The 114657-nt window shown below is 61.7% G+C and carries 106 protein-coding genes (1 of these 106 only partly in view); 57 read left to right on the forward strand and 49 right to left on the reverse strand.

Annotated features, from left to right (window positions below):
* The first annotated feature begins 960 nt into the window (after positions 1-960).
* The 10 genes from BM438_RS00005 (at position 961) to astE (ending at position 11736) form a co-directional block, all read left to right on the forward strand.
* Positions 961-1650 carry an ABC transporter permease gene (locus tag BM438_RS00005; RefSeq protein WP_012432581.1) on the forward strand — a complete coding sequence of 230 codons (690 nt, stop codon included), beginning with the start codon at positions 961-963 and terminating at the stop codon, positions 1648-1650.
* Positions 1651-1654: 4 nt separating this feature from the next.
* A complete protein-coding gene (locus tag BM438_RS00010; protein WP_054043065.1) occupies positions 1655-2368 on the forward strand; it encodes an ABC transporter permease in 714 nt (237 codons plus the stop codon).
* 79 nt (positions 2369-2447) lie between these two features.
* Positions 2448-3239, forward strand: coding sequence for an ABC transporter ATP-binding protein (locus BM438_RS00015; RefSeq protein WP_054043063.1), 792 nt, complete (start codon positions 2448-2450; stop codon positions 3237-3239).
* A 37-nt stretch (positions 3240-3276) separates the two neighbouring features.
* Complete coding sequence (locus BM438_RS00020; RefSeq protein ID WP_093632258.1) at positions 3277-4326, forward strand: GlxA family transcriptional regulator; 1050 nt, start codon at positions 3277-3279, stop codon at positions 4324-4326.
* A 162-nt stretch (positions 4327-4488) separates the two neighbouring features.
* Positions 4489-5724, forward strand: a complete 1236-nt coding sequence (locus BM438_RS00025; RefSeq protein ID WP_093632261.1) for an aspartate aminotransferase family protein — start codon at positions 4489-4491, stop codon at positions 5722-5724.
* A gap of 55 nt (positions 5725-5779) precedes the next feature.
* Positions 5780-6838: an arginine/ornithine succinyltransferase subunit alpha gene (aruF, locus tag BM438_RS00030; RefSeq protein ID WP_093632263.1), complete on the forward strand. Its 1059-nt coding sequence runs from the start codon at positions 5780-5782 to the stop codon at positions 6836-6838.
* Positions 6835-7872: an arginine N-succinyltransferase gene (gene astA / locus BM438_RS00035; RefSeq protein ID WP_093632265.1), complete on the forward strand. Its 1038-nt coding sequence runs from the start codon at positions 6835-6837 to the stop codon at positions 7870-7872. The genes aruF and astA overlap by 4 nt, the downstream gene beginning before the upstream one ends.
* A gap of 2 nt (positions 7873-7874) precedes the next feature.
* Positions 7875-9338, forward strand: coding sequence for a succinylglutamate-semialdehyde dehydrogenase (gene astD / locus BM438_RS00040; protein WP_093632267.1), 1464 nt, complete (start codon positions 7875-7877; stop codon positions 9336-9338).
* Between the two features lie 9 nt (positions 9339-9347).
* Complete coding sequence (gene astB / locus BM438_RS00045) at positions 9348-10688, forward strand: N-succinylarginine dihydrolase (protein WP_093632269.1); 1341 nt, start codon at positions 9348-9350, stop codon at positions 10686-10688.
* Positions 10672-11736, forward strand: coding sequence for a succinylglutamate desuccinylase (gene astE, locus BM438_RS00050; RefSeq protein WP_244179202.1), 1065 nt, complete (start codon positions 10672-10674; stop codon positions 11734-11736). The genes astB and astE overlap by 17 nt, the downstream gene beginning before the upstream one ends.
* A gap of 61 nt (positions 11737-11797) precedes the next feature.
* Here the strand turns inward: astE and gstA are convergent, their stop codons facing one another.
* Positions 11798-12427, reverse strand: coding sequence for a glutathione transferase GstA (gene gstA / locus BM438_RS00055; protein ID WP_093632274.1), 630 nt, complete (start codon positions 12425-12427; stop codon positions 11798-11800).
* Positions 12428-12553: 126 nt separating this feature from the next.
* Here gstA and BM438_RS00060 point away from each other — a divergent pair, with 126 nt between their 5' ends.
* On the forward strand, positions 12554-13462 hold the full coding sequence (locus tag BM438_RS00060; protein ID WP_093632276.1) for a LysR family transcriptional regulator: 909 nt from the start codon (positions 12554-12556) through the stop codon (positions 13460-13462).
* Between the two features lie 269 nt (positions 13463-13731).
* The gene (locus BM438_RS00065) at positions 13732-14526 is read left to right on the forward strand and encodes an ABC transporter substrate-binding protein (protein WP_093632279.1); all 795 of its coding nucleotides are present in this window, start codon (positions 13732-13734) and stop codon (positions 14524-14526) included.
* A 91-nt stretch (positions 14527-14617) separates the two neighbouring features.
* Here BM438_RS00065 and BM438_RS00070 read toward each other — a convergent pair whose 3' ends face one another.
* Complete coding sequence (locus BM438_RS00070; RefSeq protein WP_093632280.1) at positions 14618-15376, reverse strand: acetoacetate decarboxylase; 759 nt, start codon at positions 15374-15376, stop codon at positions 14618-14620.
* Positions 15377-15642: 266 nt separating this feature from the next.
* Here BM438_RS00070 and BM438_RS00075 point away from each other — a divergent pair, with 266 nt between their 5' ends.
* On the forward strand, positions 15643-17013 hold the full coding sequence (locus BM438_RS00075) for an EAL and HDOD domain-containing protein (protein WP_093632282.1): 1371 nt from the start codon (positions 15643-15645) through the stop codon (positions 17011-17013).
* A gap of 128 nt (positions 17014-17141) precedes the next feature.
* On the opposite strand, the gene BM438_RS00080 is transcribed toward BM438_RS00075, so the two are convergent.
* Together BM438_RS00080 and BM438_RS00085 are read right to left on the reverse strand one after the other, a co-directional pair.
* Positions 17142-18599 carry an HDOD domain-containing protein gene (locus tag BM438_RS00080; RefSeq protein WP_093632284.1) on the reverse strand — a complete coding sequence of 486 codons (1458 nt, stop codon included), beginning with the start codon at positions 18597-18599 and terminating at the stop codon, positions 17142-17144.
* Between the two features lie 91 nt (positions 18600-18690).
* Entirely contained in the window at positions 18691-20505 is a 1815-nt protein-coding gene (locus tag BM438_RS00085; RefSeq protein ID WP_054043040.1) for a putative bifunctional diguanylate cyclase/phosphodiesterase, read from the reverse strand.
* Between the two features lie 298 nt (positions 20506-20803).
* On the opposite strand from BM438_RS00085, the gene BM438_RS00090 reads away from it, so the two are divergent.
* From BM438_RS00090 to BM438_RS00100, 3 genes are all read left to right on the forward strand, one after another.
* A complete protein-coding gene (locus tag BM438_RS00090) occupies positions 20804-22138 on the forward strand; it encodes an EAL and HDOD domain-containing protein (RefSeq protein ID WP_093632286.1) in 1335 nt (444 codons plus the stop codon).
* A gap of 139 nt (positions 22139-22277) precedes the next feature.
* A complete protein-coding gene (locus BM438_RS00095) occupies positions 22278-22841 on the forward strand; it encodes a peroxiredoxin (RefSeq protein WP_093632288.1) in 564 nt (187 codons plus the stop codon).
* A gap of 103 nt (positions 22842-22944) precedes the next feature.
* Positions 22945-23409, forward strand: coding sequence for a hypothetical protein (locus BM438_RS00100; protein ID WP_093632290.1), 465 nt, complete (start codon positions 22945-22947; stop codon positions 23407-23409).
* A gap of 826 nt (positions 23410-24235) precedes the next feature.
* On the opposite strand, the gene BM438_RS00105 is transcribed toward BM438_RS00100, so the two are convergent.
* From BM438_RS00105 to BM438_RS00145, 10 genes are all read right to left on the reverse strand, one after another.
* On the reverse strand, positions 24236-27550 hold the full coding sequence (locus BM438_RS00105) for an efflux RND transporter permease subunit (RefSeq protein ID WP_093632292.1): 3315 nt from the start codon (positions 27548-27550) through the stop codon (positions 24236-24238).
* 3 nt (positions 27551-27553) lie between these two features.
* Complete coding sequence (locus BM438_RS00110) at positions 27554-30676, reverse strand: MdtB/MuxB family multidrug efflux RND transporter permease subunit (RefSeq protein WP_093632294.1); 3123 nt, start codon at positions 30674-30676, stop codon at positions 27554-27556.
* An 18-nt stretch (positions 30677-30694) separates the two neighbouring features.
* A complete protein-coding gene (locus tag BM438_RS00115; RefSeq protein WP_093632296.1) occupies positions 30695-32119 on the reverse strand; it encodes an MdtA/MuxA family multidrug efflux RND transporter periplasmic adaptor subunit in 1425 nt (474 codons plus the stop codon).
* A gap of 368 nt (positions 32120-32487) precedes the next feature.
* On the reverse strand, positions 32488-33324 hold the full coding sequence (locus tag BM438_RS00120; protein WP_093632298.1) for an IclR family transcriptional regulator: 837 nt from the start codon (positions 33322-33324) through the stop codon (positions 32488-32490).
* A gap of 750 nt (positions 33325-34074) precedes the next feature.
* Positions 34075-34356: a hypothetical protein gene (locus BM438_RS00125; RefSeq protein ID WP_093632300.1), complete on the reverse strand. Its 282-nt coding sequence runs from the start codon at positions 34354-34356 to the stop codon at positions 34075-34077.
* A gap of 105 nt (positions 34357-34461) precedes the next feature.
* A complete protein-coding gene (locus tag BM438_RS00130) occupies positions 34462-34791 on the reverse strand; it encodes a hypothetical protein (RefSeq protein WP_093632302.1) in 330 nt (109 codons plus the stop codon).
* A gap of 408 nt (positions 34792-35199) precedes the next feature.
* Entirely contained in the window at positions 35200-35487 is a 288-nt protein-coding gene (locus BM438_RS00135) for a hypothetical protein (protein WP_093632304.1), read from the reverse strand.
* A 427-nt stretch (positions 35488-35914) separates the two neighbouring features.
* Positions 35915-36082 carry a hypothetical protein gene (locus BM438_RS45280; protein ID WP_167378269.1) on the reverse strand — a complete coding sequence of 56 codons (168 nt, stop codon included), beginning with the start codon at positions 36080-36082 and terminating at the stop codon, positions 35915-35917.
* 92 nt (positions 36083-36174) lie between these two features.
* Positions 36175-36648, reverse strand: a complete 474-nt coding sequence (locus BM438_RS00140; protein WP_093632306.1) for a PRC-barrel domain-containing protein — start codon at positions 36646-36648, stop codon at positions 36175-36177.
* A 75-nt stretch (positions 36649-36723) separates the two neighbouring features.
* A complete protein-coding gene (locus BM438_RS00145) occupies positions 36724-37161 on the reverse strand; it encodes a response regulator (RefSeq protein ID WP_093632308.1) in 438 nt (145 codons plus the stop codon).
* Positions 37162-37842: 681 nt separating this feature from the next.
* On the opposite strand from BM438_RS00145, the gene BM438_RS00155 reads away from it, so the two are divergent.
* Together BM438_RS00155 and BM438_RS00160 are read left to right on the forward strand one after the other, a co-directional pair.
* Positions 37843-38160 (forward strand): ElaB/YgaM/YqjD family protein, encoded by a 318-nt coding sequence (locus BM438_RS00155; protein ID WP_093632312.1) that lies wholly within the window; start codon positions 37843-37845, stop codon positions 38158-38160.
* Positions 38161-38189: 29 nt separating this feature from the next.
* Positions 38190-38465, forward strand: coding sequence for a GlsB/YeaQ/YmgE family stress response membrane protein (locus BM438_RS00160; RefSeq protein WP_054039962.1), 276 nt, complete (start codon positions 38190-38192; stop codon positions 38463-38465).
* A gap of 241 nt (positions 38466-38706) precedes the next feature.
* On the opposite strand, the gene BM438_RS00165 is transcribed toward BM438_RS00160, so the two are convergent.
* Positions 38707-39405 carry an SDR family NAD(P)-dependent oxidoreductase gene (locus BM438_RS00165; protein WP_093632314.1) on the reverse strand — a complete coding sequence of 233 codons (699 nt, stop codon included), beginning with the start codon at positions 39403-39405 and terminating at the stop codon, positions 38707-38709.
* Between the two features lie 101 nt (positions 39406-39506).
* On the reverse strand, positions 39507-40391 hold the full coding sequence (locus tag BM438_RS00170; protein WP_093632316.1) for an SDR family oxidoreductase: 885 nt from the start codon (positions 40389-40391) through the stop codon (positions 39507-39509).
* 233 nt (positions 40392-40624) lie between these two features.
* On the opposite strand from BM438_RS00170, the gene BM438_RS00175 reads away from it, so the two are divergent.
* The 3 genes from BM438_RS00175 (at position 40625) to BM438_RS00185 (ending at position 42399) form a co-directional block, all read left to right on the forward strand.
* Positions 40625-40984 (forward strand): superinfection immunity protein, encoded by a 360-nt coding sequence (locus BM438_RS00175; RefSeq protein WP_093632318.1) that lies wholly within the window; start codon positions 40625-40627, stop codon positions 40982-40984.
* Positions 40985-41127: 143 nt separating this feature from the next.
* Entirely contained in the window at positions 41128-41277 is a 150-nt protein-coding gene (locus BM438_RS00180; RefSeq protein WP_093632320.1) for a DUF2934 domain-containing protein, read from the forward strand.
* A gap of 117 nt (positions 41278-41394) precedes the next feature.
* The gene (locus tag BM438_RS00185) at positions 41395-42399 is read left to right on the forward strand and encodes a helix-turn-helix domain-containing protein (RefSeq protein WP_244179203.1); all 1005 of its coding nucleotides are present in this window, start codon (positions 41395-41397) and stop codon (positions 42397-42399) included.
* Between the two features lie 66 nt (positions 42400-42465).
* On the opposite strand, the gene BM438_RS00190 is transcribed toward BM438_RS00185, so the two are convergent.
* From BM438_RS00190 to BM438_RS00200, 3 genes are all read right to left on the reverse strand, one after another.
* On the reverse strand, positions 42466-42861 hold the full coding sequence (locus tag BM438_RS00190) for a VOC family protein (RefSeq protein ID WP_093632324.1): 396 nt from the start codon (positions 42859-42861) through the stop codon (positions 42466-42468).
* A 35-nt stretch (positions 42862-42896) separates the two neighbouring features.
* Positions 42897-43253 carry a nuclear transport factor 2 family protein gene (locus tag BM438_RS00195; RefSeq protein ID WP_093632745.1) on the reverse strand — a complete coding sequence of 119 codons (357 nt, stop codon included), beginning with the start codon at positions 43251-43253 and terminating at the stop codon, positions 42897-42899.
* A gap of 80 nt (positions 43254-43333) precedes the next feature.
* Complete coding sequence (locus BM438_RS00200; protein WP_093632326.1) at positions 43334-43771, reverse strand: cupin domain-containing protein; 438 nt, start codon at positions 43769-43771, stop codon at positions 43334-43336.
* Between the two features lie 327 nt (positions 43772-44098).
* Here BM438_RS00200 and BM438_RS00205 point away from each other — a divergent pair, with 327 nt between their 5' ends.
* Positions 44099-45421, forward strand: coding sequence for a TIGR00366 family protein (locus tag BM438_RS00205; RefSeq protein WP_093632328.1), 1323 nt, complete (start codon positions 44099-44101; stop codon positions 45419-45421).
* 54 nt (positions 45422-45475) lie between these two features.
* On the opposite strand, the gene BM438_RS00210 is transcribed toward BM438_RS00205, so the two are convergent.
* Entirely contained in the window at positions 45476-45694 is a 219-nt protein-coding gene (locus tag BM438_RS00210) for a hypothetical protein (protein WP_093632330.1), read from the reverse strand.
* A complete protein-coding gene (locus BM438_RS00215) occupies positions 45694-46041 on the reverse strand; it encodes a hypothetical protein (RefSeq protein WP_167378270.1) in 348 nt (115 codons plus the stop codon). The genes BM438_RS00210 and BM438_RS00215 overlap by 1 nt, the downstream gene beginning before the upstream one ends.
* Positions 46042-46346: 305 nt before the next feature.
* Between BM438_RS00215 and BM438_RS00220 the strand changes: the two genes are divergently transcribed.
* The 5 genes from BM438_RS00220 (at position 46347) to BM438_RS00240 (ending at position 49722) form a co-directional block, all read left to right on the forward strand.
* Entirely contained in the window at positions 46347-46718 is a 372-nt protein-coding gene (locus BM438_RS00220) for a lysozyme inhibitor LprI family protein (RefSeq protein WP_093632332.1), read from the forward strand.
* A 188-nt stretch (positions 46719-46906) separates the two neighbouring features.
* The gene (gene trpS / locus BM438_RS00225; protein ID WP_093632334.1) at positions 46907-47929 is read left to right on the forward strand and encodes a tryptophan--tRNA ligase; all 1023 of its coding nucleotides are present in this window, start codon (positions 46907-46909) and stop codon (positions 47927-47929) included.
* Between the two features lie 147 nt (positions 47930-48076).
* Positions 48077-48361, forward strand: coding sequence for a hypothetical protein (locus BM438_RS00230; RefSeq protein WP_093632336.1), 285 nt, complete (start codon positions 48077-48079; stop codon positions 48359-48361).
* Positions 48362-48474: 113 nt separating this feature from the next.
* Positions 48475-48813 (forward strand): hypothetical protein, encoded by a 339-nt coding sequence (locus tag BM438_RS00235; protein ID WP_093632747.1) that lies wholly within the window; start codon positions 48475-48477, stop codon positions 48811-48813.
* A 198-nt stretch (positions 48814-49011) separates the two neighbouring features.
* Positions 49012-49722 carry a lysophospholipid acyltransferase family protein gene (locus tag BM438_RS00240; RefSeq protein ID WP_093632338.1) on the forward strand — a complete coding sequence of 237 codons (711 nt, stop codon included), beginning with the start codon at positions 49012-49014 and terminating at the stop codon, positions 49720-49722.
* A gap of 42 nt (positions 49723-49764) precedes the next feature.
* On the opposite strand, the gene BM438_RS00245 is transcribed toward BM438_RS00240, so the two are convergent.
* The 4 genes from BM438_RS00245 to BM438_RS00260 all read right to left on the reverse strand — a co-directional run bounded on the left by BM438_RS00245 (position 49765) and on the right by BM438_RS00260 (position 54102).
* Positions 49765-50937, reverse strand: a complete 1173-nt coding sequence (locus BM438_RS00245; RefSeq protein ID WP_093632340.1) for a patatin-like phospholipase family protein — start codon at positions 50935-50937, stop codon at positions 49765-49767.
* Positions 50938-51076: 139 nt separating this feature from the next.
* Positions 51077-52453: a sensor domain-containing diguanylate cyclase gene (locus BM438_RS00250; RefSeq protein ID WP_093632342.1), complete on the reverse strand. Its 1377-nt coding sequence runs from the start codon at positions 52451-52453 to the stop codon at positions 51077-51079.
* A 194-nt stretch (positions 52454-52647) separates the two neighbouring features.
* Positions 52648-53109, reverse strand: a complete 462-nt coding sequence (locus BM438_RS00255; protein ID WP_093632344.1) for a LysR family transcriptional regulator — start codon at positions 53107-53109, stop codon at positions 52648-52650.
* Between the two features lie 105 nt (positions 53110-53214).
* The gene (locus BM438_RS00260; protein WP_093632346.1) at positions 53215-54102 is read right to left on the reverse strand and encodes a LysR family transcriptional regulator; all 888 of its coding nucleotides are present in this window, start codon (positions 54100-54102) and stop codon (positions 53215-53217) included.
* Between the two features lie 98 nt (positions 54103-54200).
* Between BM438_RS00260 and BM438_RS00265 the strand changes: the two genes are divergently transcribed.
* From BM438_RS00265 to BM438_RS00325, 13 genes are all read left to right on the forward strand, one after another.
* Complete coding sequence (locus BM438_RS00265) at positions 54201-54977, forward strand: HpcH/HpaI aldolase family protein (RefSeq protein WP_093632348.1); 777 nt, start codon at positions 54201-54203, stop codon at positions 54975-54977.
* Positions 54978-54999: 22 nt separating this feature from the next.
* Entirely contained in the window at positions 55000-55878 is an 879-nt protein-coding gene (locus tag BM438_RS00270; protein ID WP_093632748.1) for an amidohydrolase family protein, read from the forward strand.
* Between the two features lie 17 nt (positions 55879-55895).
* Positions 55896-57047, forward strand: coding sequence for a DUF5624 domain-containing protein (locus BM438_RS00275; protein ID WP_093632350.1), 1152 nt, complete (start codon positions 55896-55898; stop codon positions 57045-57047).
* Positions 57048-57130: 83 nt separating this feature from the next.
* A complete protein-coding gene (locus BM438_RS00280; protein ID WP_167378271.1) occupies positions 57131-58447 on the forward strand; it encodes an MFS transporter in 1317 nt (438 codons plus the stop codon).
* Positions 58434-59540, forward strand: a complete 1107-nt coding sequence (locus tag BM438_RS00285) for a hypothetical protein (protein ID WP_167378272.1) — start codon at positions 58434-58436, stop codon at positions 59538-59540. The genes BM438_RS00280 and BM438_RS00285 overlap by 14 nt, the downstream gene beginning before the upstream one ends.
* A 122-nt stretch (positions 59541-59662) precedes the next feature.
* A complete protein-coding gene (locus BM438_RS00290) occupies positions 59663-60778 on the forward strand; it encodes a porin (RefSeq protein ID WP_093632356.1) in 1116 nt (371 codons plus the stop codon).
* A 120-nt stretch (positions 60779-60898) separates the two neighbouring features.
* Positions 60899-62491, forward strand: coding sequence for a carboxylesterase/lipase family protein (locus BM438_RS00295; protein WP_093632358.1), 1593 nt, complete (start codon positions 60899-60901; stop codon positions 62489-62491).
* Between the two features lie 190 nt (positions 62492-62681).
* Entirely contained in the window at positions 62682-62930 is a 249-nt protein-coding gene (locus BM438_RS00300) for a hypothetical protein (protein WP_093632360.1), read from the forward strand.
* Positions 62931-63150: 220 nt separating this feature from the next.
* Positions 63151-63618 (forward strand): rhodanese-like domain-containing protein, encoded by a 468-nt coding sequence (locus BM438_RS00305; RefSeq protein WP_093632362.1) that lies wholly within the window; start codon positions 63151-63153, stop codon positions 63616-63618.
* 42 nt (positions 63619-63660) lie between these two features.
* The gene (gene epsC, locus BM438_RS00310; protein WP_093632364.1) at positions 63661-64641 is read left to right on the forward strand and encodes a serine O-acetyltransferase EpsC; all 981 of its coding nucleotides are present in this window, start codon (positions 63661-63663) and stop codon (positions 64639-64641) included.
* Positions 64638-64913 carry a helix-turn-helix domain-containing protein gene (locus BM438_RS00315; RefSeq protein WP_093632366.1) on the forward strand — a complete coding sequence of 92 codons (276 nt, stop codon included), beginning with the start codon at positions 64638-64640 and terminating at the stop codon, positions 64911-64913. The genes epsC and BM438_RS00315 overlap by 4 nt, the downstream gene beginning before the upstream one ends.
* A gap of 108 nt (positions 64914-65021) precedes the next feature.
* Positions 65022-65954, forward strand: coding sequence for a family 2A encapsulin nanocompartment shell protein (locus BM438_RS00320; RefSeq protein ID WP_054040017.1), 933 nt, complete (start codon positions 65022-65024; stop codon positions 65952-65954).
* Positions 65929-67974 carry a family 2A encapsulin nanocompartment cargo protein cysteine desulfurase gene (locus tag BM438_RS00325; RefSeq protein ID WP_093632368.1) on the forward strand — a complete coding sequence of 682 codons (2046 nt, stop codon included), beginning with the start codon at positions 65929-65931 and terminating at the stop codon, positions 67972-67974. Before BM438_RS00320 ends, BM438_RS00325 begins: the two co-directional genes overlap by 26 nt.
* A 49-nt stretch (positions 67975-68023) precedes the next feature.
* Here the strand turns inward: BM438_RS00325 and BM438_RS00330 are convergent, their stop codons facing one another.
* Genes BM438_RS00330 through BM438_RS00350 form a run of 5 tightly spaced genes read right to left on the reverse strand, consistent with a single transcriptional unit; the run spans position 68024 to position 72103 of the window.
* The gene (locus tag BM438_RS00330; RefSeq protein WP_093632371.1) at positions 68024-68302 is read right to left on the reverse strand and encodes a DUF971 domain-containing protein; all 279 of its coding nucleotides are present in this window, start codon (positions 68300-68302) and stop codon (positions 68024-68026) included.
* Positions 68302-69309 carry a HEAT repeat domain-containing protein gene (locus tag BM438_RS00335; RefSeq protein WP_093632373.1) on the reverse strand — a complete coding sequence of 336 codons (1008 nt, stop codon included), beginning with the start codon at positions 69307-69309 and terminating at the stop codon, positions 68302-68304. Before BM438_RS00335 ends, BM438_RS00330 begins: the two co-directional genes overlap by 1 nt.
* Before the next feature lie 29 nt (positions 69310-69338).
* The gene (locus BM438_RS00340; RefSeq protein WP_054040025.1) at positions 69339-69584 is read right to left on the reverse strand and encodes a 4Fe-4S dicluster domain-containing protein; all 246 of its coding nucleotides are present in this window, start codon (positions 69582-69584) and stop codon (positions 69339-69341) included.
* 9 nt (positions 69585-69593) lie between these two features.
* Positions 69594-71327, reverse strand: coding sequence for a fumarate reductase/succinate dehydrogenase flavoprotein subunit (locus BM438_RS00345; RefSeq protein ID WP_093632375.1), 1734 nt, complete (start codon positions 71325-71327; stop codon positions 69594-69596).
* Positions 71324-72103, reverse strand: coding sequence for a GntR family transcriptional regulator (locus BM438_RS00350; RefSeq protein ID WP_093632377.1), 780 nt, complete (start codon positions 72101-72103; stop codon positions 71324-71326). Before BM438_RS00350 ends, BM438_RS00345 begins: the two co-directional genes overlap by 4 nt.
* Before the next feature lie 241 nt (positions 72104-72344).
* Here BM438_RS00350 and BM438_RS00355 point away from each other — a divergent pair, with 241 nt between their 5' ends.
* Positions 72345-73673, forward strand: coding sequence for an LLM class flavin-dependent oxidoreductase (locus BM438_RS00355; RefSeq protein ID WP_093632379.1), 1329 nt, complete (start codon positions 72345-72347; stop codon positions 73671-73673).
* A gap of 110 nt (positions 73674-73783) precedes the next feature.
* On the opposite strand, the gene BM438_RS00360 is transcribed toward BM438_RS00355, so the two are convergent.
* Positions 73784-75139: an LLM class flavin-dependent oxidoreductase gene (locus BM438_RS00360; RefSeq protein ID WP_093632749.1), complete on the reverse strand. Its 1356-nt coding sequence runs from the start codon at positions 75137-75139 to the stop codon at positions 73784-73786.
* A gap of 367 nt (positions 75140-75506) precedes the next feature.
* Between BM438_RS00360 and BM438_RS00365 the strand changes: the two genes are divergently transcribed.
* From BM438_RS00365 to BM438_RS00405, 9 genes are all read left to right on the forward strand, one after another.
* The gene (locus BM438_RS00365; protein ID WP_093632750.1) at positions 75507-77021 is read left to right on the forward strand and encodes a sugar ABC transporter ATP-binding protein; all 1515 of its coding nucleotides are present in this window, start codon (positions 75507-75509) and stop codon (positions 77019-77021) included.
* Positions 77018-78073, forward strand: coding sequence for an ABC transporter permease (locus BM438_RS00370; protein ID WP_093632381.1), 1056 nt, complete (start codon positions 77018-77020; stop codon positions 78071-78073). The genes BM438_RS00365 and BM438_RS00370 overlap by 4 nt, the downstream gene beginning before the upstream one ends.
* Before the next feature lie 122 nt (positions 78074-78195).
* Entirely contained in the window at positions 78196-79434 is a 1239-nt protein-coding gene (locus tag BM438_RS00375) for an SfnB family sulfur acquisition oxidoreductase (RefSeq protein WP_093632383.1), read from the forward strand.
* Positions 79435-79465: 31 nt separating this feature from the next.
* Entirely contained in the window at positions 79466-80848 is a 1383-nt protein-coding gene (locus BM438_RS00380) for an LLM class flavin-dependent oxidoreductase (protein ID WP_093632385.1), read from the forward strand.
* Between the two features lie 47 nt (positions 80849-80895).
* Positions 80896-81966: a substrate-binding domain-containing protein gene (locus BM438_RS00385; protein WP_093632387.1), complete on the forward strand. Its 1071-nt coding sequence runs from the start codon at positions 80896-80898 to the stop codon at positions 81964-81966.
* A gap of 41 nt (positions 81967-82007) precedes the next feature.
* Positions 82008-83366: an LLM class flavin-dependent oxidoreductase gene (locus tag BM438_RS00390; RefSeq protein WP_093632389.1), complete on the forward strand. Its 1359-nt coding sequence runs from the start codon at positions 82008-82010 to the stop codon at positions 83364-83366.
* A gap of 135 nt (positions 83367-83501) precedes the next feature.
* Positions 83502-84341 (forward strand): CmcJ/NvfI family oxidoreductase, encoded by an 840-nt coding sequence (locus BM438_RS00395; protein WP_093632751.1) that lies wholly within the window; start codon positions 83502-83504, stop codon positions 84339-84341.
* A gap of 251 nt (positions 84342-84592) precedes the next feature.
* A complete protein-coding gene (locus BM438_RS00400; RefSeq protein ID WP_093632391.1) occupies positions 84593-85966 on the forward strand; it encodes an MmgE/PrpD family protein in 1374 nt (457 codons plus the stop codon).
* Positions 85963-87291 carry an LLM class flavin-dependent oxidoreductase gene (locus tag BM438_RS00405; RefSeq protein WP_093632393.1) on the forward strand — a complete coding sequence of 443 codons (1329 nt, stop codon included), beginning with the start codon at positions 85963-85965 and terminating at the stop codon, positions 87289-87291. Before BM438_RS00400 ends, BM438_RS00405 begins: the two co-directional genes overlap by 4 nt.
* Positions 87292-87411: 120 nt before the next feature.
* Here the strand turns inward: BM438_RS00405 and BM438_RS00410 are convergent, their stop codons facing one another.
* The 6 genes from BM438_RS00410 to BM438_RS00435 form a co-directional block, all read right to left on the reverse strand.
* On the reverse strand, positions 87412-88266 hold the full coding sequence (locus BM438_RS00410) for an amino acid ABC transporter ATP-binding protein (RefSeq protein ID WP_093632395.1): 855 nt from the start codon (positions 88264-88266) through the stop codon (positions 87412-87414).
* A complete protein-coding gene (locus BM438_RS00415) occupies positions 88253-89059 on the reverse strand; it encodes an amino acid ABC transporter permease (protein ID WP_093632397.1) in 807 nt (268 codons plus the stop codon). The genes BM438_RS00410 and BM438_RS00415 overlap by 14 nt, the downstream gene beginning before the upstream one ends.
* Positions 89049-89810, reverse strand: coding sequence for an amino acid ABC transporter permease (locus tag BM438_RS00420; protein ID WP_093632399.1), 762 nt, complete (start codon positions 89808-89810; stop codon positions 89049-89051). Before BM438_RS00420 ends, BM438_RS00415 begins: the two co-directional genes overlap by 11 nt.
* Positions 89807-90652: a transporter substrate-binding domain-containing protein gene (locus BM438_RS00425; RefSeq protein ID WP_093632400.1), complete on the reverse strand. Its 846-nt coding sequence runs from the start codon at positions 90650-90652 to the stop codon at positions 89807-89809. The genes BM438_RS00420 and BM438_RS00425 overlap by 4 nt, the downstream gene beginning before the upstream one ends.
* A gap of 376 nt (positions 90653-91028) precedes the next feature.
* Positions 91029-92669: a chaperonin GroEL gene (gene groL, locus BM438_RS00430; RefSeq protein WP_093632401.1), complete on the reverse strand. Its 1641-nt coding sequence runs from the start codon at positions 92667-92669 to the stop codon at positions 91029-91031.
* Between the two features lie 18 nt (positions 92670-92687).
* Positions 92688-92978, reverse strand: coding sequence for a co-chaperone GroES (locus BM438_RS00435; protein WP_007177123.1), 291 nt, complete (start codon positions 92976-92978; stop codon positions 92688-92690).
* 290 nt (positions 92979-93268) lie between these two features.
* Between BM438_RS00435 and BM438_RS00440 the strand changes: the two genes are divergently transcribed.
* Both BM438_RS00440 and BM438_RS00445 read left to right on the forward strand, forming a co-directional pair.
* The gene (locus BM438_RS00440) at positions 93269-94486 is read left to right on the forward strand and encodes an acyl-CoA dehydrogenase family protein (protein ID WP_054040058.1); all 1218 of its coding nucleotides are present in this window, start codon (positions 93269-93271) and stop codon (positions 94484-94486) included.
* 54 nt (positions 94487-94540) lie between these two features.
* Positions 94541-94885: a DUF3088 domain-containing protein gene (locus BM438_RS00445; RefSeq protein ID WP_093632402.1), complete on the forward strand. Its 345-nt coding sequence runs from the start codon at positions 94541-94543 to the stop codon at positions 94883-94885.
* A gap of 147 nt (positions 94886-95032) precedes the next feature.
* On the opposite strand, the gene BM438_RS00450 is transcribed toward BM438_RS00445, so the two are convergent.
* The 6 genes from BM438_RS00450 to BM438_RS00475 form a co-directional block, all read right to left on the reverse strand.
* Positions 95033-95980, reverse strand: a complete 948-nt coding sequence (locus BM438_RS00450; RefSeq protein WP_093632403.1) for a TauD/TfdA dioxygenase family protein — start codon at positions 95978-95980, stop codon at positions 95033-95035.
* A gap of 32 nt (positions 95981-96012) precedes the next feature.
* Positions 96013-97389: an LLM class flavin-dependent oxidoreductase gene (locus BM438_RS00455; RefSeq protein WP_093632404.1), complete on the reverse strand. Its 1377-nt coding sequence runs from the start codon at positions 97387-97389 to the stop codon at positions 96013-96015.
* Between the two features lie 45 nt (positions 97390-97434).
* Positions 97435-98313, reverse strand: coding sequence for an ABC transporter ATP-binding protein (locus BM438_RS00460; protein WP_093632405.1), 879 nt, complete (start codon positions 98311-98313; stop codon positions 97435-97437).
* An 82-nt stretch (positions 98314-98395) separates the two neighbouring features.
* Positions 98396-99280, reverse strand: a complete 885-nt coding sequence (locus BM438_RS00465) for an ABC transporter permease (protein WP_093632406.1) — start codon at positions 99278-99280, stop codon at positions 98396-98398.
* 48 nt (positions 99281-99328) lie between these two features.
* Positions 99329-100183: an ABC transporter permease gene (locus BM438_RS00470; protein WP_093632407.1), complete on the reverse strand. Its 855-nt coding sequence runs from the start codon at positions 100181-100183 to the stop codon at positions 99329-99331.
* A 16-nt stretch (positions 100184-100199) separates the two neighbouring features.
* On the reverse strand, positions 100200-101267 hold the full coding sequence (locus tag BM438_RS00475; protein ID WP_093632408.1) for an ABC transporter substrate-binding protein: 1068 nt from the start codon (positions 101265-101267) through the stop codon (positions 100200-100202).
* Positions 101268-101544: 277 nt separating this feature from the next.
* Here BM438_RS00475 and BM438_RS00480 point away from each other — a divergent pair, with 277 nt between their 5' ends.
* On the forward strand, positions 101545-103044 hold the full coding sequence (locus BM438_RS00480) for an MFS transporter (protein ID WP_093632409.1): 1500 nt from the start codon (positions 101545-101547) through the stop codon (positions 103042-103044).
* Between the two features lie 11 nt (positions 103045-103055).
* Here the strand turns inward: BM438_RS00480 and BM438_RS00485 are convergent, their stop codons facing one another.
* On the reverse strand, positions 103056-104195 hold the full coding sequence (locus BM438_RS00485) for an alpha-hydroxy acid oxidase (RefSeq protein ID WP_093632410.1): 1140 nt from the start codon (positions 104193-104195) through the stop codon (positions 103056-103058).
* A 113-nt stretch (positions 104196-104308) separates the two neighbouring features.
* Between BM438_RS00485 and BM438_RS00490 the strand changes: the two genes are divergently transcribed.
* Positions 104309-105142, forward strand: coding sequence for an IclR family transcriptional regulator (locus tag BM438_RS00490; protein ID WP_093632411.1), 834 nt, complete (start codon positions 104309-104311; stop codon positions 105140-105142).
* 38 nt (positions 105143-105180) lie between these two features.
* Here BM438_RS00490 and dapA read toward each other — a convergent pair whose 3' ends face one another.
* From dapA to BM438_RS00515, 5 genes are all read right to left on the reverse strand, one after another.
* Positions 105181-106086: a 4-hydroxy-tetrahydrodipicolinate synthase gene (gene dapA, locus BM438_RS00495; protein ID WP_093632412.1), complete on the reverse strand. Its 906-nt coding sequence runs from the start codon at positions 106084-106086 to the stop codon at positions 105181-105183.
* Between the two features lie 26 nt (positions 106087-106112).
* On the reverse strand, positions 106113-107804 hold the full coding sequence (locus BM438_RS00500; protein WP_244179229.1) for an ABC transporter permease subunit: 1692 nt from the start codon (positions 107802-107804) through the stop codon (positions 106113-106115).
* 147 nt (positions 107805-107951) lie between these two features.
* Entirely contained in the window at positions 107952-109055 is a 1104-nt protein-coding gene (locus BM438_RS00505; protein ID WP_093632414.1) for an ABC transporter ATP-binding protein, read from the reverse strand.
* Between the two features lie 42 nt (positions 109056-109097).
* Complete coding sequence (locus BM438_RS00510) at positions 109098-110195, reverse strand: ABC transporter substrate-binding protein (protein WP_093632415.1); 1098 nt, start codon at positions 110193-110195, stop codon at positions 109098-109100.
* 96 nt (positions 110196-110291) lie between these two features.
* Positions 110292-111719, reverse strand: a complete 1428-nt coding sequence (locus BM438_RS00515) for an FAD-binding oxidoreductase (protein WP_093632416.1) — start codon at positions 111717-111719, stop codon at positions 110292-110294.
* 333 nt (positions 111720-112052) lie between these two features.
* Between BM438_RS00515 and BM438_RS00520 the strand changes: the two genes are divergently transcribed.
* The 3 genes in view from BM438_RS00520 to BM438_RS00530 are tightly spaced (at most 60 nt apart) and all read left to right on the forward strand, a layout consistent with a single transcriptional unit that may run on beyond the window.
* Positions 112053-113501, forward strand: a complete 1449-nt coding sequence (locus BM438_RS00520; protein WP_093632417.1) for a SidA/IucD/PvdA family monooxygenase — start codon at positions 112053-112055, stop codon at positions 113499-113501.
* A 60-nt stretch (positions 113502-113561) separates the two neighbouring features.
* A complete protein-coding gene (locus tag BM438_RS00525; protein WP_093632418.1) occupies positions 113562-114620 on the forward strand; it encodes an ABC transporter permease in 1059 nt (352 codons plus the stop codon).
* Positions 114614-114657, forward strand: partial view of an ABC transporter ATP-binding protein gene (locus BM438_RS00530; RefSeq protein WP_093632419.1) — the 5' end (the start) only. Its footprint extends 787 nt past the window's final position; 44 of the gene's 831 nt are visible here — the first part of the coding sequence; the start codon lies at positions 114614-114616; its stop codon lies beyond the right edge, outside the window. The genes BM438_RS00525 and BM438_RS00530 overlap by 7 nt, the downstream gene beginning before the upstream one ends.

The following is a 114657-nucleotide window of genomic DNA, read 5'->3' on the forward strand; positions in this document are numbered from 1 at the left end:
GCGTTCCAGGGCATGGTCGGGACCGGGCGTTTTAGTACCCGGAAGTGTCAACCATGTCCCCGCACACCTGTCAGCTATGTCTCCGGTCTATACACCGCCGCAAAGAAAAGTAGGCAAAAGAAAGCGGCTAGAAGCCCCTGCTAAGCGGGTCCCGCAGATCGGTCAGGGTAGTGGTGCATCTGGAATCTGTGTTCGTGCCCTGCACGTGCTTGTGACAAGGGCGTCATACTTCCGGCGGCGCTGCGCGCGCCGAAGAGCCGTTCATAAAAGCGATCTCTACGGTTTGACGCGACGCCTCGCCGAGGCGAAGCCGACGGCCCCCACAAACCAAAACCGAAGCCCATGGTTTCCCATGCAGACCCGTCCGCGACGCACGCAGTGCGGAGTGGGAGCTGATGAGTCCCTTGTCACTAACGCGGAGTGTGCGAGAACACGGATTCCAGTCGCACCACTACCCGCAGCAGACCACGGTGCCCACTTAGCAGGGGCTTCTAGCCGCTTTCTTTGCTTATCTTTCTTTGCGGCGGCAAAGAAAGTAAGTGCCGCCCCGCACAGGGGCAACGCTAATAGACCACTAACAATGCAAGGAAAGGCACCAAAGCCAGAACAAGGAAAGGCACGAAAGCCAGAACAAGGAAAGGCCAAAGCCCCAAGAACACTGACAAACAAGACGCGCCGCAGGCCCCAATCTATATCGAAAAAGCGACCCAAAACTTGCTAAATCGCGGCAGCGCCGACAGCGAGTCATGCACCTTACAAACCCATATCCCCCGCAGAGATCGGCCCTGCCAGCGCCCAGCCACGGCAAACACCCCATTGCTGCACCGCAGCACACGCCGCCCACCTCTTTGAGAAATTAATTTCCGCTTGCGAGACTCCGCGCCATGCCGGATGAGTCGGGCAGGCCTAACCCGCCCCTCCATCCATGACATCCTCAATAAAACCTGGATGGAGACACGCGTGTTCCTTTACGGCTTTGGTCCGGTGTTGCTGGCCGGCACGATCCAGACGATCGAGCTGTCCGTCCTGTCGCTGGCAGCCGCCGTGCTGCTCGGCCTCGCAGGCGCGGCGGCGAAACTCTCCTTCAACCGCCCGCTCAGGGCAATCGCAACCGGCTATACGACTCTGATCCGCTCCGTGCCCGACCTCGTGCTCATGCTGCTGCTGTTCTACAGCATCCAGATCGCGGTCAACAATCTCACCGATGCGCTCAATCTCCCGCAGTTCGATATCGATCCGTTCGTGGCCGGTGTGCTGACCCTCGGCTTCATCTATGGGGCGTACTTCACCGAAACCTTCCGCGGCGCGTTTCTCGCCGTGCCGCGTGGCCAGCTCGAAGCGGGCAGCGCCTACGGCATGAGCGGCGCACGCGTATTCACGCGCATCCTGTTTCCGCAGATGATGCGCTTCGCGCTGCCGGGCATCGGCAATAACTGGCAAGTACTGGTCAAGGCCACGGCGCTCGTGTCGATCATCGGTCTCGCCGATGTCGTCAAAGCCGCTCAGGATGCGGGCAAGAGCACCTTCAACATGTTTTTCTTCATTCTGGTCGCCGCGCTGATCTATCTGGCGATCACCACCGCGTCGAATCTCGTGCTGATCTGGCTGGAAAAGCGCTATTCCATCGGCGTGCGTCACGCGGAGCTCTAAGACCATGATCGACATTCTCAATCAATTCTGGCGCGCGTTCCTGTACTGGGACGGTCAGCGCATGTCCGGTCTGGCGGTCACGCTGTGGCTGCTGGTGGCGTCGATCGGGATCGGCTTCTTCATGGCGATTCCGCTCGCGGTGGCGCGCGTATCGAAGAAACGCTGGCTGTCGACGCCGGTGCGTCTCTACACCTACGTGTTTCGCGGCACGCCGTTGTACGTGCAACTGCTGCTGATCTACACCGGCATGTACAGCCTCGAATTCGTACGCTCGCATCAGTTGCTCGACGCGTTTTTCCGCAGCGGTTTTCACTGCGCGATTCTCGCTTTCGCCCTGAACACCTGCGCATACACCACCGAGATTTTCGCCGGCGCGATCCGTTCGACTTCGCACGGCGAAGTGGAAGCGGCTCGTGCTTACGGCATGAGCTGGTTCACGATGTACCGCCGCATTGTGATACCGTCCGCGCTGCGCCGGGCGCTGCCGTTGTACAGTAACGAAGTGATCCTGATGCTGCACGCCACTACGGTCGCGTTTACGGCTACGGTGCCGGACATCCTGAAGGTGGCGCGCGATGCGAATTCCGCCACGTATCAGTCGTTCGACGCATTCGGCCTCGCGGCGCTGATTTACCTCGTGGTGTCGTTTGGGCTGGTGGCCTTGTTCCGTCGCGCGGAGCGTCACTGGCTGGGTTACCTGGCGGTGCGCACGCACTGAGCAGGCATGTTTCGATTGAGCGGCGCGACAGGTTCGCGCCGTCACGCAGATTGATCCGTATTTTCAAAGGGAGAGCATCTTGCTCCACACGACTCAAACCGAAGCTTGCAAGCTCGCCGTCCAGGACATCCACAAGCGCTACGGCGACAACGAAGTGCTCAAAGGCGTGTCGCTGAACGCAAACAAGGGTGACGTGATCAGCATCATCGGCGCGAGCGGATCGGGCAAGAGCACCTTCCTGCGCTGCATCAATTTTCTCGAGCGGCCGAACGCGGGGCAGATCGTCGTCGACGGCGAAATGGTCAAAACCAAAGCCGACCGCGCCGGCAATCTGGAAGTGGCCGATCACAAGCAACTGCAACGCATCCGCACGAAACTGGCGATGGTGTTCCAGCACTTCAACTTGTGGGCGCACATGAACGTGATCGAGAACATCGTCGAAGCACCGATTCATGTGCTCGGCATGTCGCGTCGCGAAGCCGAAGAACGGGCGCGCGAATATCTCGAGAAGGTCGGTCTCGCGCCGCGTCTGGAAAAGCAGTATCCGTCGCATCTGTCGGGCGGTCAGCAGCAACGGGTCGCTATTGCGCGTGCGCTGGCGATGAACCCCGACGTCATGCTGTTCGACGAACCCACTTCCGCGCTCGATCCCGAACTGGTCGGCGAAGTGCTGAAGGTGATGCAGAAGCTCGCTGAAGAAGGCCGCACGATGATCGTCGTGACGCACGAAATGGGCTTCGCGCGCAACGTGTCGAACCATGTGATGTTCCTGCACCAGGGCCGCACCGAAGAAGAGGGCTTGCCCGCTGAAGTGCTGACCACGCCGCGTAGCGAACGGCTTAAGCAGTTCCTGTCCGGCAGCCTGAAGTAACGCGCGGCTCGCGCATTCCGCGTTTTACTGACAAGTGATGGCTCGCACGTCTAACCCGGCTCGCACCACGCAGGTTGCCATCGTCGCCTTGCCGCCGGTGTCGATGTCGGGCGTGGGGCCGATTGTCGACGCGCTCAATCTCGCCAACGAAATCGACGGCCGGGCGCTGTACCGCGTGCAGGTGTGTTCATGGGACGGCCGCGCGGTGCCCTTGTCGGGCGGCGCACAATGGCCGGCCGATGCCGCCTTCGGCGATGCGATTTCGTGCGACTGGCTGATCATCGTCAGCGAACGGTTCCAGCAATTCGCCGATTACCGGCTGTTTCTGGCAAGTCTGTCGCGCGTCGGGCAGCGCACGCCGCTCGTCACCGGCATTCATCATGGCGTCTGGTGGCTGGCGATGGCGGGGCAGTTGTCCGGCTATCGCGTGAGCGTCAACTGGGAAACCTATCAGCAGTTCTCCGAGCAGTTCGAGCGCTCGATCGTTACCCAACAGATTTTCGAAATCGACCGTGATCGCGCAACTTGCGCGGGCGGTCAGGCGACCGTCGACTTCATGCTGGCGATGATCGGCCGCGATCACGGGCCCGAATTGGCGGACCGGATTGCCGATACGCTCGGCGTCGGTGTGTTGCGCGCGGGCGAAGAGCGTCAACGCATTCCGTTCGTGACCGCACCAGGCGAGCGTCATCCGCGTCTGAACGATGCGCTCATGCTGATGGAAGCGAATATCGAAGACCCGCTGACGACCGATGAAATCGCCGGTCTCGTCGGTGTCTCGCGACGTCAGCTGGAGCGCCTGTTTCGTCAGTACCTCGGCTCGATGCCGTCCAAATACTATCTGGGGCTGCGGCTTTCGAAAGCGCGCACGCAATTGCAGCGCACCAGCAAATCGGTGGTGCAGATCAGCCTTGCTTGCGGGTTTTCGTCGGCGGCGCACTTTTCGAATGCTTACCGCGAACGCTTTGGTGTCACACCACGCGAGGATCGTCGTAACTGGATCGACAAGCAGACCGGTGCGACCGGCGCCGCGGCCAGCGAGCCGCGCCCGGCCGCGTTGATCGAACGGCCCGACCAGGCGGAATAACCAGGAATAACCAGGAATAAGCGGCCGGAAAGCGCGCAGTCTGCAAGCTGCACGCGACATATCCGCCGGAAGCTCATAGAAAGCGTCGCGTATGCGCAAGACTTAACGCGCGCAGTTTCCTACACTACGTGTACTACCTCTCACCTGTAACGAGGATTCGCCATGAACGACCTGACTGTGACACGCCAGACCTTCGACGAAGTGATGGTGCCGGTGTTTTCGCCCGCCGCCTTCGTGCCGGATCGCGGTCTCGGCTCACGCGTCTGGGATACGCAAGGCCGCGACTATATCGACTTCGCCGGCGGTATCGCCGTCACTGCGCTCGGTCATGCCCATCCTGAACTGCTGAAAGTCTTGCACGACCAGGGCGGCAAGCTGTGGCACATCGGTAACGGCTACACCAATGAACCGGTGCTGCGCCTTGCCAAACGTCTCGAAGAACTGACTTTCGCCGACCGTGCGTTCTTCGCCAACTCGGGCGCGGAAGCGAACGAAGCTGCGCTGAAGCTGGCGCGCCGCGTCGCGTTCGAGCGCCATGGCGCGGATAAGGTCGAAATCATTTCGTTCACGCAGTCGTTCCATGGTCGTACGTTCTTCACGGTGAGCGTCGGTGGCCAGCCGAAGTATTCGGAAGGCTTCGGCCCGGTGCCGGCCGGCATCATCCATCTGCCTTACAACGATATCGAAGCGGCGAAGAAAGCGATCGGCGCGAAGACGTGTGCGGTGATCGTCGAGCCGATTCAGGGCGAGGGCGGCGTAATCCCGGCCGATCCGGCATTCCTGAAGGCACTGCGCGAAGCCTGCGATGAGCACGGCGCACTGCTGATTTTTGACGAGGTACAAACGGGTGTGGGCCGCAGCGGCTATTTCTACGCGTATCAGGACACCGGCGTGACGCCGGACATCCTGACCACCGCGAAGGCGCTCGGCAACGGTTTCCCGATCGGCGCGATGCTGACCACCAACGAACTGGCCGCGCACTTCAAGGTCGGCGTGCATGGCACGACTTACGGCGGCAATCCGCTGGGCGCGGCGATCGCGGAGAAGGTGGTCGAGCTGATCAGCGACCCGAAGGTGCTCGAAGGCGTGCGTACGCGCAGCGAAGCATTGAAGGGCCAACTCGCGAAGCTGAACGAACGCTTTGGCCTGTTCAAGGAAGTGCGCGGCAAGGGTCTGTTGATCGGTGCTGAGTTGACCGATGCATTCAAGGGCCGCGCAAAAGATTTCGTCACGGCTGCGGGTCAGCACGGCGTGATCATGCTGATGGCGGGTCCGGACGTGCTGCGTTTCGTGCCGTCGCTGATCATGCCGCTCGACGATATGTATGAAGGCTTCGCGCGTCTGGCGAAGGCGATCGAAGAGATCGTCGGCGCAAAGACTGAAGCCGCGTCGAAGTGAACCACGGCAGCGAGCTAAAGCACTGAATCATGCGTCACATTCAACAGGAACGATGATGCTCTTCGTACGCCCCGGCCGCCTCGCCGATCTCGATGCGCTCGAACATATGGCGCGCACCGCGCAACCGGTGCTGCATTCGCTGCCGCACGATCGGGGCGCGCTCGAAGCGCGCGTCGCGTTGTCGGAAGACTCGTTTCGCGCGGATGTGGATTTTCCGGGCGAGGAGTTCTATCTGTTCGTGCTCGAGGATGCACAGAGCGGCAAGCTGATGGGCACGGCGAGCATCGTCGCTGCTGCCGGTTACTCCGACCCGTTCTACGCGTTTCGCAATGATGCGCTGATTCACGCGTCGCGTGAGTTGCACGTGAACCGCAAGATTCACGCGCTGACCATGTCGCATGAGTTGACGGGCAAGAGCCGGCTGGCGGGCTTCTATATCGACCCGTCGCTGCGTGGCGATGCGGCCGCGCATCTGATGTCGCGGGCGCGGATGATGTATATCGCCGCCAATCGCAAGCGCTTCACGCCGGAAGTGTTCTCGTTGCTGCTCGGCGTGACCGACGACTCAGGTGTGTCGCCGTTCTGGGAAGCGGTGGGGCGCAAGTTCTTCGGCCGCAATTTCGCCGACATCGAAATCGAATCGGGCGGACGCAGCCGCACCTTTATCGCCGAAGTCATGCCGACCTATCCGATCTATGTGCCCTTGCTGCCGGAAGCGGCGCAGCGGGTGCTCGGCGAGCCGGATTCGAAGGCGCTGCTCGCGTATGACATTCACCTCGAAGAAGGCTTCGAGACGGATCGTTTTATCGATATTTTCGACGCGGGCCCGGTGTTGACCGCACAGGTGGATCGCAGCGCCTGCGTGACGCGCAATGAAACACGTGTGGTGCGCGAAGCCGGCGCGGCAGCCGAGGGCTCGACCTATCTGATCGCGCATAACGGTGCAGGTGGTGAGTTCCGCTGCGTGCTCGATACCTTGTCGGGCGAAAAGGCGGCCGGCGCGTCGTTGTCGCATGCGGCGCGCGCCGCACTCGGCGTGCAGGAGGGCGACGCAGTACGCTGCGTGCCGCTGCATCAGCCGCATCAGGAAGAATTGACGGGAGACGCACGATGATCGTCGTTCGTGTTGTGCAACGAGGCGATGTGGACGCGCTCATGCGGCTCGCGCAGGAGACCGGTCCCGGTCTCACCACTTTCAAGCCGGATCGCGATGCCTTGGCGGCGCGCGTTGAGCGTGCCCGCCGCACGACGGAAGACAAGGCCGAGCCGCACGAAGCCGGTTACTTCTTCGTGATGGAAGACACCGACACCGGCGACGTGGCCGGCGTATGCGGCATCGAAACGTCAGTCGGTCTGCAGCAACCGTTCTACAACTATCGCGTGAGCACGGTGGTGCACGCGAGCCAGGACCTCGGAATCTGGACGCGCATGCGCGCGCTGAACATTTCGCATGACCTGACGGGTTACGCCGAAGTGTGTTCGCTGTTCCTGAGCCCGCGTTATCGCACGAGCGGCGTCGGCGGGTTGCTGTCGCGTTCGCGCTTCATGTTTCTCGCGCAGTTTCGCGAGCGCTTTCCGCAGCGTTTGTGCGCGGAATTGCGCGGCCATTTCGATGCGGAAGGCACCTCGCCGTTCTGGCGTGCGGTCGGCTCGCATTTCTATCAGATCGATTTCAATGCGGCGGACTATCTGAGTTCGCACGGCCGCAAGGCGTTTCTCGCCGAGCTGATGCCGCGTTATCCGGTGTATGTCGAGCTGCTGCCGGAAGAGGCGCAGGAGTGCGTCGGCCTCACGCATAACGATACGATTCCGGCGCGCCGCATGCTCGAATCGGAAGGGCTGCGCTACGAGAATCACGTCGATATCTTCGACGCCGGTCCGGTGCTCGAATGCCATATCGCCGACTTGCGCACGGTGCGCGAAAGCGTGGTGGTGCCGGTCGAGATCGCCGACGTGCCGGCGGGCGCGCCGCAGGATGCACCGCGTTCGATGGTATCGAATACGTCGCTGGGCGATTTTCGCGTGGGCGTGGCCGCGGGCGTGCCGCAAGACGGCGTGTTCCGTATGAGCGCCGCTGAGGCGGCCGCACTCGACGTCAAGGCAGGTGACCCGGTTCGGGTCCTGCCGCTGAAACACAAACAAGGATGATCATGAGCGAGCTTTTCATCGACGGCGAATGGGCCGCCGGCACAGGACCCGCATTCGCGTCACGCAACCCGGGTACGGGCGGGACGGTGTGGGAAGGCAATAGCGCATCGGCGGACGACGTCGATCGTGCAGTGCGCAGCGCGCGCCGTGCGTTCGCGGCGTGGTCGGCCTTGAGCCTCGACGAACGTTGCGGCGTGGTGCGCCGCTTCGCCGCGCTCGTGACGGAACGCAAGGAAGCGCTTGCCGAAGCGATCGGCCGCGAGACCGGCAAACCGCTGTGGGAAGCGCGCACTGAAGCCGCTTCGATGGCGGCGAAGGTCGAGATTTCGATTCAGTCGTATAACGAGCGCACCGGTGAAAAACGTTCGCCGATGGCTGACGGCACTGCCGTGCTTCGGCATCGCCCGCATGGCGTGGTGGCGGTGTTCGGGCCGTATAACTTTCCGGGGCACCTGCCGAACGGGCATATCGTGCCGGCATTGATCGCGGGTAACGCGGTAGTGTTCAAGCCGTCGGAACTCGCGCCGGGCGTGGCGGCACTCACGGTGCAGATCTGGCGCGATGCGGGATTGCCTGCCGGTGTGTTGAACCTTGTGCAAGGCGAGAAAGAGACGGGCATTGCGCTCGCCAACCATCGGCAGATCGATGGTTTATTCTTCACGGGTAGTTCGGATACCGGAACGTTGCTGCACAAGCAATTCGGTGGCCGTCCGGAGATCGTGCTGGCGCTGGAGATGGGCGGCAACAATCCGCTCGTGATCGGACCGGTGGCGGACGTCGACGCGGCCGTGCATCACACGATTCAATCGGCGTTTCTGTCGGCAGGGCAGCGTTGCACATGCGCGCGCCGTATCTTCGTACCGAGCGACGCGTTCGGTGACCGCTTTGTTGAACGCCTGACGGAAGTGACGTCGCGCATCAGCGTCGGCGAATACAACGCCGATCCGCAGCCGTTCATGGGCGCGGTGATTTCCGCGCGGGCGGCATCGCGCCTGGTCGCGGCTCAGGAGCGTCTGCTGGCCGACGGCGCGAAAGCACTGCTGAAGATGGAGCAGCGCGATCCGAAACTCGGCTTCGTCACGCCCGCGATTCTCGACGTGACCGCCGTGAAGGATCTGCCGGACGAAGAGCATTTCGGACCGCTGGCACAGATCATTCGTTACGGCACGTTCGACGAAGCGCTCGAAAAAGCCAACGATACCGAGTTCGGTCTCTCCGCCGGCCTGCTCGCCGACGACGAAGCCCTGTGGACGCATTTCCAGCGCACCATTCGCGCGGGCATCGTCAACTGGAACCGGCCGACTAACGGTGCATCGTCGGGCGCGCCGTTCGGTGGTCCGGGACGTTCGGGCAATCACCGGCCGAGCGCGTTCTATGCTGCCGACTACTGCGCGTATCCGATGGCGTCCGTCGAAAGCGCGCAACTGCAAATGCCCGCGAGCGTTTCGCCGGGCCTTCAATTCTAAGGATCGACGATGCAAGCCACTGAAGCCAATTTCGACGGTCTCGTCGGCCCGACCCACAATTACGCCGGGCTCTCGTTCGGCAACGTTGCGTCGCAGAACAACGAGAAGTCGGTCGCCAATCCGAAGGCCGCTGCCAAGCAGGGCCTGCGCAAGATGAAGCAGTTGGCCGATCTCGGCTTTCATCAAGGCGTGTTGCCGCCGCAGGAGCGTCCTTCGATGCGTCTGTTGCGTGAACTCGGTTTTTCGGGCGACGACGCGACGGTGATCGCGCGCGTGGCCAAGGACGCGCCCGAGTTGCTGGCCGCCGCAAGTTCGGCTTCGGCGATGTGGACCGCGAATGCGGCGACGGTGAGTCCGTCGGCCGACACGCATGACGGCCGCGTGCACTTCACGCCGGCCAATCTGTGCAGCAAGCTGCATCGCGCGATTGAGCATGAATCGACGCGCCGCACCTTGCGCGCGATTTTCAGCGACGCCGATCGTTTCGCGGTGCATGAAGCGCTGCCCGGCACGCCGGCACTCGGCGACGAAGGCGCGGCGAATCACACGCGTTTCTGCTCGGAATACGGCACACGTGGCGTCGAATTCTTCGTGTATGGCCGCAGCGAATATCGCCGCGGACCGGAGCCGAAGCGTTTTCCCGCACGTCAGACCTTCGAGGCGAGCCGCGCGGTCGCGCATCGTCACGGTCTGGCAGAAGCGGCCACGGTGTACGCACAGCAAAACCCCGACGTGATCGACGCGGGCGTGTTCCATAACGACGTGATCGCGGTCGGCAACCGCAATACGCTGTTTTGCCACCAACTCGCGTTCGTCGAACAGAAGGCGGTGTACGACGAACTGCGCACGAAGCTCTCCGGGCTGAAGGCGGAGTTCAACGTGATCGAAGTGCCCGACGCGCAAGTGAGCGTGTCCGACGCGGTCACGTCGTATCTGTTCAACAGCCAGTTGCTGACGCGCCCGGACGGCAAGCAGGTTCTGGTGGTGCCGCAGGAATGCCGCGAGAACGAGCGCGTGGGCGCCTATCTGGACGATCTGACCTCGCATACCGGTCCGATCGATGACGTGCTCGTGTTCGATCTGCGCGAAAGCATGAAGAACGGCGGCGGCCCGGCATGTTTGCGGCTGCGCGTGGTGCTGAACGACGCGGAGCGCGCGGCAGTGACGTCTGGCGTGTGGATCAACGACAAGCTGTTCGGACGCCTCGATACGTGGATCGAAAAGCACTATCGCGATCGTCTCGCACCGTCCGACCTGACCGATCCGCAATTGCTCGCCGAGTCGCGCACCGCGCTCGATGAATTGACGCAGATTCTCGGCCTGGGTTCGCTGTATGACTTCCAGCGCTGAGCACGGCATGCCGTTTTCGATGCTCGACGATTTCCTTGCCTATACGTTAGCGGGAACGCGGCCCGGCGCGCAGGAAACGCAGGGTGCGTGCGGCAACAACGACAACGCCGTGCGCTGGTCATGGCTCGACGACGGTGTGCTGCTCATGGAACCCGCGGTGCGGAATGAAGGCATCCGCAGTGTGCTCGTCTCTGCCGGCGTGCATGGCGATGAAACCGCGCCAATTGAACTGCTGTCGTATCTCGTGCGCGATATCGCACGAGGCGATGCCGCCTTGTCGTGCCGCTTGCTGGTGATTCTCGGCAACGTCGACGCCATGCGCGACGCGTGCCGCTATCGCGACGACGATCTGAACCGCCTCTTCAGCGGACGTCACGAGCAGGTGCCGCACAGCCACGAAGCGCCGCGCGCGGCGGCGTTGGAGCGGGCGGCAACGCAGTTCTTTGCCGCAGCGTCGCAGGCACCAGGCGCGCGATGGCACGTCGACATGCATACGGCGATCCGCCCCTCGGCGTTCGAGCAATTCGCCTTGTTGCCGCACACCGGCAAGCCGTTTTCGCGCGCCATGTTCGAGTGGCTCGGCGAAGCGCGCATCAGCGCCGTCCTGCTTCATACGACTAAGGGCAACACCTATTCGCACTTCACCGCGCATGCATGTGGCGCCGAAGCGTGCACGCTCGAACTCGGCAAGGTGCGCCCCTTCGGGCAGAACGATCTGACGCGTTTCGCCGGTGCGGACGAAGCGGTGCGTCATCTGCTGGCCGGCACAAAGAACGGCAACGCGCCCGCGGCAATGCCGCGCGTGTTCACCGTGATCGACCAGCTCACCAAGCAAAGCGACGCATTCGAATTGCTGGTGGCCGCGGACGTGCCGAATTTCACGCCCTTCGTGAAAGACACCGTGCTCGCACGCGACGGCGATTATCGCTACACCGTGCGTCACGATGAGGAACGTCTCGTGTTTCCGAACGCAACGGTCAAGCCCGGTTTGCGCGCGGGTTTGCTGGTGGTCGAGACGACGCAGGACACGCTGTCCGGTCTCGTTTAGACGTGCCATTGCAGCGCAGAACGTTGCGCGCCTTCGCGCGCAACGTCTCATACCAGACCGCTTACGCGGCCTGCGTCGCGGTCTGACTGACCAATCCTTCCGCCACCATCGCCTCACGTACCTTCGGCCGCGCTGCCACGCGAGCCAGATACGCGTTGAGGTGCGGATACGGGCCTAGATCCACCGACAGCATCCGCGCCCAGCTCAACACCGTGAATGCGTAAGCATCGGCGACAGAGTATTGTCTCGTGAGATAGTCGCGTGACGTGAGTACACCCTCGAGTTCGTTAAAACGTGTAGCGAGTTTCGCGCGGCATTCGAGCTTCGTTGATTCGGCTGTCTCCTGATGCCAGAGCCATGGGCTGAAGGTCTTGTGCAATTCCGTGCTGATATAGGTGAGCCATGCGACCGCTTCGAGCCGCTGCGGCGTTCCGGCGGGCGGTAGCAGGGCGCGCTCCGGCGCAAGATCGGCGATGTATTGCAACAGCGCAGCGCCCTCGGTATGGCGCGAGCCGTCGTCGAATTCGACGAGCGGCACATAGCCGCGCGGCGAGATCGCGTAGTAGTCGTCGCCATTGGCGAGCTTGTGCGTTTGCAAATTGACCTTGATGGTGTCGAAGTCGAGTCCGGCTTCGCGCAAGGCAATGTGAACGGCCAGCGAGCAGGCGCCCGGTGAGTAATAGAGTTTCATGGTGTCACCGCTATAAACGAGAGTGAAGTCCCGGCAGGTGCCGGTGGCAAGGCTCGTCGGCCGACAAGTCGATGTGGTAAAAGTAGCCCGGATCGCATTCAGAATAAACAGGCGGCTTGCCAAACCATGCGTGCAAAAACGCAATACGAACTGACTTCGGCGGATACCCAGACCATTCTGGCGCTGGTGCGCGCCGGCACCCTGGCCGAGGCCGCGCAGCGCCTGGGGATCGATGCCTCGACGATTTTTCGCTCGGTGCAGCGGATCGAACGCGGGCTCGGGCAGCGTCTGTTCGAGCGTTCGCGCAGCGGTTATCGCGCGACGCCGCTCGGTGCGCAACTGGCGCGTCACGCCGAGCGGATCGAAAGCGAGCTGGCGGCCGCGCGCTCGACCGTGCAGGCGAGCAGTGACCGCGTCAGCGGCGCGGTTCACGTGACGACCACCGATACCGTGCTCTACGGTCTCCTGCTGCCCGCGCTGCATGATTTCGCGGCGCTGCATCCGGCGCTGTCGTTCGAATTGACTGCCACCAATAGTCTCGCGAGCCTGACCAAACGCGACGCTGATATTGCCGTGCGCGCTACGCGCCGCGCGCCGGATCATCTGGTCGGCAAGCATGTAGGCCCGCTGCGTATCGCCGTGTTTGCCGCGAAGGCGAGCGGTATCCGGGCGAGCGACGCCGATGCGTTGTCGCGCTGCGATTGGGCGGCGCCGGACAGTTCGCTCGGCGATCATCCTTCGGTTCTGTGGCGCAAGCGCCATTGTCCGACGGTCGAGCCACGCTACAAGACCAATAGCGTGATGGCGGTGTTCGAACTGGTGGTGCGCGGTTTCGGCGTCGGCATCTTTCCCACCTTCCTCGCGCGTGAGCGCGACGATCTCGTGCAACTGACCCCGCCGCTCGACGAAGCGGAATCGCAGGTGTGGGTGCTGGCGCATCCCGAGTCGCGTCATCTGCCGCATGTCGCGGCGGTCTACACGCATCTGTCGCAGCGTCTCGGCAGCGATTTCGCGGCCGGCGACGGCGCGGTCTGACGTGCATCGGAGTGCGTGCCGGCTTGCCTGAGCGCGACACGAAGTTGCACCTTTAAGCGCGCGTTACCTGGTTCGGCAAACGAGCTTGGCAAAGGGGCGCCCACAGGGCCGCCTGCAGGACCGCGATTCGAAGCCTGTACAATCCCGCCCTCGCGGCTGTTGCGCTGCACCACACTGGCCGCACGAGTTTGAATCGCATTTTTGGCGCGGCAATCATGCTCGCCCGGATTCGGCTCCGTCTTATTCAATACCGTAGAGGAACACCCGTAATGAAGATGAATTGGCGAAACATGGCTGCGCTCGCGCTGTTCGCGACGGCAACGGTAGCGACAGGGTCCGCGTCGGCAGCGGATATCAAGGAAGTGCGCTTCGGCGTCGAGGCGTCGTATGCGCCGTTCGAATCGAAGTCGCCGTCGGGCGAGCTGCAAGGTTTCGATATCGACATCGGCAATGCTGTGTGTGCAAAGCTGAAGGCGAAATGCGTGTGGGTCGAGAATTCGTTCGACGGCCTGATTCCGGCGCTGGAAGCGCGCAAGTTCAACGCGATCAACTCGGACATGACGATCACGGAACAGCGCCGCCAGGCCATCGACTTCACCGATCCGATCTACACGATCCCGAATCAGATGATCGCGAAGAAGGGCAGCGGTCTGCTGCCTACGCCGGCCTCGCTCAAGGGTAAGCACGTCGGCGTGCTGCAAGGCACGATTCAGGAAACGTATGCGAAGGCGCGCTGGGCCCCGGCGGGCGTCGACGTCGTGCCGTATCAGACGCAGGACCAGATCTACGCCGACCTCGCATCGGGGCGTCTCGACGCTGCGTTCCAGGACGCGGAAGCGGCTTCGAAGGGCTTTCTGAAGAAGCCGCAAGGCGCAGGCTTCGACTTCGCCGGCCCGGCAGTCAGCGATGAGAAGCTGCTCGGAGCGGGTGTGGGCTTTGGCCTGCGCAAGGGCGACAAGGCGTTGAAGGACGCGGTGAATCAGGCGCTCAAGGAACTGAAGGCCGACGGCACGATCGACCGCTTCGCCGCGAAGTACTTCGACGTGAAGGTCGTGTTGAAGTAAGGCGTTGGGTATTTTGCCTGAATGGTTTTGTTTGAATGGTTTTGCTTGAAGCAACCGGCCGCTTGATGCGGCCGGTTGTCTTTTGAGGCTGTCAGCGAACGTTCGCTTCAGGCTGCTCGAGATAGTCGAACACCACTTCACCGAGTCCTAGCGTCAGATCGGAAATCAGATGCCGCGCCTCGACGATTTCGAGCACCGGTAATTCCGCGACCGGCGCCAGAGCATGGTGCGCCAGTTCGAGCGAGGCGGGACCCGTCCATGCACCTTTAAGGGTGATGTCTTGCAGGTAGTAGCGCACCAGTTCGCAAATGCGCGGCGTGCCGTCCACGTGCGGAATGACTTTCAGCAGGAAGTTCGGCGTCTCCAGACGCTTCTGCTGCTGCGCGAGATCCAGTTGCCGATGCTTGTAGCCCATCGTGCCGGTGGCGATGCGCACGGGGCCGTAATCGAGTGTGCCGAGGAGTGTGTCGGTATGGACTTCCAGCACCGGCGAGGCGAGCTTCTTCGGAAAGCCCCACAATTCGCGGCCGCCGGCGATCGGCGGATGATCGTCCAGATACATCGCCAGCGTGTAACCACCTGCCACGCCGTTGTACGACACCGGGATCACTTGACCGCTTTCCGTGTAGTCGCCGAAGCCGGTCGAATCCGGCATGCGAATGAATTCGTAATGGACGAGCGGCTCGCCGATCTGCAGCGGCTCGGGCACCACGGCGCGCAGTTTGTCCGGATCGGTGCGGTAAGTGATGATCAGAAATTCCCGGTCGACGAAACGATACGGACCCATCGGAAACGCCGGGCTCGTGATCGGCATCGCGAAGGCATTTGACAGCACGCTTTTGACGTCCATGATTTTCCTTGGTGGTTAAAGGCTGTGGTGGAACGCTTTTGCACTGCACAAGAGTATCGTCGATTCTTTCCTTCTCTTCAGCCAGACTGGTTGCCAATTATTTCGAGATATTGCGGCGCTGACATGTCCGGGCGCATCGGCCTGCGCTAAAATCGGCAGGCACACCGCACGCGCAAAGGGTCTCGGGGCCTGGATGGGCGCGATTGGTGCAGCAAAAACCAAAATACAGCAGGAAGCGCCCGGGCGGCGCTTAGCGGGGGACCAGAATGACCACCATCGCAATCGAGAATCCCAGCCATACGGGGGCTGCGGACGATGCGCAACTGAATGCCAGCTTCGCGCGCCAGCCGATTCTGAATCGGGACGGCATGCTATGCGGCTATGAGATCAAGGTGCGCGTGCCGGAGTTGCCGTTGGGCGCCGACTCCGACGCGGGCTCAGCATCGCCTGCCGATCCGGCTGCCGACGTCTTGCCGGGCCGCGCGCCCGATCCCGCCCAGCTCGTGGCGCGAGCCGTGATTCGCGGATTGATGCAGGGCAATGTGCGCGGTGCGCTCACCGGGCACCCCGCTTATGTCGACGTAAGCCGCGAGATGCTGTTCGACGATTCGATCCAGCACCTGCCCACTGACCGCTTCATGTTCGAATTGTCGCCGTCGATCCTGGTGGACGATGCGCTGATTGAGCGCATCGTTCAATTGCACGGCCGGCGCTATCGCTTCGTACTCGACGAAGTGACGCAGCCCGATGAAACGTTTGCGAAGCTGCTGCCCTACGCGGAAGTCGTCAAGATCGATTTCACACGGGCGTCGAAAGCGCTGTTGCCCAAATTGACGAGCGTGCTCAAGTCCGCGGGCAAGCTGCTGATCGCGCTGGGTGTCGATGCACAGGCCGATTTCGAAGAGGCGCATGGTCTCGGTTTCGACCGCTTCCAGGGCTACTTCTTCGCGCGTGCGCAGACCTCGACGACGCGGCGTGTCAGCGCGCCGCGGCATGCATTGCTGAATCTGCTGCAACTGCTGTCGGGCGACCCGACCGTCGCGCAACTCGAAGCCGAACTCAAGCTGAATCCGGTGCTGGTCATGCACCTGATGAAGCTCGCGAATTCGAGCGGCCTCGCCGTCGGCCATAAGGTCACGACGCTGCGCGAAGCGATCAATGCGACCGGCACGAACCGGATCGCGCGCTGGACGCAATTGCTGTTGTACGCGGACGGCCGCAAGGTTGCGCTCGAGGACGATCCCCTGCTGCAACTCGCGGCGACGCGGGCGCGCTTCATGGAACTGGCGATCGAGCGTTTGCCCGAAGCGGGGCGTGACGAAGCTGATGCGGCGTTTCTGACCGGCGTGTTTTCGTTTGTCGATGCGGTGTTCGGCGGCTCGCTCGAAAGCACGCTGAATGTGCTGACGCTATCGCGGCCGATTCAGGCGGGCATTCTGCATCGGCAGGGCGTGCTGGGATTGTTGCTGACCGCGGTCGAAGAGCTCGAGCGCGGGGCGTGGGATGAACTCGATGCCTTGTGCGCGCGCTTGCAGCCGTTGACGGTGGAAGAGATCGCGCTGCTGGGGTTGGCGGCGGGGGCGTGGGCCGGGGTGGCGGATCGGAGTGCGGAGGGGTTGGAGCGGATTGAGGATTGATGGGTGAGGTTTGAATCAAAGGCCGGCATGCTGCGCATGTCGGCCTTTGCACATCTGCGATTCTCGATTTAGGGCAAACACAAAACAGGTGAGAGTGAAGCACCGTGATCAACGATCACGCCACGTCTTCACATCATCTCCATTGCCTGCATCTGCCCCAGGCCAAAAAAACGTCCTAACTCCTTGGCTAACTCATTCAACGCGCTCATTTCCTTCTGGGATATTCGGCGCGGCTCCTGCGTATGAGACCAGTCGCCATATAGCAGCGCCACCGTCTGATCGGTGTCGTCGACTACCGGCAGCAGCACGAAGGCGCGGGCATCGTCGAACGAACGGCGGAACCACTCCGGTAGCCGCGCGACCATCTTCGGGTCACGTGCGTTCTCGATGAAAATGCCGACCGAGTTCGCGATCGCGAGATGAAACACGTCGGGTTCGAAGGCGGTGTTGAACGACAGCTTCGGCAGCGCCGCGTCGATCTTCGGACCGAGCCCGAGGCGCGCCTTGAAGGTGCCGTTGCTGTGCTTGACGAACACCACCGTACGCGCAAAGCCGAGCGCCGCCAGCACGGTTTCCGCGGCCAGCGCGAGGGCCGGCGCGAGCGCGCTGCCGTCGGGCAGGCCGCGCAGATCGCCCACCCCTGCCGCGATACGCGCTTCCGGATTGAGTGCCTCACGCGCGATCGCGTCCGCATTGGCGCGCAGTTCCACAATCTCGCGCATCACGCCGTCGCCGCCCTCTTCACGGGCGAGCGCGATGCTCATTCCTTGCAGCACGTCCGGATCGGTATTCAGTGCGTGGCTGTATTCCTGCGCCAGTTCTGCGATGCGTTCTTCGCGCTCCCAGTCCGGCATGTTCTGCTGGGTCAGCACGTCGGCGACCGCCGTCGAATAGTTGGTGATGGCGCGCAGCCACTGCACCTGGCGAGGCTGCTCGACGTCCAGCGGATCGAACTCGCCCATGCCGGAGCGGATCATGTCCGGCAGGCGCCAGCGGACCGCGGCTTCGGCGCCGATTTCGTCGAACGTGACGCCGAGCACCAGCACGCAGGCATCGGCTTCGAGAGCGCCGTCGTCGATATGGCGGCGGATCTGATCCCACTCGGCGTCGAGATAGAACACCACCAGCAGCTTGCCGATCTGCCGCATCAGCGTGCAGACCACGGCTTCCTCGCCGGCGCGCAGATCGCCGCGCTCAGTGAGCTTGCGGGCGACGCAGCCCGACAGCAGCGTGCGGTTCAATTCGAGTTTCGCATCGATACGGCGCGGCGCGCTGTGATGAAAGTGATCGACGATTTTCAGGCCGACCACCAGATGGCCGACCGCGTCCATGCCGAGCACCATCAGCGCGCGCGACACGGTGGTGATGTTGCCGCCAAACGCCATATACATGGCCGAGTTGGCCAGCCGCAGCACTTTTTGCGTCAACGCGAAATCCGACAACACGACCTGCACGAGGCCGGTGAAGTCGAGGTCGTCGTTGTTCATCGCCGCCATGGTGGTGCGCAACGACTGCGACAGCATGGGGAAATCGCCGCGCTCGCTCATTCGCGTCCAGAGCCGGTCGAGCACCGCCGCCTTTACCATGTGAGTCCCGCCAAAGCCATACATGTTCCAATGAGTGCCACACCGGCACGAGGCCGGCATCTTCCGCAGCGCACGAAGTTTGCCCGCGTCATTATGCGGTGTGCAAATGAAGCGTGCGCGCTTCGAAACGTTGTGCAAGTTCGTCGGAGGGCAACGCCTTGCAGACGAGCCATCCCTGAATGTGGTCGCATCCCATCTCGGTGAGCAGGCTGCGTTGCGCTTCCGTCTCGACGCCCTCGGCAACCAGCTCGAGATCGAGCGTTTGTGCAAGCCCGACGACCGCGCTAACGATTGCCTGATCGTTCCGGGAGGTTAGCAGATTCTCGACAAAACTCCGGTCGATCTTGAGCTTGGCCAGAGGGAATCGTTGCAGGTAAGCCAGACTCGAATAGCCGGTGCCGAAATCGTCGACGGCAAAGCGGATGCCCATCGCCGTCAATTCTTCCAGCAAACCCTTGGCATGCGCCGGGTCATGCATCAGCAGGCTTTCGGTGATCTCGAACACGAGGCGGCGCGGATCGATGCCCGTCAATTCGATCGCTTCGCGCACGCTGTCCTTGAAACGTGGATCGCGGAACTGCTGCGGCGACACGTTGACGGCGACGTATTGCAACGAGATGCCCCGCGCGTCCCACTGGATCAGCTGCATGCAGGCAACCTTCAACACCCAGTTGCCGAGGAAGTTGATCAGGCCGATCGATTCCGCGAGCGGGATGAACATCGAAGGAGGCACGAGGCCGTGCACCGGATGCGACCAGCGGATCAGCGCTTCGACGCCGACCACGCCGTGCGTGCGACTGCTCGTGATCGGCTGGAAGTGCAGCGAGAACTCGCCATTGCGCACGCCGTCGTAGAGATCGGCCTCCAGCTTCAGGCGCTCGGCGTCGGCGGGGTTGTCGTCCGGTACGTAGAAGGCGAGGGTGTTGCCGCCGGCCGCCTTCGCCTGCAGCAAGGCGTGATCGGCCCAGCGCAGCAGGTGAGTGTCGTGGGCGGCGTCGTCGTTCGCGTGGCGCACATCGGGGTAGAGCGCAATGCCGATGCTCGCTGACAAGTGCACCTGTTGGCCGTTGAAAACGTACGGTTGCTGGATCGCGGTCAGCAGGCGGCGCGCCAGCGCTTCGGCCGCGGCGGCGGCGTCGGTGCGGCTCGCGGCAGGCTTCACGAGGATCGCGAACTCGTCGCTGGCGACACGCGCCACCGTCTCGTTCGGGCTCGTCATGTTCAATAGACGCCGCGCCGTGTCGCGCAACATCTCGTCGCCGGCATCGTAGCCGAGCGCGCGGTTCACGCGCTGATAGTCGTCGAGGTCGAGCAGCAGTAGTGCGGCCGGTGTGCCGTGGGCGTCGGCCTGCTGCTGCGCGTCGAGTAGCGCGGGGATCAGCGCCGGCTGATTGGCCAGGTTGGTCAGGCGGTCGAGATGCAACGCCTGGGTCAGGCGTTCCTCGGTGGCGCGCCAGGCGGATACGTCGAAGCCGGCGATCGCATAGCCTTCGACGCCGTCATGCAGGCTGCGTACCACGCGCAGTTCGACGGTGATCGGGTAGGTCAGTGACTTGATAAGTCCGAGCGTGGCCTTTTCGACGTTGCCCGTGGCGGTGGCGCGCGTCAGCAGCGCATCGAGGCGCGGCACGTCGGCGGGCGCCACGAGATCGTGCAGCGTGATGGTCTCGAGATACTCGCGGTGATAACCGATGAAGCGCAGGCTCGCGTCTGAAACATAAAGGAAGCGCAGGCTCTCATCGATGTGCGCCAGCAGGTCGACGGCGCCGACCACCTGTTCCAGTTGCGCAGCGCGGCTGACGCCGGCTTGCGGTTTGCCGGGGGCATGCCGGCCGAACGCACGAAACCGGTCGATGACCGTGCGCAAGGAGCCCCGGCGGGGCGCGGTGATCCTGTTCGCTTCCATGTTTGTCGCTGGCAACCTGTGTTCGTCTGCAGGCGGGGCGGCATACTGCCCGCCGTATTCGGGCGGTTGAGAGGTATCAGGCCGCCCCATCAGAACAAGATAACGACCCCCGGCGGAAAATCTTTAGCGCCTGCTGCAAAAAACAAATGGTAAGGAAGTGACGGCGTGGCCCGGCGGCGGTGCGAGGATGATTCAGTTAAAGTGGACTGGCTTCGTTTCCGTTAATACGTCAAACCTGCTGTGCAGCGCCGGCGATGACGACGCTGCGTAGCTTTCCGAACACTTGCACCGATGATCCATGTCTGAACGTCACTTTGTCAGGGCCACCCCCCGGCACATCGAGGTGATCGAACAAGGTGCCGACGACGCCGACCCGGCATCCTCGGCACAGTTCGTTTATCTGGGACGCCAGCCGATTCTCGATCGCGATGGCGCGCTCAAAGCTTACGAATTACTGTTTCGATCCGGCGCGCATAACTACGCCGAAGTCAGCGACGACGCCCAGGCGACGGCGCAGGTCGTGGCTCGCGCGATCGGCGGGATTGGCGTGGCGGCCGTGCTGGGCCAGCACCGCGGCTTCGTTAATATCGACCGCGCGCTGCTCTTTAACGACATCGTCCATCTGATGCCGCCCGAGCGCTTCGTGCTCGAGATTCTCGAAACCGTCAAGTTCGATGCGCACCTGGCCCGCCGGCTGACCGAATTGCGCCGCGCCGGCTTTCAGGTGGCGCTCGACGACGTCAGCGAACTGTCGGACGAGCTGCTCGCCGCGCTGCCGCACGCCGACATCGTCAAGATCGACTTCCTGCTGACCGAGCGGTCCGCACTGGCCAAACTGGCGTCGACCGTCCGCAGCCATGGCAAAACACTGATCGCCGAGAAGGTCGAGACGCGCGAAGACTTTTTGCTGGCTCGCGATCTCGGCTTCGATCTGTTCCAGGGCTACTTCTTCGCGCGGCCGCAAGTGCTGGCCGCGCCGCGCAACCGTTCGCCGCGCCCCGGCCTGTTGCGTTTGCTGGCGCTGTTGTCGCGCGATGCCGGGATTGTGGAGCTCGAAGCGGAGCTAAAGCAGAACCCGAGCGTGGTGGTGCAACTGCTGCGTCTCGTCAATTCGAGCGCATTCGGGCTGGGGCGCAATATTGCCTCGCTGCGTGAGGCCATCATCGCCACCGGTACGCGGCAGATTGCGCGCTGGGCGCAACTGCTGCTGTATGCGGACAGCGGCGATCTGCCGTGGCGCGCCGACCCGCTGGTGCAGTTGGCCGGCACACGCTCGCGCTTCATGGAGTTGGCCGCGGGCTGCCTGCGCCCGTCCGATGACGATTTTGCCGACGCCGCTTTCATGACCGGCATTTTTTCTTTGGTCCACGTGGTGCTTGGCAGCACGCCGGCGGCTGTGCTCGAGAAACTCGGCCTTGCCCCGCAGATTCGCGAAGCGATTGTCACGCGCGGTGGTGCGCTCGGCACCTTGTTGCGGATTGCCGAAGCGGCTGGCGAGGGCGCCGATGCCGCGCTGATCGCGGCCGGTCCCGATGCGCCGCCCGGCTTCGCGGCGCTGACGCCCGAGGTGCTGGCGGAGCTGAACCTGTCCGCAGCGGCATGGTTCGGCGCGCATATCGAAGAAGCCGCCTGATGCATCCTGCGAGCAGTTTCCGACGTACCTTGTCAGTACGTGTTTCAATAGCGTATTGAGGTTGCCGAGGTTCGGCTGAACGCCGTGACTTTGGCTTATTGCACTGACTGCGTGCATTAACGTTCCGAGGAGACTGCAGATGAAGAGAAAACTCATTCCGATGACGCTGGCGGCTGTCTTGTCGGTGGGATTCGCGATGCATTCGCTGACGGCTTCAGCCACGCTCAAACCGGGCGATGTCGCGCCGCCGTTTACCGCGGATGCTTCGCTGGGCGGCAAGACCTACACGTATTCTCTGGCCGACGAATTGAAGAAGGGGCCGGTGGTGCTGTATTTCTATCCGGCGGCCTTCACGAAGGGCTGCACGATCGAAGCCCACGAGTTTGCCGAAGCGGTTGACGAGTACAAGAAATATGGCGCGACGGTGATTGGCGTATCGCACGACAACATCGACACCTTGACGAAGTTTTCGGTGAGCGAATGCCGCAGCAAATTCCCGGTGGCGGCCGATGCCGATTCGAAGGTGATCGGCGCCTATGATGCCGGTATGCCGATGCATAGTTCGATGGCCAATCGTGTGTCGTATGTGATTGCGCCGGACGGCAAGGTCATTTACGAGTACACGAGCCTGTCGCCGGAGAAGCACGTCGAGAATACGTTGAAGGCGGTGAAGGATTGGGCGGCTGCGCATAAGCAGCCATAACGGGCGGGTTTTGCGCGGCGGCGCGTTTTTCGCAATGGTTTTTTGCCATGAGGATCGGGCGTTGCTCGTGCTAGCCTGAGTTTTTTTGCCGGGTGAGTTTGCGATGCCGATTCTTGTAGCACTCATTGCGCTGATCGCGCTGGTATATGGCGCTGTGCGGGCGTTTTATGCCTTGCAGGCGGCTTTTGGGTTGGGTGTTGCTGTTGGGGTTGCTGTTTTTGTTGGGTTGCTTTTGATTGCTGCGGTTGGTTATTGGTGGCGGCGGCGGAAGGAGGTCGCTCCTAATGTTCGTGATGGTGATTGGACTCACGAACTCAATGGCACCTGGGGTTCGGTGCGGCTTGCTGCTGGTAAACGGTTTTGTGAGGTTCGCCTTGGCGGCGAGCCGGGGGCCTATATTTTTGCTGATCTGCTTGGGGCTGAGGTGCAACGCCATGATGCTCAATGGCAGGTCGCTTTGATGGTCAAAGACCCTAAGCATCAGGTTTGGGTTTTGCCCATGCTGGGCGAGCGGCAGGCTAAGCAGTGGAGGAGGATTTTTTTGCTTGCTGTTGGGCAGAGGCTTTAAGGGTCTTTTTTGCCTTTTGCGGCGCTTGTTGTCAGTGTTCTTGGGGCTTTGGCCTTTCCTTGAATTGTTAGTGGTTTATTAGCGTTCCCCCTGTGCGGGGGGGCACCTACTTTTCTTTGCCGCCGCAAAGAAAAGTAGGCAAAAGAAAGCGGCTAGAAGCCCCTGCTAAGCGGGTCTCGCAGCCCACACAGGGTAGTGGTGCATCTGGAATCTGTGTTCGTGCCGCTGCTTAGGCTTGTGACAAGGGCGTCATACTTCCGGCGGCGCTGCGCGCGCCGAAGAGTACTTCTTAAAACCGCCCGCTACGTTTTAGCTCATACGTATCCACACGTTTGTGCTTTTGCGTTTGTGCCCTCGCGCCCAAGAGCCGTTCATAAAACCGATCGCTGCGTTTTGGCGCCCGCGTCTCGCCACCGGGCCGTGGCTCGTCATCGCACCGCCATATCATTTGAGGCGGGGTTCCCGGAAGAGTGCAGGGCGCGTCGCCGAGGCGAAGCCGATGGCCCTGCTGCGCAAAACCGAAGCCCATGGTTTCCCATGCAGACCCGTCCGCGACGCACGCAGTGCGGAGTGGGAGCTGACGAATCCTTTGTCACTAGCGTGGAATGTGAGAGAACACGGATTCCAGTCGCACCACTACCCGTAGCAGACCACGGTGCCCGCTTAGCAGGGGCTTCTAGCCGCTTTCTTTGCTTATCTTTCTTTGCGGCGGCAAAGAAAGTAAGTGCCGCCCCGCACAGGGGCAACGCTAATAGACCACTAACAATGCAAGGAAAGGCACCAAGGCCAGAGCCACGAACAACAAGCGCCGCGAAGGCAAAAAACCTCAAGACGCTGCCACTCCAGCCCGCCGCCCCTTGCGGCCCTCCCACCGAACCCGAATCCGATCCATATAAAGATAAACCACGGGAGTGGTATACAAAGTCAGCATCTGACTAACAATCAACCCACCCACAATAGCAATCCCCAACGGAGCCCGAAGCTCCGCCCCTTCACCACTTCCAAAAGCCAGCGGCAACGCCCCAAGCAGCGCGGCACAAGTCGTCATCATGATCGGCCGGAACCGCAACATACAAGCCTGATAAATCGCATCCTGCGACGACAACCCCTGCCGGGAGGCTTCAATAGCAAAATCCACCATCATGATCGCGTTCTTCTTCACGATGCCGATCAGCAAGATCACCCCGATCAACGCAATGATGCTGAACTCAGTCTTGAACAGCAGCAAAGCCAGCAACGCCCCCACGCCCGCGGAGGGCAGGGTCGACAAAATCGTCAGCGGGTGGATATAGCTCTCGTACAACATCCCCAGCACGATATACACCGCCGCCAATGCGGCCAGAATCAGGATCGGCTGGTCGGACATCGACTGCTGGAACGCCTGGGCCGTGCCCTGGAAGCTGCCGTGGATCGTCCCCGGCATGCCGATCTGCGCCATCGTGTCGTAGATCGCCTGCGTCGCCGTCGATAAGGACACGCCCGGCGGCAGATTGAACGAAATCGTCGAGGCCACGAACTGGCTCTGGTGATTCACCGACAAGGGCGTACTCCCCGGCCCGAAGCTCGCGATCGCCGACAACGGCACCATCGTTTCCTTCGAGGTCGATACGGCCGCGCCCGATGAAGCACTCGACTTGCCGCTCGCCGCAATCGAATTGATCGCCTGGTTGCGCGCGGAGTCGGCAGCGATGCTCGCCACGCTCGATGCCGTCGTGCCGGCTGTGCCGCCAGTCGTTGCGCTCGTGCTCGCTGTAGTCGTTGTCTGCACGGTCACCGTGCCCGCCGGCGCGTTAGTGGTCTGCGCGCCGCTCGCGCTGCCGCCCGAAGTGCTGACGTAAATCTGTTTCAGCATGTCGGGACTCTGCCAGTACTTCGGCGCCACTTCCATCACGACGTGATACTGGTTCAACGGGTTGTAAATCGTCGAGACCTGGCGCTGGCCGAACGCGTCGTACAAGGTGTTGTCGATCTGCGCCGGCTTGATGCCAAGGCGCGAGGCAGTCGCGCGGTCGATCGTCACCATCGCCTCGAGGCCGCCTTGCTGCTGGTCGGAATTCACGTCGGCGAGTTCGGGGCGCGCCTGCAGCGCCTCAGTGAGCTTCGGTCCCCACAGATACAGGTCAGGCGTCGAATCGGCCAGCAGCGTGAACTGATACTGCGCGTTCGATTGTCGGCCGCCAACGCGAATGTCCTGCACCGCTTGCAGGAAAGTCCGCGCGCCGGCCACGTCGCCGAGCGGGGCGCGCAGTTGCTGGATCACCTGGTCGGCGGAGAGCTTGCGCTCGCTCTTCGGCTTCAGCGAAACGAACATGAAACCGGAGTTGGTCTGCCGGCCGCCGGTGAAACCCGCCACGCTGTCCACCGCAGGGTTCTTGCCGACGATTTCCATCATTTCCGAGAACTTGCCTTTCATCGCCTGGAACGACGTGCTCTGGTCGGCCTGGATGCCGCCGATCAGCCGGCCCGTGTCCTGCTGCGGAAAGAAGCCCTTCGGCACGATGATGTACAGCCAGATGTTCAGTCCGATGGTCGCGAGCAGAATCATCACGATCAGGCGCGGATGCCGCAGCGCCCAGCCAAGGGTGCGCTCATAACCGCGATGCATCGACATGAAGCCGCGTTCGAGCCAGAGACCGAAACGTCCTTCTTCCTGTTTCTCATGCGGCTCGCGCAGCAGGCGCGAACACATCATTGGCGTCAAGGTGAGCGAGACGATCAGCGACACGCCGATCGCGAGCGACAGCGTCAGCGCGAACTCGCGGAACAGCCGCCCGACAATGCCGCCCATCAGCAGAATCGGCAGGAACACGGCGACGAGCGAGATACTGATCGACAGCACCGTGAAGCCGACTTCGCGCGCGCCGAGGAAGGCGGCCTTCATGCGCGGCACGCCATTCTCGATATGCCGTGAGATGTTCTCCAGCACCACGATCGCATCGTCGACCACGAAGCCGGTCGCGATCGTCAACGCCATTAGCGAGAGGTTGTCGATCGAGAAACCCAGCATATACATCGCGCCAAACGTGCCGATGATCGAGATAGGCACGGCCACGCTCGGAATCAGCGTGGCGCGCCAGTTGCGCAGGAACAGGAACACCACCATTACCACCAGCGCCACCGCGATCATCAGCGTGCGCTCGGTGTCTTTCAGCGACGCGCGGATCGTCGTTGAGCGGTCGGCGGCGGGCGCGATGTCGACGTCGGCGGGCAGCGACGCGTGCAACTGCGGCAGCATGCCCATCACGCGGTCGATGGTGTCAATGATGTTCGCGCCGGGCTGGCGGTACAGGATCACCAGCACCGAACGCTTGCCGTTGAAGAGACCCAGGTTGCGCAGATCTTCGACCGAGTCGACCACCTCCGCGACGTCGGACAGTTTCACCGCCGCGCCGTTACGGTACGCGATGACCAGATCCTTATACTGCGACGCCTTGCTCGCCTGGTCGTTGGTATAGATCTGCACGCGGTTCGGACCGAATTCGATCGAGCCTTTCGGGCTGTTCGCATTGGCTGCGGCGAGCGCCGCACGCACGTCTTCGAGACCGATGCCGTAGTGGGAGAGGGCATTCGGTTCGAGTTCGACACGCACAGCCGGATTCGCCGAACCGCTCACATCCACTTCGCCAACGCCGTCCACTTGCGAGAGCGACTGCTGCAACACGGTGGCTGCCGAGTCGTACAACTGGCCGGCGGTCAGCGTCTTCGAGGTGAGCGCGAGAATCAGGATCGGCGCGTCGGCCGGATTCACCTTGTGGTACGTCGGGTTGCTGCGCAAGCTCGCCGGCAGATCGGCGCGCGCGGCGTTGATGGCCGCTTGCACGTCGCGCGCGGCGCCGTCGATGTCGCGGTTCAGACCGAACTGCAGCGTAATGCGCGTCGAGCCGACCGAGCTCTGCGAGGTCATTTCGGTGACGTCGGCGATCGAGCCGAGATGCCGTTCGAGCGGACTCGCGACGCTGGTCGCGACCGTGTCCGGGCTCGCGCCCGGCAGCGTCGCCTGCACCGAAATGGTCGGGAAATCGACCTGCGGCAGCGGCGCGACCGGCAGCTTGGTGAACGCGAAAATACCGGACAGCGCGATGCCGATCGCCAGCAGCGTGGTGGCGACCGGGCGGGAGATAAACGGACGCGACAGGTTCATCGCTTAAGTCCCTGCATCGGTGGCGGGCGGCACAGGCTTGCCGCGATTGAAGCGTTCACGCAAGCGGCGGGCGAGTGAATCGAAACCGAGATAGATCACCGGCGTGGTGAACAGCGTGAGCAACTGGCTGACGATCAAACCGCCGGCAATCGCGATACCGAGCGGGCGGCGCAACTCCGAGCCGGCGCCGGTCCCGAGCATTAGCGGCAGGGCGCCGAGCAGGGCGGCGAGCGTCGTCATCAGGATCGGCCGGAAGCGCAGCAGGCACGCCTGATAGATGGCTTCGCGCGGCGGCTTGCCTTCCTCGCGCTCGGCGTAGAGCGCGAAGTCGATCATCATGATGGCGTTCTTCTTCACGATACCGATCAGCAGCACGATACCGATAATGCCGATGATGTCGAGATCGTGCCCCGTGATCAGCAGCGCGAGCAGGGCGCCGACACCGGCCGACGGCAGCGTCGACAGAATCGTGATCGGGTGGATGAAGCTCTCATACAGCACGCCGAGCACGATATACATCGTGACGATTGCCGCCAGAATCAGGAACAGCTCGTTCGACAGAGACGCCTGGAACGCCAGCGCCGCGCCCTGGAAGCGCGTCTGGAACGACGCCGGCAGCCCGACATCCTTCTCCGCCTGATCGATCGCTTTCACCGCCGCGCCGAGCGACGAGCCGGGCGCGAGGTTGAACGACACGGTGGTGGCCGGGAACTGGCTCAAGTGCGTGACGAGCAGCGGCGCCGGTTTCTCGATGAACTTCGCGATCGATGACAGCGGCACTTGACCGCCCGACGAAGTGGAAGAGGGCAGGTAGATCGATTTCAGCGACTCGGTGTAGTGCTGCATCTGCGGTTGCGCTTCCAGAATCACGCGGTACTGGTTCGATTGCGTGAAGATGGTCGAGATGATGCGCTGGCCGAATGCGTCATACAGCGCGCTATCCACGGTGGCCGGCGTGATGCCGTAACGCGACGCCGTGGCGCGGTCGATTTCGATGTAGACCGACTGGCCGTTGTCCTGCAGATCGGTGGCCACGTCCGCCAGTTCCGGCGACTGCTTCAGCCGGTCGACCAGCTTCGGCACCCACGTGGTGAATTCGCTGATGTTCGGGTCGGTCAGCATGAACTGATACTGCGTCGGGCTGACCGTGGAATCGATCGTCAGATCCTGCACCGGCTGCATGTACAGCGAGGCGCCCGGAATATGCGCGACGTCCTGCTGCAACTGGCGGATCACTTCGCTCGCGGTGTTGCTGCGGTCGTCGCGCGGCTTCAGGTTGATCAGCATGCGGCCGCTGTTCAACGTGATGTTGCTGCCGTCCACGCCAATGAACGAGGTGAGGCTTTCCACGTCCGGGTTCTTCAGGATCTGCGCCGCGAGTTCCTGCTGGCGCTCAGCCATCGACGCATACGACACCGACTGCGGCGCCTGCGTGATCGCCTGGATCACGCCGGTGTCCTGCACCGGGAAGAAGCCCTTCGGAATGTACACGTACAGCACGCCGGTCAGCACCAGCGTAAGCACCGCGACGAACAGGGTGGAGCGTTGCCGGTTCAGCACCCAGGTGAGCGCGACTGCGTAGCGGGCGATCACCCAGTCGATCGCTTTATGAGCCTTCGCTTCGAAACGGTGGCTTTCATGCGGTGGCGAGTGGCGCAGAAGCTTCGCGCACATCATCGGCACGAGCGTGAGGGAGACGATTGCCGAAATCACGATCGTCACGGCCAGCGTGATCGCGAATTCGTGGAACAGGCGTCCCACCACGTCGCCCATGAAGAGCAGCGGAATCAGCACCGCGATCAGCGAAACCGTCAACGAAATGATCGTGAAGCCGATCTGCTTCGAGCCCTTCAGCGCGGCTTCCAGCGGCGATTCGCCTTCTTCGACATAGCGCGCGATGTTCTCGATCATCACGATCGCATCGTCCACCACGAAGCCGGTCGCGATGGTCAATGCCATCAGCGACAGGTTATCCAGCGAGAACCCGCACAGGTACATCACCGCAAGCGTGCCGATCAGCGAGAGCGGCACCGACAGACTCGGAATGATGGTCGCGTAGACGTTGGCGAGGAATAGATACATCACCAGCACCACCAGCACGACCGACATCAGCAATTCGAACTGCACGTCGCGCACGGAAGCGCGGATCGTGGTGGTGCGGTCGGTGACGATCTCCACGTCGAGCGCGGCGGGCAGCGACTGTTGCAGCTGCGGCAGCAGTGCCTTGATGCTGTCGACCACCTGGATTACGTTCGCGCCCGGCTGGCGCTGCACGTTCAGGATGATCGCCGGCGTGTTGTTGACCCATGCGCCGAGCTTGGTGTTCTCCGCGCCCTGCACGATGTTCGCGACGTCCGTCAGCATGACCGGGCGGCCGCCCTTGTACGCGACCACGGCGCTCTTGTAGGCCTCGGCGTCGGTCAGCTGATCGTTCGCGTTGATCGTGTAGTTGCGCGTCGGGCCGTCGAAGTTACCCTTCGGCGTGTTGACGTTCAGGTTCGAAATCGTGGTGCGCAAGTCGTCCAGATTCAGACCGTAGGCGGCGAGCGCGCGCGGGTTCGCCTGAATCCGCACGGCTGGGCGTTGACCGCCGGACAGGCTCACCAGACCCACACCCGCCACCTGCGAGATTTTCTGCGCGAGACGCGTGTCGGCCAGGTCCTGCACCTGCGTGAGCGGCATCGTCTTCGAGGTGATCGCGAGCGTGATGATCGGCGCGTCGGCAGGATTGACCTTCGCGTAGATCGGCGGCGCGGGCAGGTCGGACGGCAGCAGGTTGCCCGCGGCATTAATCGCCGCCTGGACTTCCTGCTCGGCGATGTCGAGCGGCAGATCGAGGCTGAACTGCAGCGTGATGATCGACGAGCCGGCCGAGCTTTGCGACGACATCTGATTCAACGACGGCATCTGCCCGAACTGGCGTTCGAGCGGCGCGGTGACCGACGAGGTCATCACGTCCGGGCTCGCACCCGGATAGAAGGTCTGCACCTGGATCGTCGGATAGTCGACCTCGGGCAGCGCGGAGAGCGGCAGAAAGCGCAGCGCGACGAGACCGACCAGCATGATCGCCGCCATCAGCAGCGCGGTGCCGACGGGACGCAGAATAAAGGCGCGGGATGGATTCATGCGATAGTTGCCGTGCCTTTATTCCGAGGCTTGCGCCGCGTGTTTGCGATGATGTCCATGCGCGCCGGATGCGCCCGAAGCGGCAGCCGCACCGCTTGCACCGCTCGCACCACGCGCGCCCGAAGCGCCGCGCGGCTTGTCGGCCGGAATCGTGATTTTCGCGCCTTCCTTCAGCCGGTCCGAACCGTCGATCACGACGCGCTCGCCGATCTGCAGGCCGGATTTGATGCTGGTGCGTTCGCCGTCCACTGGACCGATCTTGACCGGACGCACGGTCACCGTGTTGTCCGGCTTCACGACATACACGAACTGACCCATCGAGCCGTTCAGCACGGCCGGCGTCGGCACAATCACGGCGTCCTTGATCGTGTCCACGAGCAGGCGCGTATTCACGAACTGATTCGGGAACAGCACGTTCTTCTCGTTCTGGAAAACTGCGCGCAGTTTGACCGTGCCGGTCGTGGTGTCGATCTGGTTATCCAGGGTTTCGAGCGAGCCGCCTTCGAGCGAGGTGGTGTTGCTGCGGTCGTACGCGGTGACCGAGAGCTTCGCGCCCGTTTGGGTCTGCTGGAGGATTTGCTGCAGGTTGTCTTCGGAGGTCGTGAAGATCACGCTGATCGGCTGCAACTGCGTAATCACGACGATGCCGTTGGTCAGGCTCGGCGTCACGTAGTTGCCCGGATCGACCTGGCGCAAACCGACGCGCCCTGACACCGGCGCCGTGATGCGCGCATAGACGAGGTCGAGCTTGAAGGTATCGATGTTCGCCTGATCGGACTTCACCGTGCCTTCATACTGCCGCACGAGCGAGGCCTGCGTATCGACCTGCTGGCTGGCGATCGAGTCTTGCGAGAGCAGCGTCTGATAACGCTTCAGGTCGAGGCGGGCGGTTTGCAGCAACGCCTGGTCGCGCGCGAGGGTGCCTTGCGCGTTCTCCAGCGAGATCTGATAGGGGCGCGGGTCGATCTGGGCGAGCACGTCGCCCTTCTTGACCATTTGGCCTTCCTTGAAAAACACGTCCTGCAGCACGCCGCTCAACTGCGGCAGCACGGTGACGTTGGCGAGCGGCGTGACCGTGCCGAGCGCGGTCAGCACGACCGGCATCTCACCTTGTGTGGCGGTCGCCACGTGAACCGGCTGCGGCATGTTGGCGAGGCCGCCGCCACGGCCCCCGCGGCCGCCGCCGCTCGCGCCGCTTGCACCGGCAGCTCCGCTCGCGCCGCCGCCGGGCCCGCCCCACGGATGCCAGCGCCACAACACGATCCCGAGGATGACCAGCGCCGCAACGATCAGCGCGATGTTGCGCCCGCGATGGCTTTTTGCTGCGACCGGTGTGTTGCCGGGACCGCCGACAGGCTTCCCGCTGGTGGACGGTTGCGAACCGGGTTGAGAAGCCGGGGCGGCTGGGCGTGAAGTTTCCGAATGCTTTTGTTGTTCGTCCATCGGTTCGGTCTGGTGGCAGGCTTTGATGTGAGCCGCTCGTGCGCTTGTACCGCTTCAAGAGTTCAGCGGACCGGCACGCAGGCGGCATGACAGGCGGTTTCGACAGCGGACGCGCCGCAAATGTTCAGCGCGATGCTACCCGAGGCGCGGGACAAAGATGTTAACGCATTGCGCCATCATGACAGGTCGGCGGGACGTTATCGAAGGGCAATAGCGGCAAGCCGGGCAAGCGCCCGCGACGGGAATGCGTGATCCTACGTCGCGGGCTCTGTAACAGTCCACCCGTGTATTTTTCTTTTGATTACGAAGGTTACAGTACGAGCGGAGGGTGGCAAGGCAATGTAATGGCCGGCGAGTGCCCACGCGTTTCAATTGTCGAGGCGGCGCCCGGGTGTGCCGCCGATCTCGAGAACGATCTTGCTGATGCATTCGAGCAGGGCCGGCGCCGCGCGCGAGATCAGCCAGTCGCGTGGGCACTGGTCTGCGGCGCCGCCGCAATTGACGGCATAGCGCTCGCCCGAGGGGCCGATGAATCCTGACGCGATGGCGTTCAGGCCGTCGTACCATTCGCCCGTGGCGATCGCGAAGCCTTGCTCCGCGGTTTCCCGTAGTGCGCTTGTCAGGCGGTTGCTGACATGGCCCCAGTCGTCGCCTTCGGCGGCCTGCAGGCCGGTCAGCAATTTTTCCCGCTCCGGTTCGGCAAGCGCCGACAGATAGGCGCGGCCGACTGCCGTGCGGCTGAGGTTCATGCGCGAGCCGATTTCGAGGCGCGATACCAGCACCGCCGAACGTGGCCGGATCGCATCGATCACCACCATGTCGAGGCGGTCGCGTACGGCCAGATGCACGGACAACGCGGTGCGTTCGGCGAGTTCGATAAGGAAGGGGCGCGCCCGGGCCCGGATGTCGAAGTTGCGCAAAAAGCCGTTGCTCAACTCCAGTACCGACGAAGTCAGGACGAATCGCTCGCTGTCGGGCAGGCGGAACAGGAACCCTGCGCCGACGAGCGTGGCGGTAATGCGCGAGACGGTAGGCTTTGGAATGCCGGTCAGCTCGGTCAACTCGCGGTTGCTGAGCGGCGCATCGGCCGCGGCGATTGAGCGCAGCACGGTCAAACCACGTGCCAGCGCGGTGACTTCCTCGCCCGGGCCGTCTTTGTCTTTGGCTGGGCCTGCGGCAGTTCGGGAGGACGTGGGTCGGGTCATATCGTTTTTCTGGAACTATATTTCAATATTCTGTTCGTTTGCCTGTCAGCAACCGTTCCGCAAAGATGCGGCAGAAGCCCCAAAATGGGGCATGAATTCCATTTTTCATCAGAAGATTCATTGTATCGGAATATTTTGCCGAGACGAATGAGGCCTCTTTAGATTTTGCTTGACTTAGTCAGCATAACCATAAAAAATGGAATCTCATTTCGAAAGACGGTTTCAGGTTCTGCATTTTGAAATTCTGAACCAACCGTGGTCCGCGGAGTGTCTGGTCGAGTACCTCTAACAGTCTCCCGTAGCAGTCCACGCAGTGTCTGTCTCGACCCCGGCGTTCAACATCGCGCGCCCGTCCAACTTTCGAATACCGTCTCTCAGGTTCTAGCACGGCCCTCGGAATGGCTAGAACTTTTTAAGGCGTCACGGAAACGTGACGCCTTTTTTTTCGTCCATGGGTGCACAACAAAATCTGCGGCATTCCTAAAACGCCCCTTTGTGTGCAACAAATACAGTTCTTCAGTAGCGATGCGGAGGGGGCGGCCGGCGGTGCGGAGGCGGCCGATGATGATGGCGCCTGGGTGGTGGCAGAATCGGGAGCTTCGCCGTTAGCGCGAGCAGGTTGAGGCAGGTGTCTTTTACTGAGCAGGCGTTCCGCGTGCATACGAAGACCACCTGTCGTGCCGACGGTTCCCGTGCAGCGGCTCTGGCCTTTGAAATTGTGCGGGTTCGATACTGGCTGGCGGTGGTACGTCATGCTGCCGCGTCTGCTCGAAGCGAATGCGAGAAAACGGGTTGCTCCGCGGCCAACTTCCGCTTGTTGGCAGTCTGCGGGAACACGTACCAACTGCCGTCATCATGCTTGAAGAAGAACAGCATGTGCGTTCCCGATTGCGACGCGCTTTCGACGCACACGTATCGTCGGCCACCCAATCTGGTGCGGCTGAAAGCGGTCACACGAACTGGCGTTGCGGGCGTCGGCGCGAGCCATTTCTCGACCTGACAACGCAGGGATTGCCCATTCGTGCTCTTCATGTCTCCCTCCAGCAAGTCTGAAGGCCACCAAGGTTAGATAGAACGCAGATCACCGACGCCAGCGCCGACCTGACATTGGGCCGTCGCTGGCGTTAGCGATAGGCGTTATTGTCCGATTTGCCGGCTCACGTGGTTTTCCTGCTGGTTCAACGCGTAGTCTTCGCGCCTGGTAATGTGGCTACCGTTCTGGCTCGCCATGTCGCGCTCTTCCTGGCGAATCTGATGGTCATCGCGATGCAGTCTCGCCTCCTCGGCGTGGGACATCTCACCCTCTCGTACTTCCTGGTGAATGCGACGGTCCTGATTCGCGAGGCGATCATTGACCTCGGCACGGCGTGGGTGCGATGCATCCCAGTTCGTTTGCGCCGACGCGGTGCCCACGAATGACAGGGCGAGTGCCGCCGCAGCGGCGATTTTGTAGGCAGCGTTGTGCATGGTCGTCTCCGATTCAGTTGAAGGGACGGCTTCTAGCCGTTCAACTGCTTAACGTTTTGGACGACCACGATGCTGACCGCGCAGTTGTGAGTTCTGAAACCGAATATTTCGTGACGACTGGGCTGCGGGAAATCATGCGAACGCAGGGAGATGTTTCAATCTACACGTCTCGTTACACACAAAAACACCGGTAATCTGCCGGCTCAATATAGTGCGCTCACAACTGACTAGTGAGGCGTGTATGAAAAGAGTTTTTGTGCTGATGCTGATGGCCGTATGTCTTGGTAGCGCGCTGGGCGGCTGCATTGTGGTGCCAGCAGGCGGCTACTATCACCGCTATTAAACCGCAGGCAAAGCGGGCGGCGCATGAACAGAAGGCAGATGCGCCGCCGGCAATCCTGAACGGTCTTATTGAACAGTCTTTGTTGGCATGCGGTTGTCTTCAGAGTGCATAGCGGACATGCCCATGTCGCTCGTGGCGGCCGCGGTCTTGCTCATGTCGCCGGGAACCCGGTTCCACGGGCTCGATACGGGCTCGCTGTGATACGTCATCCCTGCCGTCGCGGCACCGTGCGCGCCGCCGCTGCCGTTGCCGCCGTTGCCATTCCCGCCGGCTTGCGCAAACGTTGCAGCGCACGCGCAAAGCGACGCAACAGCTAGACGCGCGAACAGCGCGTTCATCGTCAACTTTTCCATGGTATTTCTCCGGTGATATCGGCATGCGTTTGCAGCGCCGAAGGCTCATAGACCGCTCAAGGCTGACTGGTTGCGTAGCGGCGACGCGCAAGCAGCTACCCGAGTCTGAACAGAACAGCTATTTGCTGAGTCCAGAGGTGAGGTATGTGATTCAGTCGCGGTTCGACGCGGAAAATGACAGCGCTGCGAATGCTCCGTTCGTCGGATTGCCATGCGTAATTGCGCGGCCTTGACTGCATATACGGGGAATACCTGCGCCTGGATTCAAAAATGAACTGCAGTATTGCCGTGCTCGGCGCACTGGTGATGGAGCTCCCATTTGACATCGCGAAGGCACTGGCTTTCGCTTTTATTTCCAGTACGCTCTTTGCGCCCTTTTAATGGAAACGTCATTTGAGGGAGCGTCTCGTGATGAAGTCGATTGCTATTATTCCGGCTCGTCCTCGTCAACTTCTTCGCCGTCCTCCGACTCAATCCGGGTGGTTCCACCCGTCGCTGGAGGGTCGCTGGCAGGGAAGGTGTCTTCAATAGTCTTATCGACATCCTCCTCAGACTTTTCACTCGCGGGGTTCTGTTCCTTCGGGCTGGTGGCCATGTGTATCTCCGGTTGCGTTGGGAATGATTTGATGCCTATGCCACCGCAATGGGTCGCGGCGGCATAGGCGCTACAGCGGTACCGTTTGGGTTTCAGTGCTCGCTCGGCCGGAAAGCAGGGTCACTTTCCACCGCCTCGCGGGTCGCTGACCAGTACGGCTGCTGGTTGTAGTAGCGATATGTCGACTCTCCCCACTTCGCATCCGCCATCATCGGCCAGTGGTCCTTGTCAAATCCAGGGTCCTCCTTGAGGCGCTGCGCAGCAATGTCGACGACGAAGCATTTCTCTTCCGTATCAAGAGTCAGTGCGCTCCACGGGATGGCATGCAGGGTGGAACCCATTCCAAGGAAACCTCCCTCAGAAAGAACCGCATAGGCAATGCGTCCGTTCCTGACGTCAAGCATGATGTCTGAAATTTTTCCCACGTGTTCGCCATCAGATGACATGACCTTGTTCCCATCGAGCGTTGCTGCGGCCATGATGTCCGGCCCTGGTCCTTCTCCCATGCCACCGCCGACGATGTCAGCTCCGCGTTGGGTGTCGCCTTGCGGGTTAATTGAGCCCATGATTCACCTCCTTCAAAAAAGGTACTTCAATGGCGCGCAAGCGGTGTTCCCAGTCGAAGCTTCGAGCGCGGGCAACTACAGGCAAAGTCTGGAGGGTATTGGTTGCCATCGGGAGCCTGCAGGAGCGGGCACATTGACGCGGGTTTGGGGACCAGACAAACGCTTCGCCAACAGTGAGTTAATGGCGAGCTCCAAGGCACTCAGGTCGACGGGCTTTGAAAGAAAAACATTCCAAAGCGTGGATTTCTCTTCCGGCGGCATCCGCCCGGAAGCCATCACCACAGGAATCTGGGCAAGCGCGGGATAAAACTTCAGTCGTTCGCATAAGGCAATTCCATCCATGCCTGGCATGTCGCAGTCAGTGACAATCAAGTCGGGAAGGCACTGCGCAGCTTTGGCGAGAGCTGCCTCCCCACCTTCCGCGAGGAGCACGTGGTAACCGCGTCCCACCAGGATAATCTGGAGCAGCCACAGCGAATCTACGTCGTCATCGACGAGCAGGATGGTAGACATATCGCGAACCCAGAGGTATTCCGTTTTTGCGCAACGCCTATGCCTGCCAACCTGGCTACGGCCCACTTGTGAAGCCAGAATCAATCCATTGCGGCTGCCCTGCAGCTAGTCCGTTCGCGAATGAGCGTGCCATGGTGCTGTCTGGCGGTTCTGCGGCCTGGCCCGGCGGCGGCTCGATAGGGCGCTCGTTATCCCGTCGTTGCCGAGGTGGCTTTACTGACCCACGGCACGGCACTTGCGCAAAGCAGGACGCGGGCTGACACCTTCCGGTGCTAACGGCCGCTTCGCTCAAGGAGATTGTTATGCGAGTCGCGACGAGAGGAGTTTTGATTTCAGCGTTGATTTTCGGTGTATCAGGTTCCGTTTACGCACAGGGGGCGGGTGGCGGAGGGGCGGCCGGCGGTCAAGGCGGCACGGGAATGAGCAAACCGAGCGCGGATGGTTCAACCGGCACGGTATCGGGCGCGTCTGGGGCGAATAGCATGGCACCCGCTGGTACTACTTCGCACAAGAAGATGCACAAGAAGTCCAGCGCTGCCACGCCGGCGTCGGCCACTAATCCTGGTTCGGGCGGCAGTTGATGACGACCTCCGCTCGCGTTCAACGCTCGTTCAACGCGCTTTCGTGTGGCACGCCACTTGCGCAACCCTCGGGCCATTCAAACGAAATATGGAGGTTCAAATGACTGAGTCGCATCAACTCACCGCCGCGGCGGCCGGGGCCCCGCCCGTTGCGTCCGAGCCGGCCAGTTCCACCGGGTCATCTCAACAGGACAACGACTCTACAGCGAAGTCCAGCGGCGGCAACGGAGACCGAGCAACCGGTGGCCGGACGCTGTCCGACGTGAAGGACAAGATTGCTGGTGCACAGGAGGTAGTCAAGAAGAAGTACCGTGTCGTCTCTGAATCAACCGACGATTACGTTCATGAGGCTCCGTGGAAAGCGGTCACGATGGCACTCATAGGCGGACTTATCATCGGCATGCTTGCTCGCCGCTAACGCGGATTCAGCTCTATAGGAGAAGAAATATGGACCCAGTCTCGCATGGAATTATTTTCTGGCTGATTATCGGAGGCATCGCTGGCGCTCTCGCGGGTCGTATCGTCGACGGCGGCGGCTTTGGCATTGTGGTTGATATCATCGTGGGAATTGTCGGAGCTTTCATAGGTGGTTGGCTTGGCGGGGCGATGGGTTTGCACCTGGGAAGCGGCATAATCGGCTCACTGATTACGGCGCTGATTGGCGCGGTCATCCTGCTCGCTGTCTTGCGACTTTTCAGCCGAGGCCGTGCGCGTCCACTCTAAAGACTTCAATTTTCTTATCCGCTGAGCGTGCCGCTACTGATGGCAAACAGTTCGGGCTTGAGACAGTCCGACAGTCAGTCGAGCGCTGACGTCGAGCGATGGAGATGCGGCGGACCGCATCTTCATCGCCGAATCAACCGAGGCGCGAGCAGACCTGGGAGCCTCCGGGGCTGCCTCTGTATGAACGACAGCATGCCAGAACATGACGAGCTACCTAACTGCGTTCGAAAGACAAGACGCGCTAGAACTTCTCTACCCAAGGTCGCAACTCAACCTCCCACGTCCACGCACTACGATGCTGGCGATGGATATGGAGGTATTCCTTGGCGATGGCGTCGGGGTCCAACCATTTGTCTTCATTGCTGGCAACGGCCGCCTCGGGACGGCTGCTCGCGATGCCACCGTCGATGACGAAATGCGCGACATGAATATTTTTTGGAGCGAGTTCTCGCGCCATACATTGGGCCATCCCTCGCAACGCGAATTTGCCCATCGCAAATGGCGTCGAACCCGGTAGCCCCTTCACACTCGCAGTAGCGCCAGTCAGAAGGATGGTGCCGCTGCCGCGCGCCAGCATTCGAACGGCTGCGGCCTGGGCTACAAGAAAGCCACCGACGGCGGTCACTTTCAACGCATCCTCAAGCTTCTCTGATTCGATGTCTTCGACTGCCGCGCGGTAGCGGCCACTCGCGTTGTACACAACGAGATCGGGCGCGCCGAATGCGTCCTCTACGCGGTCAAAAAGTGCGGTGACATCCTCCGGTTGACTGGCGTCGCAACGTACGGGCAGAGCGCCCGTCTCATCGACGAGCTCCGTCAGCTTGCTGGTATCACGGGCAGCGAGCGCAACCTGCATGCCCTCCGCCGCGAACAGTCGTGCGAGCGAAGCACTCAATCCTTTTCCTGCACCCACAATCAAAGCGGTCTCAGTTCGACTCACGGTTCCTCCAGATTCAACAGGGACTGGAATTGCTACGTACAAGTGAAGTTAACAATTCCAGCGCGTGTGTGACTGCATTTGTATCCGCACACCTTGGCCTTTTAGCGGGCTGGGTTGCGGGATGCGCGCTTCGTCATATTGTCGGCCGGCAACATGCCCGGCAACGCCTCCACAAAGAAATCCGCTTGCAATGCGGCCCCAGCCTGCACGTCGTACTGTGCAAAGTCGCGCACACCGGCGGCCAGCAGAACTTCGTCGTCGAGGAAAAAGTTTCCTGTGCACTCTTTGGCCGGGCGCGTCAGGATGTAATGGGCCGCGTCGGCGACGATCTCAGGCGTGCGACACGCTGCAATCATGTCCTTGCCACCGATTTCATTTTGCACAGCAGCTGTCGCTATCGCTGTTCGAGGCCATAGCGAATTGACGGCGACACCCCGGTCTCTGAACTCTCCGGCAAGCGCGAGTGTGAACAGGCTCATCGTGTATTTCGCAATGGTGTATGCCGGAAAATCGCTAAACCATTTTGCGTCCTGGACCAACGGAGGGGACAGCGTGAGGATGTGCGGGTTCGACGCATTGAGAAGGTGCGGCAGGCACGCTTGCGCGCATACGAACGTGCCTCTGCCATTGACCCCATGCATCAGGTCGTACCGTTTGACGGGTGTATCTAGCGTGCCTGTCAGTCGAATGGCGCTGGCATTGTTCACGAGGATATCGATGCCGCCGAACAGAGCAACGGCCTCGGCGACTGCCGCTTTCACGCGTTCTTCGTCGCGAATATCCACAACCAGCGGGAGCGCCTTGCCGCCGGCAGCTTCAACGGCTGCAGCCGCCGTGTGAATCGTGCCCTCGAGACGCGGGTCTGGCTCCGCGGTCTTGGCGCAAATCACGATGTTCGCGCCGTCGCGTGCGGCTCTGAGTGCAATCGCGAGTCCGATGCCGCGACTGCCACCGGACATGAATAGTGTCTTGCCAGCAAGGCTCATGGTCGTCTCCTGATGATTTACAGCAGCATACGCTTCCGCCGTTATTGGCGCGCAGGGGAGCGCTGCAGCTTACGCGTCGCAAACCTCCTTCAGCATAGGGATTCCCGCGAACCAGCGAAGCGCGGGAGCGGGCGGCATTGTCTGGCATTTTGCAATTGTGATTTCACGCTATCGGTCTAGAAAAAAGATAGGCCAGATCTAAACTCCTATCGAAACTGTAGCGAGGTGAAGAAATGATGAAGCTTATCGAAGGCGCGGTGTTCCTGGGTGCGCTGATGCTGTATCTGGTGCCGGCAATGATTGCAGACGCGAGAGACCGCGAAGACGCCTTTGCGGTGACCATGGTGAACATCCTGCTCGGATGGACCGTGATCGGTTGGTTCGCGGCGCTGATATGGGCGCGGCATCCGGTCAGCGATCGCCGTCTGAAGCAGTTCGCAAAGCGTGCACAACGCGCGGTTGCACGAGTCACTATTGATGCAATAGTTGCTCGCGCTGAAGGTCGTGCTGGGTCCATTCCCTTGTTCAACCCGCGTTTGGTGCCGGTCGTGGCGCGCATCGCAGCAAGCAGCCGTTACCAGCATAGAGGTTAGTCGGTGCCTTGGGCCGAGTGCGAATGGACGGTCCTGACACTCGAGAGACGGGCGCTGTATTGCGTCCTGTTTTCAGACTTGCTTGTTGATTGACCGGGGCGTCAACGCTCTAGTCAATCGAAGAATTTTTTGTGGAGATTGAAATGGATATGCCTGTTACCGAAGAGCAAGTTCGTACGCTCGCGTTTTATCTGTGGGAGAAAGAGGGAAGTCCCGAAGGGCGTTCCCAGGAATATTGGGCAAAGGCACGGCAGCAGCTAGGCGCAGATCGCACGTTGGCAGAATCGGATTAAGAGATTAGTTTGGTGTGACCAGAGTTCCTGAGCGGAGGTTCACTTGCTCGAAACGTCGGCGCTGTTCCACGTATTCAACCGGAAGGGAGGATAATTGGACGCGTCATCGAGCGCATCGTGAGACCGAGCGAAAGGAGCGACGACGTGCGAAATCAATCTACCGAGTGGTCAAGCAACGACGTCCCAGCTGGTGACCGCACAGATGCCTGGCAGTCGGTGCTCAGTACCAGCTACAGAGAGTGGCAAGTCCCTCACCGTCTGCCTGCTACCTTCTACGCCCACGTCAAACATCATGATTTCGCGGGAGCCGGGATTGTCGAGACGGTATGCGATCCCTGCAAGGGGCAACGCACGCGCGGGCAGGTTCGCCACGATGATGAACTGTATGTCGGAGTGCAACTCACGACGGGCGGGCGCGAACGGTTCAGGATTGGCGATTCAGGCGTGGAGGTCGCGTCCGGCGATGTAGTCGTCTGGACAACCGATCAGTCCATCGAGTTCGAAGTTCTCGAGCGCCTGCATAAGGTGACGCTGATGATTCCATGGTCGGTTATGCGAGAACGGCTACCGGAACGCAAACAGCCGCCGACAGGAGGCAAAATCGAAAGCCGCACAGGCGTCGGTTCGTTGCTAGCTGTGCACCTGCTCGCCCTTTCAAATGAAATCGCAACACTCGACGAAAGCGTTCAGGGTTCCGTCAGCAGGTCCACACTCGAACTGCTGGGTATTGCGCTAACCGGTCAGCAACCGTCCGCAACGTTCGACGCCAGCGCCGCAATGCTCAGACGTGTGCAGGACTTTATCCTGCAACATCTGCACGAAGACGACCTGAACCCGACCCGGATTGCCGAGGCAAATCACATTTCGCTGCGTTACCTGCACATGCTGTTTCAGCGCAGCGACATGACCGTTTCCGGATGGGTACTGGACAGACGACTGCACGCCTGCAAGCAGGCGTTGACGGACCCGGCCTACAACCGGCAACGCATCTCGGAGATAGCGTTCCGCTGGGGGTTCAATTCAACCAGCCATTTCTGCCGGGCGTTCAAGGAGAAGTACGGCGCCTCACCGGGTGATGTGCGCAGGACTACGGGTGTCGGTCCGTTGGACGAGTTGACATGACAAACGCGGACCGGAGCTAGCCTTTTCGCTGAGTCCACGTGCTTGTTGTTGCCTGCATGCGTGTACCTATACGTAATGCCCCGAACGCTCGAGAACTTCGATTTTGTAGCCATCGGGGTCCTGAATGAAGAAGAACCGGGCGAGCATCTCTTCGCCGCGCTTAAATTCCTTCACGGGCGTGGGATGGATGCCGAGTTGCGTCATGCGCTCATGCTCATTTTCAAGCTCTGGAACGGCTACAGCGATGTGCCCATAGCCGTCGCCATGCGTATATGCCGGCTCGCGGCCTTTGTTCCACGTCAGCTCAATCTCAAAGTCATTCTCTTCGTTGCGAAGATAGACCAGCGAGAAGTCGGGGAAATCAAGGCGATGACTTGTCGACAGCCCGAGCGCGTCCTTGTAGAACTGCAGCGAACGCTCAAGGTCGTGAACCCGCACCATGGCGTGAATGATTTTGGCCAATTTTTACTCCCTTGTTGCGTAATGCGCGACGCGAGTCAGGCCGAAAAAGACGTGAACGTCTGAACTGCAATTTTCCCTTCTCTAACGTAAAGAGTGTCCGTTGCGAGTGTGACCCACGGCTTTGCCTCCCAGGCGAGGTACGCCACGTTGCCGATTGTGCTCATGCTTGTAATCTTGAACGCCGGCCAGAACGCCGGGTCTGCACCGTCAACAAATGCCTTGAAAAAGCCCGAGATCTCATCGCGGCCACGGAAGGTCCTGTCCGGCGTAATGACGGCGGAGCTGTCGTCGTAATCCTTGAGAATCTCCTCAACGCCATGAGCGAATGCGCTGAGATGATGGTCCAGCACCTGTCTGGTTGCTGTTTCTGCCTGTTCAGAGAGATTTGACATGTCGAGTATCCACGAGAGGAGCAACGGGATGGTTCGGTAACGATGGCCGTTGCCGATACATGAAGTAGACAGCAGTGCCTTCAGCCCGCGTATGCACGCTGCGCCTCGTCCCAGGTCACCACCACGATCGGCGTGCCATCTTCCTTGATGAAGGATAGCGGCCCCAGGAACGTCATGTAGAACTCGCTGTCGACCGGGAACGCGGTTTTGTCATGACGCGCATTTGCGGACTCGTAACCGTACGCCGGCGCGACGACCGTGTCGCCGCCGTGCTCGCTACCACCGCGGACGTCCATGCGGCCCTTCGTCAGCAAATATTCGCCCGGCCCGACATGAAAATGCGCGTTGAAGGACGAGCCCGCGGGGCAATCAAAAATCGCGGTCCATGCGCCCATTTCGGGGGAGGCGTGAAGCATCTTCCAGCGGATTCCTCCTTGCGAGAGAGCGTCCGGGAAGGGCTTCCACGGAATCTCATCGATTTGAACCGCTTCTTCGCGAACCTTCGGTTTGATGTCCATCGTCGTCTCCAGATTTCGCCAAACCGAATTCGAGTTCGGCGTGGTTTGTGGGTGATTCAACGATATCGCAGGGGCGCGCCGGAAGATTGCACGGTAGTGCAAGTCGAGTTGCCTACCAGTGCACCGGAGGGCTCAGAACACGTCTTATCGGTTTAATTACAACGCGCTTCGCGCCCGCCTTCTCAACGACTGCAAAAGCAATTGCGTTCCTCGACGCAGGATTTTTCGTTGTGTGCAAAAATCGGCGCGCGACATAAGGTCCATACGGTTTACCGCCCATAACAAGGACAGTTGGCCGCATCTATAAAGGTGACGAGGAGTAGACAATTGATTCAGCGTATTTCCGCTTTTTTCACTCAGGTGGTGCATCGGGTGTTGCCCGATCCCCTGATTTTTGCCATTTTGCTCACCGGCGTCACCTTCGCACTCGCGCTTGGTTTGACGCCGAAAGCGCCCGCCGACCTCGTGATGCTGTGGGGCTCCGGATTCTGGAACCTGCTCGCATTTTCGATGCAGATGGCGATGATTCTAGTAACGGGACATGCGCTGGCTAGCTCGGCGCCCGTCAAGCGAGTGCTTGTCGCGCTAGCGAGCTCTGCTCGCACGCCAGGTCAAGGCGTGATGTTGGTGGCGTTTGTGGGCGCCGTCGCGTGCGCCATCAATTGGGGATTCGGTCTCGTTCTGGGCGCGATGCTTGCACGAGAGGTCGCCCGACGCGTCAAGGGAACCGACTATCGGCTGCTCGTGGCGAGTGCTTACATGGGTTTCCTGACCTGGCACGGTGGCTTGTCTGGCTCTGTGCCGCTCGTCGCTGCCACCAAGGGCAATCCGATGGAGAAGACCGTCGGTCTGATTCCGGTTTCGCACACCATTTTTACGGGCTACAACGCGTTCATCACCATCGGCCTCATTATTCTTTTGCCCATTCTGGCAAGACTCATGATGCCGAAACCTGAAGACGTGGTTACGGTAGACCCGGCTCTATTGCAGGATCCGCCGAGTGTGGAGCGCAAGCTTGCGCCCGACGCGACGTTCGCTGAGCGAATGGAAGAAAGCCGTGTACTGGCCATCCTCGTGGCAGCACTCTGCGCCGTCTTCCTCGTCATCCGGTTCATCAACAAAGGGTTCGCACTGGATATCGACACCGTCAACCTGGTGTTCCTCGCAGCGGGCATCGTTCTTCACAAGACCCCCATGGCGTACGCACGCGCGGTAGCGGCGGCAGCGAAGGGCGCGTCCGGCATCATGATTCAGTTTCCGTTTTATGCCGGTATCCAGGCGCTGATGGACCACTCGGGCCTGGCGGGCGTCATCACGAAGTGGTTTGTCGATATCGCCAACGTCCACACATTCCCGTTGCTCGCGTTCCTCAGCTCGGCGCTGATCAACTTTGCCGTGCCATCCGGTGGTGGTCATTGGGTCGTGCAGGGCCCATTTGTTATGCCGGCCGCGCAAGCGCTCGGCGCGGACCTCGGCAAATCCGCGATGGCGATTGCTTACGGTGAGGCCTGGACAAACATGGCGCAACCATTCTGGGCGCTTCCGGCGCTTGCCATTGCAGGCTTAGGCGTGCGCGACATCATGGGCTACTGCGTCACGGCGCTTCTGTTCTCGGGCGTTATTTTTGTGGCCGGCATGTACCTGTTCTAACTTCCAGGAAAGGGCGGTCCGTCTCGACGTGAGGGGGATCGCCACGCCGTACCTCTAACCGTGGCTGTCGACCCACGCGCGGGCCCAGTCAAGTCCGGCGTGCTGGGCTTGCTCTTCGGTATCGAAATAGCCAAGGACGCCGGATGCTTCAACGAGCTTGTTGTTTCGAGTAATCGTGCCGCTTGCTGCGTACCGTTCCGGCTGGAGAATGCCTTCCTGCTGCAGGATGGCGTGCCCCCACACGCTATAGCCGTGGTAGCTCTCCAATTCCATCAGCGCGTGACCTCAGCCGACATGCCACGAGAATCAACCCGAAGCACATTTCCCTCGGGCGTGAACTGGCGCGGAATTGCCGACATATCGGGTTCGTCTGTCGGCGCGGTTTTCTGCACGTGGCTTTGCTTCGCCAGCAGCCTGGGCGCGGATGTCGGCGAGCGCCGCGCATGCACGTTCATCGGGTGAGCAACGACGGGTCGATGAACCGCGAGCTTGCGTGCAGCGCCGACCCTATGGGGAGCGGTTGCACGGGCCTCAGGCGGATTCCAGACTTCCGTGTAGCCAGCCGCGTATACGGCCGGCGTGAGCGTCGCCATCAGTATGGCCAATCCAATACGTTTCACGCTTTCTCCTTGCCTGCTTTCCGTTGCAGCCACTCTTTGCAACTCACCCCTTGCCCGACGCAGCCACCATCGCAGCCGGGACAATAAAAGTGCCAGTTCGTTGCCGTGAAATTGCGCCGCGCAGTACTGTATAAATATACAGGTTTTTCGTGGCCCGTGTCCATCGTTACCGCTCTGTGGCAACTGCGCAAATTGGGTTACCTTCACACGTGCTGCGGGAGAAGGCTGAAAGGCCGGAATTGGCTCGCGACTTTGAGGTCAACCAATTGGGCTGCGCAATGGGTTCAGTCATGTCACGAACGACGATGGATAAACAACGAGATCACAGTTTTGGCCATCATCTGCGCCTGGCGCTGTTGATAGCGATCACAGCCGGCTCAGTACCCGCTTCAGCGGCGAGCTTCGACTGCAATCGCGCGCGTCTGCCGGACGAACAAGCGATATGCGCATCCCGGCAATTGAGCGAATTGGACGTCGAGATGTCAGTGCGCTACCAGATGCTGACGGGTCTTGTTGCCATGGGTACGCGCGGTGACATGGGGGACGAGCAACAGTCCTGGTTGAGCGCGAGGAAGAAATGCGGTGCGAACCAGGCTTGCCTGCTTGGGGCATATCGGTCGCGAATTCAGACGCTAAAGGACGAGTACGCCCGCCTGGCTAGCCGTGGGCCGTTCTAGAAGCAGCGTGCTGCGTTATACTCACTTCATGGAAACGAATCCGATCTCGCTGAAGCTGTATTGTTGGTGGCACGCCTGACCCAGGCGGCCCGTTTTCACACGTACATCTACAACGTGATGCCGCCAGTCCTGGCGGCATTTTGTTTTTGCGCGCATGACTGGTGGTGTCCCCAAATACTGAGTTCACCATGTCACAGGCGAAACAACCCGTTATCCTCACTGGCGACCGGACAACCGGTCCCTTGCACCTCGGCCACTACATCGGCTCGCTGCGCACCCGCGTGCAGCTTCAAAACGAAGCGCAGCAGTTTTTGCTGCTCGCCGATGCGCAGGCGATGACGGACAACGTCGGCCGTCACCAGAAGGTGACCGACAACGTTATCGAAGTCGCGCTGGACTATCTGGCTGTCGGTATCGACCCTGCCAAATCAACGATCTTTATCCAATCGCAGGTGCCGGAGCTCGCGGAATTGACGCAGTATCTGCTCAATCTCGTGACGGTTGCACGCCTCGAACGCAACCCGACCATCAAGGCGGAAATCGTACTCCGCGGGTTCGAGCGGGATATCCCCGCCGGTTTCCTGACGTATCCGGTCAGTCAGGCCGCCGACATCACTGCGTTCAAGGCGACGCGCGTGCCTGTCGGTGACGACCAGTTGCCGATGATCGAACAAACCAACGAACTGGTGCGCCGTTTCAACAGCACCGTCGACAGGCAGGTGCTGGTCGAATGCGAAGCGGTGCTCTCGCACGTCGCGCGGCTGCCGGGCCTCGATGGAAAGACCAAGATGAGCAAGTCACTGGGTAACGCTATTACGCTCGGCGCGAGCCCGGACGAAATCACCAAGGCCGTGAACAACATGTACACCGACCCTAACCACCTGCGCGTCAGCGACCCAGGCCAGGTTGAAGGCAACGTTGTGTTCGCGTTTCTGGATGCGTTCGAGCCGGACGTACCGATGGTCGACGAACTCAAAGCACACTATCGCCGTGGTGGTCTGGGGGACAGTGTGGTCAAGCGCGCACTCAATGATCGGCTGCAGGCGATGCTTGCACCGATTCGGGAACGCCGCCAGGAGTTGGCGACCGACCGCGCGGAAGTGCTTAACGTTCTGCGTCGCGGAACCATGCGCGCTCGGGAAGTGGCGGATGCGACGGTATCAGAGGTGAAAGCTGCGCTTGGTTTGAATTACTTTCAGAACTCACGGTAGAAAATCAGCAAGCCGCGCGGCTGTAAACCCGGCGTAGGCCGGGCGTCGCGCGGTCGTACTTGCCCAGTCGTAGTTTTGGCGGGGCGGTGTGATGTATTGTCACATTCAGTTGATATACAAGACGGGCAATCCTCGAAGGAGATTGATTTGACCGTTCGAAAATCAACGTTGTACGTCGAGAATGCAACAAAGCATCCGTTTGAGAGCTGCTTCGTCGACCTTGGCGGGCACTCCGCAGAGCGGGCCCTCACTGTGCTCACTGCCGCAGTCCATGCGGCTCAACGTGAAATGAATGCTTTTGACTGGATTGCAGACGCGCTTCCCGGCGCGACGCTCAAACCGGCCCTAGCATTCGGCACAGTTGGCGAACTGTATCGGTCATACACGAGACCAGCCGAGCTGGGACGCCTGAAAGGGGTGTTGCGCTCCTAACCAGAGCATTCCAATTTGTCCCGCATTCAAACATAGACGTCTATAGTGGAGTCATCGTCCCGCCGGGGCGAGCTTACTTTTCTGGACCGATGCAATTGATGGGGGACGGCAAGATGCCTGCTGATTCTGGTTTGGCTTACGACCCGCAGGGACAAACGCCCGGGTCGTTGCTGACGCTGGTCGGATATCTCGAACTCTCGCTGGATGAGGGCGAGTGCGTCGTCATGATGCGGCAAGGTACAGACGTTTTTGCGGTCTACATCGGCGACCCGGCGGACGAGGACAACCCGTTGACCGGTCACGGAACGATCGCAGCAGGCGTGGCCAATGAGATTCTCGAACTGACTCACGCCGGCCTGAACCGGATAACGGTCGGCGACCAGACGTACCGGTTCGTTCGAAGCTTCACTCATATCGCAGACGTTGGAGCCGTGATATTTGCGCCAGCGTAGGCTTGTGAGCATCTCATCCTGCCTTTGCGGCATCGCGAGCCGGTTCTGCCAACGCGTCCGCTTTCGTCTCCAGAAACCCGGTCCCGAACCACTCCACTGTCCTTTGGAGGCGGGTGGCATACGAACGCATCGCTCGCGGCATGGTCTCACCTGTCAACGGTGAATGTTCCACCGCAAACCAATCTGAATCAGGCCCCGATGCGTTCGACTTTCACTAAATGGCTCTTCATCGTCTACGTTCTCGGTAGCGGGACACTTTATTCAATGGCCATACTGCTCCTGTTCCCCTTCGTCGGCAGGGGTGGACGATACTGGTTGGCAAAACAATGGTGTCGTGCACTGGTGGCGGTGATGCGCTGGCTGCCGGGCGTTTCATGTTCGATAGAAGGGCTTGAACATCTTCCTGAAGGGCCGGCGATACTGCTGTGCCGTCACGAATCGACCTGGGAGACGCTCGCATTTCTTGCGCTCTTTCCACGGCGCATCAGTTTTGTTTTCAAGGAAGAGCTTCTTCGTATTCCTTTTTTTGGCTGGGTGCTGCGTGGCCTTGACATGGTCAGCCTGAACCGCGGCTCCGCTCGGCAGGCTCATCAGGCGGTGACGCAGGAAAGTGCTGAGAGGCTGACGAAGGGGGATGTCATCGTCATTTTCCCGGAGGGGACCCGGGTGCCACACGATGCCCCGTTGAGAATGACATCGGGCGGCGTGCGATTGGCTTGCGCGACTGGTGTGCCTGCTGTTCCGGTGGTGCTCAACGCGGGCAAAGTCTGGCCGGCGAAAGGCTGGCCCAGCGGCCGTGGACAAATTCGTGTGGTGGTCGGCCCGGCATTCTCTCCTCGGGACCTGTCACAGCAGGAACTGGGGCGAGCCGTCCACGAGTGGATGAAAGACGAATTGCTGCGGCTTTGATACCGCTCCAGTCCGACTGCAGGCTCGGTTTGTCGTGCTTCTTTAGTTATCTTTGGCCGCGTCCACGGAGCCCATCCGAAACACCGAGATCCCCTCCATAGGGTCCAGTGTTTCGCGCCAGGGTGCTCGCTCCAGCAAGCGGATCGTGTCTTCATAGCCCACGGCCCAGCGTCGCTCGATGCCACTCGACGAAAAATCGATATCCCTGTTCAAATCGTCGTTGTCGAATGCCGGCGCGTCGAGTTCCAATACTTGCATCGTCGTGCCGCAGCCCCAGCCGAGGAGCGCCTGAACCTCCGGCGTATCGCGTTTCTCTTCAGGCACATGCTGACTGAGTTCGCGAATCACATGCCGCAGCCGGTGAATCTGCTTCTGTCGATCGAGATGGCTTTCCGCGCGACTCGAATACTGAATATCGCGCTGCCTACTCATGACCTGCAGAATGGATTCGGGCTCCGGACCACTTGACGGCCACAACTGCACCGAAAAAATCACCGAGCTGCAGCGTGGCCGATCGTCGAGCACGGCTTCAAGCGGCGTGTTCGAGTAGATGCCGCCGTCCCAGTACGATTCGCCTTCCAGTCGCACCGAAGGGAAGCCAGGTGGAAAAGCGGCGGATGCCATCACGTGCTCGACGTCCACCGGTGCATCGCGATTAGTGAAGTACCGCATACGTCCGCTGCAGACATTGACCGTGCCGACCGTCAGCCGCGTCGCCTTGCGATTCAGGTAGTCGAAGTCGATCAGCGAAGACAGGGTTTCACGCAGTGGCTCGGTCGAATAGAACGCAGCCCGCTCCGGCCCAACGCGCGCCTGAATATTCGCCCATGAGCCGGGTTGCGGGGTGAAGAACGACGGCACGCCTTGCGTGACGATCGCGAGATCACGTGACCAGTTGGCGAGCCCTGGCAACAGCCAGCTTGCCGCATCGACGCCACGGCGCGCCACGCCGTTCCAGAACTGGGTTAATCGCTCAATACGGTTCTCGGGCAGATTGCCCGCGATGATCGCGCCGTTTATCGCACCGATCGACGTGCCGATCACCCAGTCGGGTTTGACCTTGCGGTCATGCATCGCCTGATAGACACCGGCCTGGTACGCGCCGAGGGCGCCGCCTCCCTGAAAGACAAGAACAACCTGTCCGGGAATATCCGGTGCGGCCTCCGACTGGCCTGCCGCGTTAGCGTTGCGTTTGCCGTGCGTCTTGTTGCCCATTGCAGGTCTCCCGGACCAATGCCGCGGTGCGGGTGATTTTGCCACGGGTGGGGTGGGCCTGGCGCTGCGGTTTTCCCTTGCTACCGTAGTGGGGAGCTTGCGGGGTTTCAGGACTCTGCTGCCTGAAAGGCATCCAGCTTTATTGTCTGGGCGTGACGGACTGGACCCGATTGCGTCCTGCACGTTTCGCGTCGTAGAGCGCCGCGTCCGCCGCCTGAACGAGTGCGTTGGGTGTGTTCAGCGTGCTCAGTGTGCTCTGCTCGTTCGTCGCGCACCCGGCACTGATGGTGACCTGACCGCCAGGTATTGGCGCTGTCAGGCCCAACTGCATGATGGCGAGCCGGGCCTGCTCGGCAATGACCGATGCTTCTTCCGATCCCGTGTTGGGTAACACCACGGCGAACTCTTCGCCGCCGTAACGGGCGACGAAATCGCTCGAGCGGCGTGCTGTCCCTGCTAGCGCTTTCGCAATTGCGCTGAGGCAAACGTCGCCGCGAAGATGACCAAAGGCGTCGTTGTAATCCTTGAAATTGTCGACATCGATCATGACGAGCGAGAGCGGCTGACCGTTGCGCGCGGCACGTTCGAATTCCCTGCGAAACTGGTCGTCAAAGTAGCTACGGTTATAAACGCGCGTCAGGGCGTCGCGTGTGGACGTATGCAGAAGCGAAGCGTGCGCCTCGGACAATTCGCGGTAGAGCACGGTCACTTCCCAGACCAGCACGCATACCAGCACGCCGGGCGCCAGCATGCTGAAAACCCGCGCGACGTACCAGCCAAGCGTGAACTGAACCATGCTCAACAGATTCAGACTGGCGTCCGCAAGGGAGGCGAGCAGGGCAATGGCGATCCACAGATCGAGCACGGTCCGCAGGCGCCCTTTGAACAGGACCACGGCGATCGCGAGCGCATCGAGCGCGCAGATGACAAGTCCGGTGCGGCCGCCTAAAAGCGCGTTCGTCTCGGAAGCCGTATGAAAAGGCGCGGACAGGTTCGCATGAATGGCGAATACGCCAAGCGCTGCGGCAAGCGCAGTGGGAACGCCGATTAACGCCCAGGTCCAGACATCGATGCGAGGCAGCCGGATCGGCTTGCTCGGGAGGCGGTCGCGGATGAGCGCGGCCAGAATGACGAGCAGCGGAAATCCTGCATGCCAGAAAACCCACATCCACGCCGCACTCTGAGGGCCTGCACCGAACAGGCCGGTGCGCGTGAAAACGCCTGGGAACATCAGCAGTTGCAAAGCGACGGTAATCGCCGTGAACGCATACGCGCCGCCCAGCGCGCCGAGCATGGGTTGTTGCGTCACGCTGAAGCGGGCGCCAAGAAGAAACGCGGCGATTCCCGACGTGGTGAACACCGTGAGCGCACACATCGGCATGAAAGGCGTGATTGCCGGCAACGGCTGGTGCGCACGCTGACCGGCAATCGCGAATATGAGCAGAACGAGCAACGCACATGTACCTGCAAGAACGGCCTGTTTGCGTGTCGCGGGCCCTATAAGCAAGCTGTCCATTCTGACCTGGTCGGTTGGTGTTCTGGTCGTCTCAGTGCATTCGTGTCGCCAAAGGCACAACGCATATGCCGTGCCCGACAATACATCGCGGAGTTTTTTATGGACCGCGTTGATGCTTTGCCGGCAACGCGCGATGGAGCGCCGCAGCCGGTCGGAACCTATTGTCCTACAGATCGGCCCCGATAATCGAGTTGTCAGCGTTCGCGATAGTGCTCGGCCATATGGTCGACGAAAGCTCGCACCTTGGGCGCTACGTGCCGTGTTTGCGGGTAAAGGGCGTAATAGTGTCGCGTGCCGAGGGAGTAACCGGGCAGGAGGTGGACGAGGTGGCCGCGAGCCAGATCGGTCTGAACGGTGTGCCGAGTGAACGCGGCGATGCCCGCACCTGCCAGGGCGGCGGAGTAAAGCGCGGTGATCGCGTCGAATGTGAGGCGGCCGTTCAGTTCGACGTGGGCCGCGAAGTAGCGCTCGCCCGCAGCGGTGAGCGCAAATCGCCGCCTGTTACGGTTGATCAACTGGACACCGAGCGTGGCTTCGAGTTGCTTCAGTTGGCGCGATATGGTCGAGTGAGAAGTGCCGAGCCGTTCGGCGGCAGCAGAAAAACCTTTGGCATCCACGATGCTGCGGAAGACCCGCATGGCGAGCAGTTGATCCATGACTGGAAAGGAACGAAGTCTAGGGGCCGCAGGGTGTCGCTACAACGCCGTGTGCATCACAAGTTCTGTGCATGATGTGCACAGTGTCGACGGTATCAGCGCACTCTACCGAAGCCCCAGCGCCAACTCCACAAACTGCATCGCCCGCGCGTTGGCGTCACCACGACGATGAGCGATGTACAGCGTCGTGATGGTGTCCGTCTCGTCCAGCGCTCTGAACACCACCCCCGGCACTGCGATGGTCTGCAGTGTCGAGGGCACGAGCGCAATACCGAGCCCGGTAGCGGTCAGCCCGATCAGGGTGGATGCCTGCTGGGCCTCCTGCACGACCTGAGGTTCGAAGCCACGCTTCGCACACAACGCGATAATCTTTTCGTGGACCGCGACCCCCGCTTGCCGCGGATAGGCGATGAACGGCTCATCGCGCAGATCCTTCACCTTGATCGACGCGGCTTTGGCGAGCCGATGCCGCGCATGCATGGCGAGCACGAGCGGCTCTTCCATCAACGGCGTGAACACCAGATCGGTAGGGGGCACGCTTTCGGGCATCCGCAACAAACCGACGTCGATTTCGCGCTGCTCGATCGCCTCGATCTGCCGCGACGACGACAACTCCAGCAGCGTGATATTGACCTTCGGACGCTGCGTCCGGTACGCATGAATCAGCTTGGGAAAAAACGGCGATAGCGTCGAAGCATTGGTAAAGCCGACTCGCAAACGCCCGACGTCGCCGCTCACGGTCTCCCAGACGCTTTCCTTCGCGTGTTCGATCCGCGCGAGGATCGCCCGGGCGTCGTCCAACAAGGCCAACCCCGCCTCGGTCAGCGCGACCGAGCGGCGCGTGCGGTGGAAGAGCCGCGCGCCCAGTTCCGTCTCCAGCGACTGGATCGCGAGGCTCAGCGGCGCCTGCGTAATGCCCAGCCGCTCGGCGCTGCGGCGGAAATGCAGCTCCTGCGCCAGCACCACGAAAAATTCCAGATGACGGATATTCATTGATTTGCTCTGTAAATCAATAACCTTGATTTGGAGAATAAATCAAAACTGTTTCCCGGGCGATACTGTTTTCCACTTACTCAAACGACGGAGACAGCATGAACGGTGCGGAACTGGTCGAACGCCTGCGAGCGCGACACAAGATCATTGCGCTGGGAATTCGCGCTTCGCGCACAACGGATGCGGTGCGCTGGGCCAAAGCGGCCGGCTACGACACGATCTGGGTCGATATGGAACACAGCTCGTTGCCGGTCGATACCGTGTCGCAACTGTGCTCATGCGCGGTCGACCTCGGCCTGATGCCGTGGGTGCGCGTGCCGGAACGCGACTACGGCACGATCAACCGCGTGCTGGACGGCGGCGCGCTCGGCATCATCGTGCCGCGTGTGGAAACCGCCGAGCAGGCGCGCGACGCGGTGATCGCCACGCGCTTTCCGCCGCTCGGCCAGCGCTCGCAACTGGCGACGCTGCCCTACGTCAACTTCGAAAAACTTCCCGCTCGCGAACTCAACCGCCGTCTCAATGACGCGACCGTGCTCAAGGTGCTGATCGAAAGCCGCGCCGGCGTCGAAGCGGCCGATGCGATCGCGGCGATCGAAGGCGTCGACGTGCTCGCGCTCGGTTGCAACGATCTCTCCGCCGATCTGGGCCATACCGGTGAATCGGCGCATCCAGAGGTCGTAGCTGCATGCCGCAAGGTGATCGCGGCGGCGCAGCGTCACGGCAAGGTGGTGATCGTGGGCGGCATGCCCGAGTGCGAGGCGCTCAATGAATTGCGCCGCGAGGGCGCCGCACCGTTTGTCTTTGCCGGCATCGACAGCGATGTTTATCTGGCGGCGCTGCGTGAACGCGTCGAACAGGCACGTCAACTTTAATTCGAACTTCCACTTTCAGATCATGGCAGAAACCCCGCTGATTTCCACGCCGATGCGTGACTATGAAACCCTGTCGCGCCCCTCGTTCACGATGCCGCCGCTTGCCTGCGACGCGCACATGCACGTGTTCGGTTCCGAAGACAAATATCCGAAGGTCGAGCATCCGCATTACACGCTGCCGGACGGTAAGCTCTCGCACTATCTGCAGATGATGAGCGTGCTGCACCTGAAGCGTTTCGTGATCGTGCAGCCGAGTTTTTACGGTACCGACAACCGGTGCCTGATCGATGCGCTGCACGTGGCGGGTTCGATTGCGCGCGGTGTCGTGATGATCGAGGAGAACACGGACGCGGCCACGCTGGATAGCTTCCGTCAGTCCGGCGTTCGCGCGGTGCGTCTTGATCTGTTTGCGCGTTCCGGCCTGCCGACCGTCGAGATCCAGCAGTACATCACGCGCATGGCGCGCCTGTGCGCGAGCCTCGGCTGGCACGTGCAGTTCTATGCGCCGGGCTGGGTTGTGCGCAATCTGATTCCGTTTCTTGCCGATGTGCAGACGGATTTCGTCATCGATCACATGGGCTACATGCTCGAAGAAGACGGCCTCACGCAGGCGGATTTCGACCGTCTCCTCAGCTTGCTGAAGGACGGCAACTGCTGGCTTAAACTCAGTGCGCCGTATCGGATCGCCAAACATCGCGGCTATGAAGCCGTGGCGCCGATGGCCGAGGCGATCATCAAGGCGGCGCCGCAAAAAGTGATCTGGGGTTCGGACTGGCCGCACATTCCCGATTCGACGCGCGACACCGGCGAATTGCTGAATCTGCTCGGCGCATGGACCGACGATCCGGTGGTGCACAAGATGATTCTGTCCGACAATCCCGCACGCTTGTTCGACTACTGAGGCAATCCACACCCACTATGTCCTACCAACCCAACGCAGCGTTTGCCGGTCTCTTTCGCGCGTTCACGTCGGACCCGCAGAGCATTGGCATCCATCTGACGCAGCAGATGGCGCAGCTGCAGGCGGACGATCCAATGCTGGTGTCGACCGGCAGCGATATCGTGCTGTTTCCCGGCGCGGGGCGTGCGCCGTCGATCGAGAGTTTTCGTAAATCGACGCGTGGCTTCATCGAGTTGACGGCGGTATCGCATTTGCCGCTGGCGCTGGCTTATCTTGCGCGAATGCGTGAACTGTCGCCGCACGACAATGCGTGGCAACGCGACGCGTCGAACCTGCGTAGTCATGCCGAGGCAACGCGCGCGGCGAACTCGCTCGCGTTGTGGCGCGATCAAGTCGCGGTCGCCAGCTTTGCGGGCCACGAGCAGAAGATCGCCGATCTCGTCGACTACACCTGCGGCGTGACGATCGATCTGCTCGATCGGATCGAGAAAGATCACTCGCTGCTGAGCTTCGAACGTCTGAACGAAGAGTACTTCGCCGCGCCGTCCACGAGTGCGTTGCCGGTGCCGATGAACGACGTGATGTTCGCGACTTTCGGGCTGGCGTTTCTCGACATCGTCTACCGCATCGGCAACTGGTTTCGCGCACAAGCAATCGACTGGAACCGTCTGATGTTCCTCGTCAGCGGACAGTCGGGCCGGCCGACCGCCGGTGTGAGCTGGGCGTCGAACAACATCTGCTATCTGGTGTGGTGCGCGTCGGATCGCGTGCTGTTGCCGGAGCGTGTGCTCATCGCACCGCATGCGCCGTCGTTCTCGGTCGCCGAATTGCCGGACGCCGCGGGCATGGCGGAATTGGAGCGCACCTATCGGGCGTTGTGGCTGAACACCCGTTCGAGTATCGATGTCGCGCGCTTGCTGTTTCCCGGGCAGCGGCCGTTTCACTTCGATCCGGTGCCGGCCGGCGGCATGCCGCCCATCACCTCGATCGACGACCGCGATGCGACCACGGCGCGCCTGCGCCGCATCATGGAAGATCCGACGCAATTGTTGTCGAACTGTGTCGCCGACTACATCGTCGATCAGTTGTACAGCAATGGCAATCAGCCGCAAAGGGTTGCGATTCCTGGCTTTACGAATGTGACTTTCCCGAGCGCCCTGCAGTCGTAACGACGGACGCCGGACTCATACCCGCGCGTAAGGGCAGCCGCGCGGGCCATAACAAAATGCCCTTGATGAAGGAGACAGGCTTCATGAATTCACTTGCACAAGAGCCGTCGGCGGGTCCGCCGCTCAGCAACGTGCTGCGCATCACGCTGGTGTGCTTCGCGGTGTCGATGATCGACGGCTTCGACACGCTGATGCTGTCGTTCGTCGCGCCCTTGCTGGCGAAGTCGCTGCAGATCGATCACGCCACACTCGGCCGCGTGTTCGGCGCCGGTTTCATCGGCACGGTGCTCGGCTCGCTGATCATCGGCCCGCTCGCAGACCGTTTCGGCCGACGGCCGATGTTGCTGCTGGCGCTCGCCGTAACCGGCATTTTCACGCTGGGCTGTGCCTTTGCCACATCGGCAACGATGCTGGCCGCGCTCCGGTTTATCGGCGGGCTCGGCATGGGCGGCGCCATTCCGCCGGTGGCGGCGATCACGGCCGAGAGCGGTTCGCCGCAACGCCGCTCTTCGCTGGTGATTCTGATGTTCATCGGCTTTCCGCTCGGCGCGGTGGTGGGCGGCGCGATCACCGCGGCGTTGATGGTGCGCTTCGGCTGGCCCTTCGTGTTCCTGATGGGCGGCACGTTCGCCTTGCTCGCCATGATTCCGGTGCTGCTCGTGATTCCGGCGCAAACCGTGAGCCGCGCAGAACGGGTGGCCGCGCGATTGCATGCGGCGCGCGGTCTGAGCGTGATCGGCGGCGTGTTTGCCGGTGGCCGGCTGCCGGCAACGTTGGCGCTGTGGTTCGGCGTGTTGTCGAGCATGATCCTGTCGGGCTTCCTGGTCAGCTTCATGCCGACCATTCTCAACATGAACGGCGTCGAACCGGGCCGCGCGGCGCTCGGTTCGGTCGTGCTCAATTTCGGCGCGATCGGCGGCGCGCTGGTGATTTCCACTCTGGTCGGCAAGCGCGGGCCGTTCGTGCCGGTGGCGATTTCCTTTCTGGGTGGCGCTGTGTTGACGGTGGCGTTAGGCCAGATCATCGGTGCGGGCAATGTCGCGCTTGCGATGCTGTTTGCCGTCGGCGGGTTTCTGGTCGGCGGGCAATTGACGTTTCCGGCGATTGCCAGCTATCTCTTTCCCGCTAACGTGCGGGCGGCCGGTGTCGGCTGGACGCTGGCAATCGGACGCATCGGTTCGATCGTCGGGCCTGTGGTGGGCGGCATTCTGCTGTCGCAGCATCTGTCGTTCGAAGCACTTTTCATGCTGGCGGCGATCCTCGCCGTAGGCGCGGCGTTCGGCATTATTCTCGCCAATGTGCTGCGGCCGCGTGAAACAGAGAGTGGCGCGGTCACGCCGACTGCGTCGTTTGCGATCACGGGTTCGGAGTTGGGAGAGGCGGGTCATGGCAAGAACTGAATTAGGCGCGGGTCTGCTCACCAGGTTGCAGGAGCTGCCGACCAGCGGCGCGCGCGCAGTCGAAGTCTTTACGACGGACGAGGGCACCTTTCTCGGCGTCCCGCAACTCGCGCGCGATGTGCCGGGTGAGGCGCCTTACATGAACGGTGGCGACAGCGACATCGAAGCACCGATCTACCGCTGGCAGGACGGCCGTTTCGTCGAGCATGAAGCGCTGCCCTTGCCCGGCGGCGAAGACATCGAGTACTTCGAAATCGACGGCCGGCGCTTTCTCGCGGTGGCGGGCATTCGAACCGGCAAGGGGCCATACGATCTCGATACCGATGCGGTGCTGTATGAACGGATCGCCGGCGCATGGGTGCCATTGCAAAGCTTTCCGGTATTCGGGGCGAAGCAGTGGACGGCTTTCTCGTTCGACTCGCGTCATTTCCTCGGCTTGTCGCAAGGCGTGGTGGTCGACGGTGTCGTGCCGAAACATCCTCGCGAGTCGTGCCTGTTCGAGTGGAATGGCGAGCGCTTCGTGCCGTTCCAGACTTTCAATGGAAAGTGGGGCTACAACTTCGCTTTCGTGTCATTCGGTGGCGAGCACTATCTCGCGTATGCGGACCACGTTAGCGGGTCGTCGGTGAATCGCTGGAATGGCGAGAAGTTTGTCCCGCTGCAAACGTTCGAGGAAAACGGTGGCCGCGCGTTCCGCTTTTTCGAAGCCGACGGCGCGCTCTGGATGCTGCACGCGAACCTGCTCAAACACACCACGCTGTATCGATTCGACGGCGCGCGATTCGTCGAGACGCAGGTGCTGGGCGGCCCAGGCGGGCGCGAACTGTGTCTGATCGACGGCAAGGAGGGGCGCTATCTGGTGCGCGTGTGCTTTATCACCGGCACGCCGAAAGCACCGGTTGTCGTGCCGCAATCGGAGATTTTCCGCTGGCGCGATGGGTGCTTCGAACTGGTGGGCGATTTCGCGACATCCGCTGCGACCGACGCCGCCAGCTTCGTCGATGACGGTCAGCGCTATCTGGTGGTCAGCAACAGCCTGAGTGAAGCGATCCGCTTTCGCACTGATTCGACGTTATACCGGTTCAACGGTTAGCGCCTAAACGACATCCCCAGCGCCCGGCCGTCCGCCGGGCATTCCCGACAGGGAACAGATATCCCTTCTGCGAGGGAGGGCACCGTTTTGCCTTTTAAAAATAAAACCACTGGAGACGAGCAATGAAAAAGTTTGCCTTGAGCTTAAGCGCATCCGCTGTACTGGCATTGAGCATGAGCAGCCAGATTGCGCACGCACAAAGCAGCGTGACGCTGTACGGCATTATCGATGCGGGCATTACCTACTTCAGCAACGTGAACGGTCATTCGAACTTCGTCGCCAACGACGGCTCGATCCAGTCGAATCGCTGGGGCCTGCGCGGTGTGGAAGATATCGGCGGCGGCACGCGCGTCGTCTTCGTGCTGGAGAACGGCTTCAATCTGTACTCGGGCACGATGGTGCAATCGGGCGTGCTGTTTAGCCGGCAGGCGTGGTTGGGTATCGAGAATTCAACGTACGGCCGCTTCACGCTCGGCAAGCAATACGACTTCTTCTGGGACAACCTCACGCAGTTTGCGATGGGGCAGGTCGCCGGTCAGTACTCGTGGCATCCGGGCGACTTCGATCACCTTGCGGGCACGCTGCATATCAATAACGCGATCAAGTACACGTCGCCGAACTACCTGGGATTGCAGGCAGGCGCGCTGTATGCATTTCCTTCGCAATCCGTATCAGCGGGAACGGGACGTGTGATTGCATTTGGGCTGCGTTATTCGAACGGTCCGTTGAACCTCGGCGCCGCGTACACCGATACGCATGATCTCGGGCTGAATGGGCCGAGCCAGGCCGGCACAACGTTCTTCCCCAATCTGCCTGCCACGCCTGTGCTGGCAAGCAGCGTCAGCAGCTTCGGTGTGGGCGGCAGCTATCGCTTTGGCAGGAGCCTGACGCGCTTGCTGTTCACCGATACGCACTTCCGCATCGGCCACGACAACGGCTCGATGCCGACCTATGAAGTGAACGAGGTGTTTCAACTCACCCCCGCCACGACGCTGATGGGCGGCTACTGGTACAGCAAGCTCGGCTCGCAGAAGTGGCAGAACGGCACGCTCCTGCTCGATTACGCGCTGTCGAAGCGCACCGATGTCTATACGAGTGCGACTTATCTGCGCGCATCGGGCGGCGCGGCACCGGTGTTCCTCGGCGGCGGTGCGGCGCCGGTGTTTGCCAATGGCGTGTATGTCGGCACAGGTCAGTCGTCGACCGCGGTGCGGGTGGGGCTGCGCACGCTGTTCTAGGCCTGACGTGTCAGCAGTGAAGGCGCTGCGTATTGCCGCCAGCTCATTTCAAACCGCCAGTTGGACCCGATCCGGAGTAAGCGCCAGGCGGTGGCGTTCTCCGGAGTTCAGGAGACAAGCATGGATACCTATCACCAGCGCGTCATTCGATGGTTCATTGCAATAGCGATTCCACTGGTCATTCTTGGGTGCGGCGGGAGTGTTCACGACACAGCGCCCGCCGACCCCACTGTCGTCAAGACCCAGCAAGGACAGGTCAAAGGCGTCACCGTCAACGGCGTGCGTGAGTTTCTCGGCTTGCGGTATGCGGCGCCGCCAACAGGCGCACTGCGCTGGAAACCTCCTGTAGTTGCGGCGGCCTACACGACGAGCATGTACGACGCGTCGCACGTCGGCTCGTCGTGTGTACAGGGGACCGCGACGGCCCCGACCGGCAGTGAGGACTGTCTCTTCATCAACGTCTACGTTCCAGGCACTACCGCAAGCACCACGGCGTTGCCTGTGCTGTTCTGGATTCACGGTGGCGGTTTCATTGTTGGTTCCGGGTCCGCGACGGATGGCAGCGCGCTTGCCCAGAAGGCGAACGCAATTGTGGTGACGATCAATTACCGTCTCAATGCGCTGGGCTTTCTGGCTCATCCCGCGCTAGCGGCGGAAGATCCCAACGGCGCTTCCGGCGACTACGGCATCATGGACCAGACCGCCGCGCTTGCCTGGGTGCAGAAAAATATCGCGGCGTTCGGCGGCGATCCTGCCAACGTGACGATCTTCGGCGATTCGGCGGGCGGCCATTCGGTGTATGTGCAACTTGCTTCGCCCGGTGCTGCGGGTCTGTTTGCGAAGGCGGTCGCTATGAGCGGTGGCTTTAGCCGGCAGCAGGAGACCTTGCAGCAGGCTGAAACGGATGGCATTGGCTACGCCAAAACATGGGGTTGCACGGACACCACCAGCGCCGCTTGCCTGCGCAATCTGCCGGCGTCCGCACTGCTGCAAGGCAATCCCGTGGCCTGGTATGCGACGATCGACGGCAAGGTACTGCCGAGTTCGACGAGCGCGGCATTTGCCAATGGCCAGTACAACCGCGTGCCGGTGATATCCGGTTTCACTGAGGACGAAGGAACGTACTTCGTGGCGGCGGCATTCGACGCGCAGGGCAATCCCGTCACATCCGCGGGCTACGAAACGGCGATCCAGAATTTCCTCGGCGTGCCCGGCGCCGCCACCGCGGCGCTCTATCCGGCGAGCCAGTTCACGTCGCCGAGCCAGGCACTGGCCAAAGCCACGGGCGACTACCTGTTCACCTGCAGCGAAATGCAGGACGCCGACAACCTCGCAAAGTATTCGCCTGCGGCTTACATGTACCGCTTTTCGGATCCCGCGCCATACAGCGTACATAGCCTGATTTCATTGCTGCCGCCCACCACCATGAATTACGGCGCCTTTCACTCATCGGACCTCGACTACTGGTGGCAACTGATCCCGAGCCCGACGGCGAACCAGGCAAGCCTGTCCACGGCGATGACAACCGCACTTGCAGGTTTCGCGCATTCCGGTAATCCGAATTCGGGCAGCACGGTGGCGAACTGGCCGTTGTACACCTCGGCGACCCGGCAAACGCTCGACTTCGGTTATCCGGTCTCCAACACTTACGACGCGTACACCGCGCATCAGTGCAGCTACTGGTACGGCGAGGCGCCGTCGCACGGGCTGTAGCGTCTTCAGGACGGCAGGGAAGAGCGCTGGCCGTGATACATGAGTGCACCACGCGGATGCATCACGGGCAGCGCAAAACACTACTTACTGTTTGATCCGTTCTCCGAAAACCATTCCACAAAAGCTTGTTTGCGATTCCGTATCCAGGTCGCTAGATTCATTTGTATCGCAATGAATCGACGGAGGCCATATGGCCACACTTTCAGCGACGCTAATCTGGAGCGGACTTCGGCATCCTGTGCGAAGCCTGCAGAATCAATTGTCAAAACGCCCGCCCGTCTCGTCTGAGCAATCCTCTGACGAGACGGCTGCCGCGGCTTATACCTCTCCGTCTCCCGAACGGCTCGAACGCATTGCGGCTTACGCGCGCTGCGGCTATTTCCATATGGAATACACCGCGGGCATGTTTGTCGTGCCGCTGGAGATCCCTCGGGAATAACGCGCGGGGCGGCGGTGGCGTGGCAATTCCGCGGCGAACGGGCAGAGCAGGGGCGCTGCAAGCCGGAGCATCCGAACCGATGCTTCTTTAGAAATGACAATTAATTGGTTCGGCTTCGGCTGACTCTCTTTCATAGTGTCTTCTGATGGCTATAGGCGGTTGCATTCGCAGATGGCTTAGACCCGCGCGTACTGATTCGCGCGATATCGACGGAGACATCATGACGCTTGAACTCGCAGAACGCCCCACGCTTGCACTGCTCGAAGCCGCCCGTGCGAAAGCCGCGGAAGCCGGCTTGCCCTATGCCGGTGGCCTGTCGCCACAGGATGCGTGGGCGCTCGTCCAGGCCGGCGACGCCGTGCTGGTGGACGTGCGCACCGCCGAAGAACGCAAATTCGTCGGACTCGTGCCGGACAGTCTGCATGTCGCGTGGGCGACGGGCACGAGCCTGACGCGCAATCCGCGTTTCGTGCGTGAACTGGAAGCGAAAACCGGCAAGGACGCCGTCGTGCTGCTGCTGTGCCGCAGCGGCAACCGCTCGGCACTGGCCGCCGAGGCCGCGGCGAAAGCCGGCTTCACGCAGGTATTCAATGTTCTGGAAGGCTTTGAAGGGGAACTGGACGGCACGCAACGGCGCGGCGCCAGCAATGGTTGGCGCTTTCATGGCCTGCCGTGGATTCAGGACTGACAGTCTGATCGTTCATGCTGCACTTTACGGGGAGTAACCGCTGTGGCTGTGTTTGACGTCGATGAAATTGTTCACGCGCTTCAGACGGTTCGCCAGCAATGGCGCGAAGTGCAGAAGCGCTCGCTCGAGCCGGGCGGGCGCGAATTACCGGGGCGCGAAGCGCTCTCGGAGGTCATCGACACGCTGAAGGGCGTGCTTTTTCCGATGCGGCTCGGACCACCCGATCTGCGCCAGGAAAGCGAAAACTTCTATGTCGGCCATGCGCTCGACGCCGCGCTGCATGCGTTGCTGAGTCAGGCGCGTCTGGAGTTTCACTATCGCAGCCGCCATCAACCGCCGCCCGCCGCCACGATCGAGGCGCAGGCCGGTATCGCGGTGCGCGCTTTCGCGGCGCGCTTGCCGGCGATTCGCAGCTTGCTCGATAGCGACGTATTAGCCGCGTTTCACGGCGACCCGGCGGCGGGCAGCGTAGATGAAGTTCTGCTGTGCTACCCCGGCGTGCTGGCGATGATCCACCATCGGCTCGCCCATGAGTTGTACGGGTTGGGACTGTCGCTGCTGGCGCGCATCATCGCCGAGCTCGCGCATGCGCAGACCGGTATCGACATTCATCCAGGCGCGCGGATCGGCGCGGGATTCTTCATCGATCATGGGACGGGTGTGGTGATTGGTGAAACGGCCATCATCGGCGAACGCGTTCGGCTCTATCAGGCGGTCACGCTGGGCGCGAAGCGCTTTCCGCGCGACGCGCAAGGACATCTGGAAAAGGGCCATGCACGGCATCCGATCGTCGAGGACGACGTCGTGATTTACGCGGGCGCCACCATTCTTGGACGCGTCACGCTCGGGCAGGGCGCGGTAATCGGCGGCAATGTGTGGGTCACGCAGGACGTCGCGCCCGGTTCACACGTGACGCAGGCCGTGTCGCGCAACGAAGGCACCGGCTCCGCCGCAGGCCGCGAACGGCCGCCGCGCGATCAGGCGACAGTCGCGGAGCCTGCCACGGCCGGGGCGGCTCGATGAGCGTGCTCGTCAGAGACTTCGGCGCCGCGGTGCGGCGCTTTCGTGAGGCGTCCGGCTGGTCGCAGGAGCAATTGGCCGAGCACGCCGGACTCAACCGGTCTTATGTCGGCGAGATCGAGCGCGGTTCCGCGATCGCGTCGATTGTCACGCTCGACAAGCTTGCCCGTGCTTTCAACGTGCCGGTCGAACGCCTGCTCAGTCATTCGTCCGATGGCGTGAGCGTTGCCGCTCGCCCGCATTCCGCACTCATCGATCCTGCATCTGCCCGTTAGACCGCTGCTTTGCCGTCTATAGCATGTTGAACGGCCAGGGGCGTCTTCCCATAATCAGTTTCGTTCATAAGCTTTCCTGTTTTTCTTCTATCAATCCTGGAGCTTCAGATGACAGCAACAGTCGGCGGCCTGACGGCGCTCGGCGATACCGCAGCACGGCAACTAGCCAATGCCACCAAAACCGTTCCGCAACTCGCCACGATCACGCCGCGCTGGCTCACGCATCTGCTGCAATGGCTGCCGGTCGAGGCAGGTATCTATCGTCTGAACCAGGTGAAGAATCCTGAAGCCGTCAAAGCGGCCTGCACCGCGCGCGAAGATGAAAGCATCCTGCCGCGCACATTCGTGCCGTACGAAGAGCAACCGCGCGAGTACTTTCTGAATGCCGTCAGCACGGTGCTCGACGTGCACACGCGGATCTCGGATCTGTACAGCAGCCCGCACGACCAGATCAAGGAACAACTGCGCCTCACGATCGAAACGATCAAGGAGTTGCAGGAAAGCCAGTTGATCAATAACCCGGACTACGGCCTGCTCGCGAACGTGGCCGAAGAGCAGCGCGTGTTTCCGCTGACCGGTGCGCCGACGCCCGACGATCTCGACGAATTGCTGACCAAGGTATGGAAAGAGCCGGCGTTCTTCCTGACGCATCCGCTCGCGATTGCCGCCTTCGGTCGTGAATGCACGCGCCGTGGCGTGCCGCCGCCGACGGTCAGCCTGTTCGGCTCGCAGTTCCTGACATGGCGCGGCATTCCGCTGATTCCGTCGGACAAGGTGCCGGTTGCCGACGGCAAGACCAAGATCCTGCTGCTGCGCGTGGGCGACAAGCGCCAGGGCGTGGTCGGTCTGTTCCAGCCGGGCGTGGCCGGCGAACAGGGTCCGGGGTTGTCGGTGCGCTTCATGGGCATCAACAATCATGCGATCGCGTCGTATCTGATCTCGCTCTATTGCTCGCTCGCGGTGCATTCGCCGGACGCGCTGGCAGTTCTCGATGACGTGGAGATCGGCAAGTACCATGACTACCCAGACACCTACAAGTAAGCCCATGGATAGCGTCCTGCCGCACGATGTGCCGACGGATCCGCCCGCGGGTTTGCCTGACCCGGCAACGTTAGCGTCGCTAGCCAATGCGTTCTTCTCTGCGCTGCCTGGCAACGCGCCGCAGGTAGGCGGTGCACCCGACGTGGCCGCCACTCTGCCGTTCACGGCGCCCGTGACCGGCGAGATCAGCAATCCGGCTCCGGCCGGTTCGCCGCTCGCGGGTCCCGGCGGCGCGGGCACTGGCGTGCCTGGTGCAGCGTTGCCGCAGGGGCATGTGCCGGGAGGCAACCTGTTGCCTTCAGCACCTACGCATGTTCTGTCGTTGGGGAATCGCGCGCCTGCGTTGGCTCCCCATGCCGTTGCGCAGAACGGCTTGCCAGATAGCGCGGTGACCGTTGCACCCGCGCTCGATCCGCGCTTTGGCGGGGCGGCGCTGGGCGTGCCTGAAGCACACGGTGCGCAGCGTCCGTCCGCGGGTGGTGCAGCGCCTGCGTCGCCTTATTATTTCCTGGGCGAAACGGCGCAAGCCCGGACGTCGACGGTGGCTTCGCCGGATATCGTCGTGCCGGGTTGGAACGAAGTCAGCGCGCAATCGCTCGGACTCCCTGGTGTCGATCAGCCGCTCGCCGAGCAGCGCTTCCCGTACGACAGGCCGGCCGCATCGCAAGCGGCGCCAAGCGTCGCACCGGCGCAGCACACCACCGGTTCGCACTATTTCCTGAATCTGAATGAGGGATCGCAGTTTCCCGGGCACTCTTCCGCTAAGACGGATGGCGTGCCGCATGCCGGGCCGTCAGCGCATCCGCCGTTCGATGTGAATGCGATCCGCCGGGACTTTCCGATTCTGCAGGAGCGTGTGAACGGCCGTCAGCTCGTGTGGTTCGACAATGCCGCAACGACGCACAAACCGCAGGCGGTGATCGACCGGCTCGCGTATTTCTACGCGCATGAAAACTCGAACATCCATCGGGCCGCCCATGCGCTGGCCGGCCGCGCCACGGATGCGTACGAAGCTGCACGCAGCAAGGTGCAGCGTTTCATCGGCGCGGCCTCGCCGGAGGAAATCATCTTCGTGCGCGGCACCACCGAAGCGATCAACCTGATCGCGAAGACGTGGGGCGTGCAGAACGTTGGCGAGGGCGACGAGATCATCGTCTCGCATCTGGAGCATCACGCCAACATCGTGCCGTGGCAGCAGCTTGCCGCCCAAACCGGTGCCAAGCTGCGCGTGATCCCGGTCGACGATAGTGGTCAGGTTCTGCTCGACGAATATCGCCGGCTGCTCAACGACCGGACGAAGATTGTGTCGGTGACGCAGGTGTCGAACGCGTTGGGCACCGTGGTGCCGGTCAAGGAGATCGTCGAGCTGGCGCATCGTGCAGGTGCGAAGGCGTTGGTGGACGGTGCTCAGTCTGTGTCGCATATGCGGGTAGATGTGCAGGCGCTCGACGCGGATTTCTTCGTGTTCTCCGGTCACAAGGTGTTCGGTCCGACCGGCATCGGCGTGGTCTACGGCAAGCGCGCGATTCTGGAAGATATGCCGCCCTGGCAGGGTGGCGGCAACATGATCGCGGACGTCACCTTCGAGCGCACCGTATTCCAGCCTCCGCCGAATCGTTTCGAAGCGGGCACGGGCAATATCGCCGATGCGGTAGGTCTGGGTGCCGCGATCGATTACGTTCAGCGCGTGGGCATCGAGAATATCGCGCGCTATGAACACGATCTGCTGGCGTATGCGACGAGCGTGTTGCAGCCCGTGCCGGGTGTGCGTCTGATTGGCACGGCGCGCGACAAGGCCAGCGTGTTGTCCTTTGTGTTGAAGGGCTACGAGACCGAGGAAGTCGGGCAGGCGCTGAACGAAGAGGGCATCGCCGTGCGCTCAGGGCATCATTGCGCGCAGCCGATCTTGCGGCGCTTTGGCGTGGAAGCCACGGTGAGGCCGTCGCTTGCGTTCTACAACACCTGCGATGAAGTCGATGCGCTGGTGTCGGTTGTGCGTCGGCTGTCTTCGCGACGCTAATAAAAAACGGCGGCCGTTTGTTACGGCCGCCGTTTTCTCATGCCTGCATTCAGGCAATCCCCGCCAGATAATCCCACGGATAAATTCCTTGCGCGTGTCCGTCGCTGAACGCGATCTGCACGCCATAGCCCATCGGCTGCATGTCGACAATCGCCAGGTGCGGCTCGATTCGCGTCGTCTTGCCCGAATGCGTCAAGCGACGGCATGTTGAGCAAGGGCATCGTTCTCGCAGCGTGGCGTTGTCGATCCACTTCGTTTGGCCATCACGCCACGTTAGGGACAGCCGCCCCGTCGCGGCATGAATCGTTACGTGTTCGGGCGCGTTCATCAGTGAGCCTTTTCAATTTGCGCCAGCGCTATACGTGCGGCTTTGCGGACTTCCGGGTCGGGATCGGTCGCGGCTGCGTGCAAGGCCGGCAACGATGCTGTGTCGCCCAGTTCGCCGAGCGACAAGGCCGCTTCCTTGCGCAGATTGCTGATTGCATGCGTGAGCAGTGCGGCCACTGCTGCGCTCGCGGTTGCATTTGCATTTGCACCGCCGAGTTTGCCTAACGCTCGGACTGCCTGCAAACGGACTTGCCAGTAGTCGTCGCTGAGAGCAGCGATCAGTGCATCCTGTGCGCTCAACGCGCGCAGTTTGCCGAGCGTGGCCGCCGCTTCTTCACGGACTTGCCACGCGGCATCGCGCAACGCGCTCAGCAACGCGGCGATGGTTTCATCCGTCGCTGCTGCGCCGATGCCCAACGAGCCGATTGCCGCGCGTCGCACCGCAGCGCTCGGATCCTGCGCGGCGATGGTGGTAAGAGGGCCCAGCGCGCGTTCGCTCTTCAACCAGCCGAGCACGCTCACGGCCTCGAGCCGCACACCGTCCTCGCTCGCGCTCAACGCGGCCAGCGCGGGTTCCAACGCACCTGCATAGCGCAATTCGCGCAGACCGCGAAGCGCGGCCTGACGCACGAACGGATCGTCATGCGTGGTCCACGGCGCGAGCAAAGGTCCGGATTCCGGGTCCTTCAGATTGGACAGACTCTGCGCGGCTGCTTCGCGGACATCTTCCGCACGATCCGCCAGCGCTTCGCATAGTGCCTCAACCGCGTCGGTGCGCTCCCATGCACCGAGCACCTCGGCGGCCTGAGCGCGAACGTCCGATGATGGGTCGGTGCGTAACGCGGCGACAATCGGTCCGAGCACGGTTTCGTCTTCGAGGTCGGCGAGCGCGAGTAGGGCGATGCGGCGCACGGCGGCGTCTGTGGACGCGAGGCGCGGCAGGAGTTCGGCGGCTTCCGGATCGAGGGAATCGGGGTCGAACGTCAGCGGAAGCGAAATATCGTTCATGAGTTGAGTGGTGTCTCGAGGGTTCGCTACTAGCGCAGCAGATAAGGAATGTCGACCCTGACCGCGTCGGTCGGGCAATCCTTCTCGCACGGCATGCAGTACCAGCATTCGTCGAACTTCATATACGCCTTGCCTTTGCTCAGGTCGATCGCGAGCAGGTCGAGCGGGCACACATCCACGCAGACTGTGCAGCCCTTGTCGGCGATGCATTTGTCTTCGTCGATCGTGACCGGTGCGGCGCTGCGCTGGAAAATGTTGTGCGGTGTCGTAGACATGGTGGCTCCTCAAGCGTCGGCCAGCGCGGGCTCGCCGATGCGCAGGTTCTGATAGGCGTGACTCTCGTGGTCGTCGAGCGGCACCACGTACGGTTCGACGGCACGTTTTTCGCTGACCATGCGACCCGCTGCGTCTTTCTTCAGATGCGTGTGGCAGAACCACTCCGCGTCATTGCGTTGCGGATAATCGACGCGATGGTGGTACAGCCCCCAGCGGCTTTCCGTGCGATACAGCGACGCGTAAGCCGCCATTTCGGCGCAGTCGCGAATCGCCCGTACTTCCGCGGCGCGCATCAGCTCGTGCGGATTGTCGGCTTTGATCTGGTCGATGTCGGTGGCGATTTCCGCGAAACGTTGCAGGCCGATTTCCATCTTGCGCGTGACCTTCGGCGGCTGGAGATAATCATTCACCATGCGGCGCAGCTTGTATTCGACTTGCGCCGGCGCAAGCCCTGTCTCCCGTTCGAGCGGCGCATAGATCCGCACCCGTTCAGCTTCGATCTGCTCGTTGTCGAGCGCTGCATGCTCACGACCCTCGACGTATTGCGCCGCGTTCTGCCCCGCGAACCAGCCGTAGGTGAACGCGCCGAGCATGTAGTTGTGCGGTACCGCGGCCATGTCGCCGGCGGCGTAGAGACCGGCCACCGTGGTCTCCGCGCGCTCGTTCACGTAGACGCCGGATGCGCTATGGCCGCTGCAAAAGCCGATCTCCGAGATGTGCATCTCGATCATCTGCTGCCGGTAATCGGTGCCACGTCCCGCGTGAAAGCGTCCCCGGCTCGGGCGCTCATTCGTGTGCAGAATCTGCTCGATGGTTTGAATGGTTTCTTCGGCGAGATGGTCGAGCTTCAGAAATACCGGCCCGTTACCGCTTTGGAGTTCCTGATAGAACTCCCACATCATCTGGCCGCTCCAGTAATCGCATTCGATAAAACGTTCGCCCTTGCCGTTGGCGGTGAAGCCGCCGAGGGGGCCCGTCACATAGGCGCAGGCGGGGCCGTTGTAGTCCTTGATCAGAGGGTTGATCTGGAAGCACTCGAGGTTCGCTAGCGCTGCACCAGCGTGATAAGCCATCGCGTAGCCGTCGCCGGCGTTGGTGGGGTTCTCGTAGGTGCCCATCAGATAGCCCGAGGACGGCAAACCGAGCCGTCCTGCCGCCCCGCAGCTGAGAATGACGGCCTTCGCGCGCACCACATAGAAATCCGCCGTGCGGCAATCGAAGCCCAGTACGCCGCAAGCGCGCCCTTGCGCATCGGTCAGAACGCGCGTGACGACGATGCGATTGGTGATCGCAATGCGCGCGCGTTTGAGCTGCCGGTAGAGCACTTTCTTGATGTCATGGCCTTCCGGCATGGGCAGAACATAGGAGCCCATGTGATGCACTTTCTTGACCGCATAGTCGCCTGTGCCGTCTTTTTCGAACTTCACGCCCCAACGGTCCAGTTCTTCGATGGTCTTGAAGCTGTGCCGGGCATACGCGTAGACGGCGGCCTGATCGACGATGCCGTCGTTGGCGATGGTGATTTCCTTGGTGTACTGCTCGGGCGTGGCGTGGCCCGGGATGATGGCGTTATTCAACCCATCCATGCCCATCGAAATCGCGCCGCTGCGTTTGACGTTGGCCTTTTCCAGCAGCAGCACCTTCAGATTCGGATTCTGTTCTTTTGCTTTGACGGCAGCCATCGGCCCTGCGGTGCCACCTCCCACGACGACCAGGTCGTACTCGATCACGTGCGTATTCATTTCGTCTTCCTTGTGGTCTTCTTCTCTTTCTGGCGATCGATGCGAAAGCGGTACTGAAACGCGTCGCCGCGGAAATAGAGGTATTCGTAATCGATCGGTGTGCCGTCCGCGCTATGCGTCAGACGTTCGATGCGCAGCACCGGGCTGCCTTCTTCGACGTTCAATGCTTCGACGATTTCATCGTCGGCGAGAATCGCGTCGATGGAGACGTCGGCGTGGCCGAGCGGCACCGCGCAGTCGTTCTCGAGAATCAGGAAAATGTCGCGCGTGACGAGGTCCGCGTTTGAGAGGCGTTTGCCCAATGCTTCCGGCACCCACGTGATTTCGAGCGACACTGGCTCGCGATTGAGCATCCGCACGCGCTGGATTTCGGCGACCTTCGTGCCCTCGGGCAGTTGAAGCCTGCTGGCAATGTGCGCGGTCGCGGGAATGAAGCGGATATGTTTGAGCTGGTTGACGATTTCATAACCCATCGACGACATCGCTTCGGCGAAGCCCTGCAACGCACTGACGTTCTGGAAGGCTTTCGGCTTGGAGACAAAGGTGCCCTTGCCGTGCAGTTTGAAAACGAGGCCTTCTTTTTGCAGATCGCCGAGCGCTTGCCGCACGGTAATACGGCTGACGTTGAACATCGCGCAGAGGTCGTTTTCAGACGGCATCTGCGAATGGGCCGCATACGTGCCGTCGAGAATGCGCGAGCGCAGAGCAGTCTTTATCTGCTCATAGAGCGGCGGGACGGAAAGAGGCAGCACGTTGGCCGGGTTGGGCTTCTGCATGATCTGTGGGTTGTCTGTACTTGTTATGACAAGTTGAATCACAGTCTAGTGAGGGAGCCCGGAGGGGCGAACGAAGATTTTGTGCTTTGCATTTCTGCGGAACAGCTTTTGGTGTGTCCGATAGCGCCGGAGCCCCGGTGCAGCGTGTTCGGCGGGCGGTTACCGAGTGGTGGGCGGGCGCAAGCAGCGTCGGCGAAGGACGATTAAACTGGCCCGACCTGTTTGCGATGGAGCTTGCTACATGTCACGTCAGCTTCGCCTCGGCGCCTTCATGCGTCCGACGACAATACACACCGGCGCATGGCGCTATCCCGGCGCTTATCCCGACGCCAACTTCAATTTTGCGCACCTGAAACGCTTCGCCCAGACGCTCGAGCGCGGCCGTTTCGACGCTTTCTTCATGGCGGATCACCTCGCGGTGCTCAACATGCCGCTGGACGCGCTCAAGCATAGCCATACGGTTACGTCGTTCGAACCGTTGACGCTGCTGCCCGCGCTGGCGGCGGTCACGGAACGGCTGGGGCTTATCGCCACGGCGTCCACTACATTCGACGCGCCGTATCACGTCGCAAGACGGTTTGCCTCGCTCGACCATATCAGCGGCGGCCGCGCGGGATGGAATCTCGTGACGACGTCGAACCCCGACGCCGCGCTCAATTTCGGTCTCGACGAGCACGTCGAACACGACGAGCGGTATCGGCGCGCCCGCGAGTTCTTCGACGTGGTCACCGGCCTCTGGGACAGTTGGGCAGACGATGCCTTTATCCGCGATACCGAAACCGGCACCTTCTTCGATCCGGAGAAACTGCATGTGCTGAACTACAAGAGCGAGAACTTCTCGGTGCGCGGCCCGTTGAATATTGCGCGCCCCGTTCAGGGATGGCCCGTCATCGTGCAGGCCGGATCGTCGGAAGCAGGACGCCAGATTGCTGCGGAAACCGCCGAGGTGGTGTTCACCGCGCAAACCCTGCTGGCTGACGGCAAGCGTTTCTATGCCGACGTGAAGGGCCGGATGGAAAAACTCGGGCGTGAACGCGATCACATGAAGATCCTGCCGGCCGCCTTCGTGGTTGTCGGCGATACCCTGGAAGAGGCGCTGGAAACACGTGCGCGGCTCGATACGTTCGTGCACTACGAGAGCGGCATCGCGTCGTTGTCGATTGCATTGGGGCATGACGTGTCCGGATTCGATCCGGACGGCCCGTTGCCCGAGATTCCCGAAACCAATGCGAGCCGGACAGCGCGGCAGCTGGTGGTCGAATGGGCGCAGCGCGACGGGCTGACGATTCGGCAACTCGCTCAACGCATCGGCGGATACTCGGGGCTCGAGATGGTGGGTACGGCGAAAATGATCGCCGATCAGATGGAGCAATGGCTGGTGGAAGAGGGCTCGGACGGGTTCAACGTGATGTTCCCGTATCTGCCGGGCGGCCTCGACGACTTCGTGGACAAGGTCATTCCCGAATTGCAGAAGCGCGGCTTGTTCCGGCGCGAATACGAAGGCGCGACGCTGCGCGAGAATCTGGGTTTGCCACGGCCTGAGAACCGTTTTTTCGCTCGGGTGAAATGACCGGACTACAAATTGGCTTACTTCACGGCGCGTTTGCGCGCCGAGGTGACGCCCGGAATCTCAATCGCGTGTTCGCCGGTCCGAGTATGCAGCGTGTTGAAAAAGAGCGCTTACGCGGTAGCGGCCGCTTCCCGTGGATGCAAGTGGCGACTGACAGGCCGTCGCAATCGGAAGTGTTCACGCAGCGTGCTGCCCTCGTACTCGGTACGGAAAAGACCACGTTGTTGCAAAAGCGGAACCACACCGTCGGCGAAGTCCTGCAAGCCACCCGGCAGAACATCCGGCATCAGATTGAAACCGTCAGCAGCGCCGCCTTTGAACCAGTGTTCGATATCGTCGGCGATCTGTTCCGGCGTGCCGACGACGACACGATGTCCGCCGCCGCCCGCAAGTGCGCGGATCAATTGCCGCGCCGTGTATCCCTGGGTCCGCGCCTGTGCGAGCGTGGCGTTGAAGAACGTGTGATTGCCATTGCCGTTGCCGGGCAATGAGAGATCGTCCGGCAGGCGCTCGTCGAGTTTCAACCGGTCGACGCTAATGCCCAAGATGCCCGCCAGTCGGGTGAGGCTATAGGTCCATGGAATCAGATCGACCAGTTCATCGCGGCGGCGCAGGGCCTCGGCTTCGGTTGCGCCGATTATGGTGGTGAGTCCGGGTAGCACGCGAATTGCGTTGTTGCCACGTCCCCACGCCGCGGCGCGAGACTTCAGTTCGCGCGCGTAGGCGGCGGCTTCGTCGAATGATTGCGATGCTGAGAACACGGCTTCCGCGTGCCGGGCCGCGAGTTCGCGTCCGTCAGCTGATCCGCCTGCCTGAATCAGCACGGGGTGCCCCTGTGCACTACGCGGCAAGTTGAACGGACCATCGACACTGAAGTATTTGCCGCGATGATCAATGCGATGCACCTTCGTGGTGTCGATGAAGCGGCCGCTCGCCTTGTCGCCGATAAAGGCGTCGTCTTCCCAGCTATCCCACAGCGCCTTCACCACCTCCGTGAATTCGGCTGCGCGCTCGTAGCGTTGCGCATGATCCGGCACCGCCTCGCGGCCGAAATTGCGCGCTGAGCCGAGATCGGCGGTCGTCACGATGTTCCAGCCGGCTCGGCCTGCACTGAGCTGATCGAGCGTCGCAAAGCGGCGCGCGATGTTGTACGGCTCGTTATAGCTCGTCGATGCCGTGCCGATTACGCCGATATGCGTCGTGGCCGCAGCAATGCCGGCGAGCAACACGGTCGGCTCCAACGCGGTGATCGGGCGGAAGTCAATCTGATCGGCAATCGAGGCGTTATCCGCGAGAAACACGGCATCGAATTTCGCCGCCTCGGCAATCTGCGCCACACGAACGTAGTGGGCGATATCGACGAAGGCGCGCGGATCAGCTTCGAGCGTACGCCATGCGGAAGGGACAAAACCGGAGTGGAGGATATTGACGTTCAGATGAAGCTGGCGCGGCGTGTCGGTTCTCATGGTCTTTTCGAATGCGGAAGCAGCCAGCAACGAACGGACGAACGCTCTGACCGATTTGCCCATTGTCGAATAGCGGATCGTTCGAGACCACGAATGAATTCTGGCATCGATATGCCGGCGAAGACTAAGCGCAGGGCTACGGCGCTCTCTGGTCGCGGTTCGCCATGCGCGACGCTTTGCATATCAGAACAAATTGGTTTTCCGCGAGTCCCGCCCAGGCAGACAATCGTTCCTGGGTGACGGTACGCAATGCGTCCCGTTTGCCGCATTTGTCGAGCCCACCAGAGAACAATGAAACGTTCGCCTCGCTCAATTCGGGTATATGAAGGCCGCCATTAACTTGACCCGTTCACCGCATCCCGATCGTATGGAAAAGCTTCCGCGTTCAAGCGAGCCGATCCTGACTGCCTCCACGCTCACGAAGCGTTTTGGTGCAACCGTCGCGCTATCCAACCTCGATTTCTCGATCCATCCCGGCGAAGTCGTCGCGTTGATGGGCGCCAACGGCGCGGGCAAGTCGACGCTCGTCAAGATCTTAAGCGGCGTGTATGCGCCCGATGGCGGGACCTTGACGCTGCTGGGCAAGCCGTATCGACCGGCTTCGCCCCAAGCCGCTAAACAACTCGGCATTGCCACGGTGCATCAGTCGATTGCAGACGCGGTTGTACCGGCACTGTCGATTGCGGACAACCTGCTGCTCGACCGCTTATGCGATCCGGCATCGCCCTGGCGCGTGCCGCCGGCGGCGCGCCGTGAGGCTGCGAGGCCGCTTGCCGAACGCGTCGGGCTGGATGTCGATCTGTCGGCGCCGCTCGGGTCGCTGTCGCTCGCGAGTCAGCAGCTCGTGACGCTGGCGCGCGCGCTGGCTTCGCGCCCCAAGCTACTGATTCTCGATGAGCCCACCGCCAGTCTGTCCGCCGCAGAAGCGGAACGGCTGTTCCAGCGTCTTGAGCCATTACGCGAGGAGGGCGTCGCTATCCTGTTGGTCTCACATCGGCTGGGTGATCTGCGGCGCATGGCGGATCGGGTAGCGATCGTGCGCGACGGACATCTCGTCGCCGATCTGCACCCGCCAATCGATTTCGACGCTGCCGTCGAGACGATGATTGGACGGCCTCTGCCACAAGCTCGAACTCAGGATGAGAAAGACGCAGCCTCGCTCGAACCCTGTTTCAGCGTGCGCGATTTTCAACTGACGCCGACAAGCCGCTCATTCGACCTCGCCGTCCAGCGCGGCGAGATCGTCGCGGTAGCAGGGCCGGTGGGTGGCGGCAAATCGCGTTTCGCAAGAGCGATTTTCGGTGCGGCACATGCGAGCAGTGGTCGGATGGTGCTCGACGGCAAGCCATGGCGTCCTCGTTCACCGGCCGATTCGATTCGCGCGGGCGTGTTCCTCGCCGGCGAGGATCGTTGGCGCACCTCGTTGTTTCCCGACAGCGTGCCCTTCGCATCGATTGCGGGGACGCTCAGCTTTCCGTTTCTGTCGAACTGGTTCAGGCGCGGCGTGGTACGCGAAGCCGCAGAGCGCGATGCCGCGACCGACGCGATCAGAACCTTCGGCATTCGCTGCACCGGCCCCGATGATCGCCTGACGCGTTTATCCGGCGGCAATCAGCAGAAAGTCGTTCTCGCGCGTTGGCATGTCGAACGCGCGCGCCTGTTGCTGCTCGACGAACCGTTTCAGGGTGTCGACGCCGGCGCACGCGCCGACATCGTCGATACCTTACGGCGGCATGCCCACGAACGCGCGACGATTGTGTTCGTCAGCGATCTCGAAGAGGCGCTGGAGATTGCTGATCGCGTCGTGCGGTTCGATCGAGCGACGCTCGAGCGCCCAACTGTTCAACCCATCCCTGACGCGAGCTCTGAACTTCATTCATGAAACACCTTACCCCTTCTATTCCCGGCGACGTGGCATCCGACCAACGGACGCAGTCAGCATGGCGTAGTTTGCGCGATCACCTGGAGCGCACCGGCATCCTGCTCGTGCTGGCGATTCTGATCGCCGTGTTCGCCATCAGGGAACCGGCCTTCCTGAACATCGACAATCTGTTCAGCATTCTCCAGGCGGTATCGATCGTGGCGTTGCTTGGCATTGGCGTGACGATCACGTTGGCGGCGGGAGGCTTCGATCTCTCGGTGGGCAGCGTGGCTGCTTCGGCTCAGATGGCAGCGAGCTATGTGCTGATCGTCTGGCATGGCAGCGCGCTGGCGGCCGTGGCCGCATGCGTGGCGCTCGGCATCGCGGCCGGCCTGTTCAATGGCTTGTTGATCACGCGGCTGCGGGTGCCAGACCAATTGGCGACGCTCGGCACTCTGTTCCTGCTGGCCGGTCTGCAACTGATTCCGACGGGCGGCCGCTCGCTTGCAACCGGAACCGTGTTGCCCGATGGCAGGGAGGCAAGCGGAATATTCTCGGACGCGTTTCTGGCGTTGGGACGTCTGCGTCTTTTCGATGTCGTGCCGTTGCCGGTCCTGATTCTCATTGCGTTGACGGTGCTCGCCTGCATCGTCATGGAGACGACGCGCTGGGGACGCGTGATCTACGCGATCGGCGGCAATGAGACGGCCGCGCGGCTGGCGGGTGCGCCTACGGCCCGCTACCGGATCGCGGCCTATGTCGCCTCGGGGACGATTGCGTCGTTGGGCGGCGTGCTGATCGCCGCGCGTGTCGGGCGAGGCGATGTCAGCGCCGGACACTCCCTGCTGCTCGACGCCGTGGCGGCTGCGCTGATGGGTTATGCAGTGTGGGGCGCGAAGCGGCCCAACGTGTTCGGCACCGTAGTAGGCGCGGTGTTTGTCGGTGTGCTCCTGAACGGCCTGACCATGCTGAATGCGCCTTACTACATGCAGGATTTCATCAAGGGTGTGCTGCTGGTTCTCGCGCTGGCGTTTACGTTCAGTGTTGGACGGCCTGCGGACTCACGCGGCTGAGGTCACCGGACCGCCGAAATGTCGTTTGCCATCCGAAGGAATATCGATTGCCGAATCGTTCAGTTTGCGCACGCGATGTCCGCTGATAGATTGAGCGAACAGTCATTCAAGCGGAGATTCCCATGGCAGAGTTTGGCGAAGCGGCTTCATCGAATATTCGCGACGAGAGTAGACATGCGGTCCGTGTGATCGCCGATGACGCGCAGGCCATTGCTGTTGCGCACGAGCTTGCAGGCCGCCTCGCGCAAGGCGCTGCCGCACGCGATACCGAACGCCGCTTGCCCCACGAGGAGATCGAGTGGTTCTCGCAATCCGGGCTATGGGCCATCACGGTACCGAAGGCTTACGGCGGAGCGGCCGTGTCGTTCGTTACGTTGACTGAAGTCATCAAGATCATTGCAGCAGCGGATCCGTCGCTCGGGCAGCTACCGCAGAATCACTTCGGTCTGGTCGACGTGATCGCGCTAACCGGCACCGAGGAGCAGAAGAAATATTTCTTTACGCAGGTGCTGGGCGGCAAGCGTTTCGGCAACGGCTTTTCGGAAAAGGGCACAAAGAACGTGCTCGATCTGAAGACGAGCGTGACGCGGGATGGCGGCGATTACGTCGTACAGGGCACCAAATTCTATTCGACCGGCGCGCTATTCGCTGACTTCGTCCCCGTGCTGGGGCTCGATAGCGAACGCAAAGGCTGGCTCGCTTACATTCCGAAGGGCACGCCAGGGCTGACTGTGATCGACGACTGGTCGGGCTTCGGTCAACGCACTACGGCAAGCGGCACAGTTGTGTTGGAAAGCGTACGCGTGCCGGCCTCGCATGTGTTGCCGGCACATCGTGTGTCCGATTTTCCAACGCTCAACGGCCCGATTTCGCAGATCATCCAGGCCGCCATCGACGCTGGCATCGCGAAGGCGGCGCTCGACGACACGCTGACGTTCGTGCGCTCGCGCTCGCGGCCGTGGATCGACAGCGGGGTCGAGCGTGCGAGTGACGATCCGCTGACCGTGCGGGAGATCGGTCATTTGCATATCCAGTTGCACGCCGCCGAGGCCTTGCTCGAACGCGCCGCGCGCGTGATCGACGAGATCGCAGCGAAGCGGGAAACGACCGAGGACGACGTGGCACGCGCATCGGTTGCGGTGGGCGAAGCGAAAGTGTTGACGACGGAAATCGCCTTGCTGGCAGGCGAAAAACTGTTCGAGCTGGCGGGTACGCAGTCGACACTCGGCGAACACAATCTCGACAGGCACTGGCGCAACGCGCGTGTGCATACGCTGCATGATCCGGTGCGCTGGAAATATCACCTGGTCGGTAACTACTATCTGAACGGCGTCAAGCCGGCACGTCATCCCTGGAATTGACGCCAGGCGCAATCCTTAACCGAACCCGATCATGGCCAGAGAAATCCGCCTCAACGCATTCGACATGAACTGCGTTGGGCACCAGTCGCCAGGCTTATGGGCGCATCCACGCGACACGTCGTGGCGTTACAAGCAACTCGATTACTGGACCGACCTCGCGAAACTGCTCGAGCGCGGCAAGTTCGACGGTCTTTTCATCGCCGACGTGTTGGGTATCTACGATGTCTTCAACGGCAACGGGGAAGCCGCGATTCGCCAGGCCGCGCAAGTCCCGGTCAACGATCCCGTGCTGCTCGTCTCGGCGATGGCGAACGTGACCGAGCATCTCGGCTTCGGCGTGACCTGCTCGCTTTCGTACGAGCACCCGTATCCGTTCGCACGGCGCATGTCGACGCTCGACCATCTGACGAACGGCCGGGTTGGCTGGAACATCGTCACGTCGTATCTGGACAGCGCCGCACGTAATGTCGGCTTGCCGGCGCAGGCCAATCACGACGAGCGCTATTCGCTTGCCGAGGAATATCTCGAGGTCTGCTACAAACTGTGGGAAGCGTCGTGGGAAGACGACGCCGTGGTGCGTGATGCTGTGCGGAAGGTCTTCAGCGAACCATCGAAGGTTCATCCGATCAACCACCGTGGGCAGTATTTCGACGTGCCGGGTATTCATCTCTGCGAGCCGTCGCCTCAGCGCACGCCGGTGCTTTACCAGGCGGGTGCGTCGAAGCGCGGGAAGGATTTTGCCGCGCAACACGCCGAGTGCATTTTCATCGCTGCCCCGTCGCGCACGATCCTGAAGAATTTCGTCGCCGATATCCGGGCACGCGTGAAGTCATTCGGCCGCGATCCGCACGACGTGCTGATTTTCAATCTGCACACAGTGATCACGGGCAAGACATCGGCGGATGCACACGCGAAGCACGCCGACTATCGCCGCTATACGAGCGATGAGGGCGCGCTCGCGCTGATGTCAGGGTGGACCGGCATCGATCTGTCGAAGTACGACCTCGACGAGCCGCTGCGCTATATCGAGAGCAATGCGGTGCAATCGGCCGTGGAGGCTTTATCGAGCGCGGATCCGACACGAGTGTGGACCGTGCGTGAGATTGCGAAGTGGGGCGGCATTGGGGGACTCGGACCGCTTTCGGTGGGAAGTCCGCAGGAGATCGCCGACGAGTTGCAGTCGTGGGTCGAGGAGACCGACGTCGACGGATTCAACCTTGCGTATGCATTGACCCACGAGAGCTTCGCGGATTTCGTCGATCTGGTTGTGCCCGAGTTGCAGCGACGAGGCGTCTACAAGACCGATTACACCAACGGCACGCTGCGCGAAAAGTTGCATGGCGGTGGTGCGCGACTGGCCGAACCGCATCCCGGCGCGGCCTACCGCACGCACACGCCGGCCCATGCCGGCTAGCACGCCGCTTACTCATAAAACATCGACTAACAGGTTGGAGATCATTGATGAAATCGTTTCTTCGTCGCAAGCTGGATGTGAGCCTTACGTTTCGCACACTCGCCCTGGCGGCGGCCACGATGCTTGCAGGCGCCGCGGCGCACGCAGCACCGCTCAAAGGTGCGCCCGCACCGTTCGACAAGGGCGGCGTGAAGATCGCGCTCGTCAACTATCTGTCGACGGGTGATTTCTTCCAGGCTTATGAAGCCGGTGCGCAAAAGCAGGCCAAAGCGCTCGGCATCGATCTACGCATTTACGAAGGCCGTCAGGATGCAGCCGAACAACGTGAACAGATCCAGCAAGCGATCAGCCTCGGCGTATCGGCGATTATCGTGAATCACGGCTTGCCTGAATCGCTCAAGGACGTCGTGCAACGTGCGCTGGATAAAGGCATCAAAGTCGTCGCGTTCGATGTCGATCTGGGCAATCCGAAGGTACCGCAGATCGAGCAGAGCGATCGCGATCTGGCAGCGCTGCTGCTCGATCAGGCGGTGAAAGATAACGGCGATACCTTTGCCGCCGGCTATGTGTATGTAGCGGGTTTCGCACCGCTCGACCGGCGCGATGCGGTATGGCGTGACTTCAAGGCTGTCCATCCGAAGGTTCAGGAGAAGGCGCGCTGGGGCACGGTGGACAATCCGATCGCGCAGTCGGTGGCCAACCAGGCTGCTGCCGCCTATCGTGCTCATCCTGAGATTCGTGTGGTGTTCGCGCCGTACGACGAATTCGCACGCGGCGCGAAGCTCGCTGCGGACGAGGCGAACCTGTCGTCGAAACTGCGCATTTACAGCGCCGATATTTCGACCTCCGACATCGAGGCGATTCGCGCGCCGAATAGCGCGTGGGTGGCGACCGCGGCGACGAATCCCGCGGTGGTGGGTGCGGTGTCCGTACGGGCCGCGGCTTTGCTGCTCGCGGGGCAGACGCCCGAGCACCGGATTGTCGTCAAGCCGACGCTGATCACGCGCGACGATCTGGTGAAGAACAACATCAAGACGATTGCCGAGCTCGGCGATAAATTCCCGGCATTCCGTTCGAGCGATGCCGCGACGGCAGCGTGGATTCCGGCAGCGGACTGAGTGTCAGAGGCCGCACCGTCAATCATCTCCTTTGGACTTAAATGAGCAAACGTAGCGGACACCTGCGCCTCGGCGCTTTCCTTTATCCTGCCGGACACCACATTGCGGCGTGGCGACATCCCGAGGCGCAGGCGGACGCCGGCGTGAACTTTCGCCACTACGTCCGGCTCGCACAAGCGGCCGAGGCCGCGAAATTCGATCTGATCTTTCTCGCCGACGGCGTGGGGACACGCGGCGACAACGTCGACTTTCTGAGCCGCACGGCGCACAGCTACGTGGCGCAGTTCGAACCGGTCACATTGCTGTCGGCGCTGGCGGCCGTGACTGAGCGTATCGGTCTGGTCGGCACAGCCTCGACGAGCTTCAACGAGCCGTATCACATTGCCCGCAAGTTCGCCTCGCTCGATCACATTAGCGGAGGACGTGCGGGTTGGAATCTGGTCACTTCGTCGAGCGAGCACGAAGCGAAGAACTTCAACCGTGACAAACATTTCGATCACGCCGAGCGTTATGCCCGCGCCGCTGAATTCGCGGAAGTCACAGCAGGTCTGTGGGACAGCTGGGAGGACGACGCGTTTGTCCGCAACAAAGCTGAAGGGCGTTTCTTCGACCCCGCCAAACGGCACGTGCTGGATCACAAGGGACGCTTCTTTCAGGTCAAGGGCCCGCTGAACGTTGCACGTTCTCCGCAGGGGCATCCGATCGTCGTGCAGGCGGGGTCGTCCGAAGCCGGCCGGGACCTCGCAGCGAAAACGGCCGAGGTGATTTTCACGGCGCAGCAAACGCTGCAGGACGCGGCGGACTTTTACGCTGACGTGAAGGGACGCATGGCGGTGTACGGCCGTCATCCGGACGATCTGAAGATCATGCCGGGCGTGTTCCCGATCGTGGGCCGCACCGAAACCGAGGCGAAAGAGAAGTTCGAGCAGTTGCAGTCGCTTGTCGATCCGAAGGTGGGACTTGCGCTCGTATCCGGGTTGACCGGTGGGTTCGATCTCTCGGACTATCCACTCGACGGGCCGATCCCTGAGCTACCCGAAACGAATGCGAGCAAGAGCCGTCAGGTGTTGACGATCGAACTGGCTCGCCGCGAGAACCTGACGATCCGACAGCTCTATTTGCGGGTTGCGGGTGCGCGCGGCCATTGGCAACTCGTCGGCACGCCGGCGCAGATTGTCGATCAACTCGAAGAGCGTTTTGTGAATCACGCCGCCGACGGATTCAACGTGATGCCGCCGGTACTGCCGGAGGGTCTGACCGATTTCGTCGAACTCGTATTGCCGGAATTACGGCGACGCGGGTTGTTCCGCGAGGACTATGAAGGACGCACGCTGCGCGAGAACTTGGGATTGCGACGGCCGAAAAGCCGCCATTCTCCTGTACTTCAATCCGGCGCATAACTTTCCACGATTCGTTATTTCCTCCGGGCGCGGCCGTCGCCTACGCTGAAACGATAGATGCATGCGTCTGCCGCCGCCGCGCGTTGCGTGCTGCGGCCGTTCAACGAATCGTTTCAACGTGATGAGGATGCGAACATGAGCGATATCGTCATCGATGCACCGGTGTCTGCCGCGACGGTCGAGGCAGACTTGAACTACCTCGAGTTCACCGGCGAGAAACCGGTCTCGTACCAATACGAACCGCCGCCGGGTGTGCCGAAGCGCAGTGGCGTGTACCGGCCGCATCGGGTGAGTATTTCGAATGCCCGAGTCGCGCCGCCGCCTGGCGCGTTGTCGCTCGATCGTAACGGCTTCGAGTTGCATCGGCACGCTAGCGCGCTGAACGATTTCTCCGATCCGGCAAAGATCGAATCTGTCTACTATCGCGAAGCGGAGCAGTTGCTGAAACAGGCCACCGGCGCTCGCCGGGTGGTCGTGTTCGATCACACGCTGCGTGACGGCAATCCTGAGCGCAACGATGGCGTGAGGGAGCCCGTCAAGTACATCCATAACGACCAGACGTTTGTGTCGGGGCCGCGCCGGGTGCGCGATCATCTGCCGACCGGTGAAGCGGAGCGCTTGCTGCAAGGCCGTGTGGCAATCGTCAATCTGTGGCGTCCGATCGGAGAAACGGTGCAATCGTCACCGCTCGCGCTATGCGATTCGCGCAGTATCACGCTCAACGATCTGGTGGCATCGGACCTGGTTTATCCCGACAAGGTCGGCGAGACGTATGCGTTGGTCTTCAATCCGCGGCACCGTTGGTACTACTTTCCGCAGATGTCGCCCGATGAATTCCTGCTGCTGAAGATTTACGACTCGGCGGGCGACGGCATCGCGCGTCTCACGGCCCATACGGCTTTCGACGATCCCACGTCGCCGGCCGATGCGCCGCCGCGCCGGAGCATCGAATTGCGCACGCTGTTGTTCTTTTGAGCGCCGGCGTTGAGCGCGACGGCATGCTGTGAAATGCGGGGCAGCCGATAGCGGGACGCGTCTGCTGCAGCATCGCAGAATCTGCAATATCGAAAGCGTGAATTCTTGTTTGTTTGTGACGCAGCGTTTGGTTAGCATGCGGCGTTTGGGTCGTTGCTTTACTTCTTTGCTCGACGCAGCTTTTGTTTTTCGTCGAAGGAGGTAAGCGTAACGCTTGCCCGGTGTGTTTTCACAGCTCTCACGCCTTCGACATGTCAAGCCTCTATGCATCCAACGCCGGCCAGCAGGCCACCGGCGTGACACGACGGTTGGCCGCCGCGATCGCTCAGGCGTCGCCGTCCCGCGACGCCGACGCCATTGCCGCCGCAAGACGCGGCATTCTCGACTTTCTTGCCGCCGCCTTTGCCGGCGCGAGCGACAGCGGCTATCGAAAACTCCTGTCGGTCAGCGCCGACGATTCGCGTGGCGAAGCGTCGGTGATCGGCAGCAGCGCCCGTGCATCGGCGCAGCAGGCTGCGTTGCTCAACGGTTACGCGGGGCACGCACTCGATTACGACGATGTGCACAGCAGCGTAAGAGGACATCCTGCGACGGTCTTGCTGCCCGCGCTGTTCGCGCTGGCGCAAACACGCGGCAGCAGCGCGCTCGACCTGCTCGACGCCTACGTCGTCGGCGTCGAAACGATGGCGCGCCTCGGCCTTGCTCTCGGCAGCCGGCACTACGAGCAGGGCTTTCACAACACCGCGACATTGGGCGCACTTGGCGCGGCAGCCGCTGCGTCTTATCTGCTGAAACTCGATGCCGCCGCCATTGAGAACGCGCTGGGTCTTGCCGCCACACAATCCGCCGGCTTACGACTGCAGTTCGGCAGCGAAGCGAAACCCTTGCATGCCGGGCTTGCCGCCCGCGCCGGTTTATTCGCCGCCGAGCTCGCGGCAGCGGGACTGCAGGGCTCGCCTGAAGCGCTGGACGGACCGGTCGGCTTTTTCGCCGTGTTCAGCGGCGGCGCAGCGCAACCCGAACGCGTGCTCGACGGCTGGGGCGCACCGTGGCAAATCGCAGCCCCGGGTTTGTACTTCAAGCCGTGGGCATGCTGCACGGCGACGCACTACGCCGTGCATGCCGCATTGACGTTGCGCGACACACACCGTCTCACGCCGGACGACATTGCCGAGGTGACGGTGATATTTCCGCCCGGCGGCGACACACCGCTTTCCAGACATTTGCCCTCGACGGGTCTCGAAGCGCGTTTCAGCGTTGCCTACGCAGTCGCGGCCGCGCTGACGGATGGTTCACCCAGCGTGGCTACATTCGCCGATGTGCCCGTGCGCGACGACCTGATCGCGCTCGCACGGCGCGTGACAAGCCGCCACGATGAAACCGCCGCGCGCGCGTCGACCGATCCGGCCACGCGTTTCTCGACCGTCGAGATCGCGTTGCGTAACGGGACGGTACTGAGGCACAAGACCGACCGTCTCTACAGCGCGACGGATCTGGCCGCGAAATTCGCGGATGCCACCGGCCACGACGAACGTCTCGCGTTCATCCCCGCACATATCGACACGATGCAGAGCACCGCCGACCTCGCGTCCCTTTTCAATGTCTTTGCACAGATCCAAGTATGAGCACGAATAACAGCAGTACCCGCAGGCAGATGCGTCTCGGGCTCTTCATTCAGGGCGCGGGACACCACGTCGCCGGCTGGCGGCATCCTGACGCGCAGGCGGGCAGCGAGAATCTGGCGCTGATGCAACGCATCACGCAGACCGCCGAGCGCGCGAAGTTCGACATGGTCTTTCTCGCCGACGGCCTCACCAGCGGCCCCGATGCGCATCCGTCGATGGCGATGCGGCTCGAGCCGCTATGCCTGCTTTCGGCACTCGCCATGGGCACGCGCCACATCGGTCTCGCCGCTACCGCGTCGACCACCTATAGCGAGCCGTATCACGTCGCACGCGCGTTTGCGTCGCTGGATCATCTGAGCAGCGGACGCGCGGCCTGGAACGTCGTGACGACTTCGTACGATCGCACGGCCGCGAACTTCACACGTGGCAATCATCCGGATCACGCGCTGCGCTATGAAATGGCGGGTGAATTCGTCGACGTCGTCAAGGGGCTGTGGGACAGCTGGGATGACGACGCGGTGCTCAAGGACAAGGCGAGTGGCGTCTACTTCGATCCCGCCAAGGTGCATACGCTGGATCACAAGGGGCAGTTCTTCGCCGTCAAAGGCCCGTTGAATGCGTCGCGGCCGCCACAGGGACATCCTGTGGTGATTCAGGCTGGCTCGTCCGGGCCGGGACAGGATCTAGCCGCGCGCACGGCGGAAGTGGTGTTTACCGCGCAGCAGACTATCGAAGAAGCGCAGGTCTTCTATCGCGATCTGAAAGGCCGCTTGCCGAAATTCGGCCGTGAGGGTCAGCAGTTGCACGTGATGCCGGGCGTGTTTCCTGTCATCGGCAGGACGGAGCAGGAAGCGAAAGACAAATACGCGCAGTTGCAGGAATGGACCGATACATCGGGTGCGTTGTCACTGTTGTCCGACCGGTTGGGGCATGACGTGTCGAAGTATCCGCTCGATGGTCCTTTGCCGGAGTTGCCCGAATCCGATCAGTTGAAGAGTCGCGCCAAACTGCTGACCGATCTCGCACGCCGCGAGAATCTGACTTTGCGCGAGCTGTACTACCTGGTGGCCGGCGCGCGTGGACACCGCATCGTATGGGGCACGCCTGTGCAAGTGGCGGATGCGCTCGAAGAGTGGTTCACGGGCGAAGCGGCCGACGGTTTCAATATCATGCCGCCGTATTTCCCGGGCGGTCTCGACGATTTTGTCGAACTCGTCGTGCCGGAATTGCAGCGGCGTGGGTTATTCCGCACCGAATATAGCGGCACTACTCTGCGTGATCACCTCGGTTTGCAGCGGCCTGTGAGCCGCTATGCGGGGCAGTGAGAGACAAGAAGTAAAAGGCGGAAAGTAAAAAGCGGCGTCTGCTCAGCAGACGTCGCTTTTTTTTTCAAACTTGCATCCCGACCAGCGCCGTACTCGCAGGTCCAGATCGTTCGAGATCGTCTAAATCGCGAAGTGACGCAGATCCAGTGCCAACGGTGTGCGGGGCGCCGCCGCGTGTGCAGTCTCCGGCGCGGACGGCGTATGCGCCAGAAACTCACGCGTACGCGGACTGACCGGCGCGCGGAACAGCGCGTTAGCCGGACCGTGTTCGACAATCACACCGGCCTCGGTGAAATACACCGCATCGCTCACTTCCTCGGCAAAGCGCATCTCGTGCGTGACGAGCACGCAGGTCATGCCGTCCCTCACCAGATCGCGGATCACGGTCAGCACTTCGCCCACGGTCTCCGGGTCCAGTGCCGAGGTTACCTCGTCGAAGAGAATCAGATCCGGCTGCATCGCGAGCGCGCGTGCAATCGCCACGCGCTGTTGCTGACCGCCCGACAGTTCACCCGGATACGCATGCGCCTTGTTCTCGAGACGCACCTTCTTCAGCAGATCGTAAGCGGTGCGAGTGGCATCGGCTTTGTCGCGCCCGAGGATGCGCACCGGCGCGACAAGCAGATTGTCCAGTACGCTCAGATGCGGAAACAGGTTGTATTGCTGGAACACGAAGCCGACGCGCTTGCGTAGTTCGATCTCGTCGCGTTCAGAGGCGAGCTGATCGACGCGGGTGCCGTCGACTTCGATCTCGCCGTACTGGGGACGCAATAGCCCCGTAATGCAGCGCAAAATCGTCGACTTGCCCGACCCGGATGGTCCTATGATCGACACGGCCTGGCCGCGGAACACGTCGAGGTCGATGCCCTTGAGCACCGGCGTCGCGCCGAATGACAGATGCACGTCGCGCAAGCGGACCAGAGGGCGCGGACCCGCAGCGGCTGCGGGAGCGAGCGAGACATCAGCTGAAAGCATAGCGTTTCTCAAGAAGACGGGTGAAGCGCGCGATCGGGTAGCAGTAAGCGAAGAACAGGCCGAGCACGGTGAAATAGACGAGGACCGTGAAATCCGCGCGCGCCACGGTATTGCTCGCCACCTGCGCGGTGTCCAGCAAATCGTGCACACCCACCAGCGAAGCGAGCGCGGTCGCCATCGTGATGCTCGCGTACAGGTTCATCCACGGCGGCAGCATCCGCTTCACGCATTGCGGCAGGATGATCCAACGGAACACCTGGCTTCGGCTGAACGCAAGCGAACGTGCCGCATCCCACTGTGCATGAGGAATCGACTGGATTGCGCCGCGGAAGATCTCGGCGAAGTTGGCGCTGGCAGGCAGCGCGAGACCGAGCGTGACCTTGAACCAGTCGGGAAACGGCACGACGTGTTGCCCGAGCGCGATTTCGAATGGGAATACGTAGGTCGAAAAATAGATCAGCACGAGCAGTGGGGCGTTTCGAAACACCTGCACATAGCCGCGAACAATCAGCCGGACGCCCCGGATCGGCGACAGCAGCAAGGGGCCGAGCGCAAGACCGGCGAGTGTGCCGAGCGCGACGGCAAGCAGGCTGATTTCGATGTTGACCCACAAAGATTTGCCGAGCGCCGGTGCCCACGTGATGAGGGCGGCGAGTGCGGGATAGCTTGGGCCATGCGCGATCTCGTGTTCGGCGAGCGCCAGCAGCGCGGCGACGCCGACTACGCTGGCAAACGCAAAGAGGGAACGGTAGCGTCCGTCCCGCGCGGGCACGGTGATGGATTCAGTGGCCATAGCCGGGCATCCTCAGACGAACTTCGAGCCAGCGTCCCGCGCGATTGATCGCAAAGGTCAGTGCGCCGAAGAACAGCAGGATCAGGATCATCAACTCGAGCACGTTGTCGCGCTGCGTCCAGATCATGATCGATGCATACGTGATGTCGCCGACGGCGATTGCGGAGGCAACCGTGGTCATCTTCACCAGATCGACCATGTTGTTGACGAGCGCAGGCAGGGCATAGCGAAGCGCGAGCGGCAACTGCACGCTCCAAAGGCGCTGGCGGCGGCTGAAACCGAGCGACTGGGCCGCTTCGAGTGTGGTGCGCGGCACCGCTTCGATACCGGCGCGCAGGGCTTCGGCATGAAACGCGCCCTTGTGCAGCGAGATGACGATCGCGCTCCAGATGAACGGCGTCAGCGGATTGCCGCCCAGATTACGCAGCGCCTCGCTGAGCAGCATGTTGATCACCAGAAAGGCGCAGAACAGCTGCACGAGCGTCGGCGTATTGCGCGTGATCTCGACGAACACACGAGCGGGGCGCGCGAGCGCCGGACGCTGTGAGGTGAGTAACGCCGCCAACGCCACACCGGCGCCCAGACTGCCGAGCGCCGTCACGAGCGAGAGTTCCAGCGTGACCAGCATGCCATGCAGAAACGACGCGAGTTCATCAGGCGCGAGCACGAAACTATAGTTCAGCCCGATCCTGCTGATCGCATCGACCACGCTAGTAGCGGCGTGCGAGAGCACTTGCGTCGACTCGCTCATGCACCTTGCGCCTTGTACTTCGCATGCAGATCGAGCACGGCTTGCGAGGGCTGCATGCCGTTCTTGTGCTCGACGTCGATCAGCCAGCCGCTGCGATGCCAGTCCTGCACGATTTTCTCGAGCGCGCTCTGCGTATCCGTTTCACCCTTGCGAACCCAGATCACAGACGGCGACGGAATCAGCTCGTTCGATACGGGAATCGTGTAGTCCTTCCAGTCCGGATTGCGTGCGACGAGCAAGCGTAGCGTAGGGGCAACGTGAACCGCGGCGACGCAGTTATTGCCGCGCAGCGCGAGCAGCGACTCCGGCTGGCCGCGAAATGCCTTCACCTGTGCGCCATATTCTTCGGCGAGCGGCTTCGTATAGTTGCTGCCCTGCGAGACGCACACGGGCTTGCCGCGCACATCGTTCCAGGTCTTGATGCCGCTGTCCTTGCGGGTAATCAGCGCACCGCCGATTTCCTCAAACGGCGTGGGCGGATAGGAGAAGAGTTCCGCGCGCTCCTTGGTGACTTCCATGTTGGCGATCAGGGCATCGACCTTGCCTTGCTGCAGGAACTGCACGCGGTTCGACGGCTGGACCGGCGTCAATTCCACGTCGACGCCGAGGCGTTTTGCGACGTCGTTCGCGAGATCGACATTAAAGCCGAGCGGTTTCTGGGTGGCCGGGTCCAGCGAGCCGAACGGCGGCCCGGACAGGATCACGCCGATGACGATCTTGTGCCGCTGATGAATCCGATCGAGTGTCGTATCGGCGTGGGCGGCACTGGCGCCCAATGCTGCGAAAAGCGTCAAGGCGCGCAAGGCGCGCTGGAGGGTGGGGCGGGTCGGTCGGCTGAACATGAAAGATTAGGCGGAAGTCAGGTTGGATCCTGATATCGCTCCGGCCGATCGGCGTGACTTCGTTGCTATGAGGCCACCAGGACTCGCCGGAGGAGAAATACAGGACGCGATTCGGGACTGCCTATTCTCGGCATGTGTGACGCCGGAAAGAACCAAGGATTTTTCATACCGTTATCTGATTCGCGCATTTATGCAGACGCGAGCGTCGTTGAAACGGAGAAATGGATGTTGCGACGGATTTGACTGGCTATGCACCGGTTGTGTGTGCGGCGCTATATTCGGCTGACACGTTTGCTGCCTGTTGCGGCACGCCGGCATGCTGTGGAAAGCATACCGGCGTGCATATGCGGATAACGCGTTGACGCTCAGAATCAGATCAGAAATCCAGTCCCGGCCCACCTGCGCCCGGACCGCCCGGCTGGCCGGCTGCCGGCGCATCCTTCGGTGCTTCATGAACGGTGGCGTCGGTGGTCAACAGCAGACCCGCAACCGAGGCCGCGTTTTGCAGCGCCGTACGCGTGACCTTGGTCGGATCGAGCACGCCCGATTCCACGAGGTCGCCGTATTGACCGGTCTGTGCGTTGTAGCCGAAGTTGCCCGTGCCCTCTGCCACTTTCGCGACCACTACGCTGGCTTCTTCACCCGCGTTCGTCACGATCTGGCGCAGCGGTTCTTCGAGCGCGCGCAGCACGATCTTGATACCCGCGTCCTGATCGGCGTTCACGCCTCGCAGGCCGCTGATGGCCTGCTTCACGCGAATCAGCGCAACACCGCCGCCCGGCACGATACCTTCTTCGACCGCAGCGCGCGTGGCGTGCAGCGCGTCGTCGACACGGTCTTTCTTTTCCTTGACCTCGATCTCGGTCGCGCCGCCCACCTTGATGACCGCCACGCCGCCCGCCAGCTTCGCCACACGTTCCTGCAGTTTTTCGCGGTCGTAGTCGGAGCTTGCTTCCTCGATTTGTGTGCGGATCTGCTTCACACGCGCTTCGATGTTCTTGCTGTCGCCGGCGCCGTCGATGACCGTGGTGTTCTCCTTGCCCACCTCGATGCGCTTGGCTTGACCGAGTTCGGCAAGCGTCGCTTTCTCGAGCGTCAAGCCGGTTTCCTCAGCGATCACCTGGCCGCCGGTCAGAATCGCGATGTCTTCGAGCAGGGCCTTGCGGCGGTCGCCGAAGCCCGGCGCCTTGACCGCGACGGTCTTCAGAATGCCGCGAATGTTGTTGACCACGAGCGTGGCCAGCGCTTCGCCTTCCACGTCTTCCGCGATGATCAACAGCGGGCGGCCGGCTTTGGCGACCTGCTCCAGAATCGGCAGCAGATCGCGGATATTCGACACCTTCTTGTCGTGCAGCAGCACGAACGGGTTATCGAGCACGGCAACCTGCTTGTCCTGATCGTTGATGAAATACGGCGACAGGTAGCCACGATCGAATTGCAGACCTTCCACCACGTCGAGTTCATCGTCGAGCGACTTGCCGTCTTCCACGGTAATGACGCCTTCCTTGCCGACCCGATCGATCGCTTCGGCGATACGCTGGCCGATCGACTCTTCGCCGTTGGCCGAAATCGTTGCGACCTGGGCGATTTCCTTGCTGGTCGTGGTCGGCTTGCTGATCTTCTTGAGTTCGTCGATCGCGGCGATCACGGCCTTGTCGATGCCGCGTTTCAGGTCCAGCGGGTTGAGGCCTGCCGCGACGTATTTCTGGCCTTCACGCACGATGGCTTGCGCAAGCACGGTTGCGGTGGTGGTGCCGTCGCCGGCGGCGTCGCTGGTGCGGGAGGCCACCTCCTTCACAAGTTGCGCGCCGATGTTCTGCACGCGGTCCGGCAATTCGATTTCCTTGGCGACCGAGACGCCGTCTTTCGTCACCACCGGCGAGCCGAAGCTGCGTTCCAGCACGACATTGCGGCCCTTCGGACCGAGCGTGACCTTGACCGCGTTGGCCAGAATGTTGACGCCTTCTACGAGTTTCGAGCGGGCGACGTCACTAAAAATAATTTCTTTTGCTGCCATGGTTTGATGCTCCGTTCGTTATTGCGTGACGACTGCGACGACATCTTCTTCGCGCAGCACGAGCAGTTCGTTGCCGTCGACTTTGACCGACTGGCCGGCGTACTTGCCGAACAGCACGCGCTCGCCGACTTTCAGGTCGGGCTCGATGCGTTTGCCGTCGCTATCGCGCTTGCCCGGCCCAATGGCGATCACTTCGCCCTGGTCTGGCTTTTCGGCGGCGCTTTCCGGAATGACGATGCCTGAAGCAGTTTTGGTTTCCTGGTCGAGGCGCTTGACGATCAAGCGGTCATGCAAGGGACGTAGGCTCATGGTTCGACTTCCGCGATTGAAATTTGGCACTCGTCGCTGGTGAGTGCTGACCGGAATCGAGTATAGAAAGATGCCGCGCGACGCTCCAATAACGGATTCATCGATCCTTATCGGCGAATGGCATTTCAGAAACGCGCATATCAATAGCTCGATTCGCTGGTTTTGCAAGGTGGGCCGCGTCCCTATACTGATCCGTCGAATCGGCACGTCCCATTGGGACGCCGATACACGCTCACAGGACAATCAGCCGGATCAAGCCTGATCCGTGCGCTTATACAAGGAATGACGGTATGCAGGTCTCTCAGGAAAGCACAGCACGTGCACGGCTTCAGGCGGCGCTCAGCGCGTTGCCGGCGCTCGCTAAAGCGATCGGCGAAGATGCCGCGCAACGCGAGGTGCGGCGCGAGTTGCCGTTCGACCGCTTCGCATTGTTTCGCGAATCGGGGCTCGGCGTGCTCCGTTTTCCGGTCGAGTGGGGCGGCCTCGGCGGTTCGCTGGAAGATCTCTTCCATGTGATCGCCACGCTGGCTGCGGAAGAGTCGAATGTCGCGCACGCATTGCGGATTCATTTCGATCTGACCGAGCAGTTGGTGCTGTCGCCGCGCTCCGCCTTCAACGACACGCAGATCGAGCGTGTACGGGAAGGGGCGATCTTTGGAGGTGCGTCAACGGAGCTCGGCACATCCAGGCCCGGCGAAATCGTCACCAAGCTGGTGCGCGACGGTGAGCATTTTCGCGTAACGGGCAAAAAATATTACTCGACCGGCACGGCGTTCTCCGACTACGCGCGTATCAACGTGCAGGATGAAAACGACGAGAAGGTATCAATCGTTATCCCGGTCTCGCGTGAAGGCCTGCAGGTGCTCGACGATTGGGACGGGATGGGTCAACGCATGACGGCGAGCGGCAGTCTCGTGCTCGACAATGTGCAGGTATTTGCCCATGAAATCGCAACGCGCGGCTATACGAGTCTCGCGGGCCGCCATGGCAGCGCGGTGCGGCAATTGCATCTGGTCACGGTCGCGGCAGGTATCGTGCGCAACATTCTTGCGGACGCGCGGCGCTACGTGACGCAATATGGTCGTCCGGTGCTGCATAGCCCGGCGCCCTCGGCACGCGAGGACGGTTTCGTGCAACAGGTGGTGGGCGACCTCGCGGCGCATAGTCTATCCATCGACGCGCTTGTCGCGCAAAACGCACGCACCCTGGACCGCTCGGCAAATGCAATCCGCAGCGGCGCAGCCAATGCGGAAGAACTCGTGCTGGAAGGGTCCTTGGCTACCGCCAAAACGCAACTGGTGGTCAGCAAGCTGGCGCTCTATGCCGGCGAGCGTCTGTTTGAAATCGGCGGGGCATCGGCCACGGGGCGAGCGCACAACTTCGACCGTCACTGGCGCAATCTGCGCACCATCTTCAGCCACAACCCGTTGCTGCATAAAGCTCGCGTGATCGGCGATTACGAGTTGAACGGCGTGACCACGCATCTGACTGAAGGGCGAGTTTTCTGAAATGCCGGGAAAGACGCCACGATCCTTTCACCCATCATCCATTGATTGAATGCCATGAGCCGAGATCTGCTATTGCTGTTGGAACCGGGCTTCACCGATCCGAACCACCCCGGTGAGCGCTTCATCTGTCCTGATGGCGCGCCTATCGAAGGATTGCTCGCGAGCGATCCTGCGCTCAACGCACGCCTGGATATTCGCCGCTTGCAGTTTCCGCGTCCGCGCGCGGCGGTCGTGGAGGCGCTCGATGCTGAGCACCAGAGTCTGCCGGTGTTAATTTTCGGTGACGAACAGGCTGCGCCGGCTGATGCCAAGACGCTGGGCGAAAAGCGCTTCGTGACCGATACGCGCCGGATCCTCGATCTGCTCGCGCAGCGCCACGGTTTTCCTAAGGTGCATTGACGCAGCGGCTTGAGGTCGGCTTCGCGTAGCGATAGCAGTACGCGCTCACCGAACAAATTGAGGCCCGACTGACAATCGAAAAACTCAGCTGCGCGTCGTCGACGCCGACGAGCGCGCAGCCAGAGTTGAGTGAGTCACAGTGAGTCTTCAGTTCAACGCGACCGCAGCGGCGGCGCTCACCGGCGAGCCTTCGATCGCGACAGACTGAGCACCGTCCGGGCCAACCGGCACATCACCCACCAACGTCGTGCGATACAACTGCCGGTCGAAGTCGAGATCGAAAATATCCGTAGGGGCGAGGTGAGCCGTCGCGCGGTTGTCCCAGAACGCGACGCTGCCGGCCTCCCATTTGAAGCGCACGGTGAATTCGGGCCGCGTCACATGTTCCCAGAGCAGTTCGAGCAGCACCTGGCTTTCGCGTGGCGTCACGCCGACAATCGACTTCAGGAAACTCGGGCTCACATAGAGTGCCCGCTCGCCCGTTTCCGGATGCACTCTGACGAGCGGATGCTCGGTAACGAGAATGCGTTGTTCGACGGCTTTGACAAACGCTTCCGTTCCACTCGCGCCGGCTGGTGGCGTAAAGCGGTGCAGCCCGCGCAGCCCATCGACAAACGTGCGCAACGGCGCGGACAGCTTCTGATACGCGGCCACCAGATTGGTCCACTGGGTATCGCCGCCGTACGGCGGAATGGTCACGCCGCGCAGGATCGACGCCCAGGGTGGATTGACCGCGGCCGTCACATCCGTGTGCCAACCAGTCCAAGGCCGCTGCAGCGTTTGACCCTCGAAACGGGTCGCCTTGCGGTACTTCGAGATCGAATAGATTTCCGGATGACCGTCGACATGGCCGAACACCGGATGCCCCAAAGTCAACTCACCAAACTGCGTGGAGAAAGCAATATGCTGCTCATGCGTCAGAAACTGCTCGCGAAAGAACACGACGCGCCATTTAAGAAGCGCCGCGCGAATGTCCGCGATCTGACGCGCATCCAGTTTCTGCGTGAGATCGACACCGTGAATTTCAGCGCCGATATGCGCGGAAAGCGGATTGACCTGAATTGACTGTACTTCCTGCAATGCGGCTGCGCTCATGGGAGGCTCCTCGCGAAAGAGAACGTGTTGCGTCAATATCCCGCTACGGCGGGCACCTGTTTTGTCTCGGTGGTATAGCGGTTTGCAGGTCGCGGGAGTCCGAGGTTCTCGCGTAGCGTGCGGCCCTCGTATTCGGTGCGGAAAAGTCCACGCCGCTGCAATTCCGGCACCACCAGTTCGGCGAATTCCGTCAAGCCGCCCGGCAGCCACGGCGACATGATGTTGAAGCCATCGGCGCCTTCTTCTTCGAACCACTGTTGCAACTGGTCCGCGATGCTCTGCGGCGTGCCGACCACCTGCTGATGGCCGCGCGCGCCGGCAATGCGCAGGTACAGATCGCGGATCGTCAGGTTTTCGCGCCGCGCGAGATCGAACAGCAGGCGTTGACGGCTCTTGCCACCATTGGTTTCCGGCAACTCGGGGAGGGGCCCGTCGACGGGATACTGGGAAAGGTCCACGCCGCCCGACATGTTCGACAACAGCGACAGACCGACCGTCGGATGAATCAGGTCCTGCAGCGCGGCGAACTTCGCGTCCGCTTCTTCCTGCGTACGGCCGACAATCGGAAAAATGCCCGGCATGATCTTCAGGTGATCCGGCGAGCGGCCGTATTTCGCGAGGCGGCCTTTGACGTCGCGATAGAACGACTGCGCTTCATCGAGTGTCTGATGCGCGACGAAGATCACCTCTGCGGTTTGCGCCGCGAGCTCACGTCCCGCTTCCGATGCGCCGGCCTGCACGACGACTGGCCACCCCTGCGGCGAACGCGCGACGTTCAACGGCCCGCGCACTTTGAAATGCTTGCCTTTATGACCGAGCACGTGCAGCTTGTCCGGATCGAAATAGACGCCGCTTTCCTTGTCGCGGATAAACGCATCGTCTTCCCAGCTATCCCATAGGCCGGCCACCACATCGTAGAACTCGCGCGCGCGTTCATAGCGGACCGCGTGCTCCGGGTGGCGTTCGAAACTGAAGTTGAGCGCCTCGGATTCGGTGCTCGACGTCACGAGATTCCAACCCGAGCGTCCGCCGCTCAGATGATCGAGCGACGCGAATTTGCGCGCGAGGTTGTACGGCTCGTTGAATGTGGTGGAGACCGTGGCGATCAGGCCTACGTGTTTCGTCACGACAGAAAGCGCGGACAGTAGAGTCAACGGTTCGAAATGATCGGCACGTGCGGTACGAGATAGCGAGGGTAGATTCGTGTCGCGCACGCTGACGCTGTCGGCGAAAAATATCGTGTCGAATTTGGCGCGTTCGGCGATCTGCGCCAGTTCCGCGTAGTGCGCGAAGTCGAGTCCGCCGCTCGCGAGTGCATCCGGGTGCCGCCACGCGGCGATATGGTGGCCCGTCTCCATCAGGAAGGCGCCCAGTTTGATCTGTCGCTTCTGGCGATTTTCGCCGCTCATCGTTGTCTCCGCGAAGGGTTTGTGTGTATGGGGGGGCCGCGGGTGTTACCAGGCGAGTCGCCATTCGGTGATCGATGGATTCGCTACTGGAATGCGCGTGCCGCCGTGTGGCGTATCGCCGTCGTGAGGTTCGCGGCGCGCGGCGTCGTGCTCAGCGTCGTGCTCGGCGAAGTCGGCCAGCACTTCGTCGCGCAAACGAATGAAGCGGGGATCGTTACGCTCGCGCGGACGCGGCAGAGCGACATCGGCGATCCGTTTGATGCGGCCCGGCCGGGGCGCCATCGTAACGACGCGGTCACCGAGGTAGAGCGCTTCGTCGACGTCGTGTGTAACGAGAATCATCGTGATGCGTTCGTGTTCCCAGATGTGTTGTAACTCGTTTTGCAGGCGGCCGCGCGTGAGCGCATCGAGCGCGCCGAATGGCTCGTCAAGCAGCAGAACACGCGGACGGTTCACGAGGCCGCGTGCGATCGCCACACGCTGCGCCATGCCGCCCGATAACTGATGCGGATACGCATTCTCGAAGCCGTTCAGGCCGACGAGCGCGATGTGCTGCGCGACCGCATCCCGCTTTTCTCGTGCCGACAGCGGCGCGTTACGCAACGCGGCGAGAATGTTTTGCGATGCCGTGAGCCAAGGAAACAGGCGGTGATCCTGAAACACGATGCCGCGTTCGAGCGACGTATCGCGCACCTTGTCTCCGGCAACGACAATATCGCCGCTGTAATCGCTGTCCAGTCCCGCGATCAACCGCAGCAAGGTCGACTTGCCGCAACCGCTCGAACCGAGCACGCTGACGAATTCGCCGGGGCGCACCCGCAGGCTGATGTCGTCGAGCACCGCGAGCGATGTGCCGCCTTGTTGCGTATAGCGCTTGCTGACGTGAAGAATGTCGATGCTGTCGGACAGTGTGGAAGAAGTCATGTGCGGACCTTGATCTGTAATTTGTATTCAGTGCAAACCCAGTGCAAATTCAGCGCATAGCCGGTGAACATCGGCTGCGTGCTTATCGAGCGGCCACCTGCGAACGGCGTGCAAAGATCGCCCGTTCCACCGCGCGCGCCAGCGCGTTCAACGCCCAGCCGGTCACGCCGACCACGATCACGCCGAACAGCACCAGGTCCATACGGAATTGCTCGCTGCCGTCGATCAGCGTATTGCCGATCCCGCTGCCTGCCACCAGCAGATATTCCGCGCCAAGCGTGGCAAGCCACGAATAGATCAGCGCGAGATAGAGGCCGGTGAAGATTGACGGCAACGCGGCCGGCAGAATGACCGCGCGGATCAATTGCCAGCGCGAATAGCGAAATGCACGCGCGACCTCGATGTAGGCGCGCGGCACAGCGTGAATGCCGTCGCACGTGTGTGCGGCGACCGGCAGCAACGCCGCGAGCGAGAGGAACACGACTTTCGCTGCATCGCCGAGACCGAACCACACGGAAATCAGCGGAATCCACGCAAACAGGGAGATCTGTTTGAACGTGTCGAAGCTCGGGCCAATCATGCGCGTGGCAAGCCGCGAGAAGCCGAGCGCGCTGCCGAGCAACAGGCCACCTAGCGTGCCGATCACGAAACCGCTCGCTTCACGCACGAGCGAGGCGGAAAGGGCCTTGAAAAGCGCACCGCTGACGATTTGCTGCCAGGCGGTGGCCAGCACCTGCGCGGGGCTGACCAGCAAGCCGCTCTTGACAACGTGCGCTTCCGAGATCGCCCACCAGATCGCAATGGCGACGATGGGCAAGACGGCGCCGCGCCCGTCGACGCGTGAGAGCAGGGACCGGCGCGGTCGCGCCGCGCGTTGGAAGGAGGCGGGCACGTTACTGCCGCAGTCGCAAGACGCATCGGCCGACTGTTTTAATCCGGCTGGCCGCTTGAAGAGAGCAAGACTCATCGTGGATACCTCATATACGGTGCGTGGCGGCAATCGGCGCCATGACCATCACTCGCGAAACGCCGACGGTTGACCGCGCCGCAAACGCGCTTCGAGTGCGTCGAGCGAACGATTCATCGCGTAACCGATGGCGCCGACCACGACGACCGAGGCCATCACCAGGTCGAGCTGAAACAGTTGCCGGCCGTAGACGATCAGATAGCCAAGCCCTTCGGAAGACGCCACCAGTTCGACGACCACCAGTGCGAGCCACGCTTTGGTGAACGCGAGCCGCACGCCGGTGGCGAGCGTCGGCACGGCTGCGGGCAGCACGAGATAAACGATCCGCTGCCAGCGCTTGTATTCGAAGACGCGCGCGACTTCATCGAGTGAAGCGGGTGTCTGGCGGAATCCTTGCAGCGTGCTCAATGTCACGGGAACAAGGGCGGCATGTGCGATCAGGATGTATTTGAGCGGCTCGCCGACACCGACGAGCAGCAGCAGAAAGGGCAACCAGCCGAGCACCGGAATCTGCACCAAAGCATTGAAGCTCGGCAGCACATAGGCTTCGAAGGTACGCGACAGACCGAACGCTGCGCCGAGCACAAAGCCGACCAGGGTGCCCGCAGCGAAGCCGAGCAGCACGCGCTGGAGACTGATGAGCGTATTGCTTGCGAGATCGTCGCTTCTCGCCAGTTCGACAAAGGTGTCGAACACCCGCTCGGGTGGCGGCAAAATCTGCGGCGCGATCCAGCCGCGCTCGCAACCGGTCGCCCATAAGGCGAGCAGGACGACTGGCAATACCCACGGCGCGAGATGCCAGGCGAGGGCGCGCAAGCGCGCATTGCGATAGAGCGGCGCGCGCTGCGCCTCATCAGCGTGGCCGAGCCGTTCGCTATCGACCGGAAATGCGGTTTCGCTCATCGTGATCGCTCCCGTTTTAGCTGAGCGGCTTGCCGGCAGCGTCGTAGCGCGTCCAGTAGTGGTCGAGTTTTTGCGTGCGCAGCGCATTGTCGAGATACTTCGTCTCGAACCAGCCGTCGACCTGGACGGGTTGCCGGATCAGTTTGAGTTTCAGCGCATCCGCCGCGACCGCTTTATAACGCGCGACGATGAACGGATCGATCAACGGCGAATTGCGGTCTTTCAGGCTTTGATTCGCGAACTCGGCCTGCCATGAGGAGTAGGGCACGCCGCTTTTTGCCCACAGCTTGAAGAGCGCATCGCGGTTCGCTTCATCCGACGACCATTGCGCGCCTTGAACGAACACGTTGACGACGCGTTGCACTACATCCGGATGCGCGTTATCGAAATCGTCGAGTACCAGCAGATGCGATTGACGCGTGAATTGCGGCCCGTCGTTCTGCGATTCGTAGATGATTTTCGCGAGACCCTGGTCGCGCAGTTTGTACAGGTGATAATCGTTGACCGACGCGTCGATCCCCTTGGACGCCAGCGCGGCGAGCGAGCTAGCGGTGTCGAGATTGATCACACGCAGGTCGCGCTCTTCGAGCTGATTGGCGGCGAGCGCGTTGTCGGCGACCAGTTGCAGATTGGTGCCACGAAAAATCGATACGCGGCGGCCTTTGAGGTCTTTGATCGAACGCACGTCCGAATCCGGGGGCACGGCGATCTTGATGCCGGTACGCACGCCCGAGGCGATCAGGAGGTGAGTCTTCAGGCCGTTGGCGCGGGCGAGTACTGCAGGCAGATCTCCCTGAAAGGCGAAGTCGAGTGACTTGTCGGCGATCGCTTCATTCACGGCGGGGCCGGCGCCTTTGAAGAAGAGCCATTCGACCTTGATGCCGTCGGCGGCGAATTCCTTTTCGAGCGACTGCTGCAATTGCACCGTCGCCGCTGGTGATCCGCCAAAGGTAGGTGGATCGCCCGTGCCCTGCTGCGCGACGCCGATCCGGATCACAGCGGGTTTGTCAGCGTAGGCATGACCCGTGGCAAGCGACAGGGCCGCCACGGCAACAAAAGATTTCAGCAGACGAAAATAGCGCATTCGGCGATACCGATCGATGGAAGGGAATGGAGTGCAAATGCTCAGATGGGCAGAGAGCTGGCAATACACGTTAGATTCGCGTGCGCTCGAATCCAACCAATCATTGCTGATAAGAAAATCTGCAGTAGTTCGAACCACGTTGCCTGAAAGGGTCCGTGCGGCACTAGCGCGGTGCAAGTGCGTGATTCCCGATTTGCATAGTTAAATTCGTCGTTTTGCTGGCATGGATTGCGTGGCTACCATTCGACGCTTCAGCCATTCATGCGAACGCGAGATCATGTCCACTGTTGCTTTTCCATCGACCGTCGCCGAGCCGCAGGCGCCTGCGGCTAACACAGCGTCTCCTACTGTCATCCGTAGTGCGCAAGATGTTTCGCGCATCGTCAACGCAGGCGCTGCAAAGGGCAGTAACGCACGCATCGTGATTGCGATCGCCCTGGGTGGAGTCTTTCTCGATGCTTACGACCTGACGTCGCTTGCTTACGGGATCAAGGACATCGCACGCCAGTTTTCACTGTCGCCGGTTCAGGTGGGATTCGTCTCGTCGGCGATCACGTTCGGCGCGATCCTCGGTGCATTGTTCGGCGGGTATCTGACCGATCGCATCGGCCGTTATCGCGTGTTTATGGCCGATATGCTGTTCTTCGTGGTGGCGGCGATTGCGGCCGGTCTTGCGCCGAATGCGTGGGTGCTCGGCGGGGCACGCTTTCTGATGGGCTTCGGCGTGGGGCTCGATCTGCCGGTGGCGATGGCGTTTCTCGCCGAGTTCTCGCGGGTGGCGGGCAAGGGCAACAAGGCGGCCAGTGTGGCTGCGTGGTGCCCCGCGTGGTACGCAGCCACGAGCACCTGCTATCTGCTGATTCTCGGGCTGTATGCGATTCTGCCGGAGCATCAGCTTGGCTGGTTATGGCGTCTGACGCTCGCGTTCGGTGCGGTACCGGCCATTGTGATTATTCTCGTGCGCAGCCGCTATATCAGCGAATCGCCTGTTTGGGCAGCGAATCAGGGCGATCTCGAGGAGGCCGCGCGCATTCTGAAGCGCTCGTACGGCGTCGACGCAGTGGTTGAACGAAGCGCGACACCGATCAAAGCACCGCGTGCGGCGTCCTGGCGTAACTATGGGGTCCTGTTCAATGCGACTTACCGGCGCCGCACGATTCTTGCCGCGGTGATTGGCAGTGCTTCTTCGTTCGGCTACAACGCGATTATTTTCGGCTTGCCGGTGATCATCACCAGCTTCTTTCATCAGGGGCCGCTTACGACGATCATCGCAGCGCTCGCGCTGAATCTGGCATTTGCGTTCGTGGGTGGACTGATCGGCGTGCGCACCGCGCCGACCGTCGGCGCGTGGAAGATGACCGTGCTCGGACACTCGCTGCAGTTCGCCTCGCTGATCGGCCTCGCGTTGATCGGCAAACCGGGCAATGGCGCGCTCGTGGTGGTTGCGATCCTGTTGCTCGGCGGCTATCTATTCGGGCAAGGTTTCGGACCTGGCTCCCACTCGATGACCTATGCGTCGCTGAGCTACCCGACCTCGCTGCGCGGAATCGGCGTGGGTTTCAATCAGACCTTGGTGCGTTCCGCGTCGACGGTTTCGTTGTTCCTATTCCCGGTTCTGGCCGCCGCGTTCGGTACGAAGGTTTTCTGGCTGATCGCGATTGCGCCGCTGACTTCGTTGCTCGTGCTGCTGGCGATTCGGTGGGAGCCGTCGGGTTATGACATTGACGCCGAGGACTACGCGGAGCCGCCGGCCAAAGCAAACGCGGCGCTGGCGTAGCGTTCCAACAATCACGCGGCGCGCTCGACGAGGCCCGGCCGCAGTTGAGTCAGCGCGCTACATCCCAGCAGGCGCATGGCGATATGCATCTCCTGCAGCATCAAGGCCAGTACCTCCTTGACGCCGGCGCCGCCGTGCGACGCGAGACCGTAAAGCGGCGCACGCCCGAGCAATACGCCGCGTGCGCCCAGCGAAACGGCTTTCAATGCATCGCTGCCGCGCCGCACGCCGCCGTCGACGAACACGTCGAGACGATGCCCCACAGCCTCGGCGATTTCCGGCAATAGTTCGAGCGGCGCGAACGTGCTGTCCAATTGCCGTCCGCCGTGGTTCGATAGCACGATCCCATCCGTTCCGCGTGCGAGCGCCAGCAATGCGTCGTCGCGCCCCTGAATGCCTTTCACGATCAGCTTGCCGCTCCAGTGCCGCCGGACCCATTCGAGATCTGCCCAGCCGAGCGTCAAGTCCATCTGCCGGCTGAGCATGGCGGCGTGACGCGCCAGATCGGCCCGTTCGCCGACGCTCTCTGCGATGTTTTTCAATTGCGGCGAACCATGGCGCGCCATCTGCCAGCACCAGTGCGGATGGCGGATGCAATCGGCAATGAGCCGCGGCGACAGTCGCAAGGGCAGCGCGAAGCCGTTGCGTGTGTCGTGATCGCGTTTGCCATGGACCGGCACGTCGACAGTCAGGACAAGCGTGGAAAAGCCTGCCGCGCTCGCGCGCCGCATCAGGTCCTCGGCTATACCGCGGTCCTGCTGCACATAGAGCTGCATCCACAGGTCGCCGCGCGGCGCGGCGGCGCGCACGTCTTCGAGCAGGGAGGTGGACGCTGTCGACAGAACGAAGGGCAAGCCCGCTTCGCTCGCGGCGTGGGCGAGCAGTTCGTCGGCACGCGGCCAGAACAGACCGTTCAAACCAGTCGGCCCGACGATCAACGGCGCGGCCGCCTCCCGTCCGAAAAACTGCGTGGCGCTCGAGCAGCGCGACACGTCGGTTAGCACGCGCGGTTTGAAGAGCCACTGGCGGTAAGCCTCGGCATTGCGGCGCAAGGCGTCGCCGTCCTCCGCGCCGCCGTCGAGATAGTCGAAGGCGAGGCGCGGCAGACGTTTCTGGGCGGCGATCCGGTAATCAGCTACGCATGAAAGCATGAATGCTCCACAGACTTCAAATTTGCTGCGGTTGTCCGATTCAATCGCATTACAATCGAGATAACTGCTATTCGATCTGTCTTGACGATCCGTTTTAAGGCCGCGCTACCACCATGTCAGAACACGCCAGAGGCACAGCCCGCAAGATTAAGGCGGCTGAACCGGAGCCGACGCGCTCGTCGCTGTTCGTCGGCTCGACCGCGAAAGCGTTTCAGGTCTTGCATGCGTTCGACGGTCCGAACCGTCACATGACGCTCGTCGATATCGCGAGGACGTCCGGCCTCGACCGCAGCGCGACGCAGCGTCTCGTGCATACGCTGGAAGCGCTCGGTTATCTATACCGTGTTCCCGACACGCGCAACTACGGTCTCACGACGAAAGTGCTGCAGTTCTCCTACAACTACGTGCGCGCCAACGAGCTCATCGACAAGGCCTCGCCGTATCTGCTCGACATCAGCCGGCGCCTTGGCGAGACCACCAATCTGCTGGAGCTCGACGGTCACGAGATCGTGTTCGTCGCGCGGTTTCCGGGCCAGCATTTGGTGAATATCGACATCGTGGTCGGTGCGCGTTTGCCGGCCATGTTCACTGCCGCCGGCATCGCGATCCTCTCGCGTCTATCCGACGACCGCGTGCGCGAGATCCTCGCGCAAACGCGCCTCGAACCGCTCACGCACTACACCGAAACCAATCCCGACAAACTGCTCGAGCGGGTGCGCAAAGTCGCCCGGCGCGGTTATGCGGTGATCGAGAACGAAACCGTGCTCGGCGATATTTCCGTTGCCGCGCCGGTGACGGATCACGGCGGCATGGGTGTCGCCGCGATCAATATCTCGGTGCCGACCTCGCGCTGGTCGCGTGAGAAAGTGGAAGCCGAACTCGCGCAACACGTGCAGGTGGCCGCAACGTCGATTTCGAAGTCGCGGCTCACGGGCTATCAGCGCTGAGCCGTCACCTGGCGCTCAACTAGGCGCTCACTAAGCGGTCACAGCGGCCGCTCGAAGGTATCGAGCTGCTTCTCCAGTTCGATTCGCAAATTCGCCGACAACTCCGGCGCCGCCTGGACCAGCGGCGCGAGCATCGTCGGCGCATGCACGCCGATCAGATCCATCACCGATTTCATCGGACCGGGATTGGTTTCGGCAAACGCCAGGTTCATCAACGGAATTAGCGAGCGGTGCAGAGCGAGCGCTTCCCGCGTTTTTCCGTCGGCCGCGAGCTGATAGATCTTGCGCCACGCGCTCGGCAACAGGCTCGCCGTCACCACGATGCCGCCACGCGCGCCCGCCGCGACATGCAGCGGAAACAACGTGTCTTCGCCGCTCAACACGGAGAACGACTCGTCGACGCCGGCGACAGTGCGCAGGAAGTGCCACATGTCGGTATTGCACGCCTTCATACCGATGATCCGCTCGTGCTTCGAGAGTTCGTGCAGCACTTCGGGCGCGATCGAAATGCGCGTGCGATACGGAATCTCATAGATCAGGATCGGCAGTGGCGATTCGTCGGCGTAACGCAGGAAGTAGTCGCGAATGCCTGCCTGGGTCGGATTCGTGTAGTAGGGCGTGAGCACCAGCAAGCCATCTGCACCTGCTGCAGCGAATTCCTTGCCTGCCTGCATGGCGTCGTGATAGCCCGGGTCGAGCACGCCCGCGATCACCGGGATGCTGCCCGCCGCTTCCTCGGCGGCGATACCGGCCATGCGGATGCGTTCGGCACGCGCCAGCGCGCCGTATTCGCCCGTACCGCCGAGCGGCACGACGCCGTCCACGCCCTGCTTGAGCAGATAGCGCATCAACGTGCGAGCCGCGCCGCTGTCGATCGTGTCGTCGGCGTTGACCGGTGTCGGAATGGCCGGCAGAACGCCGCGTAATTGTTGTGCTGAAAGCATAAAGAGTCTCGGTGAATGAATGGAGTTCAGGCGGTGAGGCTGCGCCGGCGCAAACGGTCCGCGACCCAGATGAGCGCGGCGATAAAGATGAAGAGGCACGTCGAGACGGCCGCGATTACTGGCGAGATCTGCATCGTGATTTCGTCCCAGAACTGCTTGGGCAAGGTCGTGCTTAGACCGCCTGAGGTGAAGAGGGCGATGGTCAGTTCATCGAACGAGGTCGCGAAGGCGAACAGGAACGACGACATTAAACCCGCGCCGAGAATCGGAAACGTGACGCGGCGCAGGGTGGCCCACGGACGCGCGCCCATGCTCTGCGCGGCGAGATCGAGGCGGGTGTCATAGTTGCGCAGCACGGCCATCATCGTGATCACGACGTAGGGCACGGCGACTGTCGTATGGGCCAGCACCAGGCCGAGTGACGATCCGACCAGACCAATCTTCGCGAAGAAGTAGAAGATGCCGACCGCGATGATCATGCGCGGCACGACGATCGGCGAGAGCACGAACGCCAGCATGGCCGCCTTGCCGCGCATGCCGCCGCGCACCAGCAGGAACGCGGCGGGCGTGCCGATCAGCATCGACAGCAAACCGGTGCCGATACCCACCAGCATCGAGCGCGTGATCGCCTGCATCCACAGCGGCGAATCGACGATCTGCCGATACCATTGCAGCGAAAATCCGTGCGGCGGCCACGCCAGCCCGGAAGACGAATCGAACGACAGCGGGATCATCAGGAAGGCCGGCGCGCTGAGAAACACCAGCAGCAGGAACACGATCACCCGCAGCGTCAGGCTTTCGCCGCTGCCGGACATGCTGCGTTTGGGGCCTTTGCGTGAGCGGGGCAGGACGGCGAGCAAGGCGTCCGTCGCATTACCGAGCGCGGTCAGAATCAGGTCGCCGAGCTTGCGGCTCCAGCCACCCGCACGTGAGCCTTTCGCGCCCGCGCTTTCACCCGCCATGGTCGAGAGGCCGACCATGCGGTCGTACACCAGAAAGACGATCAGCACGACCGCGAGCAGCAGCACCGAAATCGCGCCGGCAAAGCCCCAATTCAGCGCCTGCATCACCTGATCGATAATCAGTTGCGTGATCATCGTTTGATGACGGCCGCCCAGCAGCGTCGGCGTGATGAAGAAGCCGATCGCGGTGACGAACACCATCAGGGCGCCAGCCGCGACACCCGGCAACGACAGCGGGAAATACACCTTCCAGAACACGGTGCCGGGACGCGCGCCGAGCGTCGCCGCGGCGCTCGGCAGACGGCGGTCGATGTTCTCCATGACCGACAGCATGGTCAGCACCGCGAGCGGCATCAGCGCATGCACCATGCCGACGATCACGCTGGAAAAGTGATAGAGCAGGCTCAGCGGTTCATCGATGATGCCGAGCTTGAGCAGCAGTTGATTGATGACGCCGTTGCGCCCGAGCAGCACGACCCATGCAAACGTGCGCACGAGAAAGCTGGTCCAGAACGACAGCAGCACCCAGAACAGCAGGCGGTTCTTGCGTGCACGCGTTGCCGACGAGATCAGATACGCGATCGGATAGCCGGTCAGCACCGAGAAGAACGTGGTCCATAGCGACACTTTCAGCGTGATCAGCAGTACGTCCACATACACGGACGATGCGAAGAGCCGCTTGTATTCGATCAGCGTGAAGCCGGTGTCGTTGTGAATGCTGAGCATCAACAACTGGCCGACCGGATAGACCAGCATCACGAGCAGCAGCACGACTAGCGGTGCGCCTTTGGCGCCGGGCCGCAGCCACGCGCGCCAGGTGGGCCGGCGCGGCGCGGGTTGAATGGGCTGTGCCGGTCCCGCGGGCTGGGAAGGGCGCGCGCTCAAAGCGGAATGATTCATCGCTTACCCCGCGATCGCAACGGCGTCGGCGGCGAGCCACGACAGGCCGAGCGTTTGCCCGACTTCGTACTGGCTGCCGAAACGGTTGGTGGGGAAGGCGGCCACGAGCGGCGCGGCATTGGCGGTATGCGGCTCGAGATAGAGCTTGGTCATGCTGCCGGTCACCATGATGTCGGTGAGTTTCGCGGACAGGCTGCCGCCGTTGCCGGAGTCTGAGTTCGCGCTCGCACTGTCGTGCACGCGCAGGTTTTGCGGACGCAGCATCAGCTTGACCGGCTTGCCGTTGGCGATCACCGGGTCGTAGGCCATCGCTTCGCCTTTCGCGACGCCTTGCACGCTGATCTGCACCTGATCGCCGGCACGGCCCGTGACGACCGCGTCGAGCAGATTCGACTCGCCGAGAAAGTCCGCGACGAACACGCTGTTGGGCCGGAAATACAGATCGGCCGGCGTGCCGAGTTGAGCGATCGAACCCGCGTTCATCAGGCAGATGCGGTCCGACATCGTCATCGCTTCTTCCTGATCGTGCGTCACGTAGACGATCGTCGTGCCGAGTTCGCGATGGATGCGCTTGATCTCGAGCTGCATGTGATCGCGCAGTTTCTTGTCGAGCGCGCCGAGCGGTTCGTCCATCAGAATGATCGAGGGCCGGTAGACCATGCAACGCGCGAGCGCGATCCGCTGCTGCTGGCCGCCGGATAGCTCGCGTGGATAGCGTTGCGCCACGTGCGGCAGATGCACCATCTCCAGTGCCTGCATCACCTTGTCTTGCGTGGCCTTTGCGTCCGTCTTGCGCATCTGCAGCGGAAACGCGATGTTCTGCGCGACTGTCATGTGCGGAAACAGCGCGTAGTTCTGAAACACCATGCCGATGTCGCGTTCGTACGGCGCGCCGTACGTCACGTCCACGCCGTTGATGCGAATCTGTCCTTCATCCGGCAGGGCGAGGCCGGCGATCAGGCTGAGGAGGGTGGTCTTGCCGGAGCCGCTCGGTCCGAGCAAGGTCAGGAACTCGCCCTCGGCGACGTCGAGACTGGTCGGCGCGAGCGCGACGAAATCGCCGTAGCGTTTGCTGAGTCCCGCGATCTGAAGATTCGAAGCAGACATGGAATCGGCCTCCGTGAAAGGTGACAGGGAGCGGCGGCGCGCTTACGTCAGGATCCAGCGATTGAAGCGCTCGAGCGCGACGCTCTGGTTTTCCTGCCAGTACTTCGCATCGATATGCAGGCCGTTGGCCATGTTCTGCGGATAAGTCGGGCAGTTTTTGGCGATTTCGGGCTTGATGAAGTTGAATGCTTCGGGTTGCGTCAGACCCGCCGGGAAATAGTCGACCAGCGCGGCCTGGCGTTTCGGATCGGCGGCGAATTTGATGAATTCGCGGCAGGCGTCGGCGTTCGGCGAGCCCTTCAGGATCGACCAGTTGTCGACGCCCCAGATGTTCTGGTTCCAGACGATGCCGACCGGCGCGCCGCTGGCAATTGCCGCTTGCGCGCGCGAGATCCACGTGCTGATCATGTCCACTTCGCCCGAACCGAGCATCTGTTCGACCTGTGCGCCGGTGGTCCACCAGACGTCGACATGTTTCGCAATCTTGGAGAGGCTCGCGAAGCCACGGTCCATGTTGCAGGGATAGACCTGGCCGGTCGCTACGCCGTCGGCCATCAAGGCTTGTTCCATCGTGTCGAACGGATATTTGCGCAGGCCGCGGCGGCCCGGGAAGTCCTTCACGTTCCACATGTCGGCCCATGAGTTCGGCGCCTTGCGGCCTTTGAACGCGTCAGTGCGATAGGCGAGAACGGTCGTGTAGATGTTGGTGCCCACGCCGTACGGCGACATGTATTGCTTCGGGATCTTCGCGATCACCGGATCGGATTCCAGCCCGTGTTTCTCGAGGTATTCCTTGCCGCCGCCCGTCAGCAGAAGAATTGCCGGCTGGCTGATCTTCGCCATGTCCCAGGTGTAGCTGCCGGTGTCGACCATGCTCTTGATCAGCGCGGTCGGTTCGGCGTTCGCCTGCACGCCGACCACTTCGATGCCGGTCTTCTCCGTGAACGGCCGGTAGAACACCGCGCCGTAGGCCTTCGTATAGATGCCACCGTCGTCACGAATCACGATCCGTTTGCTGGCCGCGCGCGACGGCGTCCAGACGAACGGGAACGCGACCGCTGCCGTGCCTGCCAGCGCCGCCTTGATGGCCGTGCGGCGGCCGGGTTGTTGAATCTGATCGCGTGTGGGCTGCTTTTTCATGACGACTCCAGGGAAGTGGCAAGCGTGGAAAGCGAAAGACCGGTGTGGCGAAAACTCAAGCCGCGTGAGCGGCGCGATGGGGCACGGAGCGGTGCCTCAGGGCAGCAGGCGGCCGGGGTTGAACAACTGGTGCGGATCGAGCGCCTGCTTCACCGCGCGCATCAACGTGAGTTCGATAGCGGATTTGTAGTGCGCCATTTCGCTGAGTCCGGTCTGGCCGACGCCGTGTTCGGCGCTGAACGTGCCGTGCAATTCGTGCGCGACTTCGTTGACGCAGTGGCGCATCGCGGTCGCCATTGCAACGGGGTCAGGGAATTCGCGCCATGCGTCGAAGGTGAAGAACGGGATGAAGTGCGCGTTGCCGTCGCCGAGATGCGCAACGATCAGAATGTCGAGGCCGGGGATGATTGCGTGGACCGCGCGTGTGGACTGCTCGATGAACGCAGGCACCGCCGATACCGGCACTGCGCAATCGGTCGTCAAGCCCACGCCGGCTTTCTTGTTCGCTTCGGACACGCTGTGGCGAATTTCCCAGAGGGCGGCGCGCTGCGTGTCGTTGCTGGCGAATACCGCATCGACGATGAGGCCGGCATCGGCTGCCTGTTCGAGCGTGTGTTGCAGCAGTGCCGCCATCTCCTCGCCACCGCGTGTGTCCGCGAGCTCGACCAGCACGTGCCAGTCATGCAGTTCGCCAAGCGGATTGCGGCGCTCGGGTACATGTTCGATCACGAGTTCGAGCTGGCGGCGGTTGATCATCTCGAAGGCGTTGAGCCGCGACCCGCAGGCGGCCTGGAACATGCCGAGAATACGCAGCGCGGCCGCCGGGTCGACGGGCGCGAACCACGCGAGCGCGTGATGCGTCGGCAACGGATGCAGCTTCAACGTGGCCGCCGTGATGATGCCGAGCGTGCCTTCCGTGCCGATGAACAGATGCTTCAGATCGAGACCGGTGTTGTCTTTGCGTAGCGCACGCAGGCCGTTCCAGATCGTGCCGTCGGCGAGCACCACTTCGAGGCCGAGCACGTTGTCGCGCGCGTTGCCGTAGCGCAGAACGCCGGTGCCGCCCGCATTCGTCGACAGATTGCCGCCGATCTGGCATGAGCCTTCGGCGCCGAGACTTACCGGAAAGAGCCGTTGTTCGGCCGCGGCTGCGTCCTGCACGGTCTTCAGCACGCAGCCGGCTTCGACTTCCATTGAACCGTTGGCCGCGTCGATCGAGCGAATCCGCCGCATTCGCGAGAGATTGACGATGACTGGCCGAACGCCTTCGCTCGCGGGCACGGCGCCGCCGCACAGGCTGGTGTTGCCGCCTTGCGGCAGGACCGGCACGCCGTGCGCAGCGCACAGGCGAACCACCGCGGATACCTGCGCTGCCGTCGATGGCAGCGCAACACAGAGCGCCGGCGCCTTGAAGCGGCCGCGCCAATCCTCGGTGAAACCATCGAGGTCGGCTTCGGCGCTCAGGACCGCGTCCGCTCCGAGTTCGGTTTGCAGGCTGGCTAACAAGGGCGCGACAGGGTTCATTTCTGGTTCCTTGATCGGGCGGCTTCGATGCGGTCGGCTGCGACCCAGGTGGGACGGGACCTGCGTTGCCTGAGAAAAAGCATATGAGTAAAAAAATCGCATTGAAATGCAATTAATCGCAATGCGATTAAAGTGCTCGTTTTTCCTGGCGTGAGTCGGGAGGGTGCTGACGGCTACGAAAGAGGGCGCTGACGGCCACGAAACAAATAAGCAAAGCGAAATTTGTTGGTTTGGGTAAGCCTGCGGCGCCGCGATACTTGATCGTCCGATGGCCGCGCCATTCGATTTCGACGCATCCGTCTGCTGTTCAACTCCCAGACCGAACCCGACACCATGACGCAATCCCATCACCCCGATCAGCCTGCGCTCGACACACTGCGGCTGATCGGTCCAGCACCTGATAACTGGGTCCCGCCGCGCGAGGGCATCGACCATAACGTGGTGGTTGTCGGCGGTGGACAGACCGGCGCGGCGTTCGCTTTCGCCCTGCGGCGCGCCGGCATCGGTCAGGTTAGCGTGATCGATGCCGCAGCAGATGAGGGTCAAGCGGGCGTCTGGTTGAATCGCGCCCGCATGAATAAGCTGCGCACCCCTAAATCATTGGTGGGCCCCGAGGTGGGTCTGCCGGGGCTGAGCTTCCAGGCATGGTATGAAGCGCGCTTCGGCGCCGATTCGTATGCGGAGATCGACCGGATTCCTCGCACGCGTTGGGCAGAATATCTCGCGTGGTACCGGCATTTCCTCGAGATTCCGATTCGCTACGGCACGCGGCTTACGCGAATCGAACCGGTAGGTGAGCATTTCCGTTTGCATCTGGAAGTACGCGATGGCGCCACAGTGCGCAACATCGTGGAGACGGCACGCAAGATCGTGCTCGGCAATGGCGTTGCGGGTAACGGTGGGCCGAACATTCCTGCAGTGCTGAAAAGCCTTCCGTCGACACTTCGTGCCCACACTTCCGAGGCGATCGATTTTGCTGCGCTGCGCGGCAAATCCGTGGCGGTGATCGGCGGCGCGGCATCCGCATTCGATGCGGCAGGCACGGCGCTCGAAGCCGGTGCAGGGCAGGTGCATCTGTTCGTGCGTCGTGAGCGGATTGCGTCGGTGCCGGTGACCCGCACACGCGCTTATCCCGGCGCGTACGACAACTATTTCCATCTGCCTGATGCGATTCGCTGGTCGCAGGCGCGGCGCTTCCGCGTTGCCGGTTCGACGCCGCCAGTCGACGCCGTGGAGCGCGTCACACGTTTTCCGAACTTTCATCTGCATCTCGGCGCGCCGTGGACACACGCAAGCGTCAGAGATGAGCGCGTGGAGACCGACGTGTCGGGTGAGCCGTTCGCATTCGATTTCGTCATTGCCGGCACGGGCTATGTGATCGATCCGGCGCTGCGGCCGGAGTTGGCGCACATCGCCGGGCGTATCCGCCTGTGGCACGATCAATACGTGCCCGCCGCGAGCGACAGCGATGACGCGCTGGGCGCGCATCCGTATCTCGGCGCCGCGCTCGAATACCTCGAGAAGGTCGAGGGCGAAGCGCCTTATCTGAAGCACATCCACGTCTACAACCCGGCGGCCTTCGTCAGTTTTGGCTTGCCGGTCGGCGACGTGCCAAGCATGAAGCGCGATATTCCCGCCGTGGTGCAGCGAATCAGCCGCGATCTGTTTCTCGCCGATCTGGACGCGCATGAAGCACGGATTCACGGCGATATCGCCGCCGATTTCGACGATTCAGTTTACGCGCAGAGCGTCTGGCAGCGCGACAAGGTTGACGCCGCGTGAAGTGGACGCTAGCAAGCGAGCGGTCACGATAGTTCAACAAGGCGAGAGGCAGGAGCCGCTATGTCTACGCAGTTCGAATCGATTACAACAGGAACGCCGGCTATCGGCACGGACGTCGGTGACGCCAACCGCGCCTTAACACGGCGTGGGTTTTCACGCGGTGTTCTGATTGCTGGCCTCGCTGCCATCGCGTGGTTCGGCAGCGCCGCGCTGACCGAGTGGTGGCCGAGTGCCGACGACTGGCCGTACACGAAAGAATTTATCGCGTTGAAGCTGGTGCTCGTGGCATTTGCTGTTGCGACGGCCGTCGCGGGATGGCGCAATCCGTCCACTCAGGCGACGACGCCCACACGCACCAGCGCATGGCTTGGGGCGATGCCATGGTTGCTCGCACTGGCGCTCAGCGTGAGCGCATGGGAAGTCGTCACGGCACAACTCGAATGGCTGCCGCGGCCTTTTTTTGCCCCACCGCAAGCGCTGATCGGTGTCTATGCCGAAGACTACCCGCGTCTAGGTTTGAGCGTTGTGCATTCGTTTGGACTACTCGCCTATGGCTACGTATTAGGCGCGGCTGCGGGTTTTGTTACCGGAGTGAGTATCGGCTGGTCGCAGGTCGTGAGCTACTGGGTCCATCCGGTCTTGCGCCTGATCGGGCCGCTACCGGCTACCGCATGGTTGCCGTTGGCGTTCTTCTTCTTTCCTTCGAGCTTCAGCGCGAGTGTGTTCCTGATCGCGCTGGCGACCGCCTTCCCGGTTGCGGTGCTGACCTGGTCGGGTGTGGCCGGCGTCAATTCGGCCTATTACGACATCGCGCGCACGCTCGGCGCGCGGCCCGCTTTTCTGATCCTGCGCGTGGCGATTCCGGCGGCGCTGCCGTCGGTGTTCGTCGGCCTGTTCATGGGTCTTGGCGCATCGTTTTCGGTGCTGATCGTCGCGGAGATGATGGGCGTGAAAGCGGGGCTTGGCTGGTATCTGCAATGGGCCCAGGGCTGGGCGGCGTATTCGAACATGTATGCCGCGCTGCTCGTGATGGCGCTGATGTGCTCCGGTCTGATCACCTTGCTGTTTCGTGTGCGTGACCGCCTGCTGGCCTGGCAAAAGGGATTGCTCAAATGGTAGCCGTACCCGAAGTGTTGAATCAGTCGGCCGCTGCCCG

The sequence above is a fragment of the Paraburkholderia aspalathi genome, assembly GCF_900116445.1.
GTDB lineage: Bacteria > Pseudomonadota > Gammaproteobacteria > Burkholderiales > Burkholderiaceae > Paraburkholderia > Paraburkholderia aspalathi.

Excerpts from the sequence above, each read along its gene's own strand:
- BM438_RS00010 (WP_054043065.1), top strand. The coding sequence starts at position 1,655 with ATGATCGACATTCTCAATCAATTCTGGCGCGCGTTCCTGTACTGGGAC.
- BM438_RS00020 (WP_093632258.1), top strand. The coding sequence starts at position 3,277 with ATGGCTCGCACGTCTAACCCGGCTCGCACCACGCAGGTTGCCATCGTC.
- BM438_RS00025 (WP_093632261.1), top strand. The coding sequence starts at position 4,489 with ATGAACGACCTGACTGTGACACGCCAGACCTTCGACGAAGTGATGGTG.
- aruF (WP_093632263.1), top strand. The coding sequence starts at position 5,780 with ATGCTCTTCGTACGCCCCGGCCGCCTCGCCGATCTCGATGCGCTCGAA.
- astA (WP_093632265.1), top strand. The coding sequence starts at position 6,835 with ATGATCGTCGTTCGTGTTGTGCAACGAGGCGATGTGGACGCGCTCATG.
- astD (WP_093632267.1), top strand. The coding sequence starts at position 7,875 with ATGAGCGAGCTTTTCATCGACGGCGAATGGGCCGCCGGCACAGGACCC.
- astB (WP_093632269.1), top strand. The coding sequence starts at position 9,348 with ATGCAAGCCACTGAAGCCAATTTCGACGGTCTCGTCGGCCCGACCCAC.
- astE (WP_244179202.1), top strand. The coding sequence starts at position 10,672 with ATGACTTCCAGCGCTGAGCACGGCATGCCGTTTTCGATGCTCGACGAT.
- gstA (WP_093632274.1), bottom strand. The coding sequence starts at position 12,427 with ATGAAACTCTATTACTCACCGGGCGCCTGCTCGCTGGCCGTTCACATT.
- BM438_RS00060 (WP_093632276.1), top strand. The coding sequence starts at position 12,554 with ATGCGTGCAAAAACGCAATACGAACTGACTTCGGCGGATACCCAGACC.
- BM438_RS00065 (WP_093632279.1), top strand. The coding sequence starts at position 13,732 with ATGAAGATGAATTGGCGAAACATGGCTGCGCTCGCGCTGTTCGCGACG.
- BM438_RS00070 (WP_093632280.1), bottom strand. The coding sequence starts at position 15,376 with ATGGACGTCAAAAGCGTGCTGTCAAATGCCTTCGCGATGCCGATCACG.
- BM438_RS00075 (WP_093632282.1), top strand. The coding sequence starts at position 15,643 with ATGACCACCATCGCAATCGAGAATCCCAGCCATACGGGGGCTGCGGAC.
- BM438_RS00080 (WP_093632284.1), bottom strand. The coding sequence starts at position 18,599 with ATGGTAAAGGCGGCGGTGCTCGACCGGCTCTGGACGCGAATGAGCGAG.
- BM438_RS00085 (WP_054043040.1), bottom strand. The coding sequence starts at position 20,505 with ATGGAAGCGAACAGGATCACCGCGCCCCGCCGGGGCTCCTTGCGCACG.
- BM438_RS00090 (WP_093632286.1), top strand. The coding sequence starts at position 20,804 with ATGTCTGAACGTCACTTTGTCAGGGCCACCCCCCGGCACATCGAGGTG.
- BM438_RS00095 (WP_093632288.1), top strand. The coding sequence starts at position 22,278 with ATGAAGAGAAAACTCATTCCGATGACGCTGGCGGCTGTCTTGTCGGTG.
- BM438_RS00100 (WP_093632290.1), top strand. The coding sequence starts at position 22,945 with ATGCCGATTCTTGTAGCACTCATTGCGCTGATCGCGCTGGTATATGGC.
- BM438_RS00105 (WP_093632292.1), bottom strand. The coding sequence starts at position 27,550 with ATGAACCTGTCGCGTCCGTTTATCTCCCGCCCGGTCGCCACCACGCTG.
- BM438_RS00110 (WP_093632294.1), bottom strand. The coding sequence starts at position 30,676 with ATGAATCCATCCCGCGCCTTTATTCTGCGTCCCGTCGGCACCGCGCTG.
- BM438_RS00115 (WP_093632296.1), bottom strand. The coding sequence starts at position 32,119 with ATGGACGAACAACAAAAGCATTCGGAAACTTCACGCCCAGCCGCCCCG.
- BM438_RS00120 (WP_093632298.1), bottom strand. The coding sequence starts at position 33,324 with ATGACCCGACCCACGTCCTCCCGAACTGCCGCAGGCCCAGCCAAAGAC.
- BM438_RS00125 (WP_093632300.1), bottom strand. The coding sequence starts at position 34,356 with ATGAAGAGCACGAATGGGCAATCCCTGCGTTGTCAGGTCGAGAAATGG.
- BM438_RS00130 (WP_093632302.1), bottom strand. The coding sequence starts at position 34,791 with ATGCACAACGCTGCCTACAAAATCGCCGCTGCGGCGGCACTCGCCCTG.
- BM438_RS00135 (WP_093632304.1), bottom strand. The coding sequence starts at position 35,487 with ATGGAAAAGTTGACGATGAACGCGCTGTTCGCGCGTCTAGCTGTTGCG.
- BM438_RS45280 (WP_167378269.1), bottom strand. The coding sequence starts at position 36,082 with ATGGCCACCAGCCCGAAGGAACAGAACCCCGCGAGTGAAAAGTCTGAG.
- BM438_RS00140 (WP_093632306.1), bottom strand. The coding sequence starts at position 36,648 with ATGGGCTCAATTAACCCGCAAGGCGACACCCAACGCGGAGCTGACATC.
- BM438_RS00145 (WP_093632308.1), bottom strand. The coding sequence starts at position 37,161 with ATGTCTACCATCCTGCTCGTCGATGACGACGTAGATTCGCTGTGGCTG.
- BM438_RS00155 (WP_093632312.1), top strand. The coding sequence starts at position 37,843 with ATGACTGAGTCGCATCAACTCACCGCCGCGGCGGCCGGGGCCCCGCCC.
- BM438_RS00160 (WP_054039962.1), top strand. The coding sequence starts at position 38,190 with ATGGACCCAGTCTCGCATGGAATTATTTTCTGGCTGATTATCGGAGGC.
- BM438_RS00170 (WP_093632316.1), bottom strand. The coding sequence starts at position 40,391 with ATGAGCCTTGCTGGCAAGACACTATTCATGTCCGGTGGCAGTCGCGGC.
- BM438_RS00175 (WP_093632318.1), top strand. The coding sequence starts at position 40,625 with ATGATGAAGCTTATCGAAGGCGCGGTGTTCCTGGGTGCGCTGATGCTG.
- BM438_RS00180 (WP_093632320.1), top strand. The coding sequence starts at position 41,128 with ATGGATATGCCTGTTACCGAAGAGCAAGTTCGTACGCTCGCGTTTTAT.
- BM438_RS00195 (WP_093632745.1), bottom strand. The coding sequence starts at position 43,253 with ATGTCAAATCTCTCTGAACAGGCAGAAACAGCAACCAGACAGGTGCTG.
- BM438_RS00200 (WP_093632326.1), bottom strand. The coding sequence starts at position 43,771 with ATGGACATCAAACCGAAGGTTCGCGAAGAAGCGGTTCAAATCGATGAG.
- BM438_RS00210 (WP_093632330.1), bottom strand. The coding sequence starts at position 45,694 with ATGGAATTGGAGAGCTACCACGGCTATAGCGTGTGGGGGCACGCCATC.
- BM438_RS00220 (WP_093632332.1), top strand. The coding sequence starts at position 46,347 with ATGGATAAACAACGAGATCACAGTTTTGGCCATCATCTGCGCCTGGCG.
- trpS (WP_093632334.1), top strand. The coding sequence starts at position 46,907 with ATGTCACAGGCGAAACAACCCGTTATCCTCACTGGCGACCGGACAACC.
- BM438_RS00235 (WP_093632747.1), top strand. The coding sequence starts at position 48,475 with ATGCCTGCTGATTCTGGTTTGGCTTACGACCCGCAGGGACAAACGCCC.
- BM438_RS00240 (WP_093632338.1), top strand. The coding sequence starts at position 49,012 with ATGCGTTCGACTTTCACTAAATGGCTCTTCATCGTCTACGTTCTCGGT.
- BM438_RS00245 (WP_093632340.1), bottom strand. The coding sequence starts at position 50,937 with ATGGGCAACAAGACGCACGGCAAACGCAACGCTAACGCGGCAGGCCAG.
- BM438_RS00250 (WP_093632342.1), bottom strand. The coding sequence starts at position 52,453 with ATGGACAGCTTGCTTATAGGGCCCGCGACACGCAAACAGGCCGTTCTT.
- BM438_RS00255 (WP_093632344.1), bottom strand. The coding sequence starts at position 53,109 with ATGGATCAACTGCTCGCCATGCGGGTCTTCCGCAGCATCGTGGATGCC.
- BM438_RS00260 (WP_093632346.1), bottom strand. The coding sequence starts at position 54,102 with ATGAATATCCGTCATCTGGAATTTTTCGTGGTGCTGGCGCAGGAGCTG.
- BM438_RS00265 (WP_093632348.1), top strand. The coding sequence starts at position 54,201 with ATGAACGGTGCGGAACTGGTCGAACGCCTGCGAGCGCGACACAAGATC.
- BM438_RS00270 (WP_093632748.1), top strand. The coding sequence starts at position 55,000 with ATGGCAGAAACCCCGCTGATTTCCACGCCGATGCGTGACTATGAAACC.
- BM438_RS00275 (WP_093632350.1), top strand. The coding sequence starts at position 55,896 with ATGTCCTACCAACCCAACGCAGCGTTTGCCGGTCTCTTTCGCGCGTTC.
- BM438_RS00280 (WP_167378271.1), top strand. The coding sequence starts at position 57,131 with ATGAATTCACTTGCACAAGAGCCGTCGGCGGGTCCGCCGCTCAGCAAC.
- BM438_RS00285 (WP_167378272.1), top strand. The coding sequence starts at position 58,434 with ATGGCAAGAACTGAATTAGGCGCGGGTCTGCTCACCAGGTTGCAGGAG.
- BM438_RS00290 (WP_093632356.1), top strand. The coding sequence starts at position 59,663 with ATGAAAAAGTTTGCCTTGAGCTTAAGCGCATCCGCTGTACTGGCATTG.
- BM438_RS00295 (WP_093632358.1), top strand. The coding sequence starts at position 60,899 with ATGGATACCTATCACCAGCGCGTCATTCGATGGTTCATTGCAATAGCG.
- BM438_RS00300 (WP_093632360.1), top strand. The coding sequence starts at position 62,682 with ATGGCCACACTTTCAGCGACGCTAATCTGGAGCGGACTTCGGCATCCT.
- BM438_RS00305 (WP_093632362.1), top strand. The coding sequence starts at position 63,151 with ATGACGCTTGAACTCGCAGAACGCCCCACGCTTGCACTGCTCGAAGCC.
- BM438_RS00315 (WP_093632366.1), top strand. The coding sequence starts at position 64,638 with ATGAGCGTGCTCGTCAGAGACTTCGGCGCCGCGGTGCGGCGCTTTCGT.
- BM438_RS00320 (WP_054040017.1), top strand. The coding sequence starts at position 65,022 with ATGACAGCAACAGTCGGCGGCCTGACGGCGCTCGGCGATACCGCAGCA.
- BM438_RS00325 (WP_093632368.1), top strand. The coding sequence starts at position 65,929 with ATGACTACCCAGACACCTACAAGTAAGCCCATGGATAGCGTCCTGCCG.
- BM438_RS00330 (WP_093632371.1), bottom strand. The coding sequence starts at position 68,302 with ATGAACGCGCCCGAACACGTAACGATTCATGCCGCGACGGGGCGGCTG.
- BM438_RS00335 (WP_093632373.1), bottom strand. The coding sequence starts at position 69,309 with ATGAACGATATTTCGCTTCCGCTGACGTTCGACCCCGATTCCCTCGAT.
- BM438_RS00340 (WP_054040025.1), bottom strand. The coding sequence starts at position 69,584 with ATGTCTACGACACCGCACAACATTTTCCAGCGCAGCGCCGCACCGGTC.
- BM438_RS00345 (WP_093632375.1), bottom strand. The coding sequence starts at position 71,327 with ATGAATACGCACGTGATCGAGTACGACCTGGTCGTCGTGGGAGGTGGC.
- BM438_RS00350 (WP_093632377.1), bottom strand. The coding sequence starts at position 72,103 with ATGCAGAAGCCCAACCCGGCCAACGTGCTGCCTCTTTCCGTCCCGCCG.
- BM438_RS00355 (WP_093632379.1), top strand. The coding sequence starts at position 72,345 with ATGTCACGTCAGCTTCGCCTCGGCGCCTTCATGCGTCCGACGACAATA.
- BM438_RS00360 (WP_093632749.1), bottom strand. The coding sequence starts at position 75,139 with ATGAGAACCGACACGCCGCGCCAGCTTCATCTGAACGTCAATATCCTC.
- BM438_RS00365 (WP_093632750.1), top strand. The coding sequence starts at position 75,507 with ATGGAAAAGCTTCCGCGTTCAAGCGAGCCGATCCTGACTGCCTCCACG.
- BM438_RS00370 (WP_093632381.1), top strand. The coding sequence starts at position 77,018 with ATGAAACACCTTACCCCTTCTATTCCCGGCGACGTGGCATCCGACCAA.
- BM438_RS00375 (WP_093632383.1), top strand. The coding sequence starts at position 78,196 with ATGGCAGAGTTTGGCGAAGCGGCTTCATCGAATATTCGCGACGAGAGT.
- BM438_RS00380 (WP_093632385.1), top strand. The coding sequence starts at position 79,466 with ATGGCCAGAGAAATCCGCCTCAACGCATTCGACATGAACTGCGTTGGG.
- BM438_RS00385 (WP_093632387.1), top strand. The coding sequence starts at position 80,896 with ATGAAATCGTTTCTTCGTCGCAAGCTGGATGTGAGCCTTACGTTTCGC.
- BM438_RS00390 (WP_093632389.1), top strand. The coding sequence starts at position 82,008 with ATGAGCAAACGTAGCGGACACCTGCGCCTCGGCGCTTTCCTTTATCCT.
- BM438_RS00395 (WP_093632751.1), top strand. The coding sequence starts at position 83,502 with ATGAGCGATATCGTCATCGATGCACCGGTGTCTGCCGCGACGGTCGAG.
- BM438_RS00400 (WP_093632391.1), top strand. The coding sequence starts at position 84,593 with ATGTCAAGCCTCTATGCATCCAACGCCGGCCAGCAGGCCACCGGCGTG.
- BM438_RS00405 (WP_093632393.1), top strand. The coding sequence starts at position 85,963 with ATGAGCACGAATAACAGCAGTACCCGCAGGCAGATGCGTCTCGGGCTC.
- BM438_RS00410 (WP_093632395.1), bottom strand. The coding sequence starts at position 88,266 with ATGCTTTCAGCTGATGTCTCGCTCGCTCCCGCAGCCGCTGCGGGTCCG.
- BM438_RS00415 (WP_093632397.1), bottom strand. The coding sequence starts at position 89,059 with ATGGCCACTGAATCCATCACCGTGCCCGCGCGGGACGGACGCTACCGT.
- BM438_RS00420 (WP_093632399.1), bottom strand. The coding sequence starts at position 89,810 with ATGAGCGAGTCGACGCAAGTGCTCTCGCACGCCGCTACTAGCGTGGTC.
- BM438_RS00425 (WP_093632400.1), bottom strand. The coding sequence starts at position 90,652 with ATGTTCAGCCGACCGACCCGCCCCACCCTCCAGCGCGCCTTGCGCGCC.
- groL (WP_093632401.1), bottom strand. The coding sequence starts at position 92,669 with ATGGCAGCAAAAGAAATTATTTTTAGTGACGTCGCCCGCTCGAAACTC.
- BM438_RS00435 (WP_007177123.1), bottom strand. The coding sequence starts at position 92,978 with ATGAGCCTACGTCCCTTGCATGACCGCTTGATCGTCAAGCGCCTCGAC.
- BM438_RS00440 (WP_054040058.1), top strand. The coding sequence starts at position 93,269 with ATGCAGGTCTCTCAGGAAAGCACAGCACGTGCACGGCTTCAGGCGGCG.
- BM438_RS00445 (WP_093632402.1), top strand. The coding sequence starts at position 94,541 with ATGAGCCGAGATCTGCTATTGCTGTTGGAACCGGGCTTCACCGATCCG.
- BM438_RS00450 (WP_093632403.1), bottom strand. The coding sequence starts at position 95,980 with ATGAGCGCAGCCGCATTGCAGGAAGTACAGTCAATTCAGGTCAATCCG.
- BM438_RS00455 (WP_093632404.1), bottom strand. The coding sequence starts at position 97,389 with ATGAGCGGCGAAAATCGCCAGAAGCGACAGATCAAACTGGGCGCCTTC.
- BM438_RS00460 (WP_093632405.1), bottom strand. The coding sequence starts at position 98,313 with ATGACTTCTTCCACACTGTCCGACAGCATCGACATTCTTCACGTCAGC.
- BM438_RS00465 (WP_093632406.1), bottom strand. The coding sequence starts at position 99,280 with ATGAGTCTTGCTCTCTTCAAGCGGCCAGCCGGATTAAAACAGTCGGCC.
- BM438_RS00470 (WP_093632407.1), bottom strand. The coding sequence starts at position 100,183 with ATGAGCGAAACCGCATTTCCGGTCGATAGCGAACGGCTCGGCCACGCT.
- BM438_RS00475 (WP_093632408.1), bottom strand. The coding sequence starts at position 101,267 with ATGCGCTATTTTCGTCTGCTGAAATCTTTTGTTGCCGTGGCGGCCCTG.
- BM438_RS00480 (WP_093632409.1), top strand. The coding sequence starts at position 101,545 with ATGTCCACTGTTGCTTTTCCATCGACCGTCGCCGAGCCGCAGGCGCCT.
- BM438_RS00485 (WP_093632410.1), bottom strand. The coding sequence starts at position 104,195 with ATGCTTTCATGCGTAGCTGATTACCGGATCGCCGCCCAGAAACGTCTG.
- BM438_RS00490 (WP_093632411.1), top strand. The coding sequence starts at position 104,309 with ATGTCAGAACACGCCAGAGGCACAGCCCGCAAGATTAAGGCGGCTGAA.
- dapA (WP_093632412.1), bottom strand. The coding sequence starts at position 106,086 with ATGCTTTCAGCACAACAATTACGCGGCGTTCTGCCGGCCATTCCGACA.
- BM438_RS00500 (WP_244179229.1), bottom strand. The coding sequence starts at position 107,804 with ATGCTGGTCTATCCGGTCGGCCAGTTGTTGATGCTCAGCATTCACAAC.
- BM438_RS00505 (WP_093632414.1), bottom strand. The coding sequence starts at position 109,055 with ATGTCTGCTTCGAATCTTCAGATCGCGGGACTCAGCAAACGCTACGGC.
- BM438_RS00510 (WP_093632415.1), bottom strand. The coding sequence starts at position 110,195 with ATGAAAAAGCAGCCCACACGCGATCAGATTCAACAACCCGGCCGCCGC.
- BM438_RS00515 (WP_093632416.1), bottom strand. The coding sequence starts at position 111,719 with ATGAACCCTGTCGCGCCCTTGTTAGCCAGCCTGCAAACCGAACTCGGA.
- BM438_RS00520 (WP_093632417.1), top strand. The coding sequence starts at position 112,053 with ATGACGCAATCCCATCACCCCGATCAGCCTGCGCTCGACACACTGCGG.
- BM438_RS00525 (WP_093632418.1), top strand. The coding sequence starts at position 113,562 with ATGTCTACGCAGTTCGAATCGATTACAACAGGAACGCCGGCTATCGGC.